Annotated in this window: 99 protein-coding genes, 1 tRNA gene, 1 other RNA gene, 1 pseudogene and 1 riboswitch (1 of these 103 running past the window's edge); of the genes and pseudogenes, 40 read left to right on the top strand and 62 right to left on the bottom strand. The window is 40.1% G+C overall.

The features are described from left to right. Nucleotides 1-125: 125 nt before the first annotated feature. The 3 genes from ESY88_RS01395 to ESY88_RS01405 form a co-directional block, all read right to left on the bottom strand. Nucleotides 126-1,148: a FecCD family ABC transporter permease gene (locus ESY88_RS01395; protein WP_147085073.1), complete on the bottom strand. Its 1,023-nt coding sequence runs from the start codon at nt 1,146-1,148 to the stop codon at nt 126-128. 50 nt (nt 1,149-1,198) lie between these two features. Beyond that, nucleotides 1,199-2,362 carry an ABC transporter substrate-binding protein gene (locus tag ESY88_RS01400; RefSeq protein WP_223270682.1) on the bottom strand — a complete coding sequence of 388 codons (1,164 nt, stop codon included), beginning with the start codon at nt 2,360-2,362 and terminating at the stop codon, nt 1,199-1,201. 76 nt (nt 2,363-2,438) lie between these two features. Then, nucleotides 2,439-3,008: a PAS domain-containing protein gene (locus ESY88_RS01405; RefSeq protein WP_223270683.1), complete on the bottom strand. Its 570-nt coding sequence runs from the start codon at nt 3,006-3,008 to the stop codon at nt 2,439-2,441. Between the two features lie 331 nt (nt 3,009-3,339). Then, nucleotides 3,340-3,583: riboswitch (cobalamin riboswitch) on the top strand. A 28-nt stretch (nt 3,584-3,611) separates the two neighbouring features. On the opposite strand from ESY88_RS01405, the gene ESY88_RS01410 reads away from it, so the two are divergent. Beyond that, nucleotides 3,612-5,444, top strand: coding sequence for a TonB-dependent receptor plug domain-containing protein (locus ESY88_RS01410; RefSeq protein ID WP_147085075.1), 1,833 nt, complete (start codon nt 3,612-3,614; stop codon nt 5,442-5,444). Between the two features lie 3 nt (nt 5,445-5,447). Beyond that, on the top strand, nt 5,448-6,509 hold the full coding sequence (locus tag ESY88_RS01415; protein ID WP_147085076.1) for a YncE family protein: 1,062 nt from the start codon (nt 5,448-5,450) through the stop codon (nt 6,507-6,509). Nucleotides 6,510-6,596: 87 nt separating this feature from the next. Here the strand turns inward: ESY88_RS01415 and ESY88_RS01420 are convergent, their stop codons facing one another. Then, nucleotides 6,597-8,093 (bottom strand): S41 family peptidase, encoded by a 1,497-nt coding sequence (locus tag ESY88_RS01420; RefSeq protein WP_147085078.1) that lies wholly within the window; start codon nt 8,091-8,093, stop codon nt 6,597-6,599. A gap of 232 nt (nt 8,094-8,325) precedes the next feature. On the opposite strand from ESY88_RS01420, the gene ESY88_RS01425 reads away from it, so the two are divergent. Genes ESY88_RS01425 through ESY88_RS01440 form a run of 4 tightly spaced genes read left to right on the top strand, consistent with a single transcriptional unit; the run spans nt 8,326 to nt 10,472 of the window. Then, entirely contained in the window at nt 8,326-8,835 is a 510-nt protein-coding gene (locus tag ESY88_RS01425) for an RNA polymerase sigma factor (protein WP_147085080.1), read from the top strand. Beyond that, complete coding sequence (locus ESY88_RS01430; protein WP_147085082.1) at nt 8,822-9,337, top strand: hypothetical protein; 516 nt, start codon at nt 8,822-8,824, stop codon at nt 9,335-9,337. Before ESY88_RS01425 ends, ESY88_RS01430 begins: the two co-directional genes overlap by 14 nt. A gap of 5 nt (nt 9,338-9,342) precedes the next feature. Further along, nucleotides 9,343-9,924 (top strand): DUF4252 domain-containing protein, encoded by a 582-nt coding sequence (locus ESY88_RS01435; RefSeq protein ID WP_147085084.1) that lies wholly within the window; start codon nt 9,343-9,345, stop codon nt 9,922-9,924. A 2-nt stretch (nt 9,925-9,926) separates the two neighbouring features. Next, on the top strand, nt 9,927-10,472 hold the full coding sequence (locus tag ESY88_RS01440; RefSeq protein ID WP_147085086.1) for a DUF4252 domain-containing protein: 546 nt from the start codon (nt 9,927-9,929) through the stop codon (nt 10,470-10,472). A 242-nt stretch (nt 10,473-10,714) separates the two neighbouring features. Here the strand turns inward: ESY88_RS01440 and ESY88_RS01445 are convergent, their stop codons facing one another. From ESY88_RS01445 to ESY88_RS01475, 7 genes are all read right to left on the bottom strand, one after another. Further along, on the bottom strand, nt 10,715-11,149 hold the full coding sequence (locus ESY88_RS01445; protein WP_147085088.1) for a hypothetical protein: 435 nt from the start codon (nt 11,147-11,149) through the stop codon (nt 10,715-10,717). Nucleotides 11,150-11,154: 5 nt separating this feature from the next. Next, nucleotides 11,155-11,652: a hypothetical protein gene (locus tag ESY88_RS01450; protein WP_147085089.1), complete on the bottom strand. Its 498-nt coding sequence runs from the start codon at nt 11,650-11,652 to the stop codon at nt 11,155-11,157. Nucleotides 11,653-11,715: 63 nt separating this feature from the next. After that, complete coding sequence (locus ESY88_RS01455; RefSeq protein ID WP_147085091.1) at nt 11,716-12,258, bottom strand: RNA polymerase sigma factor; 543 nt, start codon at nt 12,256-12,258, stop codon at nt 11,716-11,718. A gap of 92 nt (nt 12,259-12,350) precedes the next feature. Further along, entirely contained in the window at nt 12,351-14,177 is a 1,827-nt protein-coding gene (locus ESY88_RS01460; protein ID WP_147085093.1) for an ABC transporter ATP-binding protein, read from the bottom strand. Next, on the bottom strand, nt 14,177-15,907 hold the full coding sequence (locus tag ESY88_RS01465) for a phospho-sugar mutase (RefSeq protein WP_147085095.1): 1,731 nt from the start codon (nt 15,905-15,907) through the stop codon (nt 14,177-14,179). The genes ESY88_RS01460 and ESY88_RS01465 overlap by 1 nt, the downstream gene beginning before the upstream one ends. 137 nt (nt 15,908-16,044) lie before the next feature. Then, nucleotides 16,045-16,995: a glycosyltransferase family 2 protein gene (locus tag ESY88_RS01470; RefSeq protein WP_147085097.1), complete on the bottom strand. Its 951-nt coding sequence runs from the start codon at nt 16,993-16,995 to the stop codon at nt 16,045-16,047. A gap of 44 nt (nt 16,996-17,039) precedes the next feature. Next, nucleotides 17,040-17,510, bottom strand: a complete 471-nt coding sequence (locus ESY88_RS01475) for a DUF4199 domain-containing protein (RefSeq protein WP_189702485.1) — start codon at nt 17,508-17,510, stop codon at nt 17,040-17,042. A 215-nt stretch (nt 17,511-17,725) separates the two neighbouring features. On the opposite strand from ESY88_RS01475, the gene ESY88_RS01480 reads away from it, so the two are divergent. The 3 genes from ESY88_RS01480 to ESY88_RS01490 all read left to right on the top strand — a co-directional run bounded on the left by ESY88_RS01480 (nt 17,726) and on the right by ESY88_RS01490 (nt 20,139). After that, entirely contained in the window at nt 17,726-17,977 is a 252-nt protein-coding gene (locus ESY88_RS01480; RefSeq protein ID WP_147085100.1) for a type B 50S ribosomal protein L31, read from the top strand. 130 nt (nt 17,978-18,107) lie between these two features. Next, nucleotides 18,108-19,289 (top strand): GlmU family protein, encoded by a 1,182-nt coding sequence (locus tag ESY88_RS01485; RefSeq protein ID WP_147085102.1) that lies wholly within the window; start codon nt 18,108-18,110, stop codon nt 19,287-19,289. A 148-nt stretch (nt 19,290-19,437) separates the two neighbouring features. Continuing rightward, nucleotides 19,438-20,139, top strand: a complete 702-nt coding sequence (locus tag ESY88_RS01490; protein WP_147085104.1) for a lysoplasmalogenase family protein — start codon at nt 19,438-19,440, stop codon at nt 20,137-20,139. A gap of 7 nt (nt 20,140-20,146) precedes the next feature. Here the strand turns inward: ESY88_RS01490 and ESY88_RS01495 are convergent, their stop codons facing one another. Genes ESY88_RS01495 through ESY88_RS01505 form a run of 3 tightly spaced genes read right to left on the bottom strand, consistent with a single transcriptional unit; the run spans nt 20,147 to nt 24,696 of the window. Then, nucleotides 20,147-21,769, bottom strand: a complete 1,623-nt coding sequence (locus ESY88_RS01495) for an ABC transporter substrate-binding protein (RefSeq protein WP_147085106.1) — start codon at nt 21,767-21,769, stop codon at nt 20,147-20,149. 3 nt (nt 21,770-21,772) lie between these two features. Beyond that, the gene (locus ESY88_RS01500; protein ID WP_147085108.1) at nt 21,773-23,530 is read right to left on the bottom strand and encodes a hypothetical protein; all 1,758 of its coding nucleotides are present in this window, start codon (nt 23,528-23,530) and stop codon (nt 21,773-21,775) included. An 11-nt stretch (nt 23,531-23,541) separates the two neighbouring features. Next, nucleotides 23,542-24,696 carry an ATP-binding cassette domain-containing protein gene (locus tag ESY88_RS01505; protein ID WP_147085109.1) on the bottom strand — a complete coding sequence of 385 codons (1,155 nt, stop codon included), beginning with the start codon at nt 24,694-24,696 and terminating at the stop codon, nt 23,542-23,544. Between the two features lie 329 nt (nt 24,697-25,025). On the opposite strand from ESY88_RS01505, the gene ESY88_RS01510 reads away from it, so the two are divergent. After that, nucleotides 25,026-25,496: a hypothetical protein gene (locus tag ESY88_RS01510; protein WP_147085111.1), complete on the top strand. Its 471-nt coding sequence runs from the start codon at nt 25,026-25,028 to the stop codon at nt 25,494-25,496. 117 nt (nt 25,497-25,613) lie between these two features. Here the strand turns inward: ESY88_RS01510 and ESY88_RS01515 are convergent, their stop codons facing one another. Next, a complete protein-coding gene (locus ESY88_RS01515) occupies nt 25,614-25,910 on the bottom strand; it encodes a GNAT family N-acetyltransferase (protein ID WP_189702486.1) in 297 nt (98 codons plus the stop codon). Nucleotides 25,911-26,025: 115 nt separating this feature from the next. On the opposite strand from ESY88_RS01515, the gene ESY88_RS01520 reads away from it, so the two are divergent. Genes ESY88_RS01520 through cls form a run of 3 tightly spaced genes read left to right on the top strand, consistent with a single transcriptional unit; the run spans nt 26,026 to nt 29,153 of the window. Further along, entirely contained in the window at nt 26,026-26,694 is a 669-nt protein-coding gene (locus ESY88_RS01520) for an alpha/beta hydrolase (RefSeq protein ID WP_147085113.1), read from the top strand. A 39-nt stretch (nt 26,695-26,733) separates the two neighbouring features. After that, nucleotides 26,734-27,693 (top strand): lytic transglycosylase domain-containing protein, encoded by a 960-nt coding sequence (locus ESY88_RS01525; protein WP_147085115.1) that lies wholly within the window; start codon nt 26,734-26,736, stop codon nt 27,691-27,693. Further along, the gene (gene cls / locus ESY88_RS01530) at nt 27,693-29,153 is read left to right on the top strand and encodes a cardiolipin synthase (RefSeq protein WP_147085117.1); all 1,461 of its coding nucleotides are present in this window, start codon (nt 27,693-27,695) and stop codon (nt 29,151-29,153) included. Before ESY88_RS01525 ends, cls begins: the two co-directional genes overlap by 1 nt. Nucleotides 29,154-29,478: 325 nt before the next feature. Here cls and ESY88_RS01535 read toward each other — a convergent pair whose 3' ends face one another. The 6 genes from ESY88_RS01535 to ESY88_RS01560 form a co-directional block, all read right to left on the bottom strand. Further along, on the bottom strand, nt 29,479-31,020 hold the full coding sequence (locus tag ESY88_RS01535; protein WP_147085119.1) for an acyl-CoA carboxylase subunit beta: 1,542 nt from the start codon (nt 31,018-31,020) through the stop codon (nt 29,479-29,481). Nucleotides 31,021-31,163: 143 nt separating this feature from the next. Further along, nucleotides 31,164-32,603, bottom strand: a complete 1,440-nt coding sequence (gene accC, locus ESY88_RS01540; protein ID WP_147085121.1) for an acetyl-CoA carboxylase biotin carboxylase subunit — start codon at nt 32,601-32,603, stop codon at nt 31,164-31,166. A 308-nt stretch (nt 32,604-32,911) separates the two neighbouring features. Further along, entirely contained in the window at nt 32,912-33,397 is a 486-nt protein-coding gene (locus ESY88_RS01545) for an acetyl-CoA carboxylase biotin carboxyl carrier protein subunit (RefSeq protein WP_147085123.1), read from the bottom strand. A gap of 60 nt (nt 33,398-33,457) precedes the next feature. Then, entirely contained in the window at nt 33,458-34,141 is a 684-nt protein-coding gene (locus tag ESY88_RS01550; RefSeq protein ID WP_147085125.1) for a PrsW family intramembrane metalloprotease, read from the bottom strand. 416 nt (nt 34,142-34,557) lie between these two features. Then, complete coding sequence (locus tag ESY88_RS01555) at nt 34,558-35,109, bottom strand: NUDIX hydrolase (protein WP_147085127.1); 552 nt, start codon at nt 35,107-35,109, stop codon at nt 34,558-34,560. 62 nt (nt 35,110-35,171) lie between these two features. Further along, on the bottom strand, nt 35,172-36,260 hold the full coding sequence (locus tag ESY88_RS01560) for a M42 family metallopeptidase (RefSeq protein ID WP_147085129.1): 1,089 nt from the start codon (nt 36,258-36,260) through the stop codon (nt 35,172-35,174). Between the two features lie 326 nt (nt 36,261-36,586). On the opposite strand from ESY88_RS01560, the gene ESY88_RS01565 reads away from it, so the two are divergent. From ESY88_RS01565 to trhA, 4 genes are all read left to right on the top strand, one after another. Then, nucleotides 36,587-37,474, top strand: a complete 888-nt coding sequence (locus tag ESY88_RS01565; RefSeq protein ID WP_147085131.1) for an ABC transporter ATP-binding protein — start codon at nt 36,587-36,589, stop codon at nt 37,472-37,474. A 34-nt stretch (nt 37,475-37,508) separates the two neighbouring features. Beyond that, nucleotides 37,509-41,165: a M1 family aminopeptidase gene (locus ESY88_RS01570; protein WP_147085133.1), complete on the top strand. Its 3,657-nt coding sequence runs from the start codon at nt 37,509-37,511 to the stop codon at nt 41,163-41,165. Between the two features lie 454 nt (nt 41,166-41,619). Beyond that, a complete protein-coding gene (locus ESY88_RS01575; RefSeq protein ID WP_147085135.1) occupies nt 41,620-42,309 on the top strand; it encodes a DUF4294 domain-containing protein in 690 nt (229 codons plus the stop codon). Then, complete coding sequence (gene trhA / locus ESY88_RS01580) at nt 42,309-42,935, top strand: PAQR family membrane homeostasis protein TrhA (protein WP_147085137.1); 627 nt, start codon at nt 42,309-42,311, stop codon at nt 42,933-42,935. Before ESY88_RS01575 ends, trhA begins: the two co-directional genes overlap by 1 nt. 135 nt (nt 42,936-43,070) lie before the next feature. Here trhA and ESY88_RS01585 read toward each other — a convergent pair whose 3' ends face one another. The 3 genes from ESY88_RS01585 to ESY88_RS01595 are packed head-to-tail and all read right to left on the bottom strand — an operon-like array spanning nt 43,071 to nt 44,938. Then, complete coding sequence (locus ESY88_RS01585; protein WP_147085139.1) at nt 43,071-43,499, bottom strand: DUF4268 domain-containing protein; 429 nt, start codon at nt 43,497-43,499, stop codon at nt 43,071-43,073. A gap of 33 nt (nt 43,500-43,532) precedes the next feature. After that, a complete protein-coding gene (locus ESY88_RS01590; RefSeq protein WP_147085141.1) occupies nt 43,533-44,207 on the bottom strand; it encodes a ZIP family metal transporter in 675 nt (224 codons plus the stop codon). Next, a complete protein-coding gene (locus ESY88_RS01595) occupies nt 44,207-44,938 on the bottom strand; it encodes a class I SAM-dependent methyltransferase (protein ID WP_147085143.1) in 732 nt (243 codons plus the stop codon). The genes ESY88_RS01590 and ESY88_RS01595 overlap by 1 nt, the downstream gene beginning before the upstream one ends. A gap of 89 nt (nt 44,939-45,027) precedes the next feature. Between ESY88_RS01595 and ESY88_RS01600 the strand changes: the two genes are divergently transcribed. Further along, the gene (locus tag ESY88_RS01600; RefSeq protein ID WP_147085145.1) at nt 45,028-46,188 is read left to right on the top strand and encodes a THUMP domain-containing class I SAM-dependent RNA methyltransferase; all 1,161 of its coding nucleotides are present in this window, start codon (nt 45,028-45,030) and stop codon (nt 46,186-46,188) included. Nucleotides 46,189-46,568: 380 nt separating this feature from the next. Here the strand turns inward: ESY88_RS01600 and ESY88_RS01605 are convergent, their stop codons facing one another. From ESY88_RS01605 to ESY88_RS01615, 3 genes are read right to left on the bottom strand one after another with little or no spacing between them, the layout of a single operon-like run. After that, the gene (locus ESY88_RS01605) at nt 46,569-48,506 is read right to left on the bottom strand and encodes an OmpA family protein (RefSeq protein WP_147085147.1); all 1,938 of its coding nucleotides are present in this window, start codon (nt 48,504-48,506) and stop codon (nt 46,569-46,571) included. Nucleotides 48,507-48,519: 13 nt separating this feature from the next. Further along, a complete protein-coding gene (locus ESY88_RS01610; protein ID WP_147089812.1) occupies nt 48,520-49,437 on the bottom strand; it encodes a PorP/SprF family type IX secretion system membrane protein in 918 nt (305 codons plus the stop codon). Nucleotides 49,438-49,449: 12 nt separating this feature from the next. Continuing rightward, on the bottom strand, nt 49,450-55,263 hold the full coding sequence (locus ESY88_RS01615; protein ID WP_189702487.1) for a gliding motility-associated C-terminal domain-containing protein: 5,814 nt from the start codon (nt 55,261-55,263) through the stop codon (nt 49,450-49,452). Nucleotides 55,264-55,658: 395 nt separating this feature from the next. Between ESY88_RS01615 and ESY88_RS01620 the strand changes: the two genes are divergently transcribed. The 3 genes from ESY88_RS01620 to ESY88_RS01630 are packed head-to-tail and all read left to right on the top strand — an operon-like array spanning nt 55,659 to nt 59,113. Beyond that, nucleotides 55,659-56,144 carry a SixA phosphatase family protein gene (locus tag ESY88_RS01620; RefSeq protein ID WP_147085153.1) on the top strand — a complete coding sequence of 162 codons (486 nt, stop codon included), beginning with the start codon at nt 55,659-55,661 and terminating at the stop codon, nt 56,142-56,144. After that, entirely contained in the window at nt 56,145-58,196 is a 2,052-nt protein-coding gene (ppk1, locus tag ESY88_RS01625; protein ID WP_147085155.1) for a polyphosphate kinase 1, read from the top strand. Nucleotides 58,197-58,198: 2 nt separating this feature from the next. Further along, nucleotides 58,199-59,113 carry a Ppx/GppA phosphatase family protein gene (locus tag ESY88_RS01630; protein WP_147085157.1) on the top strand — a complete coding sequence of 305 codons (915 nt, stop codon included), beginning with the start codon at nt 58,199-58,201 and terminating at the stop codon, nt 59,111-59,113. Here ESY88_RS01630 and miaE read toward each other — a convergent pair. The 4 genes from miaE to ESY88_RS01650 form a co-directional block, all read right to left on the bottom strand. Beyond that, on the bottom strand, nt 59,110-59,691 hold the full coding sequence (gene miaE / locus ESY88_RS01635) for a tRNA-(ms[2]io[6]A)-hydroxylase (protein WP_147085158.1): 582 nt from the start codon (nt 59,689-59,691) through the stop codon (nt 59,110-59,112). The two genes, ESY88_RS01630 and miaE, sit on opposite strands and share 4 nt — an antisense overlap. A 6-nt stretch (nt 59,692-59,697) precedes the next feature. Continuing rightward, nucleotides 59,698-60,261 (bottom strand): hypothetical protein, encoded by a 564-nt coding sequence (locus ESY88_RS01640; protein ID WP_147085159.1) that lies wholly within the window; start codon nt 60,259-60,261, stop codon nt 59,698-59,700. Between the two features lie 112 nt (nt 60,262-60,373). Next, complete coding sequence (gene dnaX / locus ESY88_RS01645) at nt 60,374-62,122, bottom strand: DNA polymerase III subunit gamma/tau (protein ID WP_147085160.1); 1,749 nt, start codon at nt 62,120-62,122, stop codon at nt 60,374-60,376. Nucleotides 62,123-62,212: 90 nt separating this feature from the next. After that, nucleotides 62,213-63,148 (bottom strand): hypothetical protein, encoded by a 936-nt coding sequence (locus ESY88_RS01650; protein WP_147085161.1) that lies wholly within the window; start codon nt 63,146-63,148, stop codon nt 62,213-62,215. A 73-nt stretch (nt 63,149-63,221) separates the two neighbouring features. Here ESY88_RS01650 and rnpB point away from each other — a divergent pair. Then, nucleotides 63,222-63,608, top strand: an RNA gene (gene rnpB / locus ESY88_RS01655) — RNase P RNA component class A. A 653-nt stretch (nt 63,609-64,261) separates the two neighbouring features. Here the strand turns inward: rnpB and rsmD are convergent. The 3 genes from rsmD to ESY88_RS01670 all read right to left on the bottom strand — a co-directional run bounded on the left by rsmD (nt 64,262) and on the right by ESY88_RS01670 (nt 66,459). Continuing rightward, nucleotides 64,262-64,843, bottom strand: coding sequence for a 16S rRNA (guanine(966)-N(2))-methyltransferase RsmD (gene rsmD, locus ESY88_RS01660; RefSeq protein WP_147085162.1), 582 nt, complete (start codon nt 64,841-64,843; stop codon nt 64,262-64,264). Continuing rightward, complete coding sequence (locus ESY88_RS01665; protein ID WP_189702488.1) at nt 64,843-65,652, bottom strand: DUF3822 family protein; 810 nt, start codon at nt 65,650-65,652, stop codon at nt 64,843-64,845. Before ESY88_RS01665 ends, rsmD begins: the two co-directional genes overlap by 1 nt. Before the next feature lie 69 nt (nt 65,653-65,721). Then, nucleotides 65,722-66,459, bottom strand: coding sequence for a hypothetical protein (locus ESY88_RS01670; protein WP_147085164.1), 738 nt, complete (start codon nt 66,457-66,459; stop codon nt 65,722-65,724). 203 nt (nt 66,460-66,662) lie between these two features. Here ESY88_RS01670 and ESY88_RS01675 point away from each other — a divergent pair, with 203 nt between their 5' ends. The 6 genes and pseudogenes from ESY88_RS01675 (at nt 66,663) to ESY88_RS01700 (ending at nt 72,591) form a co-directional block, all read left to right on the top strand. Continuing rightward, nucleotides 66,663-68,087, top strand: coding sequence for an ATP-dependent DNA helicase (locus ESY88_RS01675; RefSeq protein WP_147085165.1), 1,425 nt, complete (start codon nt 66,663-66,665; stop codon nt 68,085-68,087). A 339-nt stretch (nt 68,088-68,426) separates the two neighbouring features. Continuing rightward, nucleotides 68,427-69,158, top strand: a complete 732-nt coding sequence (kdsB, locus tag ESY88_RS01680) for a 3-deoxy-manno-octulosonate cytidylyltransferase (protein ID WP_147085166.1) — start codon at nt 68,427-68,429, stop codon at nt 69,156-69,158. 22 nt (nt 69,159-69,180) lie between these two features. Further along, nucleotides 69,181-69,387, top strand: a pseudogene (locus ESY88_RS01685) (3-deoxy-manno-octulosonate cytidylyltransferase); the annotation flags it as partial. 591 nt (nt 69,388-69,978) lie between these two features. Beyond that, on the top strand, nt 69,979-70,683 hold the full coding sequence (locus ESY88_RS01690) for an HAD family hydrolase (protein WP_147085167.1): 705 nt from the start codon (nt 69,979-69,981) through the stop codon (nt 70,681-70,683). Nucleotides 70,684-70,958: 275 nt separating this feature from the next. Beyond that, entirely contained in the window at nt 70,959-72,041 is a 1,083-nt protein-coding gene (locus tag ESY88_RS01695) for an iron-containing alcohol dehydrogenase family protein (RefSeq protein WP_223270684.1), read from the top strand. A 1-nt stretch (nt 72,042) separates the two neighbouring features. After that, the gene (locus tag ESY88_RS01700; RefSeq protein WP_147085168.1) at nt 72,043-72,591 is read left to right on the top strand and encodes a 1-acyl-sn-glycerol-3-phosphate acyltransferase; all 549 of its coding nucleotides are present in this window, start codon (nt 72,043-72,045) and stop codon (nt 72,589-72,591) included. A 224-nt stretch (nt 72,592-72,815) separates the two neighbouring features. Here the strand turns inward: ESY88_RS01700 and ESY88_RS01705 are convergent, their stop codons facing one another. The 19 genes from ESY88_RS01705 to ESY88_RS01795 all read right to left on the bottom strand — a co-directional run bounded on the left by ESY88_RS01705 (nt 72,816) and on the right by ESY88_RS01795 (nt 96,243). Continuing rightward, entirely contained in the window at nt 72,816-73,283 is a 468-nt protein-coding gene (locus ESY88_RS01705) for a nuclear transport factor 2 family protein (RefSeq protein WP_147085169.1), read from the bottom strand. Between the two features lie 352 nt (nt 73,284-73,635). After that, nucleotides 73,636-76,305 (bottom strand): DUF349 domain-containing protein, encoded by a 2,670-nt coding sequence (locus ESY88_RS01710; protein WP_147085170.1) that lies wholly within the window; start codon nt 76,303-76,305, stop codon nt 73,636-73,638. Nucleotides 76,306-76,693: 388 nt separating this feature from the next. After that, nucleotides 76,694-77,431: a shikimate dehydrogenase family protein gene (locus tag ESY88_RS01715; RefSeq protein ID WP_147085171.1), complete on the bottom strand. Its 738-nt coding sequence runs from the start codon at nt 77,429-77,431 to the stop codon at nt 76,694-76,696. Next, nucleotides 77,424-78,443 carry a DUF368 domain-containing protein gene (locus tag ESY88_RS01720; RefSeq protein WP_147085172.1) on the bottom strand — a complete coding sequence of 340 codons (1,020 nt, stop codon included), beginning with the start codon at nt 78,441-78,443 and terminating at the stop codon, nt 77,424-77,426. Before ESY88_RS01720 ends, ESY88_RS01715 begins: the two co-directional genes overlap by 8 nt. A 1-nt stretch (nt 78,444) precedes the next feature. Further along, nucleotides 78,445-79,440, bottom strand: coding sequence for a DUF368 domain-containing protein (locus tag ESY88_RS01725; RefSeq protein ID WP_147085173.1), 996 nt, complete (start codon nt 79,438-79,440; stop codon nt 78,445-78,447). A 102-nt stretch (nt 79,441-79,542) separates the two neighbouring features. Beyond that, complete coding sequence (locus tag ESY88_RS01730; RefSeq protein WP_147085174.1) at nt 79,543-80,952, bottom strand: tetratricopeptide repeat protein; 1,410 nt, start codon at nt 80,950-80,952, stop codon at nt 79,543-79,545. Between the two features lie 161 nt (nt 80,953-81,113). Continuing rightward, a complete protein-coding gene (locus tag ESY88_RS01735; RefSeq protein WP_147085175.1) occupies nt 81,114-82,304 on the bottom strand; it encodes an aspartate aminotransferase family protein in 1,191 nt (396 codons plus the stop codon). A 95-nt stretch (nt 82,305-82,399) separates the two neighbouring features. Further along, complete coding sequence (locus ESY88_RS01740; RefSeq protein ID WP_223270685.1) at nt 82,400-84,205, bottom strand: OstA-like protein; 1,806 nt, start codon at nt 84,203-84,205, stop codon at nt 82,400-82,402. Nucleotides 84,206-84,417: 212 nt separating this feature from the next. Further along, the gene (locus ESY88_RS01745; RefSeq protein WP_147085177.1) at nt 84,418-85,689 is read right to left on the bottom strand and encodes an adenylosuccinate synthase; all 1,272 of its coding nucleotides are present in this window, start codon (nt 85,687-85,689) and stop codon (nt 84,418-84,420) included. 6 nt (nt 85,690-85,695) lie between these two features. Then, a complete protein-coding gene (locus ESY88_RS01750; protein ID WP_147085178.1) occupies nt 85,696-86,151 on the bottom strand; it encodes a Fur family transcriptional regulator in 456 nt (151 codons plus the stop codon). A gap of 26 nt (nt 86,152-86,177) precedes the next feature. Continuing rightward, nucleotides 86,178-88,382, bottom strand: coding sequence for a RelA/SpoT family protein (locus ESY88_RS01755; RefSeq protein ID WP_147085179.1), 2,205 nt, complete (start codon nt 88,380-88,382; stop codon nt 86,178-86,180). A gap of 286 nt (nt 88,383-88,668) precedes the next feature. Next, nucleotides 88,669-89,901 (bottom strand): M48 family metallopeptidase, encoded by a 1,233-nt coding sequence (locus ESY88_RS01760; RefSeq protein ID WP_147085180.1) that lies wholly within the window; start codon nt 89,899-89,901, stop codon nt 88,669-88,671. Between the two features lie 108 nt (nt 89,902-90,009). After that, nucleotides 90,010-90,810: a TrmH family RNA methyltransferase gene (locus ESY88_RS01765; RefSeq protein ID WP_147085181.1), complete on the bottom strand. Its 801-nt coding sequence runs from the start codon at nt 90,808-90,810 to the stop codon at nt 90,010-90,012. Nucleotides 90,811-91,259: 449 nt separating this feature from the next. After that, complete coding sequence (locus tag ESY88_RS01770; protein ID WP_223270686.1) at nt 91,260-91,802, bottom strand: mechanosensitive ion channel domain-containing protein; 543 nt, start codon at nt 91,800-91,802, stop codon at nt 91,260-91,262. 46 nt (nt 91,803-91,848) lie between these two features. Then, entirely contained in the window at nt 91,849-92,814 is a 966-nt protein-coding gene (locus ESY88_RS01775) for a septum formation inhibitor Maf (protein WP_147085183.1), read from the bottom strand. A gap of 26 nt (nt 92,815-92,840) precedes the next feature. Further along, complete coding sequence (locus tag ESY88_RS01780; protein ID WP_147085184.1) at nt 92,841-93,428, bottom strand: Maf-like protein; 588 nt, start codon at nt 93,426-93,428, stop codon at nt 92,841-92,843. A 467-nt stretch (nt 93,429-93,895) separates the two neighbouring features. Further along, nucleotides 93,896-94,807, bottom strand: a complete 912-nt coding sequence (locus ESY88_RS01785; protein ID WP_147085185.1) for a geranylgeranylglycerol-phosphate geranylgeranyltransferase — start codon at nt 94,805-94,807, stop codon at nt 93,896-93,898. Nucleotides 94,808-94,964: 157 nt separating this feature from the next. Next, the gene (locus ESY88_RS01790) at nt 94,965-95,495 is read right to left on the bottom strand and encodes a KdsC family phosphatase (protein WP_147085186.1); all 531 of its coding nucleotides are present in this window, start codon (nt 95,493-95,495) and stop codon (nt 94,965-94,967) included. Further along, entirely contained in the window at nt 95,485-96,243 is a 759-nt protein-coding gene (locus tag ESY88_RS01795; protein WP_147085187.1) for a Rossmann-like and DUF2520 domain-containing protein, read from the bottom strand. The genes ESY88_RS01790 and ESY88_RS01795 overlap by 11 nt, the downstream gene beginning before the upstream one ends. Before the next feature lie 228 nt (nt 96,244-96,471). Here ESY88_RS01795 and ESY88_RS01800 point away from each other — a divergent pair, with 228 nt between their 5' ends. Continuing rightward, nucleotides 96,472-96,867, top strand: coding sequence for a group III truncated hemoglobin (locus tag ESY88_RS01800; RefSeq protein ID WP_147085188.1), 396 nt, complete (start codon nt 96,472-96,474; stop codon nt 96,865-96,867). A 526-nt stretch (nt 96,868-97,393) separates the two neighbouring features. On the opposite strand, the gene ESY88_RS21635 is transcribed toward ESY88_RS01800, so the two are convergent. After that, the gene (locus ESY88_RS21635) at nt 97,394-97,519 is read right to left on the bottom strand and encodes a hypothetical protein (RefSeq protein WP_262713059.1); all 126 of its coding nucleotides are present in this window, start codon (nt 97,517-97,519) and stop codon (nt 97,394-97,396) included. Between the two features lie 157 nt (nt 97,520-97,676). On the opposite strand from ESY88_RS21635, the gene ccsA reads away from it, so the two are divergent. Further along, a complete protein-coding gene (ccsA, locus tag ESY88_RS01810) occupies nt 97,677-100,883 on the top strand; it encodes a cytochrome c biogenesis protein CcsA (RefSeq protein WP_147085189.1) in 3,207 nt (1,068 codons plus the stop codon). 172 nt (nt 100,884-101,055) lie between these two features. On the opposite strand, the gene ESY88_RS01815 is transcribed toward ccsA, so the two are convergent. Both ESY88_RS01815 and ESY88_RS01820 read right to left on the bottom strand, forming a co-directional pair. After that, nucleotides 101,056-101,775: a DUF3307 domain-containing protein gene (locus tag ESY88_RS01815; RefSeq protein ID WP_147085190.1), complete on the bottom strand. Its 720-nt coding sequence runs from the start codon at nt 101,773-101,775 to the stop codon at nt 101,056-101,058. Then, on the bottom strand, nt 101,769-102,374 hold the full coding sequence (locus ESY88_RS01820; RefSeq protein WP_147085191.1) for a transcriptional regulator: 606 nt from the start codon (nt 102,372-102,374) through the stop codon (nt 101,769-101,771). Before ESY88_RS01820 ends, ESY88_RS01815 begins: the two co-directional genes overlap by 7 nt. Nucleotides 102,375-102,603: 229 nt before the next feature. On the opposite strand from ESY88_RS01820, the gene mscL reads away from it, so the two are divergent. After that, a complete protein-coding gene (mscL, locus tag ESY88_RS01825; RefSeq protein ID WP_147129014.1) occupies nt 102,604-103,044 on the top strand; it encodes a large conductance mechanosensitive channel protein MscL in 441 nt (146 codons plus the stop codon). A gap of 10 nt (nt 103,045-103,054) precedes the next feature. On the opposite strand, the gene ESY88_RS01830 is transcribed toward mscL, so the two are convergent. From ESY88_RS01830 to ESY88_RS01845, 3 genes are all read right to left on the bottom strand, one after another. Continuing rightward, complete coding sequence (locus ESY88_RS01830; protein ID WP_147085193.1) at nt 103,055-103,486, bottom strand: hypothetical protein; 432 nt, start codon at nt 103,484-103,486, stop codon at nt 103,055-103,057. Then, a complete protein-coding gene (locus ESY88_RS01835; protein ID WP_147085194.1) occupies nt 103,487-103,894 on the bottom strand; it encodes a DUF2452 domain-containing protein in 408 nt (135 codons plus the stop codon). It abuts the gene before it with no gap. A gap of 473 nt (nt 103,895-104,367) precedes the next feature. Further along, nucleotides 104,368-105,039, bottom strand: coding sequence for an HAD family hydrolase (locus ESY88_RS01845; protein ID WP_147085196.1), 672 nt, complete (start codon nt 105,037-105,039; stop codon nt 104,368-104,370). A 141-nt stretch (nt 105,040-105,180) separates the two neighbouring features. Here ESY88_RS01845 and ESY88_RS01850 point away from each other — a divergent pair, with 141 nt between their 5' ends. From ESY88_RS01850 to ESY88_RS01870, 6 genes are all read left to right on the top strand, one after another. Beyond that, on the top strand, nt 105,181-106,359 hold the full coding sequence (locus ESY88_RS01850; protein ID WP_147085197.1) for a trans-sulfuration enzyme family protein: 1,179 nt from the start codon (nt 105,181-105,183) through the stop codon (nt 106,357-106,359). A gap of 153 nt (nt 106,360-106,512) precedes the next feature. Further along, nucleotides 106,513-107,409 (top strand): 23S rRNA (adenine(1618)-N(6))-methyltransferase RlmF, encoded by an 897-nt coding sequence (gene rlmF, locus ESY88_RS01855; protein ID WP_147085198.1) that lies wholly within the window; start codon nt 106,513-106,515, stop codon nt 107,407-107,409. Nucleotides 107,410-107,640: 231 nt separating this feature from the next. Then, nucleotides 107,641-108,357: a bacillithiol biosynthesis deacetylase BshB1 gene (gene bshB1 / locus ESY88_RS01860; RefSeq protein ID WP_147085199.1), complete on the top strand. Its 717-nt coding sequence runs from the start codon at nt 107,641-107,643 to the stop codon at nt 108,355-108,357. Between the two features lie 341 nt (nt 108,358-108,698). After that, nucleotides 108,699-108,923, top strand: a complete 225-nt coding sequence (locus ESY88_RS01865) for a DUF433 domain-containing protein (RefSeq protein WP_147085200.1) — start codon at nt 108,699-108,701, stop codon at nt 108,921-108,923. Between the two features lie 130 nt (nt 108,924-109,053). Continuing rightward, the gene (locus ESY88_RS21855; RefSeq protein WP_394343947.1) at nt 109,054-109,137 is read left to right on the top strand and encodes a hypothetical protein; all 84 of its coding nucleotides are present in this window, start codon (nt 109,054-109,056) and stop codon (nt 109,135-109,137) included. 252 nt (nt 109,138-109,389) lie between these two features. Next, nucleotides 109,390-109,465, top strand: a tRNA-His gene (locus tag ESY88_RS01870). A 194-nt stretch (nt 109,466-109,659) separates the two neighbouring features. Here the strand turns inward: ESY88_RS01870 and ESY88_RS01875 are convergent. The 3 genes from ESY88_RS01875 to ESY88_RS01885 form a co-directional block, all read right to left on the bottom strand. Next, nucleotides 109,660-111,240 carry a M28 family peptidase gene (locus ESY88_RS01875; RefSeq protein ID WP_147085201.1) on the bottom strand — a complete coding sequence of 527 codons (1,581 nt, stop codon included), beginning with the start codon at nt 111,238-111,240 and terminating at the stop codon, nt 109,660-109,662. 148 nt (nt 111,241-111,388) lie between these two features. Then, nucleotides 111,389-111,724, bottom strand: a complete 336-nt coding sequence (locus ESY88_RS01880; RefSeq protein WP_147085202.1) for a CD20-like domain-containing protein — start codon at nt 111,722-111,724, stop codon at nt 111,389-111,391. Nucleotides 111,725-111,819: 95 nt separating this feature from the next. Further along, nucleotides 111,820-112,599, bottom strand: a complete 780-nt coding sequence (locus ESY88_RS01885; protein ID WP_147085203.1) for a DUF3108 domain-containing protein — start codon at nt 112,597-112,599, stop codon at nt 111,820-111,822. Nucleotides 112,600-112,861: 262 nt separating this feature from the next. Between ESY88_RS01885 and msrB the strand changes: the two genes are divergently transcribed. The 3 genes in view from msrB to ESY88_RS01900 are tightly spaced (at most 30 nt apart) and all read left to right on the top strand, a layout consistent with a single transcriptional unit that may run on beyond the window. Next, nucleotides 112,862-113,323 (top strand): peptide-methionine (R)-S-oxide reductase MsrB, encoded by a 462-nt coding sequence (msrB, locus tag ESY88_RS01890; RefSeq protein WP_147085204.1) that lies wholly within the window; start codon nt 112,862-112,864, stop codon nt 113,321-113,323. Further along, nucleotides 113,323-113,874, top strand: coding sequence for a peptide-methionine (S)-S-oxide reductase MsrA (gene msrA, locus ESY88_RS01895; RefSeq protein ID WP_147085205.1), 552 nt, complete (start codon nt 113,323-113,325; stop codon nt 113,872-113,874). Before msrB ends, msrA begins: the two co-directional genes overlap by 1 nt. A 30-nt stretch (nt 113,875-113,904) precedes the next feature. Then, nucleotides 113,905-115,343, top strand: partial view of a protein adenylyltransferase SelO gene (locus ESY88_RS01900; protein WP_147085206.1) — the 5' portion only. It continues 124 nt past the right edge of the window; 1,439 of the gene's 1,563 nt are visible here — the first part of the coding sequence; it begins with the start codon at nt 113,905-113,907; the stop codon falls past the right edge of the window.

Raw genomic sequence — 115,343 nt, forward strand, 5'->3', positions numbered from 1 at the left:
TAACCTCTAACCTCTAACCTCTAACCTCTAACCTCTAACCTCTAACCTCTAACCTCTAACCTCTAACCTCTAACCTCTAACCTCTAACCTCTAACCTCTAACCTCTAACCTCTAACCTCTAACCTCTAAAACACCATCTTACGCTGTCTTACCAATAGCCAAACCACTACAGGCGCGCCAATCAAAGAGGTGATGGCATTTATGGGCAAGGTATAATCACTGGTTGGCAATTGCGCGATGCTGTCGCAAACCAACATCACGATAGCGCCAAACAAAAGCACTGCCGGCAACAATATTTTATGGTTTGCACTTTTGAAAATCTGTCTTGTGAGATGGGGGATGGCTAAACCTATAAAAGCGATTGGTCCTGCAAAAGCGGTAATTGTTCCTGCCAAAAGACTGGTGGCTATAATGATGAGCATGCGGCTTTTTTTGATGTTCAAGCCGAGGCTTTTGGCATAATTCTCTCCCAATAAAAAGGTATTGAGCGCTTTGATGGACCCTATGGAAATGAACATGCCAACGACATAGATTCCGAAGAAAATGAGAAGTTCATGCCAAGACAGATTGCCCAGACTCCCAAATCCCCAAAAAATGTAGCGTTGCAATTCTTCCGCAGAACTAAAATAGGAAAGCACACTCACAATTGCCGTGGTAATACTGCCAAACATGAGGCCGATAATCAAGATGGCCATGGTATCACGCACTTTTGATGAGACCAGCATCACTGCCAAGAGCACAATGAAACTGCCCAGACTGGCTGCAATGACGAGACTCCATTTTGACATCAGTAGAGTTCCAAAAATGCCACCAAACAAACCAGAGCCCAAAATTACCATAGCCACGCCCAAACTAGCACCAGAACTAATGCCTAAAACATAAGGCCCTGCCAACGGGTTTCTAAAAAGCGTTTGCATCAACAAACCAGAAACGCCCAATCCCGAACCCACCAAAATAGCGGTAAAGGCTTTGGGCAGGCGATAATCTTGAATGATGTATTGCCAAGATTCATTTTCAGAGTTTCCAAAAATACTTTTGAAGACCTCTTCCAAAGGAATGGAAACGGAACCTAAACTGATATTCATCAAAAAACACAGCAGTAAAACTGCTGAAAGTAAGAGGAATGAATTGGATGTTTTGGTTTTCATTGGTGCTTTGTAACAACCTGTGAGATCTAATATTGGTCTAGAAATTGCCGTTATTTCATTTTCCGGAAAAAGTTCAATTCATAGTCTTCCAAAAGCTCTGGATGTCCGATTTTTATCATGTCTTTCAATACTAGATCTGGTCTTGCCATACCCAATTCATAATAGGTGACCCCTCCTGTGGCGCCAACCGTGCTTGCAAAAGAATATACCGATTTGTTTTTGTAAGCCTCAAATTGATCATAATGGGTATTCGCTTTTAGCATGGCTTCCAAGCTGGTGTAATACGAAGGGCTTAGCCACAACTCGGCGTTCTTCGCTTTTTGAAAAACCGACTCAAAGCTCAATTCCAAACTGCCTTTGCCTTCAGTATCACGCCATAAATAATTGAGATTGGCATCGTTTAAGAATTGTGCCTCTGGGCTAGTGCCGCTGGGCAAATACCAAACATCTTTGTACATCGCACCTGCCAAAATCGTTGGTACGTGGTTTACTGTTGTCGCTAATTTTTTGGCTTCCTCATAACCAGTCACGATTTGATTGAAAATGGAATCGGCTTTTTTCTGCTTATTGTAAAGCACACCAAAAAATTTAATCCACTCCGCTTTTGCCAAGGGGGATTTTTCCACCCAATCGCCATTGTATATTACTGGTATTCCTGCTTTTGCAATAACATCCATGCTTTTATTGCTTCCATCCACTCCAAAAGCAATGACCACATCTGGTCGAACTTCCAGTAGCACCTCGGTATTGATGCCTTCGTTTTTACCTAATTCCCTCACATGTCCTTGGTCGATTCTGGCGCGTACTTTTTCCGAAGAAATATAGTTTATCCCAGGAAAACCCACTAATGATTGCTCTACGCCCAAAAGTTCAAGCGCAGGAATATGGGTGGTTGAGGTCACGACAATGCTTTGGATGGGTGTGAGCAGCATCCCATCAAAATCCTCTTTATTTAAAGTGATTTTGGCTGCGTTTTCTCTTGGGATAAGGGCGTATTTGTAGCTTTCATCTGCATTTGGCCATGGATTGCTAACATTTAAAACACTGAAATTTTCAAATGTTTTAACTGAAAATCCTTTAGCATAACTCAGCTGTAAGGTTTCATCATTAATTGTTGCTGAAGGTATTTTGCTGTTTTCGGAAGCGTTTGATGACTTATCCGATTTACAGGATAAAAAAGCTATGGCGATAAAGAGACATACGGCTGATTTCAAAAGTTTTGGTTTTAGAGGTTCAAAAGTAAGATTCGTTGCGCTTTTGGATTTCAATGGCCTAAGTGATCCTATAGGATTAACCGACTTGTTTTTCCAAGGCCAGATAATGGATCGTTTTCTCATTATATAAAGGGAAAATCTTGACTTCACAGGCGTATTCGGTTTTGTTTTTCTTATAGTTTGTGATGACTTCTGCAAAAGGCTCATCTTTTAATAGTTTTTTCCTGAATCTATCCTTAATCTGAACATTTGTTTTTGGGCCTTGTAAAAAACGTGGGGTATTTTTTAAGGCTTCACTCTTGATAAAGCCCGTCATTTCTGTAAAGCCATTATTGACCCAAACAATTTTTTGATGTAGATCTGTTAACACCAAAGCTTCAAAATCTTCTTCATGGAAGATTTCGTTGAGGTCATTTGTCCATTTGAACTTCTTACCTAATGCCATGACTTTGGCAATGTCTTCGGCCCTATTGAGATTTTTCAATTTATCGAAATGTCCAGTGCTAAATATATCCCAACTCAACAGCGGCATGGTTTGAAGGTTTTGAGGTGTAATGGCGGTTTCTGCGTGATCATACTCATCTTCATTTAATGTGGAAAGGTAAACGTCCAATCCCATCATATCTGCTAAATTTCTCTTTGCCATCTTTATATTTAGTTTTTAAAAAGAAACTACTCGTTATGAGAATATAAGAGCAGTTTTCTAAGGTTATTTATTAATCTTTTGCTGACTATTTTTCAATAGCCAATTATCAATGCAATATCTAAGCCACTTTCAAGTGAGGACAAATCTATACTATTTGTGTAACTGACCTGTTTTGAAAACAACGTTTTCCCACGCTCGTTGGTCTATCTGTTTTGAATGTGAAAAACCTAATAGCGATAAAGCGGAAAACCCTAGATTTCTAAAGCTAAGGTTCTAATCGCCAAAAGTAAGATTATTTAAGCTTTTGATAGAATCATTGAACAAAATGTTTACTTTTGCATCGAATTTTGGTTCGGCCGTGTCATCATAAACACATTGGTCGATTAAAAGGGAATCAAGTGACTGGATTATTAACTGCTATTTGAGTTAAATTTTGATCTAAAATCTTGAGCTGTACCCGCAACTGTAAGCTGTAAAGCTTGTTATTACCTTCAAAGTCACTGTCGCGCGCTGCGTGATGGGAAGACCAATAACAAGACGCAAGCCAGGAGACCTGCCACTATTTGTAATCACAACTGCTTTCGGGAGAAAGGCGATTGAGCTATGAAACAAATAACAACCCTATTTTTGGCGTTTGCCACTTGTGCTATTGCAATATCACAAACGAGTTTAGACTCCATCCAGAGATTGGATGAGGTGCTCCTTAGTGATGTGAAGTTAACACGTTATGCTTCGGGTTTAAAAATCGAAACCTTAACCGACTCCGTTTTACAAAAAAACAAGCGGTCTTTCACAGATTTGCTACGATACAACTCCAACATTTATTTCAAGGAAAACGGTTATGGGATGGTATCTTCGCCTTCGTTTAGAGGCACAAACGCTTCTCAAACTGCTGTGGTTTGGAACGGTATCAACATCAATTCTCAACTAAACGGACAAACCGATTTTAATCTAATTTCGACATCAAATTATAGCAGCATTAGCATTAGAAGCGGTGGTGGAAGTGTGCAATATGGCAGTGGCGCCATTGGAGGCACAGTGCATTTAAACAATGTTTTGAGTTTTGACACGCATTTTGATAATGAATTGCAATTGGGCTACGGAAGCTTTAATACCAAAAATGCGCATTATAAATTCTCCTACGGAAATAAAAATTGGTCGGCAAATTTTGGGCTAGCTTATCGCGATAGCGATAACGATTATAAATATTTGGGCAGCACTAGAACAAACGAGAATGCAGCCTTCAACAACCTCGATATTAATTTGAATCTGGGTTATGTGCTTTCAGATAAAGATGTGCTCAAAGTGTATCATCAAAATTTTAGGAGTGATCGGGAATTTTCGGCTACGATTTTAGCGCCTTCAAAGAGCAAATATGAATCTGAAGATTACCGCAGTTTGTTGGAATGGGCACATATTGGCAACACGCTTAGTTCTAGTTTAAAGGCAGTGCATTTGTTGGAGCAATTCAAGTATTTTGAAAATAAGGATACCAATAATTTTTCTAAAGGTCAGGCCAACACATGGCAGGTTAAGCACCGTTTGACGAATACATTTTCAAAGCAATTGGAGCTGAGCATCATTACAGATTATAGCTACATCACTGCCGATGGCGATAGTTTTAACGACCCTAAACGGAATGCGTTTTCTGCAACCGCCATTTTAAGTCACAGTCCCACCCAAAACCTACAGTACAATTTAAATGTGAGACAGGATGTGATTTCAGATTTTAAGAGTCCGTTTGTGTTTTCTGGTGATGTGAGCTACCAATTGGCCAGTTTTTACACCCTAAAATTCAATGCCTCCAAAAATTTTAGAGTACCTACCTTCAATGATCTCTATTGGAATCCCGGTGGAAATCTGGATCTAAAACCAGAAGATTCCTGTCAATTGGATCTTGGGCATGAATTCAAGTACCATACCATCGGTCTAAAGCTGAATACATTTTACATCAAGACCTCAAATCTCATCCAATGGCGACCAAATCAGTTTTCAGGCTATTGGAATCCAATGAACATTGCCAATGCCAAACAATACGGATTAGAAGCAGAGCTGGCATTAGAAAGGCAAATTGGGAAACATCGCTTTGATTTCAATCTTAATTATTCGTACACCAAAACGGAGGACTTGGCAAAAAACCAAGCCTTATTTTATGTGCCAATACATATGGCCAATGCAGCTTTGGCTTATAGTCACAAGGATTTTTCAACCTATTATCAGCACCTTTATAATGGTGCGGTTAAGATTATTGGTGGCAGTCTCAAAGGCTTTGATGTTGGCAATCTCGGGTTTGGCTATCGGTTTAAAACCAAGTCAAAACTCAGCTATCAGGCCGATTTTAGCATCGATAATTTATACAATACCTATTACGAAAACGTAGCATTGCGACCAATGCCAAACCGAAATTTTAATCTGAAATTAACTCTAAATTTTTAAAAAATGAACACTAAAACACTTGTATTTCTTTTACTATGTCTAAGCTTATTCTTTGCTTCATGTACCAATGATGATGATGGTATCATTGCCCAACCTAGTGGTGATTATGCGAATGGCTTGTTGATTTCCCACGAAGGTAATTTTGGCCAGGGTAATGCATCCGTCTCCTATGTGTCCTATGATTTTCAAACGGTCGAAAATAATGTATTTAGCAACGTAAATGGCACGCCTTTGGGAGATTCCGCACAAAGCATCGCTTTTGATGGAGATTTGGCCTACATCGTTTTAAACGTATCCAATAAAATCGAAGTGGTTAACCGCTATTCCTTTGAATCTGTCGCGACGATAACTTCTGGTTTGAACAATCCACGCTATATGGCGATTGCTAATGGGAAAGGCTACGTAACTAATTGGGGAGACGGAGGTGATGCAACAGATGATTATCTTGCGGTGATTGATTTATCAAACAATGCAATTACATCCCAGGTCATTTCAGTAGAGGAGGGTCCAGAGAAAATCGTAGGTGACGGAAACAGATTATACGTTGCCCATCAAGGGGGTTTCAGTCAGAACAATATCGTATCCGTGATTGATGCGATGAGCAATTCGGTAAGTGCAACAATTGAAGTTGGCGACGTTCCAAATTCAATGCAATTGGATGCTGCGGGAAATTTATGGGTCTTGTCTGGCGGCAAACCTGCATATACCAATGATGAAACAGCTGGTAAGATTTCAAAGATCAATACGAATACTAATACAGTAACTTCTTTAGATTTTGCTATGACCGAGCATCCCAATCTCTTAAATATAGATAATGGTCAAGTGTATTACTATTTGGCGGGAAGTGTATATAAAATGGATGCCACTGCCATAGCGCTGCCAACTAGTGCTCAACTTACAGGCTTAAATTTCTATGGAATGTTGGTAGAAAATGAGATAGTTTACGGACTTGATGCTGTAGATTTTTCTTCCAACGGAAGTTTAAATGTGTATGATTTAAATACGAATACCGAAGTCGAATCCATTGAGCTGAACATTATCCCTGGCGAAGTTTACTTAAATTAAAAAAACAATTCATTTTTTGTTGCAAAAAAAAAACCATCACAGTCTAAATGCCAGACTGTGATGGTTTTTCGTTTTAATTTGTGTTTTCTATTTTAATCCATTTAAAAAATCATTAGGCGCAACATACATCTCGTTTTCAAAAGGATCTGCCTCAAACTGAACTTCCAGAGTAGGCGAAACATCATTAATGGTTTGATTGAAACGTCCCAAGCCTTGAATATCTGCCAAGGCAGCAGCCAAGAGTGGTTCGTTTTCATTGCCCAAAACGCCAAGGTTTCCAAAATTTTCTTCTAGGCCTATTTGCGGTAATAATCCGTTATCGAAATCAGTAAAACCAACAGAATTTATAGATTTCAAAATCAAAGGCTGCATGGCATAGGTGTGGTTTGGGTTTGCTTCTGTGCGTCTAAAATTAGGCGAATCGTAAAGCGTGGTGGAGGCTTGGTATTTGCCCCTCGTTTTAGTGCCAATTTGTATGACAGTAATGTAAGGGTTGAGTCCGTTGATGACCAGTTCACTTGCCGATGCAGTGTTTTCAGTGGTCAAAACGTAGACTTTATTAAGGTTGAGATGGTTGATGTTCTCTTGAAATACCACTTCGCCATTACCGTTGGTCTTGATCATTTGGTCCACAAAAGGATTCAAGAGGCTCTCAGGATTATTAGCCAAAATTTCGGCTTGGATATCGCTGTTCCACTCTTCACGCACCAACAGGTCGCCAGTAAATTGTCCTGTGATCATTGAGGATAACCAAATCGCCGTATTTACTGAGCCACCGCCATTATAACGTAAATCCAACACCAAATCGCTAATGCCTGCCGATTGGAATTCGCTAAAAACCGCATTGAGTTGTGAGTCAAAAGCGTCGGTGCCTGTAAACCCATTGTACATTAAATAGCCCACGGTTTCATTGCCTACATCAAGCACAGTGTGCAAGTAAACAGGATTTTCGGTATAGGCAGCTTTAGTTAGTGCAATAGTGGTTTCGGTTGGCGTAATTGAGTCATCTGCGATTATAGGTGTGCCATTGTCATTGTAATTACCAAGATTTATGCTGTAGGAGTTCGAAGCTAATAATAGGTTTCTAAAATTATCAATGGTTAAGGCTGTACCATTAACCGCGTAAAAAATATCACCTCTTTTAAGGTTATTCGCTTCTGCGGAAGTGTTTGGGAGCACGTATCTCACATACCCGTAAATTTGGGAATCAGAAGCGTTAAACCGAAACAGGCCAAACTCCATCCCATTGCTAACGCTAGTCCCTTGAAACTGTTGTTCTAATGCAATGTAATCGCGAACAATAACGCTGAAACGGTCTGTGGTCTCTCTTTGGAAGATAAGGCTTTCAAACAAAGCTTCAGGTGCCGAAAAACTGTTGAGATAGCTGGAATAACCTTCATCTGAAGCAAAACGATCATTGGCCAAATCTGGGATCTCATCCTTATAAAGATAAAAAGCATTCATGCCTTTCCATACAAAATCGTTGATGTCAATTGATGAAATAAGATTATCATCGTTATCTTCAAAACAACTGGTAAGGCTGAGGCAAGTGCATAAAATAAGGATATGTTTTAATAGTTTCATACGCAATTTTTCTTTTTAATTTTCCGAAGATAAAATATTTAAATTGTAACTTAAAGTGCTTCTGTTTAATATAAGCGATTTACTCTTTCTATGATCTAATATAGGTATTGTCTTGTAAACTCTCAAATTACCCACATTATTATAAATAAAAACGATTGTAACAAAAGGTATAGCGGCTCGTCGTAATAGTAAGAAGCAGCATAATCACCTGTTTTGAACAAACAAACCACCAATGACACAAACTGATTTCACAAAATTAGTATTGCCTTTTAAAGATAAGGTCTTTCGATTGGCTAAACGCTTGTTGGTTTCTCGCGAAGAAGCCGAGGATGCCACACAAGAGATCTTGATCAAATTATGGAAGAACAATGAAAAAATAAAAGAGTATCGCAACGTAGAGGCTTTTTCAATGACCATGACCAAGAATTTTTGCTTGGATCGGTTAAAATCAAAACAGGCCCAGAATTTAAAAATCGTGCACTCTAATTATCAAGACCACAATGTGTCCTTACAAAAGGATTTGGAAAATAGGGATAGTGTGGATTGGGTCTCAAAGATTATCGAGGAATTGCCCGAACAACAAAAAATAATCTTGCAGCTAAGGGATATTGAGGAATACGACTATGATGAAATCGCCAAAGTGGTAGATATGAATCCCACTGCCATTAGAGTGGCGCTTTCGAGAGCTAGAAAAACAATAAGGGAAAAACTGATAAATACGCATCAATATGGCATTAAATAATATAGAATACTTACTGGAAAAGTACGATAATGGAGAGACGAGCATTGCCGAAGAGCAGCAATTAAAGGCATATTTCGCACAAGATGAGGTAGCGCCGCAATTAGAGTCGTACCGCATAATGTTTCAGTACTTTGATCAAACCAAAAAAGAACAGTTCACTAAAGACGTTCCGCTAGAAACTAAAAAGAGTCACATCTATAAGTGGATTTCTGTCGCAGCAGTAGCAGTTCTTATGATTGGGATTTTAATCCCGAATGTATTTGGAGGTAAAACCTATACGTCTATTGCAGAGTTACCTGCGGAAGAACAGGAAGTTTACCACCAAACCAAAAAAGCCTTGTCGCTTTTGTCCAGCAATTTCAATGATGGCGCAAGCAGTATGAATGCTTTGGGTTTTATGTCTGCCAAATTAAACAAAGGAGCAGAACAAGTGATCCAGGTCAAGGAATTTTCAAAAGCGACAAACAAATTATTAAAAAAGAAACAAACACCTAAACATTAAAAACGATGAAAAATTTAAAAAAATTAAGCTTGATGCTTGTATTTGCATTAATTGGTACTAGTGTTTTTGCACAAAGTATTTTTGATAAATTCGAAGACAAGGATGGCGTAATGAGCGTTGTGGTCAACCAAAAAATGTTCAAAATGCTGGCCACAATGGGCTTGGACGTTGACGATCCCGAGGCGCAAGGTTATATAGAAATGGCCAAGAAGATCACTGGATTGAAAGTCTTTACCACAGGCGATGAAAAAATATCTGCCGATATGAGCGCTACCGTGAACAGTTATTTGAAAAGCTCAAAGCTCGAGGAACTAATGCGCATAAAGGATGGCGACCAAACCGTAAACTTTTATGTCAAAGAAGGCAAAGATGAAAATCACGTCATGGAATTATTGATGTTTGTCAATGGTTTGAAAGGACTTACCAATGGCAATGACATTAGCATAAATGGAGAAAAACGTGAGTTTGAATCTGTGTTGTTGTCACTAACGGGTGATATCGATTTGCGAGAGATTTCCAAATTGACCAGTCAAATGAACATGCCAGGAGGAGAGCAATTGAAAAAAGCAGGTAAAAATAAAAAATAATCATGGCATTATCCACTTCAAAAATACTAGTCCTATTGATTCTGGTCGTAACCTTACAAAGTTGCGACCAAGAACCAACTTTGCAATCCTTCTATGTTGACAACGAACTGTCACAGGGATTTACATCTTTGGATGTGCCCGTGAGTATGTTGAAGATCGATGAGGATGCTTTGACTGAAACACAGAAGGAAGCCTATGAATCGGTTGAAAAACTGAGCATGATTGCTTTTGTGCTTGACGAAACCAATAAAGCGGAGTACGAGATTGAATTTGCAAAAGTACAGACCATTCTCAAAAACCCAAAATATGAAGAGTTGATGCGTGGCGGCAATACTACCGACGGTAAATTCCAAGTCAGTTTTGTGGGAAAGGAGGACAGCGTTGAGGAATTTGTGCTACTGGGTAACTCCAACGAAAAAGGTTTTGCCCTGGTGCGTGTGTTGGGCGATGACATGAACTTAGACAAGATCATGAAACTATCGACCGTGCTTTCAAGTGCTGATATGGACAGCTCGCAATTGGAGGAATTTATGGGGTTTTTTAAGTAGGATTAGACTATTGAAAAAAAATAAAACCATCTCGAGTTCAACTTGAGATGGTTTTTGTTTGTAGTTGTATGAAAGTCTGCAAGCTGCAGGTGGAAAACACCAACATCGTTTTTTTGGTTTTTTATATGCTGAAATGAGAGTGGCTCTTTTTGTTATGTCTTTTAAATTAGACATCAAATCCCAAATCCCAAATCCCAAATCCCAAATCCCAAAACCTTGAATCCTGAACTTGAAACCTTGAATCAATCCCTTCGAGAATGGCGCTCCTTGTATTCTTCAATCAATTTTCGCCTAAACGAGCGTTCAACCTGCATGAGCTTGATGATTTTCGTTGCGGGTAGTACTTTGAGTAAATCATTGACGAGTTTTGATTGTAGTTCTTGCTTGTCATTTTCCAACTGTACCATGTCTAATAACAGGGATTTGGCTTCTGTTTCAGATAAGTCTTCTTGATTTTTCTCTTTTCTTCTTGCGGTCGATTGCTTTCTCAATTGATCTTCTAATGCTTCGTTGGTATTATAAATTGGCCAAAATTTTTGTGCTTCGTTTTCAGTTAGATTTAATTGCTCAGTAATGTGCGCGATTTTTAAAGCTTTGATTTTTTCTTTATCCAGTCTTTGAGCAAAAACGCTTGCTGAAACAAAGAAAATCAGGAGTATGCTGTATGTTGTTTTCATTAGGTTTAATTTAAAATATAGTCTTCAATATCAATGCTGTCAATGAATTCATTGGCGGTATCCTCGCTTATTTTAACTTCAATAAAATCGAATGTGGACAATTCATTTTCCATGAATAAGGTAGCAAGGTCGTCATCTGTGTAATCCTCTTCTTCTAAGTAGTTTTCAATGGCAGCAGTTTCTAAAGTATCAAAAGTTAGTTCTTGAGTGGTATTAAAAAGTATGCTCAGCATTAAAACTAAACACGCCGCAATGGCAATGGCAAAAATAACCTTCGTCCTGTTGTACAGCGGTATGGCCTTATCATTTTCTTCCTTTGGAAGTTGGCCGAGCAAGTGGTCTTCAAAATGCTCGAAATAGCCTTTGGGTGTTGTGAAACCGGAAGCCTCTATTTTCTCTCTTAGGCTTATGTCATTGCAGATCGCCGTCTCAACTTGGTCAAAATATCCATCGGGCACTTTAAAGCCTGAATTTTTGATGCTATGTAAATTATTTTTGGTCATGTCATTCTGGTAATTGCTCCAAATAATGCGAATAGTTTTAAGACTCCAATTAGTACAATTGGTTTAATCCTTGGTTAAATAGGCCTCAATTTTTTTTGTGGCAATATGGTAGGATGCTTTTAAGGCGCCTTCACTGGTTTCTAGAATTTCAGACATTTCCCGGTAACCAACCTCTTGAAAATACCGCATGTTAAAGACCAAGCGTTGTTTTTCTGGTAGGGTGGCAATGGCCTTTTGCAGTTGGAGTTGTATGGCGTTACCTTCAAAATAAACATCTGCTTTTAGGTTATTGATGGCATGGGACTGTAATTCTTCCGAAGAACATTTCAAACGCTTTGCATTTTGCTTGAGGTTTGTGAGCGACTCGTTGGTGGCAATGCGGTACATCCATGAAAACAATCTACTGTCGCCTTTAAATTTATGGATGTTCTTATACACTTTTATGAAGGTGTTTTGAAGCACATCATCGGCATCGTCGTGTGATTTGACAATGTTGCGTATGTGCCAATACAAACGCTCCTTATAAAGGCTTAAAAGTTCTTTAAAAGCCTTTTCCTTGGTGGAAGTTGCAATAAGCCTAGTGATAAGTTCTTCTTCGTTCTCCAAAAAATGCGTTTTGTCTTAGACCATTGAAGATAGGGAAAGTTTAATCCCTCCAGAGGGTTTTATGCCCCGAGGTTATTTATAGAAATTCGTTTTCAATCAAAACTCTGCATGGCCACCAATTTTTTATACACGCCATCCTTAGCCAAAAGTTGGTTGTGTGTGCCTTGCTCGGCGATTTGACCTTTTTGCATCACGATGATTTCATCGGCATTTTGGATGGTGGAGAGGCGGTGGGCTATGATGATGGAGGTTCTGTTTTTCATCATATTTTCCAAGGCCACTTGCACCAAGCGTTCGCTTTCAGTATCTAAAGCAGAGGTCGCCTCGTCCAGGATCATGATGGGCGGATTTTTCAATACCGCCCTCGCAATGCTGAGGCGTTGTTTTTGGCCGCCAGACAATTTGCCGCCAGCATCTCCAATATTGGTCTCGATGCCTTTTGGGAGGTCTTTGACAAATTCCCAAGCGTTGGCTATTTTCAAGGCTTCTATGATTTCTAGATCGGTAGCATCTTCTTTACCAATAAGAATGTTATTTTTTACACTATCATTGAATAATATGGAATCTTGAGTGACCAGCCCCATCAATCCTCTTAAAGAATGTTTGGTCAAATCCCGAATGTCTATTCCATCGATTTCTATGGCGCCATCACTCACATCGTAAAAACGGGTCACGAGATTGGCAATGGTAGATTTCCCGCTGCCCGATTGGCCCACGAGTGCAACACTCTTGCCTTTTGGCACTGTGATGCTAAAGTTTTTAAGCACCAAGTCATCTTCGTATTTAAAGGAAACGTTCTTTAAGGCTATTTGTGATTGGAAGTCGGCTTTTTTAATGGCAGTCGCTTTGTCCTCTAGGTTGTTCTGTGTTTCTAAAATTTCCAATATACGGTCGGCAGCGGCGTTACCAGATTTTACTCTGTAGCTCGCCTTACTTATGGCTTTAGCGGGAGTAAGAATTTGATAAGATAAGGCCATATAACCAATAAAAGCACCGCCTGAAAGTGTTTGCTCCACCATGACCATATTGCCTCCATACCAAAGTAATGCCGCGATGGTTGCTATACCTAAAAATTCACTAGTTGGGGAAGCCAAGTTCTCGCGATTCATTAAGGTGTTTGAAAACTCGTAATAGCGATTTGTAGAGTCTTGAAATTTACCATAGAATCGTTTTTGGGAATTGAATCCATTGATAACTTTCAAGCCTGCTAAAGTTTCTTCCAAAGTAGAAAGAAACACACCTTGTTCTCTTTGAACCTTACCTGATTTTCGCTTTAGACTTTTGCCAATCAAAGAAATGATGAATCCTGCAACGGGAATAAAAAGAAATACAAAAATAGTCAGTTTAGTAGAGATTGCAAACATTGTAATAATGGCAAATATAATCGTTAAGGGCTCTTTGACGATCAGTTCCAACACCGAAAGCATCGAATTTTTTACTTCCGCCACATCGCCCGAAATTCTTGCAATAATATCTCCTTTCTTTTTTTCAGAATAATATGAAATAGGTAAAGTGATGACCTTGAGATACATTTCATCCCTAATATCCCTTAATACACCGTTCCTTAAAAAAGTGATGAAAAAGAGACCTAGATAATTGAAGATGTTTTTCAGTAAAAACATACTAATGATCAAAATGATCATATACAGCAAAGCTTGTTGCGGACCTTCGTTAGTCGTAGTGGTAGTTACAACGTAATTTAGGTAATTTTCAACAAAATTCGTGATGTTTCGAATTCCACCATAAACTGGTTTTTCATATACTTTCTCACTTTCTCCAAAAAGTACATTGATCATAGGCATTAAAGATACCATCGCTAACGTACTGAACAAAGCATAGAAAATATTACAGATGATATTTAAAATGGCATATCGCCGATAGGGGAAAATAAACCGTGAAAGTTTCTTGATATAATCCATTAATCAAGTTTCATGTCTTTCAAAATACCATCTATTCTTGAACCAAGTTCAGCGTCCACATTGTTGTAGTTTTCTGCGGAATCCAATGCAGCATTCACACTGATGTAGAATTTGATCTTAGGTTCGGTGCCACTAGGACGAAGTGCGATTTTACTGCCATCTGCGGTGGTGTAGATCAACACATTTGATTTGGGAATGTCCAGTTTGATTTCTTTACCAGAAATGAGGTTTTTTTCTACAGACAATTCATAATCCTCGATTTTAACAACTTTAGAGCCATTAACACTTTGTAAAGGATTTTCACGAGCATCAATCATCATCTGTTTGATTTCCTGAGCGCCTTCCTGGCCTTTCTTCGTAATGGCCACTAAGCGTTCCTTGTAAAAACCGTGTGTCACATACAGTTCAATTAATTTTTGATACATGGTCTTGCCCTCCGCTTTGGCTTGGGCAGCGATCTCACAGGCCAATAGGGTAGAGGTTACCGCATCTTTATCGCGAACAAAGTCACCCACCATAAAACCAAAACTTTCCTCGCCACCACCAATAAAGTCCAATTCGTGGAAATCATTGATCATTTTGGCGATCCATTTAAAGCCCGTCAATCCAATTTTGCATTCCACATTATAAGCTTCCGCTAAAACGGGCATCATGGGCGTGGATACGATGGTAGTGCCAACAAACTGTTTGCCATTGATTTTGCCTTGTTTCTGCCATTGTTTCAGAAGAAAATCGGTCATTAAGAGCATGGTTTGGTTGCCGTTGAGGATGACCAATTCGTTTGTGAGATTTCTTACCACCACACCCAGACGGTCACAATCTGGGTCTGTGCCAATCACGATGTCGCCATTGACTTGTGCTGCCAGTTCCATCGCCATTTTAAGTGCTTCGGGTTCTTCTGGATTTGGTGAGATCACTGTTGGAAAGTCGCCATTGGGTACTTTTTGCTGTTCAACAAGGTGCACATTGGTATAGCCAGCCCGTTTCAAGGTTTCTGGGACTACGGTAATTGATGTACCATGCAAAGAGGTAAATACGACATTGAGGTCTTGCTTGGCGTTATTTGAAGTGTTGAAGCTTCCGTTTTCAACACACTTGTCGATAAAAACATCATCCACATTTTTACCGATATATTCAATGAGGTCTTTGTTGGCTTCGAATTTTATTTCAGAATAGTCCAAACTATTGATTTCATCCACAATCTTGCTGTCGTGTGGCGGTACCAATTGGCCGCCATCTTGCCAATACACTTTATAACCATTGTATTCTGGCGGATTGTGGGAAGCGGTCAAGACAATACCGCATTGGCAATTTAAATATTTAACGGTAAACGATAATTCTGGTGTGGCACGTAAATCTTCAAACAGATAGACTTTGATCCCATTTGCTGAGAACACATCGGCCACAACTTGCGCCAATGTTTTGCTATTATGTCTACAATCATAAGCTATGGCAACCTTTAGTTCTTCGGCAGGAAACTGCTCATGTAAGTAGTTGCTGAGGCCTTGAGTGTTTTTGCCCAAAGTGTATTTGTTGATGCGATTGGTGCCAACACCCATAATCCCGCGCATACCACCTGTGCCAAAATCAAGATTCTTGTAAAAACTCTCTTCCAGTTCTTTTGGGTTATTGGCCCTAAGATACTTGATGCGGTTTTTGGTGTCTTCGTCAAAAGTTGACGTTAACCATGGATTAATACGATCTAAAAGGTGTTGGGCGGTATTTGTCATGTGATTGAGAATTGAGTTATAAAAGTACGGATTTCAATAATTTTTGACGCGCATATCGGTATTTATTATAAATCTTAGCGCGCATTGCGGCGTGATGAAATGGCCGATTGTATGTTTATAGTTGGATCGAGGTTCTATTATGTGAAATTAAGTTCCTGCTTGACCAAATACCGATGGTGTTCGCGTTTGTTCCTTAAGATGATTTCGCCCAGAAAACCTGCGACAAAAAATTGAGTGCCAATAATCGTGGTGACCAAAGCAATATAGAATTGCGGTCGTTGAGTAATCAATCTTCCTGTTGGGTTGAAGATTAATTTGTCTATGCCCAAATAAATTGAAAACCCAACACCAATCATGAACATAATAACGCCCAAGGCGCCAAAGAGATGCATGGGGCGCCTGCCAAATCGGGAAATGAACCAGATGGTCAATAAGTCCAAAAAGCCATTCACAAAGCGCTCCATCCCAAATTTGGTCACACCGTATTTTCGTGCTTGATGTTGTACCACTTTTTCGCCAATGTTCAAAAAACCTGCGTTTTTGGCTAAAACCGGAATGTAGCGGTGCATCTCGCCATTGACATCGATGTTTTTGACCACGTTCTTGTTGTAGGCTTTGAGACCACAATTGAAATCATGGAGTTCGACACCAGAGGTCTTCCGGGCAGCCCAATTAAACAATTTTGAAGGTAGGTTTTTAGAAATGACCGAATCGTAACGCTTCTTCTTCCAACCAGAGACCAGATCGTATTTCTCGATGACGATCATGTTGTACAGTTCGGGGATTTCCTCGGGATTGTCCTGCAAATCGGCATCCATGGTAATGACCACATCGCCTTCCGCTTTAGCAAAACCAGCGTGTAGCGCCTGCGATTTTCCGAAGTTTTTCAAAAACTTAATGCCTTTGACATTGTCATTTTGATGCGAGAGTTGCATGATGTTTTGCCAGGAATGGTCTGTGCTGCCATCGTCTATAAAGATGATCTCATAAGAAAAACGATTGGATTGCATGACATTTGCAATCCAATCGTGTAATTCTATAATCGATTCCTGTTCGTTGAGTAGTGGTATGACTACTGATATATTCATTGCGAGGGTTTCAATATTTGCTTCGGCAAAAATACTGAAATTATTTAAGCTAGACTCGGGTCCTCCTTTTTCATTACGGCGCCCATGATAAGTGAGATGATCAAACCGAAAAATAATTGGGAGATCAAAATCATGGTGGCCAGAAAAAATGGTGATGTAAATATGTTCATCATGGTCGTTGCGGTGTCCAATTGTTCACCAGACATGTTTTGGGTGCCAGCAGTCATATCTTGGTAGGCTTTTTCACGAATGCCTTCAACAAACTCTGGCTGTACATAGAGGTAATGCACAAAAGCATAGGCTGCGGCAATGACTCCGCCAATAACCGCCATGGCAAGCCCCACTTTTATGGCCTCTTTTATGGAGAGAAAATTATGGTTTTGGGTTTTGTAGGTTTTAATGCCGTAATAAAAAATAACAATTGTCAAGGCGAGACTTATGATGCTCACTGCCCAGTTTCTTTCAAGGCTAGCAACATATTGAATTACTAAGCCTACAACAGTTAAAAGTCCCAAGTAGAGACCATAAGTGTAGGCGATAGGTTTAATTAAGGTTTTTCGGTATCCATTGGTTGTGGTTTAATGATTAGTTTTGTTGTTGGTAGAAGATAAACGGTATTTGTTACAAATTTCGCACTTCTTTATAAAAACATGATTATAAAATTGGTAATTTATAAAATATACTTAAATTTGCACTTTCAAAAAAGTACTGATTTTTAAAGAATAAAGAGATGAAAAAAGGAATACATCCAGAAAACTATAGACTTATAGCATTTAAGGATATGTCGAATGAAGACGTGTTTTTATCAAAGTCAACCGCTGAAACCAATGAAACGATCGATGTTGACGGTGTTGAATATCCAGTAGTCAAATTGGAGATTTCAAGAACCTCACATCCATTTTATACTGGTAAATCCAAATTGGTGGATTCTGCTGGTCGTATTGACAAGTTCAAGAACAAATATGCTAAATTCAAAAAATAATTTAGCAAATTTTTATACTACAAGCCTTCAGGTTCAAAACTGAAGGCTTTTTTGTTATCTACTTTTAAACTATTTTTGGTGTATAAACCAACGCTAAACATCAATTTACGTTTCTAATTTTGAACCATAGATGAACTATATTCTTTTTGACGGCCCCTCCCGTAACGATCTTTTGCCTTTTACATTCACTAGGCCTGTAGCCGATATTCGTTTGGGAATAATGACCATAAGAGAAAAATGGGAATTATATCTAGGCACAACCACAACCACTTTGACTGAAGATTATCTGTCTGAAAAGCATCCTATGGTGGAGATGGACGAGAATGTGATGATCAACGCCGCGTTCTGCCCAAATCAAGAATTGGTGGCATTGGTTCAAGGTTTGAGTGAAAATCAAGCTATTTTCAAGGATGAGGATGTGATCGCTTTTTTTACGAAAGACACGCAAGAGCATATCGATTTTGAAAGTTTCGAGGCGATTGAGTATCGTGAATCGCTCATAAAAATAGAAAACACTTGGGATATTTTTAGCCTTAATGCGCTTGCCATTGCCGAGGACTTTGAGCAACTTACCACAGGGAGGACTTCACAACCCATTCCTTCAAGTAATGGTGTAATGGCAGGGCAACGAATTTTTATAGAAGAAGGTGCCAAAGTAGAGTTTGCCATCCTCAATGCAAGCGAGGGTCCCATTTATATTGGCAAGGATGCCGAAATAATGGAAGGGAGCTTGATTAGAGGCCCTTTTGCGCTTTGTGACCATGCAACTGTAAGAATGGGTGCAAAGATTTACGGAGCCACCACAGTTGGCCCTCATAGCAAAGTGGGAGGCGAAATCAAGAATGCAGTGATTTTTGGATATTCCAATAAGGGTCATGAAGGCTATTTGGGAAATTCGGTCATTGGTGAGTGGTGCAACATGGGAGCCGATACCAATAACTCCAATCTTAAAAACAATTACGCTGAGGTTCGCTTATGGAACTATAACACGGAATCTTTCTTCAAAACCGGACTGCAATTTTGCGGGCTCATGATGGCAGATCATAGTAAATGCGGCATCAATACCATGTTTAATACAGGTACCGTTGTAGGCGTTAGTGCCAATATTTTTGGAAGCGGTTTTCCAAGAAACTTCATCCCCAGTTTTTCCTGGGGCGGCCATTCTGGCTTTACCACCTACCTTACCCCAAAAGCTTTTGAGGTGGCTTCTTTATTGATGAAAAGACGTGACTTGGAATTTACAGAGGTGGATAAAAAGATCATGGAGCAAGTCTTTGAGCTCACTAGGAAATATCGAAAAAGCGAAGATTGAAACCGCCTTATTCACAAGTTTTCCTTCAAAACAGAATCTCAGTTTTGTGTGTCTTTTGTATAAATTAAGTTTTAAAGCGCTTACTTCCCACTATCATTTAACATAATTATTTGTATATTTTGAAAGATAACCTAATCGAGCTAAAAGGATGAGAACTCTTTTTGTTAATATTCTGTCTTTTTCGCTTTTATATTTTACGGTCGTCTTATTGGATTTGCTTGCAATGTATATCGTTGATCTTGAGATGATACGTTTCATTACCAAACCACTTTTAATTGTATTGCTTATCGTTTTCTATGCCTCTAATGATAAAGAAAGCACGAGTGGCAAATTTGTGTTCTTGATAATAGCTTTGGGCTTTTTTTTATTGGCCAACGTGGCTACACTTTTTAGAACGGAGCCAATGATCATTATGTCTGCCAGCATATTTTTTATTCTAGGGAAGCTGTTCTACATCTTTAGGTTTGCTAATCGAAGGGATTTTGACATTGTCAAGTTCTTGCCTTTTGTGGCATTTTATCTACTTTACATGTTCGTAGTCTTAAGCTTTATCTTAGACCACCTGGGGTCTTATCTTATTCCCGTACTGCTCTTCCTGTTTGTGTCATTGATGGCTATGCAATTTGCGTTTCTAAGAAAAGACGAGGTTAGTGAAGCCAGTTATCAATTGGTGTTATTTGGCATATTCACGATGCTGTTTGGTGATACGATACGGGTTTTGGATGCATTTTATTTCCATTGGACTTATGGTTCTTTGAGTGCCATGTTGTTGTACGCCATGTCGCAGTACTTGATTGTGATGGGCTTGGTGAAAGAAAAAATAGATCTCAAACCCTTAATTTCTGAATAGTGCCAATTTAATCGGATTCACTTTTTTTAACCCGTCTTAAATCCAAAAGATTGGTGGCATTGATGCCCAAACCCGAAACCTCTTTTCTTGTGAACCGTACGACTTCATCGTAAAATAACGGCACCACCGGCGCTGAGCTCATGACCAAGCTGTCCATTTTAGTGTAGAGCGCGGTTCTTTTTTTAGCATCGGTCTCCGTAAAAGCATCTTGAAACCAGCTGTCAAATTGATTGTTTTTATAATGGGAATAATTGGGGCCATTAGGTGCAAAATTCTTGCTGTAATAAAGCGACAGGTAATTTTCGGCATCGGGATAATCGGCTACCCAACTGGCTCTAAAGAAATCCAGATTGCCATTGGCCTTGGCTTCTTTTAAGGTCGCAGCAGGGATCACGTCCACATTTACGGCAATGCCCACTTTTTGAAGTTCACGTTGTATGTATTCACAAAAGCTCAAGTAATTGCTAATGGTGGTTAAAGTGACCTCTGGTCTGGTGATGCCTGTTTCAGCCTTGAACTCAGCCACTAATTGTCTTGCTTTGTCTGGTTTAAATGAATAGCCAATGCTGGCATCATAACCTGGCAAACCCTTCGGAATGAAACCGCCTGTCGCTGGGATTCCGATTCCGTTTCTAAGATAGGTCATCATTTTCTGCTTGTCGAATCCGTAATTGATGGCCTTCCGAAGTAAAAGCGATTGGATTTCAGGAATTTCAGCTTCCATGTAAAAGGCCAAATATTCGGTATTGAGATAGGGCGCACGAATCATGTTGACTTCTTCGGAATATGCGGCTCTCAGTTCGCCGCTTGCAGTTAAGATTTCATCTTTGTAGGAAGCGTCCAGCCCTGAAACAAAATCGATATTGCCCTGTGCGAATTGGAGGAACTCACTTTGTTTATCGGGCAAAAACGTAATGGCGACTGCTTCTAGGTAGGGTAACTGGTTGCCTACGGAATCATTTTCAAAATAATGTTCGTTTCTTCGGAAGACGAGTTTTAAATTTTCCTCCCAACGTTTGAATTTGAAAGGCCCTGTACCAATGGGATGTGACCTAAACGTATTGTTGTAATGTTCCACAACTTCCCTGGGCACTACTGAGCAGTACTTCATGGTCAATAAACCCAAAAACGCAGGAAAGGCCTGCTTCAGCTTAATTTGGAATACCGAATCGTTCAACACCTCAAAACCTTCCACCTTGTTCATGGTAAAGCTTCCGGGAGAGGCCAATTGTTTGTTGGTCAATCGGCTCAAACTGTAATCAAAATCGGCGGCGACCACGGCTCTGGTGGAATCCCTTCCGAAGAGTGCATCCTTATGAAAATAAACATCCTTCCGAAGATTGAAACGGTAAGTGAGCCCATCTTCAGAAATAGTCCATGATTTCGCGATACAGGGCTGTACCTCGAGATTATCGTCCATTTGCACCAAACCGTTGAAGAGCTGGTTGGTGGCCCAAACATCGGCATTATCCTTGGCGAAAGCAGGATCGAGCGAGCCAATGTTTTTGTGTTCGTTATACCTAAAGACCAAATGGTCTTTGTTTTGTTTAGTATCAGTCTCGCAACATAGCAGACCTAAAGTGGCTATGTAAATGGAAGATAATCTCAAATATTTGGAACTAAAATTCATAGTTTAACTTTCGGGTAATGATTTCCATCGCTTGATGATGGTAGTGTAAAAATACATAAGTGCCAATCCTGTGAAAAAGAGTACAAAACTCCAATTAAACTCCAGATAATCAAATATGGTAGGGCAGTTATAATAATCATTTTTAAAACTTCTCGCCTCGCAAAGATCTTTTTGATGCATGGCGATAAGAGCAAGAATCAATAAAAGATAGGGCACAAAACCTGCGATTGATATGTTGAGGCAAATGGCCACGACGCTCTTTTTGACCGATCTCGCAAAAAACAGGGGGATGGCAAAAATGGTCGCGCCCAATAAGACCGCAAAATAGGAAATAAAGTAGCCAATGAGGTTATCATTGCCACTTGATGCATAAGCCAATAAGATGGCGAGCAGTGCAATAACCAAAATTAAAACGCCCACAGTCACAATGGCAAATAAAAGTGATTTCAAACCCGTGATCCTAAACATAAAAATCAGTGCCGACAAAAAGAAAGCCAACCACATGAATACATGTATGCCATCCATAAAAGGATTACTGGCCTTGATGGTTTCAATATTCTCAAAAACATTGCGTAAACGCTTGCTTTCAAAATAATAGTCGGTCAAACGCTCTTTGAGAAAGCGATTGACATCCTTTTCAGCCAATAAAGCCCTATCGTCTTCATAGTAATAATCGGGCTTCTTTTGATCTCTTATAAATGATTTCACTTCGAAATTTGTAGGATGATAAACCAATTCAAACCATTGGTCAACAGCCAGATTGTGTTTGATCTTATAGGCGCTGGACATGCTGAGAAATTGGGACAGTAATTGTTTTATTTCTGAAGGATTATTGCGCCGTAAGAGCTCATGGCTGCGTTTGTTTTGAAGCTTACCTCTAATGGAAGCTTGTGGGCTATGGTCATAGCCGAAGTCTGAATAATTGTCATAATCATAGTCAAGATCTTCTTGGTTTAGGCTGTCGTTTTTAGAAATATATAACGTGGAGGAGTAATTATAATAACTGGGCAATGAGTTGTTTATCAGGTTAGAAACATCAATGAGTTTATCCTTGAAATAATACACATCCATAGAATCCAAACTCTTTTTATAAATATAACCTGTAAATTGTGGTTCACTGTATCGAGGTGTTTTAGAAGCTTCTTTTTTGTAAATAGAAAAGAACTGATAGTTGTTATCCAAAAAGCTTGTGTAAGGCTGGTTGTAGTCAATAAGTTTATCTCTGGTCTCGCAAAAGAGTTGGTCAAAGGGTTCTGGATATTCGCGTTTGTCTAAGGTGTAATCACTCACTTTTTCTGAAAAAAATACGGCGGCTTCATTAGCCAAGGCTATTTCATCGGCAATCCTGGCGTCGCTGTAGCTTAGCGCAATTTGGGCTTTCATCCCATAATTATAAGACAAATAGAAGCTTGAGCTAACGAAAATAATAAGAATGTGATACAGAAACGCTAAAAAAAGACCTGCTCTTGAAGTCGGATAAAAATTCTTGAAAGCATTGTTTTTAAATAGATAAACCAACCAAATGACCAGCATCAAAATTGTAATGATGACCGACATAAAAACCGCTCCGTTTTCAAAAAAAATGTCATTGATTCCTCGCTCTTGTAGCGATGCTGGATTAGAAATGGTAAAAAAGCCCATAACAAAGAACAGGAGGTGCAAGATGATGGCGCTGGCGAGCATCCATACCAATTTTGTGTTCCAAACCGTTGGGTAACGTTCAATGAGATATTGATTGACTTTATAGATGAATGATTTCATTTATGCTAAGATTAAGAGACAAAAAAACGTCTTGTGGATTTGGTGATATTTCTAATATAAGTGGCATTGACCTTATGCGTTCCCAAAGCAGTTAGCACTGAAGGGAATGAGGTGCTCTCATTGAAGTAGGCCACATAAATGCCGCCATTGTAATTTAACTTTTCCAATTGAAGTTCCACAAAAACGCTGGTCAATGCATCTCGCTCGAGCTCAGAGTCAATTTCTATAATAAGCTGGCTTTTGTGATCAGTCGATGGCATTGCATTATTATCGGTGTATTTGCCATCCCTCAGATAAATGACCTTGTCAGAAATTTTTTCAACCTCATAAAGCTGTTGTGAGCTCAAAATAAGAGCTATGGGCTTGTTGATGGAGTTGCACATTGATTTGAGATCTTCAAGAATGACCTGCTGTGCCAAGACATCCAAATTGGCCAAAGGTTCGTCCAATAATAGCAATTCTGGCTGTCGCAATAAGGTTCTGGCGAGCTCAAAACGCATTTTGTAGCCCGAAGACAATTCATTCCATTTGAGGTGCTTGTAGGGCCAAAGTCCAAATCTAGCAATCATCATGAGTACCCTGGTTTCATTTTCTTCCGGCGGAATACCATAACTTGAAAGCACAAATTTGAGATTGTCCTTTAAACTGCCATACCACTTTTGGGTGCGCTGTGGGATATAGACCAAATTGGTTCTCAACTCGTAATCGCTTTTGTAGATGCTATCAAAATTATAGTGCAGCTGGCCTTTATCATACCCAATTTCCTTGGCCAAGATGCGTAGCAGGGTGGTTTTACCGTTTCCGTTTTCGCCAACCAAACCGTAGACCTCGCCTTTATGAATGGTGGTTGAAATAGGTCCCAATTCAAAACGGTTGATGCCGTAACTTTTTATGAGATTTTCGCCAACCACAACGGGTTTTTCGCGTTGATATTCGGTGATTGGGATCTTGGAAATTTCATTTAGAAGCGATAGGGCTTTTTCAATAAAAGCTACTTCTTGTTCGGGATGTTGCGACTTCCAGTCGGTAAGTGCAATGACTTTTTTATAAATTGCGAGATCTTGGGTGTCTATGGCGCAGTCCATCAATTTGCGATAGCCCAAAACGGTATCTTTATTTTTAAAGAAGCTATTAACCTCTTGAATTCTCAATTTGGCTTGTGTCATTAAAGCATATAGATTATGGGTTTGGTAGTTGGGCGACAGTTTTAGTTTTCAAAAATTTTAGTATTGAAAAAAGGTAAATATAACTAGATTCAATCACAGATAAAAATCGATTTTATTCCAGCGGACTTTTGAACTTTTGAGAATGGATTGCTATGGTCAACACTAAGCCGTTAAGAGGGTCGAAAGGATCGTTTTCAACAGCTTACCCTAGTTATTTCCACTTTATCTAGATTATTTTATTGCGCATGGGTTTAGACTTACATTTGGTTTAACCTACTTATATGATGATGAAGCCCATTTTTTATTCCTCGCTTTTTTTGTGTTTATCTTTGTTAGCAAGCTCTTGTTCCAAAAAGGACGAAACCAATGATTCCCAATTTTTAGGCACTTGGAAATTGACTTCCTATGCTATTGACTTAGCCTTGGATATTAACAATGATGGGGAAAAAAATCTCAATCTGTTAACGGAATTGGATTGTGAAACCAACGAAGTTTTGAAATTCGATAATACGGGTGTGGTGTCTTCAACGAATACGTTTCAGCATGACATAAAAATCTTCAAAAAGGAAGCCGATCTGGAAATGTATGGTGTTGAGGTTGAATGTGCAGAAGGCGCCATTGGTTTTGCTACCACTTATTTGCCAATTGGCGAAAATACGGTAGTGTTCAATACCATTGAAGCGACCGTCGATGGCAATCAATTATCACGTACCATTACAGATGGGATTGCTATTTACAATGAAGACCTTTCAGAGGTCGTTGAAACTAAATCAGTTACCTTAATCTACAGTAAACAGTAGGGCTGCTGCAAAAAAAAAAATCTGAAGTTCAGCTCCAGATTAATTTAAATGTTGTAAAACCGTATTCCATTAGGAGAGCATTCCAAATCATTATCTAAAAGAATTTTGTCCTTCGTATTAAATACGAATTCCAACGGGCAGTAATTTTTTGTATTTTCTGTGACGTCTAATGAATTTGGCGATTTCGGGGCTTGTTGGCACCACGCCTATATTCCGTTCTGATATGTTTTCAAAAACCAGGGTTAGAAATTCTTCCGCAAAGTCTTCATTTTGAATCTCATCTGGAACGACGAGTTTCGTTAAAAATATCTTGCGATCTTGAAGGGAGTATTCAATTTTAGCTATTGCCCCATCCACTTTATATTCAAATTGGCGTAGGAAGTCATTATCAGTTAATTCTGCTGCATCAATCATGATATGTGTATTTAATTCAATGGTTGGTAGGGTAGCACTATAGTTTTGTATAGCTTTGTATTACGAATTTACGAAAAATATCGCACAACGCGTAGTTTCTGATTTATAGTTATTTATGGAGCCCGGAATTATACATGTTTATCTCATGCCAGGAATGGCGGCCAACCCTAGGATTTTTGAATTTATAAAATTGCCCAAGGACCAATTCGAGATGCATTGGTTGGAATGGATGTTACCAGATAAAAATGAAACGCTCCAATCTTATGCCAAACGCATGATCAACAAGATTGAACACCATAATGTGGTGCTTTTGGGCGTGTCTTTTGGAGGGATTTTAGTGCAGGAAATGAGCAAACACATGCAATTGCGGAAATTGTTTGTGGTTTCCAGTGTTAAATCCAAACACGAACTGCCCAAGCGCATGAAACTCATGAAATTTACCAAGGCCTATAAAATCCTGCCCACACAGTTGGTGGGCAATATCGATTTACTGGCCAAGTATGCCTTTGGAGAAACGATTACCAAACGCATTGAGCTTTATAAAAAATACCTTTCTGTGAGTGATAAGCATTATTTAGATTGGGCCATTGAACATGTGATCGAATGGGAACAGGACGCCCCTAATGAAGACGCCATTTACATTCATGGTGATAAAGACATCATCTTTCCTAATTCCTGTGGTGGTAAGTGTATTGTGGTGAAAGGAGGTACACATATTATGGTCATCACGAAATTTAAATGGTTCAATGAGAACTTACCAAAACTAATACTGCAGGACGCTTGAAGACACCTAATTATTTTATACTTTTATAAAAAAAAAACGATGAAAAATTTCAAAAATATATTAGCAGCAGTTGGACTCATTAGTCTCTCCGGATTTTTTATTTATGCGGTGCAACCTAACGAGCAAGTCATGAATTTAAAAGCCAACGAAACCCAAAAAACGTCAACAATAAAACAAGGCGTAAACGATTACAACGTCTATGCGATCACTTTACCAGAGAATTTAAACTTTGCAGGTGAGAAGATCCCGGTGGAAAATCCAGATATCTATGAGCGTATGGATCGTGAGTTATTGGTCAATACCTATTGGCAAAGTAACGGATTGCTCATGTTTAAAAGAGCTGGAAAGTATTTTCCTATCATAGAGCCCATTTTGAAAAAGAATGGTGTTCCCGATGATTTCAAATACTTAGCAGTCATAGAAAGTGGTTTGACCAATGCAGTTTCTCCTGCAGGAGCGAGAGGTGTTTGGCAAATTATGCCAGCCACTGGACGCGAAAACGGTTTGGAAGTCAATGATAACGTTGATGAACGCTATAATTTAGAAAAGGCCACAGAAGTAGCCTGCCAATATTTAAAGGACGCCAAAGCGAAATTGGGGTCTTGGACCCTAGCGGCCGCAGCCTATAATGCTGGTCAAACTGGTATATCTAGACGTTTGGAAGAGCAACAAGTGAACGATTATTACGATTTACTTTTAGGAGAGGAAACAGGAAGATATATGTTTAGGATTGTGGCTTTGAAAGAAATTTTGAGTCATCCAAAAACCTATGGTTTCAATTTTTCTGCGGAAGATCTTTACAAGGAAATCCCAACCTATCAAGTGGAGGTGGATACGGCAGTTACCAATTTTGCCAGCTTTGCGAAACTTCATGGGATCAACTACAAAATATTGAAAATCCACAACCCATGGTTGCGCGAAGACCATTTGAATAATTCCTCTAGAACCAAATACAGCATCAGCATCCCGCTGAAAGGATATTATACGGAGCAGAAATAGTGCTTGATTTTTTAAAATCCCACACCTGGACAATCTTAATCGTCATCAACTACTTGGTGGCGATTTCTGCTATTGTGGTCATTCTACTCAAGAATAGAAATCCCACGAAGACCGTATCTTATATTCTCGTCTTGGCGGTGTTTCCCTTTTTTGGGATTGTGGTCTATTATCTTTTCGGACAAGAATATAGAAAGACCAAAATTTTCAATCGTAAGGATATTTCGAATGATAAGGTGGTCAAGACCGTTGGCGATCAATTGCGTTTAAACGGTAGAGATCTTAAAGCTGTTGATGACCTATTGGATGATAAGATCAAATTGGTTAAACTTTTGAAGAATAGCGATAAGTCCCCTTTGACCACAAATAATTCCGTGGAAATCCTTAGAAATGGCGAGGTCAAGTTCAAGCATTTATTCGAAGACCTAAAAAAGGCGAAACATCACATCCACATCGAATATTACGTGTTGGAAGATCATCGTATTGGAACCGAACTACTCGATATTATCTGTGCAAAGGCTAGGGAAGGGGTTGAAGTGAAATTGGTTTATGATGATGTGGGCAGTAAGATGTCTTCTAAAATGAAGCGAAAACTTACAGAATGTGGTGTTGAGCACAAGCCTTTTATGAAAGTGATTTTCTCTAGTTTGGCTGGAAGATCTAACTATAGAAACCACAGAAAGATTGTCGTGATCGATGGAAGAATTGGCTATGTTGGGGGTATCAACGTGTCCGATGATTACGTGAATTTCGAAGAAAACAATAACACCCGATATTGGCGAGATACGCATCTCAAAATTGTGGGCGATGCGGTAAAGGTTTTACAATTCCATTTTATAACCACCTGGGATTTTGTGACTGATGGCGATATTGAGATCAAGACCTCTTATTTTCCTGAAATAACGACAGATTCAGCTGTGGCGGTTCAAATTGCCGCCAGTGGTCCCGATACCGATTGGGCAAATATCATGGAAGCGCTTTTGACAGCTATCAATAATGCCGAGCAATACGTCTATATTACAACACCTTATTTTATTCCCAACGATCAAATTGTCACGGCTTTGCAAATAGCCTCACGGATAGGTTTGGATGTGCGATTGATCATTCCCAAAAACTCTGATTCTTGGATAGCCGAGAACGCCACAAATTCCTACTTAGAGCCACTTTTGGATGCTGGTGTCAAAGTCTATTTGTATTCCAAAGGCTTCGTTCATGCAAAGACCATGGTGGTGGATGACATATTTTCTACCGTTGGCACCTGTAATATGGACAACCGAAGTTTCAACATCAATTTCGAAATCAATGCCTTGATCTATAACAAGGAAAAAGCGCTTGAGCTTAAAGCCTTGTTCTTGGAAGATCTTAAGGATTGTGAGCCATTGGATGTGGCAAGATGGGAAAACCGCTCTACTTGGTGCAAATTTCAAGAGTCGGTAAGTAGATTGTGGGCACCTTTGTTGTAATCGGAAATATCACAAATTAATACAACTGAACCCGAATTGCAGGGCTTCATACAACTTGGAATTAGCCTGCAAGGTTTTCAAAACCTTGTAGGTTTTAGTTCATATTCCGATTAAACCTACAAGGTCGCAAAGACCTTGCAGGTTGGGCAGAACAGGAGTTTTTTTAATAATAAATCTTGCTGTTACTGGTGAATAGCTCTTATTAACAGATCTTAAGCCTGTTTGGCTACTAAAATACTAAAATAGGAGTTCAAAATTTTTATTTTTATAATTTTAAAGCACAACGAGTACGTCAGCCAATTTGTTAGTCGCTATCAATGGGAATCTACAACGGTATATTCCCGTGCTTACGATCTGGTCGAGTAACCACTTTATTTTCCAGCATTGAAAAGGCCTTGATGAGTTTGCGCCTGGTGTCTTTTGGCAGAATCACTTCGTCCACGAAACCGCGTTCGGCTGCGCTGTAGGGGTTGGCAAATAGTTCGGCATATTCTGCTTCCTTTTCCTTCCATTTGGCCTCTTTATCATCGGCTTTATTGATTTCTTTCTTAAAGATGATTTCCGCGGCACCTTTAGCGCCCATTACTGCAATTTCGGCACTTGGCCATGCAAAATTCATGTCGCTGCCTATGTGTTTGGAATTCATCACATCATAGGCACCACCATAAGCCTTTCTTGTAATAACCGTCACTCTTGGCACGGTCGCTTCACTAAAGGCATAAAGCAATTTGGCACCATGTACTATGATGCCGTTCCATTCTTGGTCTGTGCCAGGTAAAAATCCTGGAACGTCTTCCAGAACTAAAAGCGGAATGTTGAAGGCATCACAAAAACGCACAAATCGCGCTGCTTTCTTTGCGGAATTCACATCTAAAACCCCTGCTAAAAACATTGGTTGATTGGCGACAATCCCTATGCTGCGTCCGCCTAAACGTGCAAAACCGACTAGGATGTTTTCGGCATGGTTCTTATGGATTTCGTAAAAGGAATCTGCATCAATAATGCCGTTGATGACTTGATGCATGTCATAAGGTTTGTTGGCATTATCTGGGATGATATCTGAAAGTTGTTCTCTAAATTCATCGCCCAACTCATAAGGCAAATGGGTTGCAGTTTCTTTATTGTTCTGCGGAAGATAGCTCAATAAACTTTTGAGGTCTTCCAAACATTCAATATCGTTTATGGAGGTTTTATGCGCCACACCAGACTTGGTAGAGTGGGTGCTGGCGCCTCCCAATTCTTCCGAAGTCACATTTTCATTGGTAACCGTTTTGACCACATTGGGGCCTGTCACAAACATGTAACTTGAATTTTCAACCATCAAGGTAAAATCGGTCATTGCAGGCGAATACACAGCACCTCCAGCGCAAGGTCCCATAATAGCCGAAAGCTGCGGAATTACCCCTGAAGCCTGAACATTTCTGAAGAAAATATCGGCATAGCCACCAAGGGAACGCACCCCTTCTTGGATACGGGCGCCACCAGAATCGTTAAGACCAATTATGGGCGCGCCAACCTTGACCGCCAAATCCATGACCTTACATATTTTTTCAGCATGCGTTTCAGAAAGTGAGCCTCCAAAGACCGTAAAATCTTGGGCGAAGATATAAATCAACCTCCCGTTTACAGTACCATAACCAGTTACAACCCCATCCCCGTAAAACAACTGTTTATCCATCCCAAAACTCTTGGTGCGATGGGTCACGAGCGCCCCGATTTCCTCAAAAGATCCTTCATCCAACAAATACATCACACGTTCTCTAGCAGTGAGTTTTTTCTTGTCGTGCTGTTTGTCAATGCGCGCTTGGCCGCCACCCAAATGGGCTTCTTTTAGTTTTTTATTGAGGTCTTCTATTTTTGATTTCATGCTCTATTTGGTTCAATGTTCTGGGTTCAATATTCAATATTCAATGTTCAAGATTCAAGATTCAAGGTTGATAAATTTTAGTTTCAAGTTCAAGTTCAAGTTCAAGTTCAAGTTCAATTTCAACTTCAAGTTCAACTTCAATTTCATTCCGGTGTCTTCAACAAGCGCTGTTCTTTCAAATAGGCTTTTACCGCAACCAATGCAGCAATATTAGCTTCCGCTTCTTGTTGTGCCTTGATTTTTTCTGCGGAAAAATGATTTTTCACGAAATGCGTGTCAAAATTCCCACTTCGGAAGGCTTCGTGCTCGCACACAAAACTGCCAAACGGAAGCGTGGTCTCAATGCCTTCAATCTCATAAGCAGCAATCGCCTGAAGCATGATGCCAATGGCTTCCTCACGTGTTTTTCCGTAGGTAACCAACTTGGCCAACATGGGGTCATAATATATAGGAATGTCCATGCCTTGCTCGAAGCCGTTATCAACGCGAATGCCTTCGCCTACAGGTAATTTATAGGTTTTAAGATTCCCTACACTGGGTAGGAAATCGTTTAGAGGGTCTTCCGCATAAACACGTAATTCTAAGGCATGACCCTCAATTTTTAAGTCGGATTGCTTTAGCGGGAGCTCCTCGCCACGGGCCACACGGATTTGCAATTCCACCAAATCGGTATTGGTAATCCATTCCGTAACCGGATGTTCCACTTGCAAACGGGTGTTCATTTCGAGAAAATAAAAATTATGATTCTCGTCCAATAAAAACTCCACCGTACCGGCACCCACATAGTCGCAGGCTTTGGCGACCTTGATGGCGGCTTGGCCCATTTCTTCCCTCAATGCCGGAGTGAGCACACAAGAAGGCGCTTCCTCGATTACTTTCTGGTGCCTGCGTTGGATGCTGCATTCGCGCTCAAAGAGGTGTATGATATTGCCATGGGTATCTGCCATGACTTGGATTTCGATATGTCGCGGTGAGGCCACATATTTTTCAATAAAAACCGAACCATCTCCAAAGGCGTTTTTGGCTTCACTAATGGCGCGATCCATTTGGGATTCAAACTCCGATGCGTTTTCAACAATGCGCATGCCCTTGCCACCGCCACCTGCAGAAGCTTTTATCAAGATGGGGAAACCGATTTTTTCGGCAATTTTTTTAGCTTCAGGAATATCATCAATGGCTTCATCGGTTCCAGGAACCATGGGAATGTCATAAGCTTTTACCGCATCTTTTGCGGCGAGCTTACTGCCCATGATTTTTATCGCCTTACTTTTAGGCCCAATGAATACAATATCATTGGCTTCGCAAGCTTCGGCAAACTGTGCGTTTTCACTTAGAAACCCATAACCGGGATGAATGGCGTCCACGTTGAGCGCCTTGGCCACTTCAATGATTTTATCCCCTAAGAGATAGGATTTGTTGGAAGGCGCCTCTCCAATCAAGACCGCCTCATCTGCAAATTTTACGTGTGGCGCATTTCTATCCACTGTAGAGTAAACCGCCACCGTTTTGATGCCCATTTTTTTCGCTGTGCGCATCACACGAATCGCAATTTCCCCTCTATTGGCTATAAGTATTTTTTTCATTTCTCTCCCTAGCCCTCTCCAAAAGAGAGGGAATTTTTAATTATTATGTTCATTCCCGTGAAAACGGGAATCCTATTTAGTTATTCAAGATTTGACTTTTAAAGTTTAAAGTTCAAAGTTCAAAGTTCAAAGTTTTCCATTGAAATTCAAAATTGAACTTCGGTATTCATCTGTTCAAAATTCAGTGTTCGATATTTTTCAGTTCAATATTCATCATTCAAAGGCGTCTATATTCTAGGCTCTATGTTCTTATGCCTATTATACTACCTACTACCTACTACCTACTACCCACTAACAACTACCTACTTTTATTCAAATTCCAGCAGCAAGGCATTTTTATCTACCGCATCGCCTTTTTTGACGCTAATCGATTTGATAACGCCCGCTCTTGGAGAACTGAGGACGTTTTCCATTTTCATGGCTTCTAAAATAAGTAAGGTGTCGTTTTCTTCAACCTCCTGACCAACTTTTATAGGAATATCTAAAATAAGACCAGGCATTGGCGCTTTGATCTCGTTGATCACTTTAGAGCTACCCAACTCAAAACCCATTGCAGTAATGAGTTGGTCAAGGTCATTGGCAATAGCCACGTGATAGCTGTTATTATTGACTTTAACCTGATAGGTTTTTTTTAGGAAATTGGATTTGAGAATCTCGGTGCTGTAAGATTTTTGATCTTTTAAAATGTGGGATTGCTGTGATGCAGTCTTTACGCTATCGAGTTGTTCACTTTCAGCAGCTGTAATATCAAAATCAAAAGTACTATTGACATTGACCTTAAACGATTGACTCATTGAAGTTTATTTAATTTGTTGTCATAAAGATAACAAAATATAAGTTTTCATGAATCTTATCTAAAGTTCTTCAGGCTTGAAGTGGGAGATTTCTTGATGTTTTTTAATGGCTTTTCGTGATAGCAAAATGCCAATTCCCAAAGAGACGAATGCCCCAATCCAAATGCCAGGAATGAAATCGATAAAGAGGAAGAAGTCATAAAATCCATGAAAAGTTACCGCTATGAGTAGGCCAGCGAGGTTAAGTAGTATGCGGTTTTTCGAGAATTTGGCTTTACCCATTAAATAGCCCATTAAAATGCCAAATGTAGCATGCGCTGGCACGGCGGTAAAGGCGCGTACCACAGCGGTTGAGAAGCCGCTTTCTAGGACGTAAAACACATTTTCGGTCGCAGCAAAACCCATGGAGACCATGACCGCATAAACAATCCCATCAAAAGGCTCGTTGAATTCCTTTTTGGGTTGGGCATAGAATCGCACGATGATGTATTTACTGAATTCTTCCGTCAAACCCACAATCAAAAAAGCCTTGATAAATTGTTGCGGAATACTAAAAGCATCGTCAATAGGAACCAAAATATCCAGAATATAATAGAGCAGGGTGGTTATGATAATACTGCCAATGGCTCCTAATAAAAAACTAGCCAGCAACAAACGCTTCGGCTCTTTTTCATATTTGTCTTTAAAATAAATGTAAAGCATGACCGCGCAAATGGGCGCAATGGCGATAAGGAGTAATTGCATGGGGTAAAATTAGGAAAAAGACGGGAATTTTGATTGGGTTTTTTTGGGCTCATTTAAGCTGACTCGAACCGTTTTTATAGCAATGATGTTTAGCCAAAAATCAGGATTGCTTATTTTGACTAGGCTTAGTGCGGTTTGCTTGCCAATTTTGGTGGCAGGCTTTGGAGCTCTTAAATGGAGTAGCATCTATATGGCGTATTACATTTAGCTCTAGAAAAGTTTTGCCACGAATTACACGAAAAGACACAAAACTGTTAGCACTTTAAGCATATAAACTCCAATTAGATAGTATCTATTTCACGAATATAAAAGCGTGTTTTAATCTGTTGAAAACCCTTTGGGCCTTTAGTCTTGCGTGTTTTAGTTTAGTTAATTGCGGTTTTTTCTCCTTTAAAAACGTTCGAAATAATTTTGAATCATCCCAACTCCTCTAAAATGGCCTCCAACACAAACTCATAATAGGTTTTGTTGCTGGGGACAAAATGTTGGTCTTTGCCAATGTTCTTCAGTATAGACTCAAATTCGGTAATACTGATGAATTTCAAGGCTTCCACTTCTTCCTTCTGAATTGTGAGATCTTCAAGTTTTGCGCTAGTTTCGGCGATGAACGTGTGGCGGAATTCATTATCGATAATTCCGCTGGGATAACTTTGGAAACCTTCAAAAACCCCGATTTTCTTCAGGTCGGTTTCAGAAATAAGCAGACCAATTTCTTCACGGGTTTCCCGCACAATCGCTTGCTTTATGGTTTCGCCAGTGTCCACATGGCCAGCGACCGAGACGTCCCATAGCAAGGGACAAATCGATTTTTTTGCCGAGCGCTGTTGGAGTAAAATATGGCCGTCGTGAGTATAGAACCAAACATGTGCCGTGTTGTGATAATGGCCTTTGGCATGGATTTCCGACTTTGGAACTGATGCTCCCGTGGGCTTACCATTTTTGCTAAGAATGTCTATATGCTCGTCCAAAGTGATGCTTGAAAATTAAAAGCAAAGCGTCCCAGATTAAAGGGACGCCGTGCTCAATTGTTTTAATTAAAATAGCTAAAAGTTTCGTCGCCCTTAATGTTTAGCAATGTTTCGTAAATCATACGAATCACGTTTTCCACATCGTCGCGGTGTACCATTTCCACAGTGGTGTGCATGTAGCGCAAAGGCAGTGAAATCAATGCGGAAGCCACGCCAGCATTGCTATAGGCAAAAGCATCGGTATCGGTTCCAGTGGCTCTGGACAGGGCAGAACGTTGAAACGGAATCATTTTCTTTTCTGCAGTTTCAGTAATCAAATCCCGTAATTTCTGTTGAACGGCAGGTGCATAAGCCACCACCGGGCCTTTGCCCAGCTGAAGATCGCCTTCTTTTTTCTGCTCAATCATGGGCGTACTGGTATCGTGGGTCACATCGGTTACAATGGCAACATTGGGCTTGATGCGCTCAGCAATCATTTCAGCACCTCGCAGTCCAATTTCCTCTTGCACTGAGTTGGTCACATACAAGCCAAAAGGCAGTTCTTTTTTGTTTTCTTTAAGTAAGCGCGCCACTTCAGCAATCATGAAGCCGCCCATTCTATTGTCTAGCGCACGACACACAAATTTATCCTTGTTGAGAATGTGAAAGGTGTCAGGATAGGTAATCACACAGCCCACATGAACGCCCAAAGCCTCAACTTCTTCTTTGGTGTTGCAGCCACAATCAATAAAAATGTTTTCTTGTTTGGGCGCTTCTTCCTTGGTTTTGTCACGTGTATGAATCGCTGGCCAGCCAAAAACACCTTTAACGATGCCATGTTTAGTGTGTATGTTCACAATTTTACTGGGTGCGATTTGGTGGTCGCTTCCTCCATTTCTAATCACGTAAATCAGGCCTTCGTCCGAAATATAGTTTACATACCAAGAAATCTCATCGGCGTGTCCTTCAATGACCACCTTGTATTTGGCCTTAGGGTTGATAACGCCCACCGCAGAGCCGTAGGTGTCTGTGATAAATTCATCTACATAAGGCTTGAGGTAATCCATCCACAATTTCTGACCTTCCCATTCGTAACCGGTGGGCGACGCGTTATTGAGGTATTTTTCAAGGAAATCGAGTGATTTTTCGTTCAGGATGCTTTGTTTAGTCATAGGATGTTTTGATTTTTGATAAATAGGTAAGTTTTGTTTAATAAGGTCTTTTTAGATAAGGCTAAGCTGAATTTTTCAATATGTAAATCGATGATTTTTGCCCTGTTGCCGTAAAAACCTTTAAGCAAAACTGAAAAAACAATTAGGCTTATCGGTCATTTGAAATTTAGTCTTGGTTCTTGGTTCTATTCGCGCAGTGATCTTGATTCTTTAGCGAATAGAACTGTAAAAATAATAGGAATTTAAAGACTTCGGAAAGAAATGTGTAACAAAATCGGTTATTTTTACACCTATAGCAAAACCAATTACATCTTAAACCACGGCACATGAAATTAGTCATTAGCAATCTTACCAAAACCTATAAAAATGGCGTTAAGGCCATTGATGATCTCAATCTAGAAATCGGCACTGGAATGTTTGGCCTACTCGGTCCCAATGGCGCAGGGAAATCTTCTCTAATGCGTACCATTGCAACCTTGCAAAGCCCCGATTCTGGAAGCATCACTTTTGGCGATATCAATGTTTTGGAAGATAAAATGGCACTTCGGAAGGTTTTGGGTTACCTCCCACAATCCTTTGGTGTGTATCCAAAATTATCTGCGGAAGATTTGTTGGATTATTTTGCAAGCCTTAAGGGGATTGGCAAAAAGAGCGACCGACAAGCTCTGGTCAAGGAAGTTTTGGACATTACGAATCTTTACGAGGTTAGAAAAAAACACGTGGCAGGCTATTCCGGTGGGATGAAGCAGCGTTTTGGTATCGCGCAATTGTTGCTTAACAGCCCCAAGCTCATTATTGTAGATGAGCCCACTGCGGGTTTGGATCCTGCGGAACGCCACCGCTTCTTAAATGTGCTTAGAGAAGTGGGCACCAATTGCACCGTGATTTTTTCAACGCACATCGTTGAGGATGTCAAGGAACTTTGTAACGATATGGCCATACTTAATGGCGGGCGAATTTTAAAACAGGCCACACCGTCCCATGCAAGAAAAGAATTGATAGGGAGAATATGGACCAAGCTTATTGACCGTGATGATCTGGAAGCCAATGAGGCCAAATACAACTTGCTGTCTTCTAATTATAATGAAGACAATACACTTAATATTAGAGTTTTTGAAGATGAGATGCCAGGTGCCGATTTCAAGGCAGTCGAGCCTCAGCTTGACGATGTGTACTTTATTGCCTTAAAACAAGATGAACCTGTTTTGAGCTAAGCCTAAATTATTTTTCTACTAAAAAAAGTACACTATGTTTTCTACTATATTTTTTCATGAATTAAAGTACTGGTTTAAGAAGCCAGCATTTTATATCTATATGGCCATATTTTTTATGATGGCCTTGTTTTTTGCGGCCACCACAGCAGGCATTTTTGACGGCCTTACTGCCAGCGTGGGTTCATCACTTATTGTGAATTCGCCTATAGGCATCAATAATCTCATCAATGGGTTAACCATCTTGATATTTTTTCTATTCCCGAGTATCATAGGGGTTTCGGTGTATCGCGATTTTAAGAGTGAGATGCACACCATTTTATACTCGTACCCGTTCACGAAAGCCAATTATTTGTTTGCCAAATTTTTCAGTTCCATTCTAATTGTGTCTTTAATTGTATTGACCATTGCTATTGGGATGTTTATTGGTTTTAGATTGCCTGGCACCAATGGCGATGTGGTGGGGGCTTTTGCTTTCAAATCGTATTTTGATGCCTATTGGTTGTTTGTATTGCCCAATATTTTACTGTTTGGCGCCATTGTTTTTGCAGTGGTTACGTTTACGCGAAACATTGCTGCGGGTTTCATTACGGTTATTTTATTGCTCTTTGTTCAAGGCTTGACCGAGAGTTTGTTGTCAGACCCTAGCCAGCGGTATTTAGCCGCTTTGTTGGATCCCTTCGGAAGTGCCGCCACAGCCTACGATACGAGATATTGGACGGTCTTCGAGCAGAACGAGCTTCATATTCCCATTAGCGATGCCATACTTTACAACCGTTTGATTTGGTTGGGCGTGGCGTCTTTGGTGTTTGGTTTGGTCTACAGGTTTTTCAGCTTCAGCCAGAATGCTATGACGTTTTCATTATTCGGAAGTAAAAAATCGGAACGTTCTACAAAACGCAATTTTGGTGGCATCACAAGAGTCAATTTGCCTAAAGTGAGTTTTGATCATTCCTTTTTTCAGAATTTAAAGACCACTTGGAAAATATCAAATTTCGATTTCAAATTTATTGTCAAGAGCTGGCCATTCATCTGCATTGTTTTGGTGGGCTTGATTGTTGTGCTGTTTGGCTTGTCCGATTTAGGTAATCCCTTCGCCACACCAACCTATCCTAAGACTTGGCGCATGCTGCAAGGCGGCGGCCTATTTGTTTTTGCCATAAATATCTGTACGTTTTTATATGCGGGACTTTTAGTGAACCGCAGTAAAATTGCGAGCATGAATGGTTTGGAAGATGTGACCGCAATCCCAAATTGGTCCTTATTTTTGTCTAAACTCATTGCCATCGTCAAAATGCAAATTGTATTATTGGCTGTGGTTTTGGTGGCCGGTGTCTTGTTTCAAACCTATAAAGGCTATTATGACTTTGAACTCGGGCTTTACATCAAAGAGCTTTTTGGTCTCAAACTTATCAATTATGTGATTTGGGCCTTCTTGTCCTTAGCTGTTCAAACCTTGATTCGCAATCCGTATTTGGGCCTATTTGTAATGATTGTATTGACCATTGGCATCCCGCTGCTCACTTTGGCCGGCATTGAACAGGATATTTTTAAGTTTAATGAAAGTCCTGGGTTTAGCTATAATGACATGAACGGTTATGGCGATTCCCTTGGGAGGTATTTGCTATACAAAGGCTATTGGTTTATCGCGGGTTTACTCTTGTTGATCATTACTGCACTATTTTGGGTGCGTGGCTTACCCCATGGGTTTAAGGAGCGTTTGACGATTGCAAACAGCAGGTTTACGACCCCAGTGGCGACTACGTTTGTGATTTTACTGCTCAGCTTCTTTGCTTTGGGCTTTACCATTTTCAAGCAAACCAATATCAATAACGACCGTTATACTTCAAAAGAGCGCGAGCAATTGACCGTCGATTGGGAAAAGACCTATAAAAAATATGAGGATTATGCCCAACCGCGCATTGTTTCAGTAAAGACCAACTTGGATATTTTTCCTAAAAAACGTGATTTTGAAGCCTCGGGCGATTACCTGATGGTCAACAAGTCAAATGTTGCTATTGATAGTGTTTTCTTAAACCATAATGATTACATCAGTACCTTTGAATTTAATAAACCAAACACTTTGGTTTCTGAAGATACCATCTATCATTTTGACATCTATCAGCTTAAAACACCTTTGCAGCCTGGCGATAGTTTGAACCTTCATTTTGAAATCCGCAATAAACCGAATACACTTCTTGTGACCAACTCCCCAATTGTGAGTAATGGTACTTTTGTGAACAACACCCAATTATTTCCGCGTTTGGGGTATAGTGGTGGGGAATTGACCGATGACAAGACTCGTGAAAAATATGGTTTGCCACCTAATGAGCTGAAACCAGAGCCTACAGATTCTACAGCCTTGGGCAACACCTATATTTCCAAGGATAGTGATTGGATTGATTTTGAGGCGACCGTTAGCACTTCGGAAGATCAAATTGCGATAGCACCAGGATACCTTCAGAAAGAATGGACAAAAGATGGACGTCGTTACTTCCATTATAAAATGGACAGCAAAATGTTGAACTTTTACGCGTTCAATTCCGCAGAATATCTAGTTAAAAAAGACAAATGGAAGGACGTGAACCTTGAAATCTACTACCATAAGGGGCATGCGTATAATTTAGAGCGCATGATGAAAGGGATGAAGGCGTCACTGGCTTATAATAGTGAGAATTTCAGCCCGTATCAACATAAGCAACTGCGCATTGTGGAATTCCCGAGTGGCAGTTTTGCCCAATCGTTCCCCAACACGATTCCCTTTGCCGGTGATGCAGGTTTTATTGCCGATGTGGATGACAGTGGAGACGGCGGCATTGATTACACCTACGCCATTACCGTACATGAAGTGGCGCATCAATGGTGGGCGCATCAAGTGATTGGAGCCGATGTTTTGGGAGCGACCATGTTATCTGAAAGCTTATCGGAGTACGTTTCCCTAAAGGTTTTGGAGCAGGAAATCGGTAAAACACAGATGCGAAAATTCCTGAAAAAATCCTTGGATGATTATCTCACACAACGTACGTTTGAGCGCAAGCGTGAGAATGCTTTGATGTACAATGACGGTCAGGGTTACATTCACTATCAGAAAGGATCGTTAGTGTTTTATGCCATGAGTGACTATATTGGCGAGAAAAAATTGAACAATGCCTTGCAGCGCTATGTTGAGAAAGTGAAATTTCAAGAACCGCCTTATACCACTTCGGTAGACATGGTAAACTACATTCGTGAGGTCACGCCAGACAGTTTGCAATACCTCATCAAGGATATGTTTGAAACGATTACGCTTTATGATAACCGTGTGGTCAAGGCGACTTCAAAAGCTTTGGATAACGGTAAATACCAAGTGGACATTGAGTTTGAAGTGAGCAAATACCGCAATAATGAGAAAGGCAGGCGCTTTTATGCAGACGAAGGAAGGGATTCAATTTCCTATACTCCGGAAGGCAAAACCAGACCCATATTATCGTTGCCCTTACAGGACTATATTGATATAGGTGTTTTTGCGGAAACTGAAGTCGATGGAAAACAGAAAGAAAAAGAATTGTATCTCAAGAAGCACAAGATTACAGATATTCATAACAAGGTTTCCATCATTGTGGATGAAAAACCCAGCGAAGTAGGCGTAGACCCTTACAACAAATTGATAGATACACGCTCTGGGGACAATCGAGAAAGGTTGCAGGGGGAGTAGAGGTCTTTTGTTTGAGAACCAGGAAATAAGAATCAAGAATTAAGAATCAATCAAACCAAGAATCAAGTACAGAGTGTCAAGAACCAAGAAATAAGAACAGAGAATTAAGAATCAAGAACAGAGTATCAATACATTAACCTAATCACTTGTTTTTTTTACTGCTGAAAAATGTAAGTTGTGCTATGCCTTTGATATAGTTTAGTTATCTAGCTTCTAGCTTCTAGCTTCTAGCTTCTAGCTTCTAGCTTCTAGCTTCTAGCCTCTAGCCTCTAGTCTCCAGTCTCCAGTCTCTGGTCTCCGGTCTCTGGTCATCGGTCATCGGTCTCCAGTCTCCTGTCTCCGGTCTCCGGTCTTGATTCTCCACAATATTAATACGATTTTAAGGTTTTACGGGTAACAAATTCCTAATTTTGACAGTTTTGAAATTGGAATGGTTTTAGATGAATAACGCCCGATGAAAGCTATACTTTATATTTTGCTCATACTCCCGATGTTGGTTGTTGCCCAAGTAGATCCTGAAGCCCAGGATTCTACCATGGTGCAGTATATCTATGTTGAAGGCGATAGCATTCCCAAAACCGCAATTGATTTGAGTGAGGTCTTAGTGCTGAGCAAACTGGATTTCAATTCTAAAGACGAACGCATTCGCTATCTTATTTTACGCCGAAAGACCTTAAAGGTTTACCCCTATGCAAAATTGGCAGCCGATCGTTTAACCACCTTGAATGAACGTTTGGAACGTTTGGATAAAAATTATGAGAAGCGCCGATATGCCAAGAAAATCCAGAAATATATTGAAGACGAATTTTCTGCGGAATTAAAAAAACTCACAAAAACAGAAGGACAAATTTTAGTTAAATTGATACATCGGCAAACCGGTAATACCACATTTGACCTCATTAAGGAGCTTCGAAGTGGGTGGCGTGCCTTTTGGTTCAATACCACAGCCAACCTTTTTGATATTTCACTGAAGGAAGAATTTGATCCCATGTTGGTAGAGGAGGATTTCTTGATTGAGGATATTTTGGAACGCGCCTTTCAGCAGCGTCTTTTGGAACGCCAAAAACCAGCTGTAAAATTTGATTTCTATGACCTTTCGGATAAATGGCGACATAACACCGCCGCCACAAAAACCAAAGACTAATGCGCATACAAAGTGATTTTGAAGAGAAGCTGAATGCTTGGAGCCACGGGATTGGTGCGGTTTTAGGAATTATAGGTTTGTTCTTGCTCATTGTCTTTCTTGAAAAAAATGTGCCATTCGCCATGTTTAGTGTGGTCATTTATGGACTTTCAATTGTTGTCTTGTTTTTGGCCTCAACCTTTTACCATGCTGTAAAAGGAGAACGACGCAAGCATTATTTTAGAATTGTGGACCATATCAGTATCTATCTACTCATCGCAGGTACTTATACCCCAGTTTTATTGATCATGCTACCCGATAGTTTGGGCTGGACTTTATTCTTCGTTGTTTGGGGGATTGCAGCCTTTGGCTTGATACTCAAGATTTTCTTTACGGGGCGTTTTGAGATTTTCTCCACGTTGCTTTATTTGGTCATGGGGTGGTTGATCGTCTTTGACTATCCTACTTTGGCAGCCCGTATGACCGCTAACGGTCTCGCTTTATTTTTTGCTGGAGGCGCATTCTATACCATTGGGATTGTGTTTTATGCAGTGCACAAAATTCCTTACAACCACGTGATCTGGCACCTTTTTGTATTGGGAGGCGCCATTTGTCATTTCCTGATGATTTATTTGTACGTGATTTAATCCCTCCAGAGGACTTTATTTCCCGAGGCTTAGCTCGACATACAAATAACATTTTTCAATTCAGGCCTTGTGGGCTTGCCCCGAGGTTATTGATTTCTGTATTGCAACTCGTATGAGCAGTGATTATTGCACATTTCAAACACGCAACACATCCTCAAAATCTTCAAAAAACAATTCAAATTTTAACATCTCATCATTAAAGAATACCATGACCTCACGCCAGGTATTTTTATTGTGAATGGACACTTTTTGTTCTAAGGGCAGATAGATTCTGGAGATTTCCTTGCCGTTTTTCAAGATGAATTCTTCCGCGAAAATGGCGTTGGGCAAGTAGTCCATTTTCAAAATCGACTTTAGGGACTCCAAGCGTTCCCAAATAGTGATGCGCTGTTCTAAGTCGTCCTCCACATCGAGAGCGACCATTGCCGACTTGGTGTCAAAATGGAACTTAAATGCCAAGCCCTTGATCTTCGTGTCGTATAGAATCCATTTTCTGGGAAAGGACTTTCCGAAGCTCGTCCAAAATTCCTGTCGCAGTTGGCGTGATTCTTCTTTACTAAACATGTGATTGAAGCTTATTGTTTCAGAATAAAAAACTTAAATGAGATAGGCAATGAAAATGCCCAATACAATCGCCACTAATTTAGAGAGATTGAACTTATGGCCTTCTCCAGATTCAAATAAAATAGTGGTGGAAATGTGTAAGAAAATACCAATCACTAAGGCATTGATCATGCTAAGATACGCTGTATCAATGGTCAAATTGTTACTTGCCAAAGTGCCTAAAGGCGTCATCAACATAAAAACAATCAAGAAAGAAGCGATTTTGGTTTTGCTAAAACTGGATTGCAGCAAAAAGGTAGTGATCAAGACGGCAATGGGAATCTTGTGCACCAAAACCCCGTACACCATGTCGTTGTGTTCATGAATGGGAAAGCCTTCCAAAAAGCTGTGTAAGCACAAACTAACGAATAAAGACCATGGAAAGTCTGTCTCTTCTTTATGGATGTGCACATGACCGTGCTCGGCTCCCTTTGAGAAAAATTCCAAAATGATTTGCAGGAGAATCCCACACATGATGAAAAGACCGGTAGTCTTCGCATCCAAATGTTGGTACACCTCAGGCAATAATTCAAATAGGGTCAAGGCCAATAAAAAAGCGCCGCTAAAGGAGAGCAGGAGTTTGGTTGCTGTCTTTTGTGTGTTCTTGGTGGCGATGGCTATTAAAAAGCCAAATACCACTGCTAGGATGGGTAGTAAATACGATATCATTATTTAAAAATCATCACGAGACGCTCTGAGCTGTGTTTATGGAATTTATTGAGTTTGTAATCGCCAAAAACATCCAAAAGATGTACGCCAGCTTTTTCAAAGAGTTGTTCAAAATCTGCTAAGGTAAATGCTCTCACACGCTCTTGGAATTCATAGTGTTCTCCTTCCGCAGAAAAAGAAATATCTTTGATGATGTGGCCATCTTTAACATAGCGTTTTTGATGAAAGTCAATGCCATGAACCGTTTTTATGTCTTCATCAACCAAATTTTCAATCACTTGGGTGCTGTTCATAAAGTCGATCACGCCAAATCCGTATTCGTTCAACTCCGCCTGAATTGCTTTGATAGTGTCGAGATTCTCATTGTCTTTTTCAAAATAACCAAAGCTGGTAAACAGATTGAAGACCGCATCAAATTGTTTGTTGAAAGGTTTGCACATATCGTGCACTTCAAAATGAAGGCTCTCATTCTCAAACTGCTTGGCGTAGGCGATGCTGTTTTCTGAAAGGTCCACACCGGTCACATCGTAACCCAAACTGTTGAGGTAAATGGAATGCCGCCCTTTGCCACAGGCTAAATCCAAGACCGTCCCGTTCTCCGGGAGATTGAGGTAATTGCTCAAATTATCCATAAATTGTTGGGCTTCGCTATGATCGCGATCCTCATAAAGTATGTGGTAAAATGGCGAATCAAACCAAGAGTCGAACCATTGTTGTGTGTGTGGGATCATAAGTATTGTGCTAGAAAATGCATCTGTTTATAGATCATCCTCAGTTACCACAAAAATACTTTATTTTTGCAACCTATAAGAACATGCACATGGAGAATAATTATACAATGGTGGCCAAAACCCTTTTTGGCTTTGAAGATTTATTGGAGCGAGAATTGTTGCAATTGGGCGCAATGCACATTAAAAAAGGAGTTCGTAATGTGAGCTTTGAAGGCGATAAGGGCTTTATGTACAAAGCCAACTTAGCCTTGCGTACCGCCATTAAAATCTTAAAACCCATAAAGTCCTTTAAGGTTAGGAACGAACAAGATCTTTATGACCAAGTCTATAAGATGCCTTGGCATGATTATTTGAAATCTAACGGCACCTTGGCGGTTGATGCCACGGTGCATTCTGAGGTTTTTACGCATAGCAAATACATAGCGCTCAAAACCAAGGATGCCATTGTGGATAAATTTAGGGATTTGGATGGGGAACGGCCCAATGTGGACCTTAGGTTCCCAGATTTGAAGATCAATGTTCATATTGACCGGAATATGTGTACCATTTCATTAGATTCCTCTGGCGAATCCTTGCACAGGCGTGGGTATAAAACCGCCACTAATATTGCACCTATCAACGAGGTTTTGGCGGCTGGTTTGGTCATGCTTTCTGGTTGGGATGGGCAATCTGATTTTATGGATCCCATGTGTGGTAGCGGTACGATTTTAGCCGAAGCGGCCATGATTGCCTGTAATATTCCTCCAAATTTAATGCGTAAGGAGTTTGCCTTTGAACGCTGGCAGGACTGGGATGTGGACTTATTTGAAAAAATAGAGGCCTCGCTATTGAGTAAGACTAGAGAATTTTATCATAAGATCATTGGCTATGACAAATCACCAAGTGCGATTGCCAAAGCCACCGACAACATTAAAAATGCCCATTTAGAGGAATTCATCACGTTGCAGCACCACGACTTTTTCAAGACGGAAAAAGAAGGGGATGCCAAATTGCACATGTTGTTTAATCCACCTTACGGAGAACGATTGGACATTGATATGGAAACTTTTTACAAGGATATTGGCGATACGCTTAAACAGGGCTATCCAGGCACCGATGCTTGGTTCATTACCTCTAATTTGGAAGCCTTAAAACATGTTGGGTTGCGACCATCACGAAAAATCCACCTTGTCAATGCTAAATTGGAAGCACGTTTGGTAAAATATGTGATGTATGAAGGGAGTAAGAAAGCAAAACATCAAGAGGATTGATTCGGTTTTATTGGTCTCAAAGAAAGTTAAAACTATGTACTTTGGTCCATCTCGCTTCAGCCTCTAAAAATATTTTAGCCACGAATTACACGAACCTGCCTGGCCGGTAGGCAGGTTGTCGCGAAATCTGTTATTCTTCTCAAAGCGCACTCAATGAGATACTGTTCATTTCACGAATTCAACAGACTTTCAGTCTGTTTCAAAAAATCTATGGTACTTTAGTCCATAGGAGTGATTTAGTTGAACCCTTCTAAAAGCAATCCCAATTATTGTGTGAAGGGCACACCAATTGATTTTTTTCCTTGGTTTATATCCTAAATTAAACCAAAAAAAAGCAGACTTCAAATTGGAGTCTGCTTTTTTTATTCAGTTAAAACGGTTTATTCATCCTTCAAAATATAGAAGTAAGAACGTCTATTCAATTGATGTTGTTCTTCAGTGCATTTCACATCGTTAGAACACTCATTCAAGAGTTGGGTCTCACCAAAACCGATTGCGCTTTCTACGCGGTCTTCGGCAATACCTCTTGATAAAATATAGTCTTCAGTAGCTTTGGCACGTCTATCAGACAATTTCATGTTGTAATAATCGCGACCACGGCTATCGGTATGGGATTCAATCCTGATGATCATTTTAGGGTGAGCGCGCAATACATCTACGATGTTCTCTAATTCATATTGTGCATCGGTTCTAATTTCTGCTTTGTCAAAATCAAAGAAAATAGGGTTGATGACAATTTGGTTATCGTTGATCAAAGGCTCTAAAAATAAATCTGCATTTTCAATTTCTGAAGTCTTATTAGTGGTGGTGACCGAGATTTGATCTGGCTTATGATCTTTAATGGTACCCAATACGGTGTAAGTGTAATTACAGTTGGCCTCAAACTCATAAGCGCCATCAACGCCTGTTTTTACTTCGGAAATGACTTTGCCAACTTCATCAATCAACTGTACCGTCACCCCGGGAAGGATGGTGTTGTCCACACTCTTTCTGCTAAATCCTTTAATGGTGGCATAGCAAATGCGTGTATCAAACATGTATATGTCGTCACTACCATTGCCGCCTGGGCGGTTGGATGAGAAATAGCCGGTATAGCCTGTCTCTTTTTCGTCGGAAGGCAGAGTATTAAAATAAGCGAAATCATCATAACTACTATTATATGGTGCTCCCAGGTTTAGTGGTTCTGCCGTCTCATCCTTAAGAACATTGGATTTGAAAATATCCAAGAATCCAAGATTTAATCTTCCATCGGAAGAAAAGTAAAGCGTGCTGTCTTGACTTACGTACGGAAACATCTCACGACCTTCAGTATTGATCTTAGCGCCTAAATTTTGGGGTTCGCCATAAGAGTCATTGCCTTTTATATCCACCACATAAAGATCGGTGTTGCCAAAACCGCCTTCACGATCAGACACGAAATATAATTTTTTGTTATCGGGACTCAAGGCAGGGTGGCCATTGGAGTAGGAGATGTCATTGAACGGAAGTTCTATAATGCTTTCCCATTGACCTTCAACCAAGCTGGCTTTGTATAATTTAAGATGGGTTGTTCCTTTCTTGTCATAATCAATTCGCTTGCTGCCAGACATGTTATCACGAGTAAAATACATGGTCTTGCCATCATTTGTAATGGCCAGCGAGGCTTCGTGATATTTTGAATTTACCTGCTCCGAAGGCATTAATTCTGCCGGTCCGAAGGAAAGGCTATCTTGGTCTCGAGTAATTGCGAGCTGGTACAAATCTAAAAACGGTTCATCGTTCCACCCGTAGATTTTGTTGCCCTCTGTATTTCTAGCGGAAGCAAAATAAAGCATATTGTCTTTAATGTAAGCGCCAAAATCTGAGTTTGCCGAATTAAAGGCAGCAGGTTTAAGAGTCACTACGCGGTTCCTTTCAGCATCGTTGAGATAGTCATACTTCACAATGTTTTCAGGATTGTATTCTTCGGTTCTAGAGTCATCATTTTGAACGATCATAAATTTGGCCATCCAATCTTCAGCCTTTTCGTACTCATTCTGGCTTCTCAAAGACTGAATATACTTGTACATATATTCTGGACTGATTTTATCTTGTCCATATTTATCAAAAGCCTTGGCATACCAAAAGGCTGCTTTTTCAGAATTGGAATTATTATAATAGCAGTCACCTAAACGGGTTAAAACGTTTAGTGTGGTATCGCCTTTTTTGAGAACCTCTTGGTAAAGTTCAGTCGCTTTTACATAGCCATAATTGCTAAAAAACTTATCTGCTAGTCTTTCTTGGGCAATCATAAATGTGCTACTAAGCGCAAATATTAAGATTAAAAACTTTGATTTCATAAGAATAGGTTTTTTAGAAGTATCTAGGTGATTTTATACGTTTGCTTTTAAAGAGTTCGAACATCAACAAGATCTCGTGGGTTCCTGAGGTGTAAGGCCTAAGATCTGAGGTTGGGTGCTCATAAGAATAACCAACTCTAAATTGTTTTGAGACTTGGAAATCTATAAGGCCGCCAAAAGAACCAGCGCGTTCATCAATTCTGTAAGCTGGGCCGAGCCAGAATTTATCAAAAAACAGGAAGTTGGCGGTAAGGTCTAGAGATAAAGGTGCGCCATTTGTCATTTTAAGTAAGGTGGCAGGTTTAAATTTAACCTCCTCACTCAAGTCAAACACATAACCCCCAGTAAAATAATAGCTAATACGCTCAAGCGATTGAAAATCTTGATCTCCAGAATAATCGGTATTCAACAATCGGGGTGCAGATAACCCCACATACCATCTGTTGGTATGGAGGTACAAACCTGTACCAATGTTGGCTTTCCAGCGATCTTCATAGCCAAATATTACTGGATCAGCAGCTTCAGCTTGTTGAAAATCAGTGTCCAGACTATACCCGGTAAAACCAGCTTTAAGGCCAAAGGCCAATTTGACTTTTTCTCCTAAGTTAAGCGTATAGGAAAAATCGGCATAGAGGTATTGAAAGTTTTGGTAGCCCAATTGGTCGTTGATAAAGGAAACTCCCAAACCTACTTTCTCATTACGCAAAGGCGCATGAACGGATAGGGTTTGTGTTGTTGGTCCACCTTGAAGTCCAACCCACTGGCTTCTGTGCAATCCCACAACGCTTAGAGTTTCTCTACTTCCTGCATAAGCGGGGTTTATCGCAATAGTGTTGTACATGTACTGCGTAAACTGCGGAAGTTGTTGTGCAACGCTCATCAGGCCGCTAAGCAACATGAAGGCTATAATACTATACTTTAGAAATTTCATATAGGTTAAGATTTATTTAGTTGATACGTAAATAGGTCCTGCGATAGGCTCAAATCCACTATTCTTTATGTTCAATATGTAGTAATAGGTTCCAGTTGGTACAAAGCCAGAGCTTCCTATGGATTTGCTTGATGCAGTCCCGTTCCAATCGTTTTGATAATTGAAGTTCTCATAGATTTTAGCTCCCCAACGGTTGAATATCTGCAACTCATATGTAAACCCACAAGTTTCAACGCCAGTAATGGAAAACTCATCGTTGATATTATCGCCATTTGCAGTGACTGCTTTGGAGATGACAACGTTATCACGGTCACAAGGTAGTGCCGGCGCAACAACACACTCATCGTTAATGGCAACGGTCACATCTACTGTAAGTGCACAATTGCCAGTGGTTGTGTACGTGAACACATAATCACGAATGGCGCTATCTGGATAGTCTCCGCTGGCATCCAATAATGATGTAGGGTTGAAAAAGCTTCCGTCAATTACTGCATTGCCAGAGGCTTCTGTCCAAGTTCCGTTGGTGTCAAAATCGCCTGAAAGTAGGTCAAACAAGTCTGTATCAAAATCATCTTCGATACATAAGTCTGTGGAGTTGTCCACTGTGATTTCGCCTTGCTCATTGATGCTAATGGTTTGAATGAAAATCGCTTCATTTCCACAAGCATCACTCACGATCCATTGTCTCACAATCGCAGCTTCATCCTCGGTGTTTTCAGTAAAATCAACATTAACGGTTTCAGAACAGGCATCCACAAATTCCAATTCAGGTATTTCTGGGGTGTCCTCACCGCAAGCTAGCACAACATTGGCCTCGTAATCACCAACCAAGGTTGGCGCAGTACTGTCTTGAACCGTGATGGTTTGCACTAAGGTTGTACTATTATCACAAGCGTCGGCAACTGTCCAAGTTCTAGTGATTACAGAAGAATTATCACACTCACCAGCCACAACGTCATCTGTGAATGTTGCTTCGAGCTCGGTGTCACAATTGTCGGTGGCATCGGTAACATTTCCTGTAATGCTAACATCTGTAGCATCTTCATCACATTCTATGGTGATATCTGCAGGAACTGTAAAGCTTGGAGCCGTATCATCTTGCAGTGTGATGGTTTGCACTTGGGTTGTGGTATTCTCACAATCGTCGGTCAAGGTCCAGGTTCTGATAATGGTGGAAGCACAGCTACCATTGTTTGAAGTTTCATCTGTATAGGTGGCATCGAGGCCTGTTGCGCAATTATCAGCTTCATCGGTCACATCACCTGTTACGCTAAGATCGGTCACATCGGCATCACATTCAAAAGTGATATCTGCAGGAACTGTAAAACTTGGTGCAGTATCATCTTGCAGTGTGATGGTTTGCACTTGGGTTGTGGTATTCTCACAAGCGTCGGTCAAGGTCCAGGTTCTGATAATGGTGGAAGTACAGCTGTCATTGTTTGAAGTTTCATCTGTATAAGTGGCATCGAGACCTGTTGCGCAATTATCAGCTTCATCGGTCACATCACCTGTTATACTAAGATCGGTCACATCGGTATCACATTCAAAAGTGATATCTGCAGGAACTGTAAAGCTTGGTGCAGTCGCATCTTGAACCGTAATGGTTTGAACCAAAATGGTAGCATTACCACAAGGATCTGTAACCGTCCAGCTTCTGCTCACGATGCTTGAATTTTCACAAGTGCCGTCTGTTATAGAATCTGAATAAGATGTTTCCAGGGCATTTGCAGCACAATTATCTACTGCATCTGCGACACCGCCTGTTAAAGTGATGTCTGTAGGATCTTGATCACAATCTATGGCAATATCGTTTGGCACTGTAAAAGTAGGGCCAGTGGTATCTATAACCGTTATTGTTTGGGAGACCGCAGTTGTGTTTTCACAAGCATCGGTAAATGTCCAAGTTCTAGTAACGACCACGTTGCAAGCGTCGCTGTCATCTATAGTATCGACTGGTAAGGTAGTCAATTCACCAGCACAATAGTCTAAAGTTGATAGCTCCACACCTTCTGGAATGTCATCAATACATTCATAAGTCATGTCTGCAGGAACTTCTGGAGCCACAGGTGCAGTTTCATCGGTTACCCTAACAATTTGGGATATTGAGGAGGTGTTTCCACATTCGTCTGTAAAGTTCCAAGTAAAGGTCATGATCACGTTGCAAGGATTGGTATCATCGGTGGTCATAACTGGGGATACGGTTATCTCACCCGAACAATTATCAACCGCGGTCAAGTCCATGCTCATTGGTAAGTCATCATTACATTCAAAAACCAAGTCCTCTGGTGCCTCTGGAGTTACAGGAGCCGTGCTATCTTGAACATTTATGACTTGGGTATACGTTGTAGAAACATCACAGGTATTGGTCAATGTAAATACCCGGTTTATTATGATTGGGCAACTGTCTTCATCCACAACAGTGTCTATATAGGTAATGCTCGTTATATTCTGAGGTGCCGTGGTAGTGTAATCTTCCAAAGTGTTGAACACATCCTTGATATCATCTGACATTGTGGTCGATAATGGAAAAACAGCAGTTTCAACATTAACTACACTAATATCGCATCCTTCAATGGTTAAAGGATTGGGCACGCTAATCGTAGGATCTATAATTTGAGTTAATGTGGTGTTGGTAACCCCAGCAGTATCAGGGTCATCAGATGTAACTGTCAAAAATTCAGAAGATAATGTCGCTTGATTGCTAATTACCATATCTGTTATCGAGCAATCGGTGATAACATCAATTTGAAATGTACTTGAGCCCGTCGGGATAGCACTTATATCAAGGTTTGCAGAGGTAAGTCCGTTGGTGCTGCCAGTAATGGTCATACCATTTGTGATGTTGTAAGGATCTGAAGTAAATACAAGTCCAGGTACGAGATTGTCGATAAATTCTAAATCATTTAAGATATCATTGGTCGCATTAGCAATAGTGAAAGTATAGGTAAATGTTTGGCCTAAATCCACTGTATCAGGAGCTTCCTTTAAAAGTTCGAATCCAAAGGCACACGATGCACCGTCATTTTCAGTTACTTCTACCCCAATGCCAATGGTAGTTGGCTCACCGGTAGATAAATTAAATTGAACGACGCTTTCTTGAGAGTTACCAGGACTGCCAACGTTTGTGTCGTTACCATATCCAAATAATTGACCGCTAGCTGTAAAATAAAGGCCGCCGAAAGAAAAATAATTGCTTGTATTGGCATCAGGTCCTATAATTTCAATATTTCCTGTACTCAAATCTACTCGAAACAGTTGTCTAGTACTGCTCTTCCATCCATACATTTTTAAATCTGAAGGACTTATAGCAACATCTGCTGAGTTCAAATTTAAATCGTACAAGAACGTTGAAACTATGGGGTCTCCAGGATGGATGTCTTCTGTTCCCTCAATGCTTACTATATGTCCATTGTTACCTAAAATATAATAAGTTCCATTATTATCGAAAGTACCTGCGTAATTACTGGTATTTGAAATTGGACCAGAAACGATTCCCAAATTTTGAACAAACCCATTAGGTAAGATACGATACAGGTAATCATTTGTTGAATCTACTCCATAAATCAAGCCGTCCAACGTATTAAAACCAATGGCATTAATAGAACCCACCAAAGCTTCATCTGCTGTACCAGCGCCGTCATCATCAACTGATAGGTTGGCGAAGAAAGAAAAGTCGCCACTTGGATTGACCAGGTAGAGTATGAAATCACCCGCAGATCCAACATTTTCTATGTCTTGATTAATTTTAATGGTTTGGTAAAAGACGGTGCCATCACAAGTAAAGGACGGATTGTTAAATAAGGTTATGGTTTGTGAGATTGATGAATTATTATCGCAATCATCAACAAACGTCCAAGTTCTAACGATGAAGATGTTATTAGGATCAGAATCATCTACGGTATCTACCGAAGTCGCATCAATTTCGCCTGAGCAATTGTCCACGGCAGTCAAGGTTACGGCAGGTACATTGTTTGGATCTGATTCTTCAATCGTGATATCAGCTGGAGCTTCTGGAGCCACAGGCGCAGTGGTGTCATCAATTGAAATGGTTTGCGTGTGTACAAGCGTGTTGGCACATTCGTCGGTCGCAGTCCAAGTTCTTTCTATAGTTTGTTGGGAAGGGCAGTCTCCCTGGATTATGGTTTCAGAATACGCAACCGTTGCTTGGCTGCAGTTATCTGTTGCTGTCAAGGTCTCAGCAACAGGGATCTCGTCGCTACATTCGAAGGTCAAATCTGCGGGCAGACTCTCCTGAAATATAGGGTCAACGGTATCTATAACATTTATGACTTGAGTGATAATCGAAACTGTCCCACAAGTGCTTGTTAGGCTAAAAGCCCTATTGACAACTATTGGGCAGGCCTCTTCGTCAACGATGGTATCGATATAGGTAATGCTCGTAATATTCTGAGATGCTGTGGTGGTATAATCGGCCACGGTATTAAAGATGTCTTTGATATCGCTTGAGGCTGATGTTGTATTCAAAGGGAACACGGCTGAAGCAGCATTTAACACACTTATATCGCAACCTTCAATTTGCAATGGATCTGGTACGTTTATGGTTGGGTCTTCTATATTTGTAATGGTGGTATTGGTTATACCAGAAGTTTGAGGGTCATCGGAAACCACAGTCAAAAATTCGGAGGCTAAAGTAGCTTGATTGCTAATAACCATATTTTGTACGGAGCAGTCTGTAATGACATCAATTTGAAAAGTACTCGATCCAACAGGAATATTGTTGATAATCAAGTTCGCAGAGGTCTGCCCGTTTGTCGACCCTACGGTTGAAAGACCATTGGTTTGATTGTAAGGATCTGAAGCAAATACGATTCCTGACATGAGATTATCAACAAATTCTAAATTTTGAAGTAGATCACTGGTCGCATTTGAAATGGTAAATGTATATGTGAAAACCTGACCTAAATCTACCGCAGCAGGAGCGTCCTTGAAAAGTTCAAAGCCAAACGGACAAGAGGCGCCATCATTAGCTGTGACGGAAATTCCCAGACCAATTGTGGTTGGAATACCTGTGGAAAGATTGAATTGGACTACACTTTCTTGGGTATTCCCGCTACCGCCAACAGTTACGTCGTTACCATAACCAAATAATTGTCCTCCAGCAGTGAAATACAAAGCTCCAAATGTATCGTAGTTGCTCGTATTGGCAGCTGGACCAATAACATTGACATCACCGTTGTTTAGATCAACTGAAAACAACTGTCTCCTTGCGCCATCCCAACCGTACATTTTAAAGTTGGTAGGGTTAATCGCTATATCTGGAGATCTCTTACCAACATCATAGACTAAGGTAGAGACAAGAGGATCTCCCGCGTTTACTTCGGATGAAAGATCAATACTTACCAATTTTTGATTATTGCCCAAAACATAATAAATCCCATTATTGTCAAAAGTACCGGAATAGTTGTTAGACGCCGAAATGGGGCCACTAATTATGCCTAAGTTCTCAACAAAACCATTTGGAGTTATGCGATACAAATAATCTAAAGTTGAATCAATACCATAAAGCAAACCATCTATGGTATTGAAGCCAAGCCCATTTATGGTACCAATTAAGGCAACGTCACCTGTGCCTGCGCCATCATCATCAACCGATAAATTGGAGAAAAAGGTAAACGCTCCATTATCGGGATTTACAGTATAAAGCACAAAATCACCAGCGCTTCCCACGCCAGCAATGGATGAGTCTAATTGGATGGTTTGATAGAACAGTGTTCCATCGCAAGGAAATGACGTAGGAGCTTGTGCAAACGTCTTAAAACTCATTAATAATAGAAGCAACCAAAAGCTTCTATATAGCTTTTTCAAGTAAGTAATATTTAACATACACTTAAAATTTAGTTTGTTTGAGAAAAATAAATAACACTATAAAACTTAGAAAACATCAAAATAATTAAGCTTATTCTGATCCACATATTTCATTAGTTACCACTATTAGACTTACCTAAATAGGTGCCTAACATATAATAACCTTTAAAATCAAAAACTTGTGTTGAGGGAAGTGCATCGGAAACCAATGCAAGGGAAATGGATTTATTAATATATCTTTGATTTGGGATCATTATATGATATTAAATAATGTTGCCAAAGCAACTCATTATGTTTGGCTATAACAAATATAAATGTTAAAGGGACGAAAATAATCGTTAAAATGGAAATAAACAACATTTTATCGGAAAAATTTGCACTTAATCGAACTTAAAATGAAGAAAATAATTCTAGTAAGACACGGAAAATCATCTTGGGAACACGATGTGACCGATAAAGAAAGACCGCTCAAAAAAAGAGGTATTACCGATGCGCACTTGGTTTCCGAAGCTTTTTTGACTAAAAAAGTTTCCTTGGACGCCATCTATTCAAGCGCTGCAAACCGCGCATTTTCAACATGTGAAATTTTTGTGAAAGTTTTCAATCGTGAAGTGGCAAGTGTGACTGTTTTGGACAAATTATACGATTTTGAAGGACAAATTGTGATCGATTTCATGAAATCATTGGATGATCGTTACAATAATGTTATGATTTTTGGTCATAATAATGCTTTCACATCTATTTGCAATATATTTGGAGATGTATATATTGACAACCTGCCAACCTCTGGTTTGGTCGCCATTGATTTTGATGTGAATTCATGGGTCGATATTAAAAAAGGTAAAACGAGTCTAACCATATTTCCCAGGGATTTTAAGTAAATGATTAAAGCGCAAAAAAATGATTATGTCAACCGTGAGTTGAGTTGGTTGCAATTTAATGGCAGAGTGCTGCAAGAGGCTGCAGATGAAGATGTGCCTTTAATAGAGCGCCTAAGGTTCTTAGGGATATTCTCCAATAATCTGGATGAATTTTTCAAGGTGCGCTATGCCACCATAAAACGAATCGATGAAGCGGGCAAAGGTGGCAAAAGTGAACTGGGTATCAAAGCCAGTGACCTCTTAGTACTAATAACCGATATCGTTATCAAGCAGCAATCTAAAAGCCTTGATATTTTGAGCAATATTCAAAACAAGCTTGAGAAGAAAAATATATTCGTGATCAAGGAGACTGAGTTGGATGCCGAGCAACAGATTTTCATCAAAAACTATTTTATTGAACATGTGAGTCCGGCCTTGGTAACCATCATACTCAACAATAAGGTAGAGTTGCCTATGCTTGAAGATATATCGGCATATCTGGCTGTGAAAATGGAACTTAAAGATGGTGATCGCCAATTCGCCTTGATAGAGATCCCCAAATCCATGGATCGCTTTGTGGTGCTTCCTAGGAAGGATGACAAGGACTACATTATTATCTTAGATGATTTATTGCGTTACTGTTTGGATGATATTTTCAATATTTTCAACTATTCAGAGATTTCTGCGCATATGATCAAAATTACCAGGGATGGTGAATTGGATTTTGACAGTGATTTGAGCAAAAGCTTTATTGAGAAAATTTCGGCAAGTGTCAAGGACCGCCAAATTGGAGAGCCAGTGCGCTTTGTGTACGACCAAACCATCGATGGGGTCACCTTGGAGTATTTGATGTCTGTAATGGGTATTGATTCCAAAGACAGTATCATCCCTGGCGGGCGCTATCACAATCGTAGAGATTATATGGGCTTTCCTAGTTTGGGCAGAACCGATTTGCTGTACGATAAAATCGTTCCTTTGAAGGTGAAAGGCTTGAGTTTGGAGACCAGTATTTTCAAAACGATTTCTGAACGGGATTACATGTTGCACACCCCATATCAAACTTTTTCTTATATCGTTAAGTTTTTGAGGGAAGCAGCGTTGGACCCAAAAGTCAAAACCATTAAGATTACCATTTATAGATTGGCTCAAATTAGTCACGTGGCCAGTTCCCTCATCAATGCCGCTAAAAACGGAAAATCGGTTACCGTAGCCATAGAATTACGGGCGCGTTTTGATGAACAGGCTAACATTGATTATGCCCAACAAATGCAAGATGAGGGCATCACTATGCTTTTTGGGGTTACTGGTCTCAAAGTGCACTGCAAACTGTGCGTGATTGAGCGCGAAGAAGCGCATCACCTTAAACGTTATGGATTTATTAGCACCGGGAATTTTAATGAGTCTACCGCTAGACTCTACACCGATTTCACTTTATTTACCTCGAATCAAAAAATATTGAAGGATATCAATAAAGTCTTTAGTTTTTTTGAGATCAACTACCTTATTTATAGGTACAAACATATAATTACATCACCGCATTACACCAAGTCCAAAATATTTCTGTTGATTGATCAAGAAATCAGAAACGTGAAATTGGGGAGACCTGCATTCATCAAATTAAAACTCAACAGTATTTCGAGCTATAAAATGATCGATAAACTGTATGAAGCGAGTCGAGCAGGTGTCAAGATCCAAATGATCGTAAGAGGTATTTGTTGCTTGATACCTGGAGTGAAGGGAATGAGTGAGAACATAGAAGTGATTTCTATAATTGATAAATTTTTGGAGCATACCCGGTTATATGTGTTTTGCAATAACGATGATCCTAAAATCTATATTTCTTCAGCCGATTGGATGTCTAGAAATATTGAGAATCGGGTGGAGGTGAGCTGTCCAATTTATCAAGAGAATCTGAAGCAGGAATTGCTGGATACTTTTGAAATCTGTTGGAGCGACAATGTGAAATCCCGAATTATAGATGGCAGTCCAGATAATAATTACAAAGCTCAAAGCTTACCGCGCGTAAGGTCGCAATTTGCACTTTACGATTATTTTAAAAACAAATTGAATTAGTAATGCTTACAATAAAAAAATACGCAGCAATTGATATCGGTTCCAATGCAGTACGGTTGTTGATTGCCAATATCATTGAACAAAAAGGGAAAGCCACCGCTTTTAAAAAGAGCAGTTTGGTGCGAGTGCCCATTCGCTTGGGCTCTGATGTGTTTGTGAACGGGGCCATTTCCGAAGAAAACAAAAAACGCATGGTCGATACCATGACGGCCTTTAAACTATTGATGAAATCCCATAAGGTATGCACCTATAAAGCCTGTGCTACTTCAGCAATGCGAGAGGCAGATAATGGCGCAGAAATATCAAAACTTATAGAAAAAAAGGCAGACATTTTCATAGACATCATCGATGGTGAGGAAGAAGCTGCCATTATCGCAGCAACCGATTTACAATCCTATATCAAAGAGGACAAAACCTATCTCTATGTGGATGTTGGTGGTGGAAGTAGCGAATTTTCTGTGATTCATCTAGGCAAAACAGTCGCTTCCCGATCGGTAAAAATAGGCACCGTAAGGCTCTTGAACGATATCGTTAAAAAGGAAACTTGGCTGGAGTTGGAAACTTGGATAAAATTGGTTACCAAAGATTATCACAAAGTGGATCTCATTGGATCTGGTGGCAACATCAACAAAATATTCAAGATTTCTGGGAAAGCCTTGGGCAAGCCACTCACTTATTTTTACTTGACCAGCTACTATAATAAATTGCAAACTTACAGCTATGAAGAGCGCATCACCGAACTGGAACTCAACCAGGATAGGGCAGATGTAATCATCCCCGCGACACGTATTTATTTGTCGGCCATGAAATGGAGTGGTGCCAAGGATATCTATGTCCCAAAAATCGGACTCTCAGATGGCATCATAAAAAGTGTGTATTACAAAACTGTTTCCAGTGTGGATTTGGCGTTGGATTAACCGTGGATGGTTTCCTTTTTGCTAAGTTCTTTCATAATGCTGGCCTCGTATTCCAAAAGGTCTTGCCATTTTTGATCCACGTCTTTCCGGTCGCCATATTGTCTGGCAAAACCTAGAAACATGGTGTAATGGTTGGCCTCGCTTACCATGAGTTTTCTGTAGAATTCCGCCAATTCCTTATCTTTTAGTTCTTCGGAAAGCAGCCGGAAACGCTCACAACTTCTCGCTTCTATCAAGGCCGCGTAAAGTAAACGATGTACCAATTGTGTGGTTCGGCTGCCACCTTTTGGGAAAAATTTGATCAAGGCGAGCACATAATCGTCTTTGCGATCTCGTCCCAATATCCACCCATTTTCCAAAATACGATCGTGCACCAATTTAAAATGGCTCATCTCTTCTTTGACCAAAGCGATCATTTCCTCCACCAAATCAGAATATTCCGGAAAACCTATAATGAGTGATATCGCGGTACTGGCAGCCTTCTGCTCGCAGTAGGCATGATCTGTAAGAATGTCTTCAATATTTTTTTCGACGATGTTGACCCAACGTGGGTCTGTTGGTAATTTGAGTCCGAGCATGATTGTTTAACTGGTTTCTTCTATTAATTGAATGCTTTGTTTTCCGAAGTGATCAATACGCATTTCATAATATTTGTAGGCCTTACTTTTCGGGTTCACGATGGAAACGCCCAATAACAGTTGCGTTTCATCGGATTGATCTTGATTGACCCAAATGTGTTCTAAAGTGGCGTCCTTCCAAAATTCGGAAGTATTGTTGTTCTTAAAATCTACTGCGGAAAAATGGCCTTCAAATATTACTTTATTCTGTACGGCCACCAATACATCGCTTTCAAAGACACGATGCGCTTTTGATGCTTCGGTTTTAACGGAAGGTTTTTCATTAAGTACAATGGTTTTTTGCATGTTGCTGTAATTGCTAATGCTTACCTTAAAGGTATCTGAGATGATGGAATCGGTTTTGATTTCCGTGTAAGTTTCGGGATAAAATGTTTGGGTCTCCAATACGGTTTGTTTCTGATTGAATTCAGAAATGGCGTTTTCCAAACGTTCTTTTTCGCTGCTGCGTTGGTCACAACTGGATAAAAACAATAGGGCTAAACAACTTAAAATCGATAAAATTTGCTTCATAAACTAAATTTTAAAATGCATTTCATTGCCCTTAAAAATTAAACGTATTTTTCTAGACAATTCAAATGTAAGCGATTTTGATGAGTTCACAAATACTTCAGCTTCGCTGGGCTTAAAGGTCCAACCCAAAAGTGAGACGCAATAATTCAATATTAGGGTTCTTTTCTTTGAGCTTTTCATATTTGTCTTCCGCTGTGAAAACGTATTTTTTGGCGACGTCCTCATTCACAGTTATATCGAGTTTAAGGCTAAAATTTCGCAGTTTTTTCCGAAGAAATTCCATGAGCGGAAATTGGGCGCGTTCCAATTCCACGCGCAAGGTCTCATTGGGAAAGGCCAACTGAATATCGGTCCCATTGAGTTTTGGCGTATCCATTTCTAAGATGGACACCATGATCTTTTCTCCTTTTTTGTCTAATTGTGAAATGTAATCCTTCCAAGCCGTATTGAATTGCTCCTGGGTAAATGCCTCGGTGGGCAGGTCGTCTTCAGCCACAACCACGTCCATCTGTTTGATGAGGTGCTCTTTTTTCTCCCTAATGCTTTTGAGTGATAGGCCAGAGGTGCGTCTGTCTGTTTTTAAATCAACAATGGCACGCGGTTCCTGTACTTGATGCGATGGGTTTTGAGTCGAGGGTTGACCTTGCTTTTGGGTGCCGATTTTTTCTTCGGAAACCTGCAGCACTGGTTCCTCCTGTTTTTTAGGAGCAGTTTCCTTCGGAAGCTTTACAGGAATGGGTTTGATGCCCTTTGCCTCGAAATACGAAGCCGGGATTATGTAGTTTTTGCTATTTTTTTTTTCTCCATCAAAAGTGATAGAGGCAAGCTGCATGAGACAAAGTTCGACCAACAGGCGTTGGTTTTTTGAGTTTTTGTATTTGAGATCACAGTCGTTCGCCAGATCGATGCCTTTGATGAGAAAATCAAAGGACGCTTTTCGAGATTGCTCGAGATATTTTGCTTTGGTATCGTCGCCAACTTCAAGCAGTTCCATGGTTTTCTCGTTTTGACACACCAACAAATCCCTAAAATGCGAGGCCAGCCCAGCAATATAATGGTGGCCATCAAATCCTTTAGATAGGGTGGCATTGAATTGAAGCAGCAACTCTGGGATTTTATTCTCCAAGATCAAGTCGGTACTTTCAAAATAGGTCTCATAATCCAGAACGTTGAGGTTCTCTGTAACTGCTTGCCTCGTAAGTTCCTTTCCCGAAAAACTGACCACGCGGTCAAAAATGGATAAAGCGTCACGCATGGCGCCATCGGCTTTTTGGGCGATGATGTGCAGGGCGTCGTCTTCGGCATTGATGCCTTGTTCTTCAGCAATGTATTTGAGATAGGATTTCGCATCCTTAACCGTGATGCGCTTAAAATCAAAAATTTGGCAACGTGACAAGATCGTAGGAATGATTTTGTGCTTTTCGGTAGTCGCCAAAATGAAAATGCAATGTTTTGGTGGCTCTTCCAAGGTTTTCAAAAACGCATTGAAGGCCGCAGATGATAACATGTGCACCTCGTCAATGATATAGACTTTATATTTACCTACTTGAGGAGGGATGCGCACTTGATCGGTAAGATTTCTGATATCGTCTACCGAGTTGTTTGAGGCAGCATCCAACTCAAAAATGTTGAAGGCAAAATCCTCATCGGCTTTTGTGTTTTGATCAGAATTGATCATCTTGGCCAAAATACGGGCGCAGGTTGTTTTGCCTACTCCTCTTGGGCCAGTGAATAAAAGCGCTTGTGCCAAATGATTATGTTCAATGGCGTTGAGCAAGGTGTTGGTGATTGCCTGTTGGCCCACAACGTCCTTAAACGTTTGTGGCCGGTATTTTAAGGCTGATACAACAAAATGCTCCATGAAAAAATCTTAGATGACAAAGTTAAAACTTAAGCTCCTAATTTCGGAATATTGAACTTGTCAATTCTTAGTAGTTATTAACAGTTTTATTCAGTTTAATGCGTTTGAAAGCGTTTCAAAAAAGGAAAGCTCCACTTGGTTGTCGCCTTGTTTAGGCTTGCCTATATAGAGCAACCTTCTATCGTCTGCTTGCAGGATTGCATTCACGAATCTCATCTCGCTCTTTGCGATTTTGGTTTCGTAGGTTTTTGAAAAGTAAATATTGTTATCTATTATTTGAACGCCTGCTTCATCACTGTAGTCTTTGCTTTTTGTTGGCACAGTGGTCAAAGGGATTGCTCTCAAAAAGATGAATTTTGGATCACGATTTAATAACGCTTCATCGATTCTTGTTTTTGTTGCAAACTCAAAGTCATACTTATAGAATTGCGGAATACTTTTTTGCACCACCGAGGAGGTCAAAGTTTGGTCAATAAGTAAGGTTTTGTTTTTAAAGTCGATGATTTGAGGCTGTGCAATAATTGAGTCGGTCCATTTTGATGCTTCTGGGGTGGCAGTGGCTCGTTTTATTTTTTGCTGAAGCAGCTCGAGTCCAAACACTAAATCTGCTGTGTTGAGACCTTTTTCGTCAAAAGGGGCAACATGTACAAAATAGGTGGAATTTGGTTCGTCAACGAGTCCAAGTACTAGGCTCCCACTGGGGAACTCGTTTACCTTATCATAAGTGCTGTACTTTAGGTAGGCATAGTTGTTATGCTTGGGATGCTTCATTTTGAGCACTGCAAATTCAGTATTGTTCACGTAGATAACACTGTCATTAAGGGTCCAGATTTTGCTTAGAGCGCTCTCAATAAATGTATTGTAATTGAGGGCGTTGTCACTTTTGAATTCTTGGTACTGCACGAGTAAGATTCGGTTTTTTAGCTGCAAGCCAGCATTGCTTTGGTGCTTACTCCCATCAAATTGGGCGAAGCTTTGAAGACTAAAAAGTGCGCTTAATAAAGTGATATAAAATGAGGGTTTCATGGGAATCAAGACCTAAATGTTTTTCTGCGGAAATATAGCCATAATTAGTTAAGCTTTATCGTATTTTTGCCAACAAGTAGATCGCCTTATCGCTGTCCTGTCCCAATTGCTATTGGGACGGGATGGAGGAAAGTCCGAACACCATAGTGCAATCATAGTGGCTAACGGCCACCCACCGTGAGGTGAGGAAAAGTGCAACAGAAAGCAAGTACAGGTCATGCTGTAGTGAAACCAGGTAAACTCTATGTGGTGCAATGTCATGTAAACTAACGTTGACCTGCCTGTCATCGATTATTTGATGGAGGCAGTCGGGAGCGTGCACGCGCGATTGTTAGAGGGTAGACAGCTAAAGTTTGCTGGTAACAGTAAACGCAGATAAATGATGAGGGCTTTTCTTTTTTAGGATTTAGATTCTAGAAAATGAAACGTACAGAATTCGGCTTATAGATTTGCTTACTCAAAAAGGCTCCTTGAATTTTCAGGGAGTTTTTCTGTTTCTACATAAGATTAATAATGGTGTACCAATTCTGAAAATAGCGCAGTTTAAAGACGTGCAACGTAAGTAGTATGCCAGAAGTATAGCGTTTCTTTTTTCTACGGAAGATTTTTCGATTGATTTCAAATTTTAAAAAAGGCCTCATTGTATCTTACTGAAACAGCCATCAACACTCCTGTTTTTCTTCCGAAGCATTCAGAAATAATATCGATCTTATAAGAAAAGTCTCCGTGAATCTCTGTGCAAACTCTGCGAAAGAGCCGGCCAACAATCACTTTTTCCCGGATGCATTCAAAACCAAATACCGATTTCTCAAAAAAAGTCTCAAAAAAAAGTCTCTGTGAACCTCTGCGCAAACTCCGCGCGCCTCAGCGAAACAGCCTATCAACACTCACTTTTCCCGGAAGCATTCAAAACCAAATACCGATTTCCCAAAAAAAGTCTCCGTGAATCTCTGTGCAAACTCTGCGAAGCTCTGCGAAAGAGCCGGCCAACAATCACTTGTTCCCGGAAGCATTCAAAACCAAATACCGATTTCTCAAAAAAAGTCTCAAAAAAAAGTCTCTGTGAACCTCTGCGCAAACTCCGCGCGCCTCAGCGAAACAGCCTATCAAAACTCAGTCAGTTTCTTCTTCTTCTTCTTCTTCTTCTTCTTCTTCAGTAGCGATTTCAAAAAAACTAAAACTATTTCCGCCGTAACTTTTCGATTTCACATAATGCTGGAGATCTGATAGATCGGTGCGTTTGGAGTGTTCAATCACTAAAATCCCTTCTTCCTTGAGAAGACTGTTTTCAAAAATCAATTGCGCGATCTTAGCAAATTCTTCTTTTGGCAATTCGTAAGGCGGATCGGCAAAGATCACGGTGTGGGAGCCTTGTGCATGTTCCAAAAACTTGAACACATCGCTTTTGATGGTGTTGATGGTCATTCCGAAGCTTTCGGCAGTTTCATTTATGAATTTTATACAGCCGTAATCTTGATCAACCGCTGTGATTTGTTCGCAGCCTCGAGAGGCAAACTCATAACTTAGGTTTCCAGTGCCCGCAAACAGATCCAATACCGAAATCTCGTCAATGTAATAGCGGTTGTTCAAGATATTGAACAGCGATTCCTTAGCCATGTCGGTCGTGGGCCTTACTGGTAATTTTTTTGGCGCGGTGATGCGTCGTCCTTTAAATTCTCCTGATATGATGCGCATTAGTTAAAGCTATTTAGCAGTGAAAAATAAGCTGATAGATTGGTGGTCGTTATAGAGCGATCCAATTTGAACTGCTGCTCTGGTTCAAATAACTCCACATGTCTAATATAACGATATGCTATTTGAAAGAGCTCGTTTTGCTCGTCAATATGGCCGAAGAGATACAATTTAACGGCCTCTGGATCTAACTTTAACTGCTCCACAGTGAATAATAGGTAGTAGATGAAATCTTCTTTACTGTGATAATTGAAGCTATTATAAAACTGAAGTTGCTTGTTCTTAATGGCTAGCATTTCAAAGCTGCTGCTGTTCACGTTTAGATAAAGTGCAGTGCCTATGGTTTGGTGCTGCCTTTGAATTAGACTTTCAATCAAAACCGTAGAGGCGTGTTTATAAGTAAACTTGCCAAAAGTCTCAAAGATATAATTGTTGATGTTCACTAGGGGTATGAAGACATTCATGCTTTTGATACATGGTATCGCATCGTAGGCAAGGTAATCGGTTTTGAGAATCTTAGCGTTGAATTTGAGATATTCTGCCAGATTTTCTTCATCAAAAAGAGGTTCTGGCACTAAACAGGACAATTCGTTTTGATACACGCAATATACCGCATCAAAGGGTTGTTGGAGAAGACTTTGGGTTTCAATGGCCGCTTTCAATTTTTCCAAGAGCTCATGAGGGGCCTTCTTTTTCTCAAAAGTGACCGATTTTAGATAGTGCACGGTTTTTTCAGAAGTATCTAGTATGCAAAAAGAAAGTCCATTCAAACTAATTTGAATGGACAATGCTTTTTTTGAAAGTGTTTTCAATGGTTTCGGGTTTATTAAAAGTATGACACTCGTAACCGTTTTCCCAAAAGGCTTGGGAGGAATTGTTTTTTAATCTTGTGCGAGGTTTTTAGGCCAGTTCCCTTTGGTGTAAACTTCGTCCATAGCACCAACTTTGATAGTAGGTCCACGAACACCGTCAACAGACATGACCTCTTCTTCTTTAGCGATCAAGTTCTTGTTCTGATCATATAGAACCACCGATTTTTTAACGAAAGCTTCAAACACAGGAATGCCAGATCCTGACAATCTACCTGCATTAAGCTCAAATTTAGCGCCTTCAGGCCCTATATTTTCAGGAAGATTCATCATGGTCTTGTATCTAGTGTCTGCCCCGAATAAGGAATCTTTTACAGGTACAGTACCTAGCGTATCTAAAATCACAATATCTCTAGTAGTTTCAACACCACCAAAACGTTTCGTCAATTCGGCATCGACAACTGTAGAGTCACGGCGCTCAACAATGGTGTAATGTGCAGTATCTACAAAACGTATTAAATTGTCAAAATCGCCATTGAATTCTCCCGTTACTGTTCTGTGTGCGAGCTCGGCATCTCTAATATCCTTTAATTTTTTAATGACCACTTTGTAACGTTCGGTTTTGAGCTCATTAAATTTGATCTCACCATAAACAGAGTCAAAGGTTAGATAGCCCAAATAGATAATCGCTGCCCAAAGCACGATGTGTATGATTGGTTTTATGCCTTTTGGTACAAACCGGTCTATCAACCAAACAATTAATATTGTAAGCAAAATAAGACCTACAACAACAAGAATTACATTTAACATAGTTAGTGTTTTTATTTTTTTATTAAGGAGTTGGACAAATCTACAATTTTTTTTTATTCGTTAAAACATTGCAGCTAAAAATCAAACAATGTTGAAAGATATAAAATTTGTTTCTAATTTAGCAACATTTTTATGTAATGCCCCACATTAAATGGTCTTGGGTATTAATCTTATCTTGCAATTAATTGTAAAACCCCATTTTAATGACCGCATCAGATTTTTATAGATTATTAAAGCGCAAATTCCCTTTTGAGCCTACTTCCAAACAAAATATAGTCCTGGATCAGTTGTCAAAATTTGTATTTGATGATGCTAAAGATGAACTTTATTTGCTTAAGGGTTATGCAGGTACGGGAAAAACAAGTATTGTTGGCACCTTGGTATCGCACTTGTGGGAAGCTAAGAAATCGGCGGTTTTGATGGCGCCTACAGGACGTGCGGCCAAGGTGATTTCGAATTATTCCAAAAAGGAAGCCTTCACCATTCACAAGAAAATTTATTTTCCGAAGAAAAATAAAACCGGAGGTGTGAAATTTGTGATTCAGCCCAATAAGCATCGCAACACCATTTTTATTGTGGATGAGGCTTCGATGATTTCAGACAGTACTTCAGACGGGCAGGATCATGAAAGCACGTCGTTGCTTGACGATCTCATGCAGTACGTCTATTCTGGGCATAACTGTAAATTGCTTTTAATTGGCGATAAGGCTCAGCTGCCACCAGTGAAATCTGATCTTTCTCCGGCCTTGGATGCTCAAATTTTAGAGTTGCACTATAATAAAAGGCTTATCACCGTTGAGTTGGATGAGGTTGTAAGACAAGAATTGGATAGTGGTATCTTAGAGAATGCGACACGTTTAAGAGAGGTGCTGCAAAATGAATTTTTTGAGTCCTTTCAATTCAACATCAAGTCCTTTCCCGATGTGATTCGCTTAATCGATGGTTATGAGATCATGGATGCCATCAACGATTCTTATTCTGAAAATGGCCACGAAGAAACCGCTGTTATCGTGCGCAGTAATAAACGCGCCAATCTATACAATCAAAATATTAGAACCCGAATTCTTTTTAACGAGAACGAGCTGAGTGTTGGCGATTTTTTAATGGTGGTACGAAACAATTATTTCTGGATCAAGCCCACCACAGATGCCGGTTTCATCGCCAACGGAGACATCGTGCAAGTGCTTGAGATGTTCTCAGTCAAGGAATTATACGGATTTAGATTTGCAGAAGTAAAAATACAAATGGTGGATTATCCCAATATGGCACCTTTTGAAACCGTCTTGCTATTAGACACGCTCGAAGCCGAGACACCATCGCTTACTTATGAAGATAGTAACAGGTTGTATCAAGAAGTGCAAAAGGATTACCAAGATGAAACCTCAAATTATAAGAAGTTCTTGAAAACGAAGAACAATCATTTTTTCAATGCCCTGCAAGTGAAATTCGCCTATGCCATTACGTGTCATAAATCACAAGGTGGGCAATGGAACACCATATTTGTCGAGCAGCCCTATCTACCAAATGGCATCGATCGCGATTACGTGAGATGGTTGTACACTGCAATCACAAGAGCCAAGGACAAACTGTATCTTATAGGTTTTAAGGATGATTTCTTTGAGGAATGAGGTTTTTAGTATTCAGTATCCAGTTCTTAGTATTCAGTTGACAATCGTTACTTTTTAGTCTACAGTCTCAGCATTCAAAACTTGCAGATCAAGCTTCAAAACTCATTCCCAATACCTAATACCATATTCAAATGCTTAGGTTTCAATTGCAATACGGGCTTCGCTGCAAAAATTATTTCTAGGCATTTCGTAGTGGTTACTTTTGGGCTTTTTCCAGAGACTACGGAATCATTTGCAACACCCATCCAATAATAGGTCAAAAACAAAAAAGAAATTAACCATGAATCTAGCAAATTGGCTTAAAAGTTCTATTTTTGATTTAAACTCTTATTGATTCAGATGAAGATTATTTCAATGATTCCAGCACGCTATGGTGCATCGCGTTTTCCTGCAAAGCTCATGCAAGATCTTGGAGGTAAAACAGTAATTTTGAGAACTTATGAGGCTACTGTGGCCACAAAACTTTTTGACGAAGTTTATGTGGTAACCGATAGTGACATCATCTTTAATGAGATTGAAACCAATGGCGGTAAGGCCATTATGAGTAAGGAAGAACATCAATCTGGAAGCGATCGCATTGCAGAGGCAGTGGCAGACTTGGATATTGATATCGTTGTGAATGTGCAGGGCGACGAACCGTTTACCGAACGTGAAAGTTTGGAAAAGGTCTTGAAGGTTTTTCAAAATGACCATGAAAATAAGATCGATTTGGCCTCTTTAATGGTGGAGATTCACGACTGGGATGAAATCGCCAATCCCAATACTGTAAAGGTCATTGTTGATCAAGATAACTTTGCGCTTTATTTTTCTAGAAGTCCAATTCCATACCCAAGAGATAGAGAAGCTGGTGCGCGCTACTTTAAACACAAAGGGGTTTACGCCTTCAGAAAACAAGCATTGTTGGATTTTTATAAGCTGCCAATGCGGTTTCTTGAAGCCACGGAAAAGATTGAGTGCATTAGATATTTGGAATATGGAAAACGCATAAAAATGGTAGAGACCCAAGTAGAAGGTGTGGAAATCGATACGCCAGAAGATTTGGAACGCGCCAAAAAACAATGGTCAAAGTAGATACGCGATTCATCGCGTATAACACAAAGGGGTTTACGCCTTCAGAAAACAAGCATTGTTGGATTTTTATAAGCTGCCAATGCGGTTTCTTGAAGCCACGGAAAAGATTGAGTGCATTAGATATTTGGAATATGGAAAACGCATAAAAATGGTAGAGACCCAAGTAGAAGGTGTGGAAATCGATACGCCAGAAGATTTGGAACGCGCCAAAAAACAATGGTCAAAGTAGATACGCGATTCATCGCGTATAACACAACAAAACACGATTCATCGCGTATAACATGACAAAACGCGATTCATCGCGTATAACATGACAAAACGCGATTCATCGCGTATAACATAACAAAACACGATTCATCGCGTATAACATAACAAAACACGATTCATCGCGTATAACAAAACAAAACGCGATTCATCGCGTATAACATAACAAAACGCGATTCATCGCGTATAACACAACAAAACGCGATTCATCGCGTATAACATAACAAAACGCGATTCATCGCGTATAACAAAACAAAACGCGATTCATCGCGTATAACATAACAAAACACGATTCATCGCGTATAACATAACAAAACGCGATTCATCGCGTATAACACAACAAAACACGATTCATCGCGTATAACATAACAAAACGCGATTCATCGCGTATAACACAACAAAACGCGATTCATCGCGTATAACAAAACAAAACCCAGTTCATCGCGCACAACAAAACGCGATTCATCGCGCATAACATCAAATACAAAATCGATCAAACATTAGCATCCATGAAATCCACAATAAACCAGTCCCTTGCCATCAAAAACAGATAAGATTGAAAAGAAAGTACAGTAATATAAAAGTCATCGGTTTCGATGCCGATGATACCCTTTGGGTCAACGAGACTTATTTTAGGGAGGCCGAACTGGAGGTCGCAAAATTGATGGCGCCTTATGAAACCGCCAATACCATAGACCAAGAATTGTTTAGGATGGAAATTAAAAACCTGCCGCTTTATGGTTACGGCATCAAAGGTTTTGTGTTATCCATGATCGAGATGGCTTTGGAGATTTCCAATTACAGTATTTCAAATGAAAGTATTTCGAAAATCCTAGACATTGGCAAGGACATGCTCAATAAACCTGTGGAACTGCTAGAGGGCGTTGAGGACAGCCTCAAGGAACTTTCGCAAACCCACAGACTAATCTTGATCACAAAAGGCGATTTGTTGGATCAAGAACGAAAGCTGGAAAAATCTGGCCTTTTAAAATATTTTCATCATATTGAAGTTTTGAGTGACAAGCAGGAATCCAATTATTCCAGGTTGTTGAAGCATTTGGAGGTAAAGCCCTCTGAATTTCTAATGGTGGGCAATTCTTTAAAATCAGATATATTGCCTTTAGTCAATTTAAAGGCAGAGGCCGTTCACGTTCCGTTTCATACCACCTGGTTACACGAGCAAGTAGATGCCGAGCAAAGCAACGGAAAGGCTTATGCAACCTTAAAAAGTTTGAAAGAACTTAAAAAGTTATTGGAGTAATGCTACATTTCAATGCTTAAACGCATTTACACCAACAATAATTAAAACCCTGAAAATGTGTCAATTCGTGAGCTGTGGATTTGAAGTTTAAATTGGCGCAACTTATTAAATAATTTAAAACAGAACTAAAACACGAATCCAAGTTGAAATGATCTTAGTCCTGTTTGATTGAGAGCTTGTTATTAGGGCAGATTTCCCAAATAATTCCAACATTATCGCAATAGTGCAAGACATATTCAAACTATGTTTTTATTTTTGTTAAAGAATACGATTTCATGACTTATAAAAATTTCCCAATGGTGTCCAGAGTTGTTTTTGGACGAGGCAGTTTTGATCAACTTCAGGATATTTTAGCGCCCAAACGTTTAAACGTGAAAGCGCCATTTATTTTTTTGGTTGATGATGTGTTTAAGGGGGACTCTTGGATCACTTCAAGGATTCCGTTGGCCTATAAGGACCAAATTCTTTACATTTCAGCAAATGAGGAGCCTACAACCGCTCAGGTCGATGAGTTGGTGGACCAAATCATACTCAATCATAATGATGGGCCGTCTGGCATAATTGGTATTGGTGGAGGTTCACTTATGGATTTGGCCAAGGCAGTCTCCATTATGCTCAATAATAAAGGAGGCGCCAAAGACTATCAAGGTTGGGATTTGGTTAAATCAGCAGCGGTTTATCATGTTGGCATCCCTACCATCTCGGGTACGGGAGCAGAAGTGTCTCGCACAACGGTATTGACCGGTCCCGATAAAAAATTGGGCATAAATTCTGATTATACCCCTTTTGATCAAGTGATCCTAGATCCAGAATTGACTAGAGATGTGCCAAGAGACCAATGGTTCTATACGGGGATGGATTGTTACATTCACTGCATTGAATCCCTTAATGGGACCTATCTCAATGCCTTTAGTGAAAGTTATGGCGAAAAGGCTTATGAACTCTGCAAGAATATTTTTGTGGATGACAAACTTAGTGACGAAGAAGCCCAAGACCAGCTCATGATGGCGTCTTGGCACGGGGGGATGAGTATTGCCTACTCACAAGTGGGCGTGGCGCATGCCATGAGCTACGGTTTGTCTTATTTATTGGGTACTAAGCATGGTATTGGCAATTGCATCGTTTTTGATCATTTGGAAGATTATTATCCTGAAGGTGTGCAGCTGTTCAAAAAAATGAAGCAAAAGCACAACATTGTTTTGCCTAAGGGCATTTGTGCCGATCTAAGCGATGAGCAATTTGATGTGATGATCAAAGTGGCATTGAGTCTAGAACCACTCTGGGAAAATGCTATAGGTAAAAATTGGAAAAATGTGATTACTTACGATAAGCTTAAGGCGCTTTATCAAAAAATGTAATATGCGCTGGCTTGCAAAGTTGGTTTACTTTAAACTGTTGGGATGGACAGTCACTGGCAATCTCAATTTCTCAAAAGATACCGTCAAAAAAGCGGTCATCATCGCCCTACCACATACGAGTTGGCACGATTTCTATATAGGTCTCTTACTGCGGAAGGTCACTGGGGTCAAAACAAATTTTGTGGGCAAAAAGGAACTTTTCCATTGGCCTTTTGGCTATTATTTTCGCGCCATAGGCGGTGCGGCACTAGATCGTACCTCAGGTCAAAATAAGGTTGAAGCCATTGCGAAATTATTTGAGAGTAAGGAGGAATTCAGATTAACGCTTGCTCCTGAAGGGACTCGTAAAAAAGTAACCGAGTGGCGAACCGGTTTTTATTACATCGCCAAAGCTGCTAATGTGCCCATCATTATGTTTACATTGGATTTTAAAAACAAAGAAAACCACATTTCCGAACCTTTTCATCCCACTCATGATAGGGCTGCCGATTTCAAGTTCATGAAAGCCTTTTATCAAGGTGTGGAAGGTAAAAAACCTGAGTACACTTAGTATGTTTCGGTTTGTAATTAGATCTTGGCACAAATTTTGAAATACCAAAAGTGTATTTTGGATGCTGAAACATAAAGTAAACCTCGTGTCCCTAAAAAGAAACAGTGCTTCAATATGACCCTATAAAAAGACCATTTTAGATGCTTCTAAAATGGTCTTTTCGTTTGTAATATTGGCCACATTATTAATATGCGTCTTGCGAGCCACAGTTCTCAAAGCTAATCTTAGCGCTGTTTGTTTTCAAAATTAGTCAGTAAAAAATTTGCGCGGTGCTTCAGTTTATTTTTAAAGAATAAGGTTTTACCCAAAATGCGCCCTCTAGCCCCAAAAGCTTGTTTGGACCAATCGTACAAGTCAAATTCATCAATGTGCTCTATGATCTTGCCGTCCTTAAATTTAAATTGGGCTTGGATCACATTGTGTACTTTTTTATTTGTTTTGCTAAAGGTGTAAAAGGATTCCCATAAAACGCTTCCAGTGTTTTGATTAGCTTCCACACTGGAATAGGTCAACTTAAAATCCTTGCTTTCCTGTGATTTACAAAGCATTCGCCACATATTATTGGCACGATTACCATGAAGCACTCCAAAGGCAGGATCCTCAAATACCACATCGGGATGGTAGCATGCCACCATGGCTTCAGCATCCAGTCTTTGAAAGGCTTCATAAAAATTGATCAGCAATTGTTTCATTGGAAAAGGAGTTTTTCTCAAGTTAAGAAAAATTGTACACAATTAATGCTACTTAGTTTTGCTCAAAATTCTTATTAAAGGTCATAAGTTGTTTTTTAAAGGTGCTAATGAATGAATTTGATGCTTCAATAAAACCGAAAACCCAAAAACCCCGTATATAAAGTAGAATAGGTTTTAAAAGCCTTTTTACTTTCTTATTAACGCCCTTTGCGTCGTTAAATTGCTATGAGAAAGAGCGAAGACCATCCTTTGGGATGGTCTTCTGTCTTTATATTTGATTAGTTTTCAATAAGTTGTATTGGCGCTACTGTTGAGAAGCGCAAGGGGCCTAGTACTTAACCCCGCACTAATTTTAGTATTTCTTCTTGACCATTTGCAGCTTGCGTTCCCAAAGGTCTAGATCGGCTTTGTGTTGTTCGATATTGTTCAAAACCTCTTTTACCAATGGATTGGTTTCATCTACGTTTGAGAAAAATTGAAGATTGTTTTCCAATTGATTGATATCTCCTTTGACCTCGTCAATACGTTTTCTTATAAAATTATGTTCGTTATCCAAAAGTCTCGTATCATCGGGCTGGGCAAGATTTTCAAGTTTGTTGTCAAATTTGATCATCTCCAATTTGGATTTATCCATATCCAATTTTCCAAAAAGGGCATCAAGAACCTTATTGAATTTGCCTTCTATATAGCGTTTATTGGAGGGAACAGCACCTATGTTTTTCCAATCCTCAATTTTACTTTTGATCAACGCAATGTCTTTTTTGTGCTCTCCAGAAAGTTCTAAAGTCTTCATGCCGTCTAAAAACTCGTTTTTTTGCTCATAGGCAACCAGCAATTCCTTGTCGGCCTCATTGCGTTGCGAACTAATACGGTCAAAATAATGATTGCAGGCATTCTTAAACTGTTTCCAAACCTTGTCACTGTCTTTTCTTGGGACATGGCCAATTTTTTTCCAATCGGCCTGAATTCTTTTCATCAACGGGGTTGTGGCTGCAAAATCATCACTCTCCTTGTGTTCGTTGGCAATTTTTATGAGTTCCTTTTTCTTTTCAAGGTTCTCATATTGGTCTTTCTTCAGGTTTTTGTAAAATGCATTTTTATCACTGTTAAAGGATCTTACCGTAGTTTTGAACTTATTCCAGATGGCTTCATTTTTAGGCTTTGGCACACGTCCAGAATTAAAAAATTCCGTTCTTAAAGCTTCTATGGCTTTGATCTTTTTTTGCCAGGCCTGATGCGTGTTTGAAGTGTCTTTGACCACGTCTTCAATTTTAAGTATTATGGCTTCCTTACGCTTCAAATTGCCTTCCTTGGCTTTATCCAATTCGGTAAAATAGGCTTGGCGCTTGTCATGTATGGTTTTGGTGGCGTTGCTAAAACGTTCCCAAATAGGGTCACGGTGCGCTTTGGCAACAGGGCCTAAATCTTCTTTCCATAGCTTATGTAAGGCCTGCAGTTCTCTAAAAGCGTGATTGACATCGTTACCTTCGGCTAATTCTTCAGCCTTCTCTATAAGTTTGGTCTTTTGCTCAAGATTGTGTTTGAAGTCCATGTCGCGCAAATCACGATTGAGGTGCATAAAGTCATAAAACACTTCTACTTGATGATGGTAAGAATTCCAAGCGTTATTGTAAACATCACGTGGGATAGGGCCAGCACCGCGCCATTGCTCTTGTAAATCCTTGAATTGTTTATAGGTGGTGTTGATATTCTCTTCAACATTGATGAGCCCTTTGATGTCTTCAATGATTTGAAGTCGGTTTTCCAAGTTGGCCTTTAGATCATTTTCGCGGGCTTTATAATAAGCTTTTAAATTGTTGCGATAGGTTTTGTAGGCGGCATTAAAACGTTTCTTTTCTGCTGTGGAATAATAAAAATCAATCTCATTGCCACCTTCATTTAAAAACGTTTCTTTTTTCTCTTCGAGAAGTTCGTCAAATTTTGAATTGAATTCAGATTTGATCTCGTCAACTTGGGATTTTATGGTTTGTACTTTGCGCTGCTCAACAAGGGTTTCCAACTCTTCGGCTAACTGCGCCATGGTCATCTTTTCATACTCCTTGGTTTCAACGGTATGGCGTTCGCTATTGCCTTCATCCTCGGCATCTTCGGCATTGGACTGGTCGATCTCGTCAACGTGGGCGTCTATCTTTTTGGCTTCTGTAGGGGCTTTCTTATTTTCTTCGGAAGGGGTTTCGCTTTGTTCTTCGGAAGTGTTTTCCGTTTTCGATTCTGAAACTATTGGCTCCTTATGTTCTTCAGTTTCAGGTGCTGCTTCGGAAACATTGTCGCTATGTTTTACTTCTGGTTCAGATACCGCTGCGGAAATGGCTTCCGTTTTTTCTTCGGAAGGGGTTTCGTTTTGTTCTCTGGAAGTGTTTTCCGTTTTCGATTCTGAAACTATGGGCTCCTTATGTTCTTCAGCTTTAGTTGCTGCTTCGGAAACATTGTCGCTATGTTTTACTTCTGGTTCAGATACCGCTGCGGAACTGGCTTCCGTTTTTTCTTCGGAAGGGGTTTCGCTTTGTTCTTCGGAAGTGTTTTCCGTTTTCGATTCTGAAACTATGGGCTCCTTATGTTCATCAGCTTCAGGTGCTGCTTCGGAAACATTGTCGCTATGTTTTACTTCTGGTTCAGATACCGCTTCGGAAATGGCTTCAGCTTTGATTTCTTCTGTTTTCAATGGTTCTTCAGAAGGTTCTGGAACCGATTCTTCTTTTGATTCAGTAGATTCTTCCGAAGCATTTGAATTGCTGGCATCAGCTTCCGATTGGCTTTCAGCATGTTCAGTGGCCGAAGGTATTTCTGCTTCAGGGTCCTTAGGTCGCTCTACCAGTTGGTCTGAAACATCTTTACCCAAAGGATCTTCTGAGGTTGTTTCAGGAGTTTCTTCTGTAGGCTCTGAAACAGGGTTGGTTTCAGTGGTTTTATTTTCTGTGGTAGGATTTTCGTCAGGCGCTTGAGGGTTGACTTTTTCTACTCGTTTTCCATCTGCATTGTGCAGGTTATCATTCTCAGACATTTTATCAATGTTTTCTATTAGATGGCTAAGATACTAATAGGCAACCAATTTACAAAAACCAAGCCTTTTTATTAGCCTTCAAATATTTTGGAGCTGCTTCGAATATCGATAAAATGCATCTACCTAAAGGTTTAGCTTGAAACTTTTAAACTTAGGCTGCCAACCGTAATAAGATGGGTGTGAAAACGCATTACTTTATAAAAGTCTCAATATCAGTCATTCAAAAGATTTGTTGTTTGTCTTAGGTCCCTTTTGTCTTAGGATTGATCTTATTGCCAATTTAAGGGAGGATCGTCTTTTAGGTATTGCAAGGAGGGTAAAACCATGCTTCCAAATGGTTTGATCTGCGGAAGAAACTGCAACTATCGACGCTAAATGAAATTATATTTTAAACCAATGCCCAAATTTCCCAAGCTTTTTCAGCTTGATATTCTAGCATGGCATATCCGTTGCATGTTGTTGCACCTTGTGCTTTCCCCAAGCGTAAAAATTCGGTTTCTGAAGGATTGTAGATCAAATCAAACAATAAATGCTCAGCGTTGAGCGCCTGATATGGAATATCGGGACAGGCTTCGATTTTTGGAAACGTACCAATTGGAGTGCAATTGATTATGATTTGATAGCGTTCAATAATGAGGTCGTCAAGTTGATCGTAGGTGTAAGCGACGCCTTGTTTTTTTGTGCGAGACACATAATCAAATGCGATGTGCATGGTTTTAAGGGCGTGTGCAATCGCTTTTGATGCGCCACCAGTGCCTAGAATCAAGGCGTTTTTGTGATGTGGTTTCAGTAAAGGCGAAATGGCAGTTTTGAAGCCATGATAATCGGTATTGTAGCCTTTTAGATGTCCATTTTCAGAAATGCTTATGGTGTTGACTGCTCCAATTTTAGTAGCTTCTGCATCGATTTCATCTAAATAGGGCATGACCTGTTCTTTATAGGGGATGGTCACATTCATGGCCACGATATCTGGATTGCTTTTTATAAGCTCTGGAAATTGTGAAATGGATTCCAAATCGAAATTTTCATAGCGAAACGCAAGGTTTTCCGCAGTAAATTTTTTAGTGAAATAACCTCTCGAAAAGGAATATTCAATGTTTTTTCCCAACAATCCCAATCTACGCATTTGTTCGTGTTTTTTGTCCGTACCATTCCAAAACCAAAACAAGTAGTATCCCAAAAATGATATAGGCGAAGGCTAAATAAGTTTCAGCATTGAGTTCAGGTAAAAAGCGTTCGTAATTTTCTATGATTTTTTTTCCGACGGAATCGTACAATAATCCACCGTCGTCATCGGTTTTAAAGATAGTATTTTTCCATGGCCAAACAACACCCAATGAACCAACGATAAAACCAATTATCGATGCAGTTGTGATGCTTCGATAATATTTCAAAACATAGCTCAACACATGTGAAAACGTGACCAACCCAACCACGGAGCCTAAGGTGAATACGGCCAATACTTTTAGCAGCCTTATGCGTGCTGTATTTTGGATAAAGCTGAAATCGCCAACGATCAATTCGGCAAAGGTATCGTAAAGGGAATTGACTGAATCTACCAAAAGCAAAACGTAATTACCCAATAAAATCAAGATGAAAGATCCTGAAAAGCCAGGTAGAGTCATCCCAGAAACGCTGATGATGCCACAGAAAAACACAAAAATGAGATTGTCATTTTCCTTGGCAGGATTTAAAAAACTGATGCCTATGCCTAAACCAGCGCCAATGATGAGTGAAATGATGCTTTTGTAATGCCAGTCATCAAAGCTTTTGTTGATGTAATAAATGGAGCCTAAGATCATGCCAAAGAACAAGCTCCATACATAGAGTTCATAGTGGCTCAAAAAGTAATCGAGAATTTTGGAGACACTAAAATAACTCACAATCATTCCAAAAAACAAAAGGCCTAGGAACCTCCCATTGATGTAGCGGTAGAAGCTTTTAAAGCGTCCGGCGATCAAGAGTTTGAAGGCTTTTTTATTGACTTGCTTTAGCGAGTAAATGAACTCTTCATAAAAACCAGCGACAAATGCTACCACACCGCCAGAAATGCCTGGCACTTTGTTGGCAGCTCCCATACCAAGACCTTTAATGATCAGGAAAAAACGATCTGTAAATGTTCTGGTGCTTTGTTGCATATCAATCCTGTTTCGTCCCGATTTGTTCTAGTATGAAAATTAAGAGAAAACCAAAAACCATCAACAGGATGGCCCAGAGCAATTGTGGATTCCCGGCATACGAGAATGGAGAAATACTTTCTTCGATAACTGTTTTATAAGTTTCGAAATCATTGGTTTGCTGTTGAAAAATAGAAAGTGTGCCTACATCAGAAACCTCAATGAAATTGGCTACTTCCCCCGTTGTTTCGTTTAAGACCGAGATGGTTTTTTTCCAAGGCCATACTTTGTTCAATGAGCCTATTATAAAACCAGTGAGTAAAGCCAGCGTAGGGTTGTGATAGTTTTTGAACAACCATTTCAACACTTTACTAAAACTAAGCAGGCCAATCACTGCACCAGTCATGAAAATTATAATTTTTTTGAGATCAAAATCATGTAAGGCGTCGCTCAAGGTTTTATAAGCGCCTAAAATCACCAATATGAAGGAGCCCGAAATGCCTGGTAGGATCATGGCACAAATAGCCAAAGCCCCCGCGAAAAAAAGAAAAAACGGATTGCTGTTGGCGCCCATGGAAGGCAAGGTTGTAATGTAATAGGCCGCAATCGCGCCAATAATGAGCAGAAAGACATTCAGCACATTCCATTTTTTGATTTGTTTACCCACAAAATAAATGCTGGCAATGATCAACCCAAAAAAGAAAGACCAAATTAAAACAGGGTGCTGCTCTAATAGGTATTTGGCCAAACGCATAAACAGAACAAAACTTACTGCGATTCCTGAGAGTAGCGCCAATAGGAAATTTCCATTGAGCTGCTGCCAAAATGCCTTGAAACCTTGATTTTTAAGGGTTTTTAAAAGCGAGAAATTGACAGCTCCAATGGTGCCAATCAATTCTTCGTAAATCCCAGAAATGAGTGCGATAGTACCACCCGAAACACCTGGCACCGCATCTGCCGCACCCATGGCAACACCTTTAAGGGACAGCACGATGTAATCTTTTAATTGTCTTTGCATCTAGTTTAGGCTCAATCAGCGGTAAAGGTAACAAAACGCAAAGATAATATAGACAGTCACTTTTTAAATGACGACTATTAATTTAGTGATGCTTTGGTCTTGTTAGATAGCGGAATTTTTTGATTTTGAAATCACTTGTTGCACCGACGGTTTTTGCAGTACTTTAGGAAATAATTCTTCTAGGATATATTTGAAGTCTGGGTTCAACAGGAGCGCGTTTTTCAAATGATAATGGCCTTTACTGCTCTCATGTAAGACAAAGTGAAGTCCCGCCAGACGAAATTCAATTTCGGCTATTTCGGGATAAAACTCTGCCGTTTGGATGAGATTGAGTACAGAGGCTTCATATTCGCCCAAGGCAATGAGTAGATCTGCCCTAGCCAACCAGGTGGACAATTCGTAATTGCCCAGTTCTATAGTGCGTTTGTAACCCTGTTCCGCTTCTTCAATAAAATTGAGACGGTGGTTGATTTGCGCATATAATTTCCAATAGACTACATTCTCACCATCGATATTTATGGCCTTATTGATATAGAAAAGTGCCTTTTGGTAGTTCTTTTTTCGGTTGTAGAATTTAGTGATCGCAATCCATCCTTTATCCAACAAAGGATCTTCATGAACCGTTTTGTAAAACGATTGCACTGCAAGATCATCGTTGCCCAATTTTTCTTGGCAATACCCAATGCGTAAGAGTGCAAAGGAGGTTGGCTCTTCCAATGCCAATGTGATTTTATAGTTCTCAATGGCATCTTTGAACTGTTTCTTCTTTTCCAGTACTTTGCCTTTTTCAAGATAGGCGCCTACAAAGGTATCGTCAGAAATAATTGCAAAATCGAAAGCTGCCAAGGCCTTATCATAATCTTTGATGGCATAATATTGTATACCCAATTGATGCCAGGCAATCTCACAGTAAGGATTTCCATCTAAATAACTGTTCAAAAAGGATATCGCTTCTTCGCCTTCGCCCAAATAGTCGTAGCAATAAATAATGTTGTACAAGGCCGAATAATCTTCGTAGTTTATATCAAGGCATTTTTGAAAATAATGCTTGGCATTTTCAAATTGCTCCAAGAATAGATATTCCATGGCAATGAGCACGTAAAGTTCTGCAACGCCTTCCTCTTCCTTGACCATATCCAAAGCAGTCAACAGTGTGCCTACCGCTTTTTCATGTTGGTCACTTTTTGATAGCAGATTTGCTTTTTGAATATAGATTTCCTCATTGTTTGGCTCGATTTCATAAAGTTGGTTGAGCAGCTGCTCTGCCGCATCAAACTTATTGTCAATGATAAACATTTCTGTTTGGAAGAGACATAGATTGGTAGAGCTTGGATGTTGCTCTAAGCCCATTTTTATGGCTTTCTTAGCTAATGGTATTTTTCCAGATTCGAGATAATGGAAAATGATATTCTCGAATTCTTCAGAATCAAAAAACAGCACATTATTGGTTTTGAGCATCGACTCAAACCGGGCAAGCGAAAGATTATCGTCGTTAGGTTGACTAAACTCCATAAGCAAATACTGTTGTTCGTTAAATTAAATGTACGGTTCTCAATGAGGTTTCAATGATTTTTAGGCGCTATCTTTTCAACAAAGTAATTAACAGGTGTAGGATTTTTGAAAAAATAAATTTTTAAACTCCTGTAAATCAGTATAATTGAAAGGCTTTCGTTTTATATTTCTTCTGCCAAAATCCCATCTAAAATTTGAAGAATGATGTGGCAACCTTTGATGATTTCTTCTTTTGAGATGGTTAAAGGTGGCGTAATGCGAATGGCCTTTGGCTCAAAAAGCAACCAAAACAAAATTAATCCCTCGTCTTGGGCTTTTAAAACTACGGTATTTGTGATTTCCGCGGAAGGCGTAAAAGCTGCGAGCATGAGTCCGCGGCCCCGAATCTCTGTGATCAATGGATGTTTGAGATGGGTTCTAATGAGTTGTTCTTTTTCCAAAGCCTCTGCCATGAGATTACTTTCTGTGATTTCCTTTACAGTGGCTAGTGCAGCAGCAGCAATAACCGGATGGCCACCAAAGGTGGTGATGTGGCCAAGTTTGGGGTGGTCTTGTAGCAATTGCATGTGCGCCTTGCTTGCAGTAAAAGCGCCAATGGGCATGCCACCGCCCAAACCTTTTCCTGTGACCAATATATCTGGCACACAATTGAAATGTTCAAAACCAAATAGTTTTCCCGTGCGACCAAAGCCGGGTTGTATTTCATCCAAGATCAATAATGCACCCACAGCATCACATTGCTCTCTTACTTTTTGTAGGTATCCATTTAGTGGCTCAATAAAACCAGCGCCACCTTGGATGGTTTCCAATACCACCGCAGCGGTTTTGGAGCTGATCTTATTCAAATCTGAAACATCATTGAAATGAATAAAGTTCACATCGGGAATCAATGGTCTAAAGGCGGCTTTACGCGCTTCATAGCCCATGATGCTCATCGCGCCCATGGTGTTGCCGTGATAGGCGTGATGGGCTGAGATGATTTCGCTGCGCCCTGTAACGCGTCTTGCCAATTTGATGGCGCCTTCAATGGCTTCAGTACCTGAATTTGTTAAATAGGTCGATTCCAGTGGGTCGGGAAGGAGTGATGCTAGTAATTTGGATAAGGCCACTGCCGTTTCCTGCACGTATTCGCCATAAACCATGACGTGTAAGTATTTATCCAGTTGCGCTTTTATCGCTGCAATGACTTTAGGGTGTTTATGCCCTAAACTACAGGCAGAAACGCCTGCCACAAAATCGAGATAGGCCTTTTGATTCTCATCATAAATGTAAGAGCCTTCGGCATGCGACACGGTCATGGCTAAAGGATGTGGCGTAGTTTGGGCCTGATATTTGAAAAAATCGTCTTTCATGAATGTTATTTAATTTCCGATCGATTTGGGTTGCGATAGCACGAGCATTGAGAATGGGTTGACCTTGTCTTTCCTAAGTCATGGTAGACAATATACTAATCACCATTTTGTTTGTCGGCGGATTTGTTTTGTTTTGTCGCTCCTGCTTTCTTGGTGGCATCTCGTTTTAAACGAGATTGTTGTGCCTCTTTAGGAATGTTGCGCTCGGCCTTATTGACCTCATCTTTGTCTTTTTTTCTGGCATCGTCAATACGCTCAAAAAGTGCAGTATCAAAAAATTCCTCTTCGGGCACAAAAGCATCGAGACCTTTTATGTTGACAAGTTCCAAAGGCGGGTCATCCTTAAAGAGATCCTCAACACTTTGGGGTTGCTCATCGCCGCGCCAGTCAAAATTTCTAAATTTCCTGGCGTTCTGAGGAAATTTGGATTCCGGATAAATATCGCCATCTATTTGATTGATCAAGGTTATGATCTTATATGGGCCATCAAATTTGAGATTGATGCTTCCCGATTTGGATTTATTGATGCCTACCAACGAATCCTTATCATCCCGTGTGTAAAAAATAACTTCAGAGTTTTTAATGATATCTACATTGTACAGCTCATTATCTGCAAAAAGACCGATGAGTTTCTGGCCTGAAATCTGATTAAATCCTTCACTTAAGGTGTCCTTACTAACCAAAAATGCATTGTCAAATACCTTGAGCGAGTCTAACTGCTCGGTTTTCACGTTGGAAATAAGATGGATGGAGTCGCCAGACATTTGATTGCCCATATTCCAGATCAATGGTTTTCGTTTTACTGAAAACGCATCGCCAGTATTGAATCGTTTGAGATTAATGAGTTGTGTCAAGCCGGTTTTATGATCGGCATGAATGGAATCTGCCTTGCCGCTCATGTCGCTCTTGTACATTTTGGCATTGTAATACGCTCTGGTAATGCGATGCTCTGGTTTACCCGTCACTTTTAAGGTATCGGCATGAATGAAAACTGAATCCTTCTCTTGGATTGTAATGGCCAAGGCGCGTTTGGTAATGAAGACTGAATCTTGTTCTCGAAACACTTCGGCATAATGCCCTGTGATGATGGATTTGTTGATGGTGTCTGTGACCGTGATATTGTTCGTGGCAGAGGCAAAGCTTTTATTGCGATCAAAATACAAACTGTCACCCTCAACGATGCGATTGTCGTAATTGATTCTTGAGTTCTTGATAAAATAGCCAATGTCATTGTTGGTGTCGTAGAAACCGCGTTCGCAATACACCGTGCTCGCTTCTCCAACTATGGTTGAAGGGCCGTACATGTAGGCAAAACCTGTTTCAGAATAGAAATCGAGCTGATTGGTTTTTAAAGTGTATTCAGGATTAATCAAAACCACATCCTTTAAGAAGCGGTATTTGCTATCGGTCATATAATAACGACCAACTTGACTGGTAATGGTTCCTGAGGAATCCCGTACAACCTTGCCTTTGCTATTGTAAAAGGCCTCTTGTTTGGTGCGGTCAAAATAAAGTGTATCTGTAGTCAAGACAGATTGAGGCTCGGTCAAAACCACATTGCCCGCCGCAAAAGCTAGTTGGGTAATACCACTATACTCCACATATTTGGAGGTCATGTTAATGGTGTCGCCTTGGTTCATACGCACATTGCTGAAGGCCTCAATAAAATCCTCATTTTGGTAGTAAATCGCTTTATCACAATACATGTCTATTCCTTCATGAACCACGTGTATTTGGGATTGGTCACTTCTCACAAAAGTGGTAATGTTCTCTCCCAAAAGGCTATCCTTTACCGTGAAACCAGAATATTCTATTCGGATTTTCTTTGGTTCTTGCGCATGCAATTGTACTGCGGAAAAGCAGCAACAAAGGAGTAAAAAGTATTGAATAGTGGTTTTCAAGCGGAATGATTTGAACTCAAAAATAGTTAATCGGACTCTGGCTTGTGCCATCTTAACAGATATTTATCAATTTATCAATTTAGGGATTAGGGATTAGGGATTAGGGATTAGGAGTTAGGTGGTGGGTAGTAGGTAGTAGGTAGTGGGTAGGAGAATGAAAATTCCAAATTCTAAAGCTGAGCCTTGGAATTTGGAATTTTTATTTTTGGAATTTACCTGTTTATGGTTTGCGTACGGTCTGGGCCAACGGAAACAATGGTTATAGGTAGCTCCAGTTCCTTTTCAAGAAAATCGATATAATCGTTCAATTCCTTCGGAAACTGGGACGCCTCTGTCATCTTGGTCAAATCTGCTTTCCAGCCTTTAAATTCGGTGTAGATGGGTGTGACGTTTTCAGCTTCAATATTAAACGGAAAATGTTTGATCTCCTTGCCTTTGTAATGGTAAGCGGTACATACTTTGAGACTCGTGAAGCCAGAAAGCACATCGCCTTTCATCATGCTCAATTGGGTCACACCATTTACCTGGCAGGCATAGCGTAGCGCCACAAGATCCAACCAGCCACAGCGTCTCGCGCGGCCGGTGACCGCACCAAATTCGTGACCTATTCTTGCCATATCTTCGCCAACTTGGTCAAACAATTCGGTTGGGAACGGGCCTGAACCTACTCGCGTAGTATAGGCCTTGAAAATCCCAAAAACCTCTCCAATTTTATTGGGAGGGACACCCAAACCAGTACAAGCACCAGAAGCAGTTGTATTGGATGAGGTTACGAATGGGTAGGTGCCAAAATCAATATCTAAAAGCGAACCTTGCGCACCTTCGGCTAAAATGGATTTTCCGTCTTTGAGCGCTTGGTTGAGGTATTCCTCACTATCAATAAATTGTAATTCTTTGAGACGTTCTACAGCAGCGAAAAATTCTGCTTCCATTTCCGCGAGATTGTATTGGACCTTCACATCGTAAAAAGCGATCATACCCTCGTGCTTGTTTGCCAGGGCGCGGTATTTATCTTTCCAATTATCCAATTCGAGATCGCCTATTCTTATTCCGTTTCTTCCGGTTTTATCCATATACGTTGGACCAATACCTTTGAGGGTGGAGCCGATTTTTGCCTTTCCTTTGGAAGTTTCCGAAGCTGCATCCAACAAGCGATGGGTTGGTAAAATGACATGGGCTTTTCTAGAGATGATCAACTTCGATTTATAATCGAGATTAAATTTATCCAAACCTTCCAATTCCTGTACAAAAACCACTGGGTCTATAACGACACCATTACCAATGACGTTCATGGAATCTTTACGAAAAATCCCTGAAGGAATGGTGCGCAACACGTGCTTGATGCCATCAAATTCAAGAGTATGTCCAGCATTTGGGCCACCTTGAAAGCGTGCAATGATATTGTATTTGGTGGTCAAGACGTCAACAATCTTTCCTTTGCCTTCGTCGCCCCATTGGAGTCCAAGTAGTAAGTCTACTGCCATTTGAATTTAATTTGTGGGTTTATTTTTGGTTCCGTAGAAATAGAGTGAATGGTTGGAAATTGAAATATCAAACACCTCTTCAATGGTTTTTTTGATGGATTGAATTCGCGGATCGCAGAATTCTATCACTTCGCCTGTATCGGTTAAAATGACGTGATCATGCTGCTTATCGAAATAGGATTTCTCATAATGGGCTTGATTCTGGCCAAATTGATGCTTTCTTACCAAGGCGCATTCCATTAAGATCTCAATGGTGTTGTAGAGCGTGGCCCGACTCACACGATAGTTTTTGTTTTTCATCTTGATATAAAGGGATTCTATATCAAAATGCTCTTCACTATCGTAGATCTCTTGAAGTATGGCATATCGCTCTGGCGTTTTACGATGGCCTTTGTCTTCCAAGAACTTGGTAAACACGTTCTTAACTATTTCTTGATTGGTCTGTTCCGTTTTCTTGCTCATAATGTCAACCGCAAATTTACACAAAATTAAACTCTGGTCACCTTGTCGATTCCATTAATTTTTTTCAGGTTGTCCATGAGTTTTTGAAGCATGCTGTTATTGTTGACCACTACGTTAATCTTTCCTCTGAAAATACCACCATCGGTTTCGAAACTGATGCTTTTCATGTTCACGTGCATGTTTGATGAAATGACTTTGGTAATGGTATTGACCAACCCTAGTTTATCTATTCCTGAGAGCTCAATTTTTGTCGCAAACTCTTGTTGTGACGAATCAATCCACTTTGCCTGCATGATGCGATAGGCATAATTGGATTGAAGGCTGAGCGCATTTGGACAATTTTTCTTATGTATTTTAATGCCTTCATTTATGGTCAAAAAACCAAACACTGGATCTCCAGGAATGGGATTGCAACACTCAGATAATTTATAGTCCAATTTTTGTTCGTCTGGTCCAAAAACCAATTGGTCGTAATTGGCAGTGATCTCATCCTTGTCTATGTCTGGGGGTACTGTGGGTTTGCGAATCTTGTTTTTGATATAGCTCATAAACACATTGCTTCGGGAGGCTACGTACTCCTTAAGCATTTTGTTGTCTATGCTGCCAATGCCCACACGATAAAATAAGTCTAAACTGGTTTTGAGTTTGAAGAAATTAACCATCTCGTTGACCGATTTCTCATCGAGAGGCACTTTGAGCTGTTTCAACTTTCTTCTTAAAATTTCCTTGCCATCTTCTGCCAAGTCTTTTTTCTCATCCTTGAGTGACGATTTTATCTTACTTCGCGCTCTTGCAGTTGTGGCATAATCCAGCCAGTTCCGGTTGGGTTTGATGTGCTCTGATGTAAGGATTTCAACTTGGTCGCCACTTTGAAGGACATGACTTAGGGGAGCCAGTTTTCCGTTTACTTTGGCGCCACGGGTTTTCATGCCTATTTCGGTATGGATACTGAAAGCGAAATCTAATGATGTGGCGCCCTTTGGTAAGGACTTCAGTTCGCCTTTTGGTGAGAAGACATAAATTTCCTTGGAGTATAGGTTGAGTTTGAATTGTTCTACAAAATCCACAGCATTGGTTTCATTGCTTTCCAGAGCTTCTTGGAGTTTGTCTATCCAAGTGTCCAGTGCATCCTCGGCATCGCCTTCTTTGTACTTGTAATGTGCAGCATAACCTTTTTCGGCAATTTCATTCATGCGTTCGCTTCGAATCTGCACTTCCACCCATCTGCCTTTCGGTCCCATCACGGTAATATGCAGAGCTTCATAACCAGTTGATTTTGGAGAGGAAATCCAATCGCGCAATCGGGTTGGGTTAGGTGTGAAGTTATCGGTGACTATGGAATAGATTTTCCAAGCGAGGAATTTTTCATTGGCAACATCTGATTTATAAATGATGCGCACCGCAAATTTGTCGTAAACTTCATCAAAATCAACGCCCTGCTTAACGATTTTTCTTCTAATTGAAAAAATGGATTTTGGCCGGCCCTTGATTTCATAATTCAAGCCTTCTTGTTCCAGAGAATCTTCAATGACCTTAGAAAATGCCTTGATGTACAGGTCTTGTTCTTCCTTACTTTCCTGTATTTTTTCAAGAATGTCTTCATACACTTCGGGCTCGGTGTATTTGAGGCCTAAATCTTCCAATTCGGTCTTGATGTTGTAGAGCCCGATTCTATGTGCTAAAGGCGCGTAAATATATAAGGTTTCTGAAGCGATCTTTTCCTGTTTATCCCGTCGCATCGAATCCATGGTTTGCATGTTATGGAGCCGGTCTGCGATTTTGATGATGATCACGCGCACGTCGTCATTGAGCGTGAGTAGCATTTTTCGAAAATTCTCAGCTTGTGTGGAGACATCGGTATCCTTACTGAGGGAAGAAATTTTAGTAAGTCCATCCACAATACGCGCCACAGTTTCCCCAAATAAGCGCTCTATATCGTCAATGGTAAAATTAGGATTGTCTTCAACCACATCGTGAAGTAGGGCAGCAGCAATACAGGTAGCGTCCAAGCCAATCTCACCGGCCACAATGCGCGCCACAGCTATGGGATGGAATATATATGCTTCGCCAGATTTTCGCCTTTGATCTTTGTGGGCATCCAAAGCCACCTCAAAAGCATGCCGAATGAGTTTTTTATCATCAGCTGTCAAGGTCTGGTAGCTTACCTTGAGCAGCTGCTTGTAAGCTTTCGCAATCTTTGCGTTTTCTTTATCTATATCCACTTCTGTCATAAAACTAAAGTACGTATAAGAAATGTCATGTGCAACATGGTATTTTAGGTTTATTTAGAGATGCTTTCAAAACAATGCGTGTAAAATAACACTGCAATCTCAAAAGACGTCGAGGCTGCTATATGCAAATATTAAGATTAGGTTGGGATTTATTGGTATGCACTAATTTTGACTTGGCTACTGTTACCACTAGTGCTTCGTTCAAATGTAATAGGGAAAGCGCGATGGAAAGCAAAATAAAAAAAATTGCGGAGAATGATTTTATTTCAAGATTTGAAAGCGACCATTACTTTTTGAGATTCAAAGCCCGCTGTAATAAGGTGGGGTGGGAGTAATGCATAAACACATAGGCAGGATGCGGCGTTAAATTGCTCAAACTGTTTTTGGAGAGCTTTTTTAGTGAGGAAAGCAAAGGTTCAGCCCGATAGGTGTTTTTGGCATAATCATCGGCTTGGTACTCGAATTTTCTAGAAAGATGGTTCATCATCAACCCCGTTAATTCTGAAATAGGAGCATAAAGAAGTCCGAAGGCAATCAATCCTACATGGAAACTGGGGATTTCCACACCAAGCGCGTTGGATAGCAAGGGATTTGAAATGAAAATAGACAAGATATACAAGGTCAAACCGGTTAGAAGCAGAGAAGCGGCTAAGTTGAAGATGATGTGCTTTTTTTTGTAATGCCCAACTTCATGTGCCAAGACCGCGACAATTTCTTCCTCATCAAGGTCGTTGACCAAAGTATCATAAAGCGTGACCCGTTTCTCTGAGCCAAACCCTGAAAAATAGGCGTTGGCCTTGGTGCTGCGTTTGGAGCCATCGATCACGAAAATCTTATCCAATTGAAAACCTACAGATTTTGCGTATTCGGAGATTTTATCCCGCAAGCTCCCGTCTTCCAAAGGCTTTTGCTTGTTGAATAGGGGCACAATCAATCGCGAATAGAATAGATTCGTAAACACGGTAAAAACAGTCACGAATCCCCAAGTGTATAACCAAAATTGGTCTTGAGTGACTTGATAAAACCAAACGATCAAAGCCAAAATGCCACCGCCAATAATTACTGTCATGAGTAAGCCTTTGATTTTATCCAGGATAAAGGTGTTCACTGTGGTTTTGTTGAAGCCGAATTTTTCTTCAATGACAAAAGTTTTATAAACCGAAAACGGTGTGGCAATAATATCGCTACCAATCATAATTATGCCGAAGAAAATCAAGGCAATGAGGATTGGGTTAGCGCTGAAGCTTCTGGCTATGTTGTCAACATACTCAAAACCATCAAGCAGCAAAAAGCCCAAAGTGAGCAAAAGAGAAAATAGGGAACTCAGGATCCCGAACTTATAATTGGTTTTTTTATAGGCTTGGGATTTTTTATAGGCCTCTGCATCGTAAACATCTTCGAGTTCCTTTGGGATGGGATCATTGTATTGTTTGGCATTGAGGGCGTCCAGAACCTTATCAATGATAAAATTTAAGATGATGATGCCTATGATGATGTAGAATAGGGTTTGTGCGTTCATGTGTGGTAAAATTCAAAATTCAATGTCCAAAGTCTAAATGATACTTCGGAAGTTATTTTTTTATCATTTAAAAAATTCAGGTGCTCCTGGTTTATGCGTAATGACGGTTTATTTGAAATTCCGTTGTCGTTTTGCCTCAAAAACAAGGATGCCTGCAGCAACCGAAACATTCATGCTGTCGATTTGGCCTTGCATTGGGATGATGATATTTTGGGTGGCAGCTTCTCGCCAAGCGTCACTGAGCCCTTCCGCTTCCGTGCCAACAACAATGGCCGTGGCTTGGGTAAAATCCTGCTGGTGGTAATTTACAGCATCCTGCAGGGCGGCACAATAGATGTTGATCTTGGCAGATTTCAAAAAAGCAATGATGTCTTCGCTTGTGCCTGAGGCGAGGGTATTGGTAAACACACAACCCACGCTGGACCGTATGATATTAGGGTTGTAAAGGTCACTTTTTGGATTGGCAATAATCACGGCATCCACATTTGCAGCGTCGGCAGTTCGTAATAAGGCGCCAATATTCCCGGGTTTTTCGGGAGCTTCCGCCACTAAAATCAATGGGTTTTTTGAGCTCAAATGCAAATCTGAAATCGTATGGCGTTTGGCTTTTGCCACTGCGATAATGCCTTCCGTAGTTTGGCGATAGGCTAATTTTTGAAAGACCTCTTTGCTGATTTCAATATGCTTGAGTTGTGAAATTTTAAAGTCGTTGAGTTGGGTCTCAGAGCACAGCTCAGGGTAAAATAAAAGGGTCTCGATCTCGTAGTTGCCCTTGATGGCCAGTGATAATTCACGCTGTCCTTCAATGAGGAATAAACCACTTTTTTTGCGTTCCCGAGATTTTTCCTTTAAAACAACTAAGTGTTTTATGAACTGGTTTTGTGAACTGCTTATCGTCTTGTGCGCCATTTACTTTAATTGAGATTGCAAATGTAATATTTAGACTTTAAAAGGATAATGGATGTTTACCCTAGTTTATATTTTTAAAAAACGGCTTTATGATTCATCAATTGCTCATTTAAACGTTTTGCTTATCAAATAACTAAGACATACCATTTATGAATTTTAAGGGCTCTAGTTTCATCTAGCGTTGATGCTCTAAATCTAATTTAAAATTCAGATATTTTGAGCTGTCTCAATTCTCGAAAATTCAATTATTCCATTTAGATTCGAAGGTCAGGGCAAAATTAATTGCATTTTCGGCATCATGTTCTTGCCCCTCCCTAAAGGGCGGCATGATGCCGAAAATTGCAGTGCTCAATTATAAAACCTGTGTTAAATCAAAGCCATTTCAATCAAAATCGGCTTTCCTGTTATACAGTCAATATCTTGACTCAATTTTACTGCAAAGCCTGTTTTCACACCGCATCACTGCCTTCATCAAAAACGTCGACTATGGCATCTTTTTGCACTAAAGTGACCGCTTTTTGTAACATCAGGTTGTTGGGATAGGTCACGAGATCGCCATTGTTCTCGCGCAAATGCAGTTGAAAGGCTTGAATGTCTTCAATAATCCCTTCAATGGGAAAATCCTTATCGTGAATTCTAATCTTGTCGCCCACCTTATACGGAAACGAAAAAAACATGATGATCCCTGAAGTCACATTGCTCAAAATGGACCAAATGGCAAACAAACCAATCCCGATGACTGCAAAAATAGAAGAGAAGATAACCGAAAGCTCTTTCAAGGCCACCCCAAACACAATGGCTTCTATAAGTATGGCCAATAAAAATAAAGTGACCGAAACATAACGGCAAATCAATTTGATTCGTGCTTCATTGATGTTGTTTTTTTTGCCAATTTTACGTATCACAGCATTGGTAATAAATCTTACCAGCAATAAAAACAGGAGTACAAAACCTGAGATGATAAGTTCTTTCTGTAAGCCTTCATAAAACATAATAAACCTCATTGTAAATTGATCGCTGCAAAGATACACGGTCTTTTCAATTTAATTGAAGCGTGTCCCTAAATCTAATGGCAGTGTTGTCGTTTTTGTTCCAATAATCTGATTTTATGGATTTTAAAAGGGTTGCTTTGCTGGTCAATACTGTTGGGTCTTCGCCAAAGCCATCTGGATAGGTTTCTTCCCAAGATAGGATTTGATAGGGGAATTCGGGATTGAAACTGATTGACAATTGACGCTGTAATACCTTGTAAGAAACCGTATAGTTGCCTGTGGTTAATTGTGCTACTGCGTCATAGGCTTTTGTGGGCATGTGTTTTAAGCTGATAAATTCTAAGGACGGTATTATTTTCAAATCGCCCACGGGCAAACTGCTCGGGTCCAATCGCAGTTGTGTCCAAAGTTCGTTCTCGAGGATGGTTTTCTCAAGATTGAATTGTGCATCGGCCTCCATTTCAAAGTAGCTGTGCGATGTTATTTCAAATTGCTCGCGATTATTGAGTTGCGAATAGACTTGACCGCACCATTCCTGTATCGAGCAGCTCACTTTTAAAGCATGTGAAGTATTAGACAAGGGATAAAAAGTGGATTGCATGATGGAGTAGGGGTAAATGCCTGTATTGAAATTTTTGGTCGCGTTGAGTTTTAGCACTTGAACGTTGCTCACAGCGCTCAAATCGGCTTTGACTTGTTTTTGCGGCAAAAAGGGCTCGGTCACAAAAATCAAGACTGCTTTGCCTTCCCGCAGTTCTCCGTAACGTGCTTGTTGCAATTGATAGGATGAAATTTCGGCCTCCCCAGATTGCCAATACTTCACAAATGCCTGAGAAGACTCAAACTTGGTTTGCTTCGGAAGGGTTTGCAACATCTTAGTGGCTTCCGAGTCAGGAATAAGCGGGTTGACGTTTTTGTTTTCAGAGCTGTTTTTGCAGGATGTAACAAGAAAAAAGACAATCAAACAGGTTAGCCCGAAGTTTTCAGATTGATAAAAAAGTGATTTCAACATTTTATTCTAAAAATACGATTAGAATTTCAAAGCGCAAATTCTAAGAGCGTTTTATAAAGAAGATGCGTTGGTAATCCTACAACATTGGTATAAGACCCTTCAATGGCAACGATGCCTATTTGGCCAATCCATTCCTGGATGCCATAAGCGCCGGCTTTATCGTAAGGCCTGAAATTGTTTATGTAATAGTGAATTTCTGCCTTGCTCAAATCCTTAAAACTCACTTTTGTAACTGCGTTAACCGTTTTTTGCGTGGTCTTTGTTGTAAAACAAATGGAGGTGATGACCTCATGCGTTTTTCCACCCATCGCATGCAGCATGTCAAAAGCTTCCTCAGCATCTTTGGGTTTGCCGAGCGCTTGATTTTCGTGCCAAACTATGGTATCGCTCGTAATGAGAATATCGTTGGTTTTCAATGTTTCCTTAAATGGGAGGGCTTTTAATTCTGCCAAGTAGTCGCTGATTTCAAAATGAACCAACTGCTCGGGATATTCCTCGACTACAGGTTTCAATTTAATTTCAAAATCCAAACCAAGTTCCTTGAAAAACTGTTGTCGTCTTGGTGATCCCGAAGCGAGGATGAGGTTGTGGTGTTTTAGGTGTTCCTGTAGCATGCTTTGGTTTAGGGTTTAAGGATCAAGGTTTAAGGTTTCGAGTTCAATGTTTCGAGTTCAATGTTCGAAAATGTTCAAGGTTCAAAGTTAACGAGAAAACCAAGTTTTCACAAACTACAAACTACAAACCACAAACGATAAAGTTTTCAGTCTCAGTCTCAGTCTCAGTGAAGAACTGGTTCTATTTGGACTTGGCGATGCGTTTTAAATCCCCCGGAGGGTTTTATTCCCCGAGGTTATTGACGTATGAATATCTTTACGTCTTCAGCATTTAATATAAGCAAAAACACCAACGCGAGGTTTAGGGATAATAATCTTAATCTATTGCTTCGCTGTTTGATGAATTCCGTTAGAACCAAAAGGCCCAGCGCTAAGTTTTTTGTTTTCACTTCCAATTTCGAGAATACCACAGAACACACTTTGAAAACGAAATCAAAAGTTTCCGTTGGGGATTTGAGGGCACTTCATCACTTCAAAACGAAAGGGTACAATAACATGGACAGTACCCCAAAAAGCATGACCAGTTTATAGATGAGACTTATGTGTTGGTAGTGTTGCTTTTGTTTAGCACCAAAAATCTTGATGGTGGCATAAATGAGAGGGGCGACAATTAAAATCAAGAAATAGGCAATCACAAGTTGTTGATGGTATAGGTAGGTCACAACATAATATATCACCGCGGCAATGGGAAGCATCGATACTGCGAATGCAATTTTTTTGGCACGCTCACGTCCCAAAGCAATTGGCAGCGTATTCATACCTGCTTTATAATCGCCGTCCACATCCTCGATGTCCTTGATGATCTCGCGCAATAGATTGATCATGAATGCAAAGACAGCATAATCGAAGATGAGGTTGAAAAAGGTGATTTGAGTTTGCCTATTCTGCGGAAACATGGCAGGAATCACGTCGAATATACCAACAATGAGAAGGCTTATGCCCACCAAAGCCGAAATCAGGAGATTCCCGAAGAGGATCGTGCGTTTCAAAAAAGAAGCATAAACATACAGGCTTACGGAAATTAATACAAAAATGCTGAAGAAAGGTGGTTTGCCGATGTGGTTGGATAGGTAAAAACCCAAAACAACACCTATAATATTGAGTGCGAAAAAAAGGTTGTAGGCAATTTTTTCTGAAATATGCCCACCAACAATGAGCTTATTGGGTCTATTGACCCTATCTGTATCCACATCATAGATATCATTGATCACATTTCCGGCAGCCGCCAAACAAAGCGTAGCCAATACCAACAGTGAAAAATGAAAGCCGTCAAGCGCCGTGAGCACTGCAAAAGGTTCTAAAAGTGCATATTTGATCAAGACTTGCGCCAAGATAATGAGCAGCAGGTTTTTATAGCGAATGAGATTTAAAAGATGCAATGGCGTTTTTTTTTGTTAAGTTGTTAAGTTGTGGATTTGTTTGGTGGGAACTGAATCACTAGCGCTAGCTTTTGAAATCCTTGTTCATTTGGTCGTTTCTTAATAACTGAATCCTGAACCTTGAACCTTGAATCCTGAACCTTACACCCTAAACCCTTCAGTCGTATTTCGCATCAAAATTTCCATTCCATTTATCCTGAACTTTCATGACTTGCTCAATCACGTCGCGCACGGCGCCTTTTCCGCCTAATTTATGAGACACATATTTACTGATGCCCTTGACTTCAATGGCTGCATCTTGCGGGCAAGTAGGCAGGCCCACCAATTTCATCACGGGAATATCTGGGATGTCATCGCCCATGTAGAGCACATTTTCAGGCTTTATGGATTTTTCGTTTAAGTAAATTTCGAATTGATCGATTTTATGGTGTGCACCCAAATAAATGTCAGTAATGCCCAAACCTTCCAATCGTTTTTGCACCCCTAAATTATTTCCGCCAGAAATGATGCAAATATTATAGCCCGCATCCTTAGCGATTTTTAAGGCATAACCATCCTTGATGTTCATGCGCCGCAACATATCGCCATTGGTCATAATAGTTACCGTGCCATCGGTAAGTACACCATCAACGTCCAAGATAAATGTGCTGATGTGTTCTAAATACTCCTTATAGCTTTTATCTTCCATGGGTTTGTTTTATGGCTTGAGTCATTAATTTGTAAATGGTTTTGTGCTGCTCGTTTGTCAACAGCTTCAAATGCCGCTTTATTGTTTTTTTGTCATTGCGAATCGCTGGGCCTGTTTGGGCGCGATAGGGCGATAGCTCTTGAACTTTTTGAGCGGTTTCTAAAATGAGCGGTTTCAATAGGTCGAATTCCGCACCCTGGGATTCGGTGATTTCATGCGCCACGCGATAGAGTTGATTGGTGAAATTGTTCACAAAAACCGCTGCCAAATGCAACGCAGCACGCTGGTCGCTATTGATGCGTTTTGTGATGTTGCTTATGGCTCTTGCCACCGTTTTTAAAAAGGCATAATCGGTTTTGACCAAAGTCTCCAAACAAATGGGTACTGTAGTGAAATCCATTTCCGCAGCTTTAGAAAAACTTTGTAAGGGGTAAAATATGCCTCTTCGATTCTTTTGGTCGATATCGTAAGGGCTGGCACTGCCAGAAGTATGCACCACCAAGCGATTTTCGAAGGGTAATTGCTGCGAAACTTCTGCAATGGCGTCATCACTTACGGCGATGATATACAAATCTGCTTCAAACAGCTGTGAGATATCATCGGTGACGGGCACATCGTTTTTAAAAGATTTTATAGGGTCTAAATGGCGGTTGTACCATTGAGCCACGTTTACCGTTTCCGAATTTGAAAAGGCACGGTATAAATGCTGTGCCACATTGCCGGCACCTAAAATCACAACTGAAGTCATGCCGCAAAAATACAATAGTCTTAAGAATATGTAGAAATTTTTTGAGATTAATGAGCTCGTTTTTATAAGTGCCGATTTGCTTGAGTGCTAATTTATTTTGCGTTTTGGCTTTTAGAACTTAGGCTGACTTTTGGGTCAGATCAATAAATGATAATGCATATGCGCCTTATTGAACTTTTATGAGCTATTAATCGATATCGGTCATACTATTCTTAACTTTGTAAAGCGATGAAAGCAATAGAAACAAGAGAAGATATTTTTAAGCTGGTAAGCACATTTTACATTAAAGTTCGTGCCCACGAGGTTTTGGGTCCTATTTTTAATGAGAGCATCAGCGATTGGGATAGGCATTTAGACCATTTGACGACATTTTGGGAGTCGAGTTTGTTTATAGGCAGAAAACTGGAGAAACCATATGTGGGCAACCCACTTGAAGCACACATCAAGGTGGATGAAGCTTTTGATAACAGCATTACCGAGCTTCATTTTGGCTATTGGCTCAACTTGTGGGTAGAAACCATAGACCAGCTTTATGAAGGCGAAATTGCAGAGAATGCCAAACGAAGAGCGCGTAAAATGGGCTCTTTCATGTATCTTAATATTTTTCAGGCCAGACAGCGGTAGGTGGTTTAAGGTTTAAGGTTCAAGGTTCAAGGTTCAAGGTTCGAGATTCTGGAAGATTGCTAATTGAAATCCAATCCCCGAATTTCTAAGTGAAATCCCAAACATAGCCAAGTAACTTCTTTTTGACTTCATCTTCATCTTGTCCTAGAATCTATCGGGATCATCCTCAACTTCATCTTCATCTTCATCTTCATCTTCATCCTCAATTTCAATTTCAACTTCATCTTCAACTTCAACTTCAATTTCAATTTCAACTTCATTTTGGCCTAGAATCTATCGGGATCATCCTCAACTTCAATTTCAATTTCAACTTCATCTTCATCTTCATCTTGTCCTAGAATCTATAGTAATAGGGATCATCCTCAACTTCAATTTCAATTTCAATTTCAACTTCATCTTCATCTTCATCTTGTCCTAGAATCTATAGGGATCATCCTCAACTTCAACTTCAACTTGTCCTAGAATCTATAGGGATCATCCTCAACTTCAAATTCAATTTCAATTTCAACTTCATCTTCATCTTGTCCTAGAATCTATAGGGATCATCCTCAACTTCAAATTCAATTTCAATTTCAACTTCAACTTCAACTTCAACTTCATCTTCATCTTCATCTTCAACTTCATCTTCAACTTCATCTTCATCTTCTCCCAACAGTCATCGGGACAATTTTCTTTTCCAACCCACAGCATATTACCTAAAACAAAACGCAGAAAACAGCAATAATTAACACATTATTGAGGCCTTTGCTGCTTTAGTAAATAAACTAAATTAGTTACCTTTGCAAAACTTATAATGAAGCCTCTCTACCATGCAAAAGAAACTTGCCAATATTCTGTTTTCGACCCGTCTTACCGGTACTTTATTTATTGTTTACGCTATCGCCATGATCGTGGGAACCTTTCTGGATGCTGGACAAGAGACGTCGCCTACACCCTTCACAAGACATTACATTTATAACGCCTGGTGGTTTGAGATGATCATGTTATTATTCGTGATAAATTTTATTGGTAACATCTTTAGATACCGTCTTTTTCGGAAGGAAAAATGGGCGACTTTGACGCTGCATTTGTCCTTTATCCTCATATTGGTTGGAGCCGGTATAACACGATACATCGGTTTTGAAGGTTGGATGCCAATTCGTGAAGGAGCAACTGAAAATACCATTCTCACACGGGATGTGTTTTTGACCGCCTATATCGATGGGGATTTGGAAGTCAATGGGCAGTTACAGCGGAAAGTTGTACAAGAGCGTGTCGATTTTTCTGAACGCTTGAATAATGATCTTACTTTCACTAGTGATTATAATGGTTCCCCTGTAAGCTTCGAAGTGGAGCGCTTTTTAGAGAATGCAGAATTGGATGTGATTCCTGGTGATACTGGCGAGAGTTACCTCAAGCTTGTAGAAGCTGGCGAAGGCACCTCACACAACCATTTTATCAAGGATGGTGATGATGAATTGATACATAACGTGGTTTTTACATTAAATAACCCGAAACCTGGCGCTATAAATATTAGCACAAATGATGACGGTATTTTTATAGAATCTCCATTTGAAGGGGATTACATGACCATGGCTACTAGAGCCACTGGCACCGTGGTAAAAGATTCCATTCAACCCTTGGTGCTGAGGTCGCGATACCAAATGGCTGAAATGTCTATGGTGTTTCCAAACCCTGTGACCAAAGGAGAATTTGGAATCGTTAAAAAATCGGAGTTGTTGAGAAACGTTGAATCAGGTGTGGTCATGAAAGTAACGGCTAATGGTGAAACGAAAAGACTCAATCTCATTGGGGCACAATATATGGACGGCCGTTTTGAGCAGGCCAATGTTGGTGGTTTGGATATTTCGATGAAATATGGGTCGGCTACCAAAGAACTGCCATTTAGCATCAAGCTGAATGATTTTGTTGCCGAGCGCTTCCCGGGTACTGAGAATAGTTTTTCGGCCTATTCCAGTGAAGTCACTGTTTTGAACAGTGATAAAGGCGACTATGATTATAAGATTTTCATGAATAATGTGCTTGATCAAAGTGGTTACCGCTTTTTTCAGGCGAGTTTTGATCCTGATGAGTTAGGTACGCGTCTTTCTGTGAACCACGATCGTTGGGGTACTTGGGTCACTTATGCGGGTTATATGCTGCTTTATTTTGGTCTCATGGCCATTCTGTTTGACCGCAAAACACGATTTGCAGATCTTAAGCGCATGTTGGCAAAAATAAAAGCCAAAAAATCAAAGATCATGACGCTACTCGTGTTATGCTTCGGAATGACGGGATTTGCACAAGAACATTCCGATGATGACGGGCATGGTCACGCTGAGAAAATAGAAATCCAAAAACCGAGCAAAGCTCAAATAGATTCGGTAATTCGGTCTAACATCGTCCCAAAAGAACATGCCGATGCCTTTGCCCAATTGGTAATCCAAGACTATAGCGGTCGTATGATGCCCATGGATACCTATGCTTCGGAAGTGTTGCGTAAGTTGAGCAAAAGTGAACAATACGAAGATTTTGATGCCAATCAAGTCATGCTCTCCATGCAGGAAAGTCCGTTGTTCTGGTACAACGTTCCTGTCATTTATTTAGCAAAACGCAAGGCAGATTCCTTGAGACATATTATTGGGATTGATGAAAGTCAAAAGTATGCAGCCTTGACCGATTTTCTCAACGAAGATGGTAGTTACAAATTGGCCGATTATTTGCCGAACGCCTATAAAGCGCAAGTGCCAAACGGTTATCAAACCCAACTCATCGAGGCCGATCAACGCGTGAGTTTACTTTTTAATACAGTGGAAGGACGTTCGATGAAGATTTTTCCTGTGCCAAATGATGATAATAATACCTGGATTTCCTCTGTGGAGTACAAGGAGAAATATGAATCCCAAATCAAAGACACGCTCTACGGAAAATTCATTGAGAACAGCTTTAATTATTATATCAGCGAATTGTATAAATCGAAACAATCTGGGGATTACGTCACTGCGAATCGATTGTTGGAGGGCTTCAAGCGAAGTCAGGCAAAATTGGGTAGTGAGGTCATGCTTTCTGATAAAAAAATCGATGCTGAAATTTTATATAATAAATACGACATATTCAAATCCTTGTACACGTATTACCTGCTTGCCGGCGCAATTATGTTCATTGTATTGATTATTCAAATTTTCAAATCGAATAGTAAGCTCGTCAAGCATACCGTAAATGGGCTGGGGATTGTTATTCTTTTATTGTTTATTGTTCATACCGCTGGATTGATTGTACGTTGGTACATTTCGGGTCACGCCCCATGGAGTAATGCCTATGAGTCGATGATCTACGTGGCTTGGGCTACAATGTTCTTTGGTTTGGCCTTTGGTAAAGATAGCAAGCTCACACTTGCTGCCACTGCCTTTGTGACCGCAATGATCTTGATGGTGGCACACATGAACTGGATGGATCCCGCAATCTCAACCTTGCAACCAGTTTTGGATAGTTATTGGTTGATGATTCACGTTGCAGTGATTGTGGGGAGTTACGGCCCTTTTGCTTTGAGTATGATCTTGGGGGTAACCGTGTTGTTTCTCATGATTTTTACTACGAAAAAGAACAAGGAAAAAATGTTGCTCAATATTAAAGAGTTGACCCTTATCAATGAAATGTCATTGACTGTTGGTTTGGTCATGTTAACTATAGGAAACTTCTTGGGAGGTATGTGGGCCAACGAAAGTTGGGGTCGTTATTGGGGTTGGGATCCTAAGGAAACCTGGGCTTTGATAAGTATCATGATTTATGCTTTTGTGATTCACATGCGATTGATTCCTGGACTTCGCGGTCGTTTTGGATTTAATTTGGGATCAATCATTGCCTTTGCGAGTATTCTATTTACCTATTTTGGCGTGAATTTCTATCTTTCTGGATTGCATTCTTACCAATCTGGTCAACAGATTGCGAGTTTCAATATTATTGCCATCACACTTTTGGTCTTGGCGGTGATTAGTATTTTAGCATTCAGAAAATACGATAAATACTACCGAAAATAGTCAGGAAGCTCAGGTTCAGGGTTTAAAGTTCAAGGTTCAAGGCTCAAGGTTGCTAGTTTGAGCTTTGGGTTTTGCTTGAACTGCTCAATTTGGTAAGTGTGACTTTTAGCGATTAGCCTTCCGTAGAGATTTCTATTTTTAAAAGCTTCAACTTCAATGAGCCTACTTGCATTTAAAGTTCTCTGGCTATTTTTAGATAAAGCAAGCCAATCAACATGGCAAGGCCGAAACTTATCAAGCTGCCAATAAGTACGTATTCAGTGAGCTTCCTGTCTTTTGATCTGGAGAGATCGCCAAATCTAAAGATGGATTTGGCGGCCAACAGAAATCCGATACCTTCCCAAAACTGAAGCACTACAAATAAAAACACAAAAAGGCGCTCCAAAATACCAATGTAAGCCCCAGCATGTTCGAGAGAGTGCTCTTTTCCTGCGTCTTCATCGATGTTCCATTTTGAAATTATGGTCTTCATGATTATCGAAGATGTTGAGGTCACTGCTATTATAGAGGCTGTAAGTAATAAAGCTTGGTTGTAATCTATAGCGCTGATCTTATTGAGGTAAGGTGTATAAACCTCTACCACCAATGCAATCACACTAAGATGTGCCAGTTGATCGAGTGCGAACAGCAAGCGGCTGTTTTTCTTGGTTTTAAATTGTGCTTTGGCAACATCTATAAAAAAATGACTGCTTATTATGATGCAGAAGGCTAACCAATACTCAACATTAAATTGAAGCACCACCAGCAGTGCGATGGCATGCACCAGCAAATGCCAATAGAGGTATTTTGAACCTAACTTGTGTTTGGCTTTATGTTTGGCCCATTTTTCGGGCTGAAGTAAGAAGTCGCCTATGAGATGCGCCAATATGAGTTTTATGAATAAGCTTAACATAAGGTTTCGATTTGCGTTTGGTAATACTGAAGCAGTTTTGAAAGTTCATCAAAACCACCACGTTTTAAACCTTGGCTCACATTACTTTGTGTTGTCTTTTGATGCTTGGCGATGCGTTGTTGGTTGTGGTCTGGATGCGCTAAGGCATAGGCGATGAGCTCGGCTACTGCTGAGGTCCAATTGGCAATGGTCAAACTGGCCAATTCAAACATAAGGTTTAGACTGTGATTCAAGTGCTCATGCTGTGTTTTGATGGCAAGTGTGTTCTTTTTGAGGTTTTCAAAACAGATGCCTGAGTTTACAAATGCCGATCCGTTGGACTCGGTGATCTTGTTGGTCTCGAAAGTTTTTTCTCCTATGCCAATTGCCAGTCTTACTTCCAAATTGCTATATTGCTTGAGATGTGCCTTGATGAGCAATGCAGCGTATAAGGCAGTTTTGGGTGTAGTTTCCAATTGAAAACTATCACCACGGTAGAGCTCCCAATTCTTGGGAGATTTCCCAAAATTGCTTAGTGTGCTTTTGAGGGTTTCCATCCAATGCTCTGGGTCTTGACCTTGGGATTTTATGATATCACCTGTGATAATGGCTGTTGTCATGTCGTAAATATATTCTAAAAATCTGAGCCGTAATAATTATTATCGATTATAATTATATTTTAAGTTATAATCGTTTAAGATTATATAAGGCTTTAGTATGGCCTAGGCTTATAAATACGCTGTTTTAAACGTTAAGAGGTGAGTGCTGAAAAAAAGCATTGAACGATCTTCAGCCTCTCAATTGTTTATCTAAGTAAAACTCTATTTTTGTAAACTTAAAATTAAGGGTATGAAATTTTTCAAAGAATTTAAAGAATTTGCAGTTAAGGGCAACATGATGGATATGGCCATTGGTATCATCATTGGTGCCTCTTTTAATAGTGTAATTGATGTATTGGTAAAGAAGATTTTTATGCCGCCATTGTCATTAATGACCGATGGATTAAATTTTCAAGATAGAAAATACGTTCTCCGGGACGCAATTACAGATGCCAAGGGAACGATCACAACTCAGGAAGTTGCCATTGAATACGGGTTTTTGTTTGAAACCACTTTGGATTTTCTTATCGTTGGCCTTACCGTTTTTATAGTGGTCAAAGCGATGAACCGATTAAAGGATAAAGCAGAAGATCCTAAAAATACAGTAGTAAAAACACCTAAGGATATCGCACTACTTTCAGAGCTTACCAATTTAATGAAAGAGCAAAACAGCCTTCTAAAAAATAAATAACATTGCCCGATTAGAAGAATTTGGGTAGAAGCGAGGCATACTCTAAAAGGCTCAAAACGAACAAGACGCTCCATAAAAAGCTGCGTATCCAATTGCGTTTAACCAGCAGTTTCAAGTGGTCTGCTGTAAATTGATTTTTTGAGATGGCATTGTGCAAGGGAACAAATTGAAAAAACGTGCTTGCCCACAAAATAAGGGTCAACACAAAACCAAGCGTATTGAAACTGTTTTGCTCTTGAATAAAACTCGCGGAGTACACAACCAATTGACCCAGCATCAATGGCATTACAACAAGCGCCATATTTTTGGTATATACTTTATGCCAAGCGATAAGATTTGTTGAAGAAAAATGAATAAAACTAGGGTAGATAAGCAGTTGTACCATCCAAATGAGTACGACAAGGCCAAAATCCAATAGAATTCGCAGCAGCTCTAGTGTCATTTAGTCCTCAATCTTTTTCCAAAGTAATTCAGAATTCAGATAAAAGCTACCCACAAAATCAAAATTACAATCGTTGGGAGCGAGGATGGACAAAAAGGGTTCTTCGTTTTTATCGCGATATAAATGGTAAGTTTCCCCAATAATAGGTTCAAAATTAAAGCGGGCGCTGTAAACTAAATTATTGTATTCAAGCGATTCGGTCATTTTATCAAACTCAGCCTTCAGCTCAAGATATTTGGCCTTGATTTGTTTATTGGCCTTGTAGATATTCTTGTTTTTCCAAGTGGTGGTATTGGTCGCTTTAATGGCTGGTGCTCCAACATTGGTGGCGTATGGTTTTAGCGCAGCGTCGTAGGTTTGGGAGGATTCATTGAAGACCACTTGATCTGGCTTTTTCTTTTCAGACATTACTTTGTGTTTTTTTTTGTAAAGATACAGCACCTAATATTTTGAATACCGTCAATTAAACCTTAAAGTTTTGTTAACTTCGTATTCTGAATTTAAGTATTTATGGGTTTTTATAAGAAAATAGGTCTCGCTAACCTATTGATTTTGGTGCTCTGTGCAGTAATTATTATTGTAGCGGAGTATCTGTTTTTAACTGGAGATCAATTACACGGAATTTTCATTGGGCTTTGGGCTCCGACGATTTTGGGAATTGTCATCTTTATAAATCAAATCACTAATGGACGCTAATGACATTGTTTTCTGGTTATCGGGTCTCGTTTCTTTCCTCGTGGTCATTTGGGCGATACTGATTATTCGGGCCTATAACCGCATCGATAAAGAGGACTAGTGACTCGCTTTTTGTTGTGATCACTTCAAATTTTATTTACCACACCTACTTGAGCACAAAACACTACATTTTTAGAGCAATGCATCTAAACGGCTCTACTTAAGCTTAAGTTGGCCAAGTTTTTGACTGAAATTTCATCAAAATTAGAAATTACCAAATCTGCATTTGAGTAATCTTGATCTTTAGAATGTAAGGCATCATAACCGATACAAAATATTTCGGCAGCTTTTGCAGCATTGATGCCATTTGTCGAATCTTCAATGACCATACACTCATTTTTTGAATGGCCAGATAATTCAGCAGCTTTGACAAAAATTTCCGGATCGGGTTTGGAAGCTTTGAGATCGGCACCGCTCACCTTTCCAACGAAATATGGATTGAGATCAAAACGTTCAAAAATCCTATTGATATTGTTCATGGAGGCAGATGATGCTAGAACTAGAGTCATTCCGTGGCGATGGTAATCTTTGATAAGTTCTAAAGCGCCCTCCAATAACTGAAGTGAGCTGTCATTCTCGAACAGTGTCTTAAAATTATCACGCTTCATATCCACCAAAGTTCGAGGCCCTAAGTGCAATTTGAAATGAGCAATGACGCTTTCGCAAATATTAAACGTCGACTGTCCCGTATAGGATGCATATAATGCTTCGGAAACTTCAATATTAACGGCATCGAACATTTGATAATAGGCCTTTCGGTGAAGGGGCTCGGTGTCAACAATAACTCCGTCCATATCGAATAGTACAGCTTTAAACATAAGGGATGATTTAGTTAGGTTTACGAATATAAAAAATTAGAGGCTGATTATCAATACATTTAAAATTATTTGTCTAGGCGCAATTTAGTCCGACAAATAGCATTCTTTTCCTTAACTTTAGACCTTTAAAACATTGTAAAAATGCCAAAGAAAACTTTAGGATTAAATACCATTTGCACCCACGTTGGTGAAATTGAGGACAAACAGTTTAAAGGCGCTATTTCTCCCATTTACATGTCCACCTCATACGAGTTTGACGATGTGGAGGTAAAGCGCTATCCACGTTATTTCAATACGCCCAACCAAGAACATCTCGCTAAAAAAATCGCAGCTTTAGAGCATACCGAAGCCGCCTTGATCTTTGGCAGCGGCATGGCGGCGATTAGCACCATGTTTTTGGCCTTCTTAAAGCAAGGCGATCATATTGTGGTACAAAACACGCTTTATGGTGGCACCTCTAATTTTATACGGGAGGAATTCCCAAAATATGGCATAGAATTCACGTTTACCAATGGCTATCAGGTTGCCGATTTTGAGGCAGCCATTCAAGAAAACACCAAGGTTATTTACATTGAGACGCCTTCAAATCCTTTATTGACGATCACAGATATAAAAGCGGTGGCAGATTTGGCGAGTTCTAAGGGACTGGTTTCCATGATTGATAATACCTTTGCGAGCCCTATAAATCAAACACCTATAGATTTTGGCATTGACCTCGTCATGCACTCGGCCACCAAATATTTAGGCGGTCACAGTGATATTTTGGCAGGCGCGGTGGCAGGTTCCAGCGAACACATGCATCGCATTTGGAATGTGGCCAAGAATCTTGGCGGTAGCTTAAGCGACATGACCGTTTGGATGTTGGAGCGCAGCATGAAGACCTTGGCGCTTCGGGTAAAGGCACAAAACAAGAATGCGCTCAAAATGGCGAAATTTCTCAATAAACACGATGCAGTGGCCAATGTTTTTTACCCCGGTCTCAAAACGCATCCAGAACACGCGTTGGCAAAATCCCAAATGAAAGGCTTTGGAGGCATGCTTTCTTTTGAGTTGGTAGAAGGCATTGATGCCATCCAATTTCAAAAACAGCTTCAAATCATCAAATCCTCAATGAGTCTGGCAGGTGTTGAAAGCACCATGCTTTTGCCTTGTAAAACCTCGCATGCTTTGCTAAGCTCAGAACAGCGTGAAGCCATAGGGATCAGTGACCGTTTGATACGATTTTCAGTAGGTATAGAAACCTTCAGAGATTTGAAACAGGATATTTCACAAGCGATTGCAAGGGTTGAAAAAAGCGAAAAACAAATGGAAAAACATTGAGATGAAAAAGGAAACATCCAAGCATTTGCCTATGATGATCGCCTTTGCCATTTTAGTTTGGAAATGAATCTGTTTGGAGTTACATCCGATTTGCCCTTTTCATTTCATCCATCCCGATAAACCAACCGATTAATAGTTAATCAATACTTTATTTTGAACAAAAACAACGCACATAAAAAACCTTACGATTTTAAGCTGCTTACAGAACAGATGCCAAATTTGGCTGAATTTGTATTCACAAATCAATACGGAACAGAAACCATCGATTTTGCCAACCCCAAAGCGGTAAAGGCGCTCAATACTGCTTTGCTGAAAGCGCATTATAAGATTGAGTATTGGTCATTTCCAGATGATAATTTATGTCCGCCCATTCCAGGACGTGTAGAATACATTCATTTGCTGAATGATTTGCTGAAAACATCTGGAATAAACGAAAACATTACAATTTTAGATCTAGGCACAGGCGCCACTTGTATTTATCCGTTGTTGGGTAATGCGGAATACGGCTGGAAATTCATCGCCTCCGAAACGGATAAGCCTGCCTTTAAAACTGCGGAAAAAATCGTCAAAAAAAATAGCTTGGAGAATGCCATAACGCTGCGTTTTCAAGACAACCACCAACACATTCTTACGGGAATTTTGAAACCTTCGGAACAAATTTCAGCAAGTATGTGCAATCCGCCATTCTTTAAGGATGAAGCAGAAGCGGAAGAAAAAAACCTGCAAAAACTGAAGGGCCTGGGTTCTAATGCAAATACCACGCTTAGAAACTTTAGTGGTACGGCAAAAGAATTGTGTTATCCTGGCGGCGAAAAGGCCTATTTACATAATTATTTGTACCAGAGTTCACTATTAAAAACCAATTGCTTTTGGTACACCAGTTTGGTGTCAAAACATGCTTTGGTCAAATCCATGCAAGCCTCCCTAAAGAAATTGGGGGCGACACAAATCAAAGTTTTGGAAATGAAGCTAGGAAATAAAGTGAGTAGAGTTGTGGCATGGACTTTCCTGTCTGAGGAAGCACAAAAGAAATGGAATCCAAAGAAGTGATTTCATAATAGGCATTTTTATCTAGAATACATTGACTTTGAGCTACCTTTCCTGTTCACAACTATGGATTTTGAAGTGCTCTTATCCTAAAAAAAGTGCGCATATCTAGAAATGGCACCGCAGATGGGCACGACATTAATCGAAGCTCATTTCTGCGAGTAAATGCAAGTCTGTAGGGGACAACATTGAGTTTTTAGAGATCCATGCGATTACGTAATTAAAATATCACAAATGAAATTAGATATATTAGCCTTTGGCGCACATCCAGATGATATAGAACTCAGTTGCGCTGGCACCCTCGCCAAAGAGGTGGCCAATGGTAAAAAGGTGGGCATCGTTGATCTCACAAGAGGCGAGTTGGGCACCAGAGGTACCGAGAAAACACGAGATGAAGAAGCAAAGGATGCGGCAGCGATTTTAGGCGTTTCAATAAGGGAGAACTTGGGATTTGCCGACGGGTTTTTCATCAATGATAAAACCCATCAACTGGAGGTCATAAGGATGATACGAAAATACCAACCCGAAATCGTCATCTGCAACGCCATCCACGATAGGCATATCGACCATGGGAAAGCGAGTCAATTGGTAAGCGATGCTTGTTTCTTAAGCGGGCTCACAAAAATCGAAACCCAAGCAGAAGGCGAGCTTCAAGAAAAATGGCGTCCAAAACAAGTGTACCATTACATACAGTGGAAAAATATTACTCCCGAAATAATAGTAGATATTACAGGCTTTGAAGACACAAAAATGAAATCGGTTTTGGCCTACAAAACCCAATTCTTCAATCCGGAAAGTAAAGAACCACAAACTCCAATTTCGAGCAAGAATTTTAGCGACAGTATTTTGTACCGCGCCCGAGATTTAGGCCGATTGATTGGTGTGGAATATGCTGAAGGCTTCACAGCCGACCGGCACATTGCGGTAGATAGTTTGTTTGATTTGAGGTAATTTTTTTGAAAGACGGAAGATGGAAGATGGAAGACGGAAGACGGAAGACGGAAGACGGAAGACTGAAGACTGGAGACTGGAGACCGAAGACTGGAGACTGAAGACTGGAGACTGAAGACTGGAGACTGAAGACTGGAGACTGGAGACTGAAGACTGGAGACGGGAGCCTGAAGACTGAAGACTGGAGATGAAAAATGGAATAGGTTCGAAATGTTTTAAGATTGCGATAAAGCCAATGGGTCTTCAATTTTAGGAGGGTAAGTGGGTTTCTTACATTTCTAATGCAAGTACGGGATGTCTTCAGTTTATAAAATTCATCGTCAATTAGATAAAAAAGAAAAATGATTGACTTCACGAAATACATTACAATTGACCCAAACAAACGCTTTGGTAAACCCATTTTAAAGGGCACCAGAATTTCCGTTTATGATGTATTGAATTGGTTAGCTAATGGCATGACCAACGATGAAATAATAGCAGACTTTCCAGAATTGGACGAAAATTCAATTAAAGCTTGTTTGTCTTTTGCAGCGAGTAGAGAAAATAAAATAAGAATTGTTTCGTGAATTTAGTGTTTGATCAGAATATATCACATAGAATCATTAAGAAAATTAATGAGCTTTTTAAAAATTCAAAACAAGTAAGGCAATTGAATCTAGAAGATGCTTTAGATATTATATTTGGAATTATGCTAGGATCAATAATTTTGTAAGTGTTACATTTGATTCTGATTTTGCTGATATTGCTAACATGAAAGGCAGTACGCCAAAGATTATTTAGCTAAGAACGGGGAACATGACTACGCGCGGTATTATTCATCTACTCAAAACGCAGCACATCAAAATATGTGAGTTTGTTAACATTACCAAGTATGACGATGTTACGTGCTTAGGAATTGTATGAATCCAAATTATTTTTATCGGCAAAGATCGAATCACGATTGTGTAACTTAGCATAAAATCCACCTAATAATTTCAAAAAAAGTCTTTGTAATACGTCTGAAATCAATTACATTTGCAGACCAATTTACACGGTGGTTGTAGCTCAGTTGGTTAGAGCGTCGGTTTGTGGTACCGAAGGTCGCCGGTTCGAGACCGGTCTTCCACCCAGAATATAAGCTTCTCTTAAACGAGAAGCTTTTTTTGTGCAATACATTCGCTAGATCTAAGAGACCATCATACGGTCAAATCATCAATAAGGATTGACGAACAGCGCGAAGATGCTAGTATTGAAAACCTTAAGCATAAAAAAAGCATTACCAAATTGAGGTAATGCTTTTCTGTTTTTAAAGTGGGACTGGAATTACTCCGTTTCTGCTTTGTCTGCAATAATTCGATCTGCTCTATTGGCCAGTTCCCAAGCGGTATAAAACACCAATCGGGCCCTGTTTTCCAAAAGATCATATTCAATTTTGTCTGCGGTGTCGCTAGGCTGATGGTAATCGGCATGCGTTCCGTTGAAATAGAAAATCACGGGAATATTGTTCTTGGCGAAATTGTAGTGGTCTGATCGGTAATAAAAACGATTGGGATCATTATCATCATTGAATTTGTAATCCAACGTGATGTTGGTGTACTTGTTATTGACTTCTTCAGATATGTTGTGTAATTCGGTACTCAACTTATCACTACCAATCAAATACACGTAATTGCGATCGCCTTCTCGCTCTGGGTCGATTCTACCAATCATATCGATGTTTAAATTGGCAATCGTATTTTTTAATGGAAATACTGGATCGTTGTCTGTATAGTATTTTGAACCCAAAAGGCCTTTTTCCTCGCCTGTCACATGAAGAAACAAGACAGAGCGTTTAGGGCCATGACCATCTTTTTGTGCCGCTTTAAACGCTTCAGCGATTTCTACGATTGCAACCGTTCCAGAGCCATCATCATCAGCGCCATTGTAAACCTTACCGTTTTTGATGCCTTCATGGTCTAAATGCGCTGAGATGACCAAAATTTCATCTGGTTTTTCAGAACCTTCTATAAATGCTAGCACGTTTTCAGATGCAACCTGTTCTGATTGGCTGGTCAAGCTAACCGTAATTTGCGTGTCTATGGTTTTTGGTTCATCCGCGTCCATGATATTTGGAGCGATTGCATCTGCCATTTTTTTACCTACCATCATAAAAACCATGGCGGCGTCTTCTTTTTCTTCTTTTAAAGATAGACTTCCAGAATTATTGGAAAGCTGCATTTGTTTAAAATAAGGGCCGTATTGCTCCAATAGATCCTGGTTGACAAAGATCAAGGCTTTTGCGCCACGCTCCATTGCAGCATCACGTTTTGAGGCTGGTTCTTGCCTGCCATTCATCCATTTGGTATTTTTCGTGTCGCCAGAAGTTACATAGTTGCCATTTTCATCTTTTGGCTCTCCCGCTTTTACTAGCACCACTTTACCTTTAACGTCCAAATCGGTATAGTCGGAATAATTTTTAGCATCAATCCCGTAGCCCGCATAAACGATAGTGTTAATGTCCAATTCTTGAGTTTGCACATTACCTAAAATGATATAATCCTCAAAATTCTCGAAGCTTTGGTTGTTGACTGATAGTGCAACTTCTGGATACTTTTGCCGCTCCAAAGGCACATTTTGAAAATAATTATCGCCGCCATAGGCTGATGGTACTCCCATTGCCACATATTGATCTTTGAGATAATTTACCGCCATTTTCTGTCCTGGTTCGCCAGTGTCACGGCCTTCAAACTCATCTGAAGCATAGATGTAAAGCATCTCTTTAAGTTCATCTGAAGTGATGGTTTGTGCGTAAACCGATGGGTCGGCCGGTACTTTATTATCGTTCTCTTTTGAAGTAGAACTGTTTGAAGAGCCACAAGCCGCCAGAACAAGCGCTGAAGCCAAGCTGATTAAGGATAATTTCATGTGAATTATTTTAAAATATTAGTATTACGATATTACGAAAATTAGCCAATTCGTTGTTTTAAGTTGGCTGCCTTTTAACAAAGTTTAACAGCCTAAAAGATAGAGAAGCACGTGAGCCTATTTAGGTAGTATTTGATTGTGGTCAAATTTATTCAATTTCTAGGCCTTCAGTATCCAAATCCTCTAGTTCGTCAATGGATTCATTTTCCAATTGTTGCTCTTTTTGCTTTAATTCTTCGGTATTGCCAACTTCTGCGCTAGAGAATACCCCTTTATAGGTTGCAAGGCTTATGGAAAGAATGGTTAAAATAAAAATGAGCTGCACCGCTTTCTTGGAGCGATCTTTGTCCATATAAAACGCGAAGATTCCTGCAATAAGAGCAACAACGGCAGGTATAAACGACATTTGTGATAGAGGCGTTACCGCCAAAACTACCGCTAAAACGGCGGCTATAAATCCTAAAATAAGAAGTGCGTGTCTCATAAATTTTAATGCTTAGAGGCTTGGCCTCAATTTGTATCTTTAATCGGTATCCAAACAGCCCATCTTAGGGCATTGAACATCGAACTGAATTGGTCTCAATTCAACATCCCACTCGCGCGCTTCAACTTAAGCTCGCCACTGCCCACAGCAATTTTGAACTTGGCATAAATGGGTATTTTGTTGGCATCTGCACTCAGCCAAATCAGGTTGTCATTGTTGCCTTTCAATACATCACTGTTTTTGAGACTTATGGCCAATTTATAACATTCCGTTTTGCCGAGTACTGAATTTAAGGTTTCTTTACCGAGGTATTTCACATTGATGACCATTTCTTTGTTGTCAAAAATAATGGTAAAATTTTGATTGTCCCCAATCTTGGCCTTGTGAATCTCCATGTTGCGAATGTAATAGAGCGTTGTGACCAGATCTCGCGTAGCATTGCCAATTTTTACCGTTTTCTTTTCCTCAACAGTAGAGCCATCTTTCTTGAGCTTGCGTTTTAGGCTGGCAACTGTATTGGTTTTATGGTCAAACTTGTATTTCATGAATTTGTTGTAGCCACCTTCATTGATGTCCCTATTGTATAAATAGGGCGTCAAACTGCTTGGGCTCACATAACTCTCGTACAAATCCCTGATCTTGAAAAAACTGTCCCATTTGGTGTAGGTGGCTGCGGTGCATTTCAACTTCATCAATTTGGATTTTGAAGTGTTTACTTCGCTGGTTTCCATAGTCACTTCTGCTAAATCTGTAAGTAGGCCAGACATCACGTAGGAGGCACTGTAGGTCAATTTTTCGCCAATGGCAATGCTGGTGTTTTGGGATAGCGCTTTCGCGGAAATGAGTAGTACAAGACTCAAAATAATGCGTTTCATTTAGCTTAGGTTTTGGCGACGAAAATACTACTAATTCGAATGCCTTGCCTATTTTTCGTTCAATATAATTTTTGTGAAATAACGGAAGCTAAAAATCCTAAATTCCTCTTAAATGATGTCTAAGATTTCGATTGGGCATGCGAAACTTCGTAACTTGGTAATGCTTAAAAAGCTGCCGTTGGTTATAAAAGGCACAATGTAATTTGAAGCTTTCGATTACGACAGAAACAATCAGACTAAAATTCACTAAAACAAAACAAATATGCTCACTTGGAAAGATGTTATCAATTATTCAGTCAAAGGCAATCCAGAACCAGACCGTCGCGTAGAAAAATCAGACAGCGAATGGCGAGAAGAGCTCACTCCAGAACAATTTAAAATCGCACGTCAAAAAGGTACCGAAGCTCCAGGAACCGGCGCGCTGTGTAGCATTCATGATGAGGGTCAATACAATTGTGTGTGTTGCAACACGTCATTATTTGACTCGACCATCAAGTTTGAATCCAGTTCGGGATGGCCAAGTTTCACACAACCCATCACCAAAAACGCCATCAAGTACGAAAAGGACACCAAATTTGGTATGGTTAGGGTAGAAGTGATGTGCAATGTGTGCGATGCCCATTTAGGGCACGTGTTCCCAGATGGTCCTGAGCCAAATGGACTGCGCTATTGCATCAATTCTGAATCCATGGTTATGGACAAATCGGTAAAACCGGCGCATTAATGGCTAAAACGCAATTGGAACAATTAATTGTTGGTGGTGGCTGCTTTTGGTGTATCGAAGCTGTTTTCAATGAGCTCAAGGGCGTTACTAAAGTAGTGTCGGGGTATGCTGGTGGCAGCGTGCCAGGAACGCCAACCTATCGTGAAGTCGGTTCTGGGTTAACAGGCCATGCCGAAGTTGTTCAAGTTACCTTTGATGCCAATAGCATCTCGTATCGCGACTTGTTGCACATCTTTATGAGCAGTCATGATCCCACGACCTCAAATGGCCGTGAAGCTGATTTCGGGTCACAATACCGTTCGGTTATTTATTATGGCAATGCCATTCAAAAGGAAATTGCATCTGTCATTGTGAACGAATTCTCAGCCTATGTGGAGCGTCCCATAACTACTGAAATCAGTCCTGCCGAAAAATTTCACGCGGCTGAAGCATATCATCAAAATTATTATGCCAACAATTCATCGGCAAGCTATTGCAAGGCGATCATCGCCCCAAAATTGGCAACATTGCGCAGTAGATATGCCGATAAGTTGAAATCAATCCCTGTATAATCTCATACTGCAGGCCTTAATGCAAAACGAATGAAGCTCAACATAAAAAACACGTTTACCAAGCAATTACCGGCAGACCCATCTTCGGAAAACACCAGAAGACAGGTTGCCAAGGCCTGTTTCTCTTATGTGGAACCCAAAGCCACTAAAAATCCCAAACTGCTTCATGTATCGCCAGAGCTATTGGAAACTTTGGGGATTTCAGCGGAAGAATCTGAGTCTGAGGAATTTTTGAAACTCTTTACCGGCAACGCTGTCTTACCAGACACCAAGCCTTATGCGATGTGTTATGGCGGACACCAATTTGGGCATTGGGCCGGTCAATTGGGCGATGGTCGTGCGATTAATTTATTCGAGATAGCACAAAATCAACAGCAGTGGGCTTTACAATTGAAAGGCGCTGGCGAAACTCCGTATTCTAGAACGGCCGATGGTTTGGCGGTTTTGCGTTCTTCAATTCGGGAGTATTTGTGCAGCGAGGCGATGTTTCATTTGGGCGTTCCAACCACGCGAGCATTGAGTTTGGCGCTTACTGGCGATCTCGTGCTTCGCGATGTGATGTATGATGGGCATCCAGGCTATGAGAAAGGCGCAGTGGTATGCAGGGTAGCGCCAAGTTTTATCCGCTTTGGTAATTTTGAGCTCTTGACTTCAAGACAAGACGATGCTACTTTAAAACAGTTGACCGATTATACGATTGCTCAATTTTTTCCGCAGTTGGGCAAGCCTTCAAAAGCGACTTACATTTCCTTTTTTGAGGAGGTGGCCAAACGCAGTCTCGAGATGGTCATCCATTGGCAGCGCGTTGGTTTTGTGCATGGCGTCATGAATACAGATAACATGTCCATTTTGGGCTTGACCATTGATTACGGGCCATACGGTTGGTTGGAGGCTTATGAAAAAGGCTGGACACCCAACACCACCGACCGCCAATTTAAGCGCTACAAATATGGCGCCCAGCCCGATATGCTGTTGTGGAATCTCAATCAATTGGCAAATGCGCTGTATCCCTCAATTGAAGACACTGAAGGTTTGGAGCGTATTTTAAACGATTTTAGAGACCAGTATTTTGCTGGCTATTTGAAAATGATGCGGTCTAAATTAGGCTTATCAATTCAAGAACATGACGATGCCTATTTAATCACTGATTTGGAGCAGCACTTAGAATTGACCGAAACCGATATGAGCATCTTCTTTAGAAATTTGGCTAATTTCTCTTCGGAAAAGCCTTCGGAAGGCTTAGAGGTTGTTCAAGATGCGTTTTACAGTATCGATGAAGTTTCCGATAAAATAAGACAGCAATGGAACGCATGGTTCGAAGCCTATGCCAAAAGGCTGAAGCTGGAGCGAAACACTTCCGAAGACCGAAAAGAGAAGATGAATCAAGTGAATCCAAAATACGTGCTTCGCAATTACATGGCTCAGCTCGCTATTGATGATGCCGATAAAGGCAATTACGAAACGATTGA

The sequence above is a fragment of the Subsaximicrobium wynnwilliamsii genome, assembly GCF_007997225.1.
GTDB lineage: Bacteria > Bacteroidota > Bacteroidia > Flavobacteriales > Flavobacteriaceae > Psychroserpens > Psychroserpens wynnwilliamsii.

Coding starts and splice junctions, on each gene's coding strand:
- ESY88_RS01875 (WP_147085201.1), bottom strand. CDS start 111,240: ATGAAATTATCCTTAATCAGCTTGGCTTCAGCGCTTGTTCTGGCGGCT.
- ESY88_RS01415 (WP_147085076.1), top strand. CDS start 5,448: ATGAACACTAAAACACTTGTATTTCTTTTACTATGTCTAAGCTTATTC.
- ESY88_RS01480 (WP_147085100.1), top strand. CDS start 17,726: ATGAAAAAAGGAATACATCCAGAAAACTATAGACTTATAGCATTTAAG.
- ESY88_RS01445 (WP_147085088.1), bottom strand. CDS start 11,149: ATGAAAACAACATACAGCATACTCCTGATTTTCTTTGTTTCAGCAAGC.
- ESY88_RS01730 (WP_147085174.1), bottom strand. CDS start 80,952: ATGGAGTTTAGTCAACCTAACGACGATAATCTTTCGCTTGCCCGGTTT.
- ESY88_RS01780 (WP_147085184.1), bottom strand. CDS start 93,428: ATGCTACAGGAACACCTAAAACACCACAACCTCATCCTCGCTTCGGGA.
- ESY88_RS01595 (WP_147085143.1), bottom strand. CDS start 44,938: ATGATCCCACACACACAACAATGGTTCGACTCTTGGTTTGATTCGCCA.
- ESY88_RS01695 (WP_223270684.1), top strand. CDS start 70,959: ATGACTTATAAAAATTTCCCAATGGTGTCCAGAGTTGTTTTTGGACGA.
- ESY88_RS01705 (WP_147085169.1), bottom strand. CDS start 73,283: ATGAAACAATTGCTGATCAATTTTTATGAAGCCTTTCAAAGACTGGAT.
- ESY88_RS01435 (WP_147085084.1), top strand. CDS start 9,343: ATGAAAAATTTAAAAAAATTAAGCTTGATGCTTGTATTTGCATTAATT.
- ESY88_RS01535 (WP_147085119.1), bottom strand. CDS start 31,020: ATGAAATCAAAAATAGAAGACCTCAATAAAAAACTAAAAGAAGCCCAT.
- ESY88_RS01725 (WP_147085173.1), bottom strand. CDS start 79,440: ATGCAAAGACAATTAAAAGATTACATCGTGCTGTCCCTTAAAGGTGTT.
- ESY88_RS01590 (WP_147085141.1), bottom strand. CDS start 44,207: ATGATATCGTATTTACTACCCATCCTAGCAGTGGTATTTGGCTTTTTA.
- ESY88_RS01440 (WP_147085086.1), top strand. CDS start 9,927: ATGGCATTATCCACTTCAAAAATACTAGTCCTATTGATTCTGGTCGTA.
- dnaX (WP_147085160.1), bottom strand. CDS start 62,122: ATGGAGCATTTTGTTGTATCAGCCTTAAAATACCGGCCACAAACGTTT.
- ESY88_RS01750 (WP_147085178.1), bottom strand. CDS start 86,151: ATGAGCAAGAAAACGGAACAGACCAATCAAGAAATAGTTAAGAACGTG.
- ESY88_RS01570 (WP_147085133.1), top strand. CDS start 37,509: ATGTTTTCTACTATATTTTTTCATGAATTAAAGTACTGGTTTAAGAAG.
- ESY88_RS01610 (WP_147089812.1), bottom strand. CDS start 49,437: ATGAAATTTCTAAAGTATAGTATTATAGCCTTCATGTTGCTTAGCGGC.
- ESY88_RS01830 (WP_147085193.1), bottom strand. CDS start 103,486: ATGACACTAGAGCTGCTGCGAATTCTATTGGATTTTGGCCTTGTCGTA.
- ESY88_RS01670 (WP_147085164.1), bottom strand. CDS start 66,459: ATGTTAAATGTAATTCTTGTTGTTGTAGGTCTTATTTTGCTTACAATA.
- ESY88_RS01620 (WP_147085153.1), top strand. CDS start 55,659: ATGAAGAAAATAATTCTAGTAAGACACGGAAAATCATCTTGGGAACAC.
- rsmD (WP_147085162.1), bottom strand. CDS start 64,843: ATGCGCATCATATCAGGAGAATTTAAAGGACGACGCATCACCGCGCCA.
- ESY88_RS01760 (WP_147085180.1), bottom strand. CDS start 89,901: ATGAACGCACAAACCCTATTCTACATCATCATAGGCATCATCATCTTA.
- ESY88_RS01865 (WP_147085200.1), top strand. CDS start 108,699: ATGATTGACTTCACGAAATACATTACAATTGACCCAAACAAACGCTTT.
- ppk1 (WP_147085155.1), top strand. CDS start 56,145: ATGATTAAAGCGCAAAAAAATGATTATGTCAACCGTGAGTTGAGTTGG.
- ESY88_RS01505 (WP_147085109.1), bottom strand. CDS start 24,696: ATGACACAAGCCAAATTGAGAATTCAAGAGGTTAATAGCTTCTTTAAA.
- ESY88_RS01715 (WP_147085171.1), bottom strand. CDS start 77,431: ATGCGTAGATTGGGATTGTTGGGAAAAAACATTGAATATTCCTTTTCG.
- ESY88_RS01430 (WP_147085082.1), top strand. CDS start 8,822: ATGGCATTAAATAATATAGAATACTTACTGGAAAAGTACGATAATGGA.
- ESY88_RS01745 (WP_147085177.1), bottom strand. CDS start 85,689: ATGGCAGTAGACTTACTACTTGGACTCCAATGGGGCGACGAAGGCAAA.
- ESY88_RS01495 (WP_147085106.1), bottom strand. CDS start 21,769: ATGAATTTTAGTTCCAAATATTTGAGATTATCTTCCATTTACATAGCC.
- ESY88_RS01515 (WP_189702486.1), bottom strand. CDS start 25,910: ATGATTGATGCAGCAGAATTAACTGATAATGACTTCCTACGCCAATTT.
- ESY88_RS01880 (WP_147085202.1), bottom strand. CDS start 111,724: ATGAGACACGCACTTCTTATTTTAGGATTTATAGCCGCCGTTTTAGCG.
- ESY88_RS01775 (WP_147085183.1), bottom strand. CDS start 92,814: ATGTTGAAATCACTTTTTTATCAATCTGAAAACTTCGGGCTAACCTGT.
- msrA (WP_147085205.1), top strand. CDS start 113,323: ATGGCTAAAACGCAATTGGAACAATTAATTGTTGGTGGTGGCTGCTTT.
- ESY88_RS01395 (WP_147085073.1), bottom strand. CDS start 1,148: ATGAAAACCAAAACATCCAATTCATTCCTCTTACTTTCAGCAGTTTTA.
- ESY88_RS01585 (WP_147085139.1), bottom strand. CDS start 43,499: ATGTTTAGTAAAGAAGAATCACGCCAACTGCGACAGGAATTTTGGACG.
- ESY88_RS01640 (WP_147085159.1), bottom strand. CDS start 60,261: ATGAAGCAAATTTTATCGATTTTAAGTTGTTTAGCCCTATTGTTTTTA.
- ESY88_RS01490 (WP_147085104.1), top strand. CDS start 19,438: ATGAGAACTCTTTTTGTTAATATTCTGTCTTTTTCGCTTTTATATTTT.
- ESY88_RS01700 (WP_147085168.1), top strand. CDS start 72,043: ATGCGCTGGCTTGCAAAGTTGGTTTACTTTAAACTGTTGGGATGGACA.
- ESY88_RS01710 (WP_147085170.1), bottom strand. CDS start 76,305: ATGTCTGAGAATGATAACCTGCACAATGCAGATGGAAAACGAGTAGAA.
- ESY88_RS01765 (WP_147085181.1), bottom strand. CDS start 90,810: ATGGCGCACAAGACGATAAGCAGTTCACAAAACCAGTTCATAAAACAC.
- ESY88_RS01755 (WP_147085179.1), bottom strand. CDS start 88,382: ATGACAGAAGTGGATATAGATAAAGAAAACGCAAAGATTGCGAAAGCT.
- ESY88_RS01550 (WP_147085125.1), bottom strand. CDS start 34,141: ATGCAATTACTCCTTATCGCCATTGCGCCCATTTGCGCGGTCATGCTT.
- ESY88_RS01560 (WP_147085129.1), bottom strand. CDS start 36,260: ATGACTAAACAAAGCATCCTGAACGAAAAATCACTCGATTTCCTTGAA.
- ESY88_RS01600 (WP_147085145.1), top strand. CDS start 45,028: ATGGAGAATAATTATACAATGGTGGCCAAAACCCTTTTTGGCTTTGAA.
- ESY88_RS01410 (WP_147085075.1), top strand. CDS start 3,612: ATGAAACAAATAACAACCCTATTTTTGGCGTTTGCCACTTGTGCTATT.
- bshB1 (WP_147085199.1), top strand. CDS start 107,641: ATGAAATTAGATATATTAGCCTTTGGCGCACATCCAGATGATATAGAA.
- ESY88_RS01675 (WP_147085165.1), top strand. CDS start 66,663: ATGACCGCATCAGATTTTTATAGATTATTAAAGCGCAAATTCCCTTTT.
- ESY88_RS01470 (WP_147085097.1), bottom strand. CDS start 16,995: ATGAATATATCAGTAGTCATACCACTACTCAACGAACAGGAATCGATT.
- ESY88_RS01795 (WP_147085187.1), bottom strand. CDS start 96,243: ATGACTTCAGTTGTGATTTTAGGTGCCGGCAATGTGGCACAGCATTTA.
- ESY88_RS01405 (WP_223270683.1), bottom strand. CDS start 3,008: ATGGCAAAGAGAAATTTAGCAGATATGATGGGATTGGACGTTTACCTT.
- ccsA (WP_147085189.1), top strand. CDS start 97,677: ATGCAAAAGAAACTTGCCAATATTCTGTTTTCGACCCGTCTTACCGGT.
- msrB (WP_147085204.1), top strand. CDS start 112,862: ATGCTCACTTGGAAAGATGTTATCAATTATTCAGTCAAAGGCAATCCA.
- ESY88_RS01420 (WP_147085078.1), bottom strand. CDS start 8,093: ATGAAACTATTAAAACATATCCTTATTTTATGCACTTGCCTCAGCCTT.
- miaE (WP_147085158.1), bottom strand. CDS start 59,691: ATGCTCGGACTCAAATTACCAACAGACCCACGTTGGGTCAACATCGTC.
- ESY88_RS01815 (WP_147085190.1), bottom strand. CDS start 101,775: ATGTTAAGCTTATTCATAAAACTCATATTGGCGCATCTCATAGGCGAC.
- ESY88_RS01735 (WP_147085175.1), bottom strand. CDS start 82,304: ATGAAAGACGATTTTTTCAAATATCAGGCCCAAACTACGCCACATCCT.
- ESY88_RS01650 (WP_147085161.1), bottom strand. CDS start 63,148: ATGAAACCCTCATTTTATATCACTTTATTAAGCGCACTTTTTAGTCTT.
- ESY88_RS01845 (WP_147085196.1), bottom strand. CDS start 105,039: ATGTTTAAAGCTGTACTATTCGATATGGACGGAGTTATTGTTGACACC.
- ESY88_RS01770 (WP_223270686.1), bottom strand. CDS start 91,802: ATGTTTTATGAAGGCTTACAGAAAGAACTTATCATCTCAGGTTTTGTA.
- ESY88_RS01500 (WP_147085108.1), bottom strand. CDS start 23,530: ATGAAATCATTCATCTATAAAGTCAATCAATATCTCATTGAACGTTAC.
- ESY88_RS01820 (WP_147085191.1), bottom strand. CDS start 102,374: ATGACAACAGCCATTATCACAGGTGATATCATAAAATCCCAAGGTCAA.
- ESY88_RS01630 (WP_147085157.1), top strand. CDS start 58,199: ATGCTTACAATAAAAAAATACGCAGCAATTGATATCGGTTCCAATGCA.
- ESY88_RS01485 (WP_147085102.1), top strand. CDS start 18,108: ATGAACTATATTCTTTTTGACGGCCCCTCCCGTAACGATCTTTTGCCT.
- ESY88_RS01800 (WP_147085188.1), top strand. CDS start 96,472: ATGAAAGCAATAGAAACAAGAGAAGATATTTTTAAGCTGGTAAGCACA.
- kdsB (WP_147085166.1), top strand. CDS start 68,427: ATGAAGATTATTTCAATGATTCCAGCACGCTATGGTGCATCGCGTTTT.
- ESY88_RS01525 (WP_147085115.1), top strand. CDS start 26,734: ATGAAAAATTTCAAAAATATATTAGCAGCAGTTGGACTCATTAGTCTC.
- ESY88_RS01520 (WP_147085113.1), top strand. CDS start 26,026: ATGGAGCCCGGAATTATACATGTTTATCTCATGCCAGGAATGGCGGCC.
- trhA (WP_147085137.1), top strand. CDS start 42,309: ATGCGCATACAAAGTGATTTTGAAGAGAAGCTGAATGCTTGGAGCCAC.
- ESY88_RS01575 (WP_147085135.1), top strand. CDS start 41,620: ATGAAAGCTATACTTTATATTTTGCTCATACTCCCGATGTTGGTTGTT.
- ESY88_RS01850 (WP_147085197.1), top strand. CDS start 105,181: ATGCCAAAGAAAACTTTAGGATTAAATACCATTTGCACCCACGTTGGT.
- ESY88_RS01720 (WP_147085172.1), bottom strand. CDS start 78,443: ATGCAACAAAGCACCAGAACATTTACAGATCGTTTTTTCCTGATCATT.
- ESY88_RS01450 (WP_147085089.1), bottom strand. CDS start 11,652: ATGACCAAAAATAATTTACATAGCATCAAAAATTCAGGCTTTAAAGTG.
- ESY88_RS01465 (WP_147085095.1), bottom strand. CDS start 15,907: ATGACAAATACCGCCCAACACCTTTTAGATCGTATTAATCCATGGTTA.
- ESY88_RS01835 (WP_147085194.1), bottom strand. CDS start 103,894: ATGTCTGAAAAGAAAAAGCCAGATCAAGTGGTCTTCAATGAATCCTCC.
- ESY88_RS01460 (WP_147085093.1), bottom strand. CDS start 14,177: ATGGATTATATCAAGAAACTTTCACGGTTTATTTTCCCCTATCGGCGA.
- ESY88_RS01565 (WP_147085131.1), top strand. CDS start 36,587: ATGAAATTAGTCATTAGCAATCTTACCAAAACCTATAAAAATGGCGTT.
- ESY88_RS01425 (WP_147085080.1), top strand. CDS start 8,326: ATGACACAAACTGATTTCACAAAATTAGTATTGCCTTTTAAAGATAAG.
- accC (WP_147085121.1), bottom strand. CDS start 32,603: ATGAAAAAAATACTTATAGCCAATAGAGGGGAAATTGCGATTCGTGTG.
- ESY88_RS01885 (WP_147085203.1), bottom strand. CDS start 112,599: ATGAAACGCATTATTTTGAGTCTTGTACTACTCATTTCCGCGAAAGCG.
- ESY88_RS01605 (WP_147085147.1), bottom strand. CDS start 48,506: ATGAAATCAAAGTTTTTAATCTTAATATTTGCGCTTAGTAGCACATTT.
- ESY88_RS01545 (WP_147085123.1), bottom strand. CDS start 33,397: ATGAGTCAATCGTTTAAGGTCAATGTCAATAGTACTTTTGATTTTGAT.
- ESY88_RS01790 (WP_147085186.1), bottom strand. CDS start 95,495: ATGGAAGATAAAAGCTATAAGGAGTATTTAGAACACATCAGCACATTT.
- mscL (WP_147129014.1), top strand. CDS start 102,604: ATGAAATTTTTCAAAGAATTTAAAGAATTTGCAGTTAAGGGCAACATG.